This window comes from Chitinophaga oryzae (assembly GCF_012516375.2).
Classification (GTDB): domain Bacteria; phylum Bacteroidota; class Bacteroidia; order Chitinophagales; family Chitinophagaceae; genus Chitinophaga; species Chitinophaga oryzae.
Genome location: NZ_CP051204.2, coordinates 2,018,274 through 2,133,616, shown reverse-complemented (window position 1 = coordinate 2,133,616; position 115,343 = coordinate 2,018,274). Strand labels below are relative to the sequence as shown.

General features: G+C 49.3%; 99 protein-coding genes and 1 tRNA gene (1 of these 100 only partly in view). 68 read left to right on the top strand and 32 right to left on the bottom strand.

The features are described 5' to 3' along the window. The first annotated feature begins 65 nt into the window (after nucleotides 1-65). The 4 genes from HF324_RS08870 to HF324_RS08855 all read left to right on the top strand — a co-directional run bounded on the left by HF324_RS08870 (nucleotide 66) and on the right by HF324_RS08855 (nucleotide 4,237). Nucleotides 66-515: a hypothetical protein gene (locus tag HF324_RS08870; protein WP_168802077.1), complete on the top strand. Its 450-nt coding sequence runs from the start codon at nucleotides 66-68 to the stop codon at nucleotides 513-515. A 90-nt stretch (nucleotides 516-605) separates the two neighbouring features. Further along, nucleotides 606-2,144 carry an acyl-CoA carboxylase subunit beta gene (locus tag HF324_RS08865; protein ID WP_168802076.1) on the top strand — a complete coding sequence of 513 codons (1,539 nt, stop codon included), beginning with the start codon at nucleotides 606-608 and terminating at the stop codon, nucleotides 2,142-2,144. Nucleotides 2,145-2,231: 87 nt separating this feature from the next. Further along, on the top strand, nucleotides 2,232-3,074 hold the full coding sequence (locus HF324_RS08860; RefSeq protein ID WP_168802075.1) for a UbiA family prenyltransferase: 843 nt from the start codon (nucleotides 2,232-2,234) through the stop codon (nucleotides 3,072-3,074). Between the two features lie 62 nt (nucleotides 3,075-3,136). Beyond that, on the top strand, nucleotides 3,137-4,237 hold the full coding sequence (locus HF324_RS08855) for a M42 family metallopeptidase (protein WP_168802074.1): 1,101 nt from the start codon (nucleotides 3,137-3,139) through the stop codon (nucleotides 4,235-4,237). Between the two features lie 101 nt (nucleotides 4,238-4,338). Here the strand turns inward: HF324_RS08855 and HF324_RS08850 are convergent, their stop codons facing one another. Then, nucleotides 4,339-5,106 (bottom strand): hypothetical protein, encoded by a 768-nt coding sequence (locus HF324_RS08850; protein WP_168802073.1) that lies wholly within the window; start codon nucleotides 5,104-5,106, stop codon nucleotides 4,339-4,341. Between the two features lie 180 nt (nucleotides 5,107-5,286). On the opposite strand from HF324_RS08850, the gene HF324_RS08845 reads away from it, so the two are divergent. Beyond that, the gene (locus tag HF324_RS08845; RefSeq protein WP_168859591.1) at nucleotides 5,287-6,216 is read left to right on the top strand and encodes a terpene synthase family protein; all 930 of its coding nucleotides are present in this window, start codon (nucleotides 5,287-5,289) and stop codon (nucleotides 6,214-6,216) included. A gap of 57 nt (nucleotides 6,217-6,273) precedes the next feature. Here HF324_RS08845 and aroQ read toward each other — a convergent pair whose 3' ends face one another. From aroQ to ytxJ, 3 genes are read right to left on the bottom strand one after another with little or no spacing between them, the layout of a single operon-like run. After that, entirely contained in the window at nucleotides 6,274-6,696 is a 423-nt protein-coding gene (gene aroQ, locus HF324_RS08840; protein ID WP_168802071.1) for a type II 3-dehydroquinate dehydratase, read from the bottom strand. Between the two features lie 51 nt (nucleotides 6,697-6,747). Further along, on the bottom strand, nucleotides 6,748-7,317 hold the full coding sequence (locus tag HF324_RS08835; protein WP_078672218.1) for a UbiX family flavin prenyltransferase: 570 nt from the start codon (nucleotides 7,315-7,317) through the stop codon (nucleotides 6,748-6,750). A gap of 34 nt (nucleotides 7,318-7,351) precedes the next feature. After that, entirely contained in the window at nucleotides 7,352-7,684 is a 333-nt protein-coding gene (gene ytxJ / locus HF324_RS08830; RefSeq protein WP_168859590.1) for a bacillithiol system redox-active protein YtxJ, read from the bottom strand. Nucleotides 7,685-8,176: 492 nt separating this feature from the next. Here ytxJ and HF324_RS08825 point away from each other — a divergent pair, with 492 nt between their 5' ends. The 4 genes from HF324_RS08825 (at nucleotide 8,177) to HF324_RS08810 (ending at nucleotide 12,169) form a co-directional block, all read left to right on the top strand. Beyond that, nucleotides 8,177-9,532, top strand: coding sequence for a UDP-N-acetylmuramate--L-alanine ligase (locus HF324_RS08825; RefSeq protein WP_168802069.1), 1,356 nt, complete (start codon nucleotides 8,177-8,179; stop codon nucleotides 9,530-9,532). Nucleotides 9,533-9,587: 55 nt separating this feature from the next. Beyond that, on the top strand, nucleotides 9,588-10,361 hold the full coding sequence (locus tag HF324_RS08820; protein ID WP_168802068.1) for a 3'-5' exonuclease: 774 nt from the start codon (nucleotides 9,588-9,590) through the stop codon (nucleotides 10,359-10,361). Nucleotides 10,362-10,434: 73 nt separating this feature from the next. Further along, nucleotides 10,435-11,175, top strand: coding sequence for a polyprenol monophosphomannose synthase (locus tag HF324_RS08815; RefSeq protein WP_168802067.1), 741 nt, complete (start codon nucleotides 10,435-10,437; stop codon nucleotides 11,173-11,175). Between the two features lie 103 nt (nucleotides 11,176-11,278). Next, entirely contained in the window at nucleotides 11,279-12,169 is an 891-nt protein-coding gene (locus tag HF324_RS08810) for a DMT family transporter (protein ID WP_168802066.1), read from the top strand. On the opposite strand, the gene HF324_RS08805 is transcribed toward HF324_RS08810, so the two are convergent. Further along, on the bottom strand, nucleotides 12,166-12,915 hold the full coding sequence (locus HF324_RS08805) for a DeoR/GlpR family DNA-binding transcription regulator (protein ID WP_168802065.1): 750 nt from the start codon (nucleotides 12,913-12,915) through the stop codon (nucleotides 12,166-12,168). The two genes, HF324_RS08810 and HF324_RS08805, sit on opposite strands and share 4 nt — an antisense overlap. Before the next feature lie 303 nt (nucleotides 12,916-13,218). Here HF324_RS08805 and HF324_RS08800 point away from each other — a divergent pair, with 303 nt between their 5' ends. From HF324_RS08800 to HF324_RS08770, 7 genes are all read left to right on the top strand, one after another. Continuing rightward, nucleotides 13,219-16,392: a SusC/RagA family TonB-linked outer membrane protein gene (locus HF324_RS08800; RefSeq protein WP_168802064.1), complete on the top strand. Its 3,174-nt coding sequence runs from the start codon at nucleotides 13,219-13,221 to the stop codon at nucleotides 16,390-16,392. A gap of 11 nt (nucleotides 16,393-16,403) precedes the next feature. Then, nucleotides 16,404-18,071 carry a RagB/SusD family nutrient uptake outer membrane protein gene (locus HF324_RS08795; protein ID WP_168859589.1) on the top strand — a complete coding sequence of 556 codons (1,668 nt, stop codon included), beginning with the start codon at nucleotides 16,404-16,406 and terminating at the stop codon, nucleotides 18,069-18,071. A gap of 161 nt (nucleotides 18,072-18,232) precedes the next feature. Next, entirely contained in the window at nucleotides 18,233-21,070 is a 2,838-nt protein-coding gene (locus HF324_RS08790; RefSeq protein WP_168859588.1) for a S9 family peptidase, read from the top strand. A gap of 319 nt (nucleotides 21,071-21,389) precedes the next feature. After that, complete coding sequence (locus tag HF324_RS08785) at nucleotides 21,390-22,211, top strand: DUF6597 domain-containing transcriptional factor (RefSeq protein ID WP_168862325.1); 822 nt, start codon at nucleotides 21,390-21,392, stop codon at nucleotides 22,209-22,211. 41 nt (nucleotides 22,212-22,252) lie between these two features. Beyond that, nucleotides 22,253-22,705: a GNAT family N-acetyltransferase gene (locus tag HF324_RS08780; RefSeq protein ID WP_168811511.1), complete on the top strand. Its 453-nt coding sequence runs from the start codon at nucleotides 22,253-22,255 to the stop codon at nucleotides 22,703-22,705. 38 nt (nucleotides 22,706-22,743) lie between these two features. Next, nucleotides 22,744-23,247 (top strand): cupin domain-containing protein, encoded by a 504-nt coding sequence (locus tag HF324_RS08775; RefSeq protein ID WP_168811509.1) that lies wholly within the window; start codon nucleotides 22,744-22,746, stop codon nucleotides 23,245-23,247. 95 nt (nucleotides 23,248-23,342) lie between these two features. Next, nucleotides 23,343-23,963, top strand: a complete 621-nt coding sequence (locus tag HF324_RS08770) for a DUF4230 domain-containing protein (RefSeq protein WP_168811507.1) — start codon at nucleotides 23,343-23,345, stop codon at nucleotides 23,961-23,963. Here the strand turns inward: HF324_RS08770 and HF324_RS08765 are convergent, their stop codons facing one another. Then, nucleotides 23,964-24,683: a hypothetical protein gene (locus HF324_RS08765; RefSeq protein WP_168811505.1), complete on the bottom strand. Its 720-nt coding sequence runs from the start codon at nucleotides 24,681-24,683 to the stop codon at nucleotides 23,964-23,966. 462 nt (nucleotides 24,684-25,145) lie between these two features. Here HF324_RS08765 and rbp point away from each other — a divergent pair, with 462 nt between their 5' ends. Continuing rightward, nucleotides 25,146-25,463, top strand: a complete 318-nt coding sequence (gene rbp / locus HF324_RS08760; RefSeq protein ID WP_078672202.1) for an RNA-binding regulator — start codon at nucleotides 25,146-25,148, stop codon at nucleotides 25,461-25,463. A gap of 293 nt (nucleotides 25,464-25,756) precedes the next feature. On the opposite strand, the gene HF324_RS08755 is transcribed toward rbp, so the two are convergent. The 4 genes from HF324_RS08755 to HF324_RS08740 all read right to left on the bottom strand — a co-directional run bounded on the left by HF324_RS08755 (nucleotide 25,757) and on the right by HF324_RS08740 (nucleotide 29,477). Continuing rightward, the gene (locus HF324_RS08755) at nucleotides 25,757-27,097 is read right to left on the bottom strand and encodes a dihydrolipoamide acetyltransferase family protein (RefSeq protein WP_168811503.1); all 1,341 of its coding nucleotides are present in this window, start codon (nucleotides 27,095-27,097) and stop codon (nucleotides 25,757-25,759) included. A 72-nt stretch (nucleotides 27,098-27,169) separates the two neighbouring features. Next, entirely contained in the window at nucleotides 27,170-28,417 is a 1,248-nt protein-coding gene (locus HF324_RS08750) for a CinA family nicotinamide mononucleotide deamidase-related protein (protein ID WP_168811501.1), read from the bottom strand. A gap of 113 nt (nucleotides 28,418-28,530) precedes the next feature. Beyond that, complete coding sequence (locus tag HF324_RS08745) at nucleotides 28,531-28,941, bottom strand: acyl-CoA thioesterase (protein ID WP_168811499.1); 411 nt, start codon at nucleotides 28,939-28,941, stop codon at nucleotides 28,531-28,533. A gap of 116 nt (nucleotides 28,942-29,057) precedes the next feature. After that, entirely contained in the window at nucleotides 29,058-29,477 is a 420-nt protein-coding gene (locus HF324_RS08740; RefSeq protein ID WP_168811497.1) for a DoxX family protein, read from the bottom strand. Nucleotides 29,478-29,709: 232 nt separating this feature from the next. Here HF324_RS08740 and HF324_RS08735 point away from each other — a divergent pair, with 232 nt between their 5' ends. The 3 genes from HF324_RS08735 to HF324_RS08725 all read left to right on the top strand — a co-directional run bounded on the left by HF324_RS08735 (nucleotide 29,710) and on the right by HF324_RS08725 (nucleotide 35,573). Next, nucleotides 29,710-32,790, top strand: coding sequence for a tetratricopeptide repeat protein (locus HF324_RS08735; protein WP_168862324.1), 3,081 nt, complete (start codon nucleotides 29,710-29,712; stop codon nucleotides 32,788-32,790). Between the two features lie 53 nt (nucleotides 32,791-32,843). Next, a complete protein-coding gene (locus HF324_RS08730) occupies nucleotides 32,844-34,493 on the top strand; it encodes a TonB-dependent receptor (protein WP_168862323.1) in 1,650 nt (549 codons plus the stop codon). A gap of 114 nt (nucleotides 34,494-34,607) precedes the next feature. Then, complete coding sequence (locus HF324_RS08725) at nucleotides 34,608-35,573, top strand: HU domain-containing protein (RefSeq protein WP_168811491.1); 966 nt, start codon at nucleotides 34,608-34,610, stop codon at nucleotides 35,571-35,573. A 3-nt stretch (nucleotides 35,574-35,576) separates the two neighbouring features. Here HF324_RS08725 and HF324_RS08720 read toward each other — a convergent pair whose 3' ends face one another. Both HF324_RS08720 and HF324_RS08715 read right to left on the bottom strand, forming a co-directional pair. Continuing rightward, nucleotides 35,577-36,473 (bottom strand): SDR family oxidoreductase, encoded by an 897-nt coding sequence (locus HF324_RS08720; protein WP_168811489.1) that lies wholly within the window; start codon nucleotides 36,471-36,473, stop codon nucleotides 35,577-35,579. A gap of 151 nt (nucleotides 36,474-36,624) precedes the next feature. Beyond that, a complete protein-coding gene (locus tag HF324_RS08715; RefSeq protein ID WP_168862322.1) occupies nucleotides 36,625-38,679 on the bottom strand; it encodes a prolyl oligopeptidase family serine peptidase in 2,055 nt (684 codons plus the stop codon). 200 nt (nucleotides 38,680-38,879) lie between these two features. On the opposite strand from HF324_RS08715, the gene pfkA reads away from it, so the two are divergent. Both pfkA and pyk read left to right on the top strand, forming a co-directional pair. Continuing rightward, the gene (gene pfkA, locus HF324_RS08710; protein ID WP_078672192.1) at nucleotides 38,880-39,860 is read left to right on the top strand and encodes a 6-phosphofructokinase; all 981 of its coding nucleotides are present in this window, start codon (nucleotides 38,880-38,882) and stop codon (nucleotides 39,858-39,860) included. Nucleotides 39,861-39,872: 12 nt separating this feature from the next. Further along, nucleotides 39,873-41,363 (top strand): pyruvate kinase, encoded by a 1,491-nt coding sequence (gene pyk, locus HF324_RS08705; RefSeq protein WP_168811485.1) that lies wholly within the window; start codon nucleotides 39,873-39,875, stop codon nucleotides 41,361-41,363. 95 nt (nucleotides 41,364-41,458) lie between these two features. On the opposite strand, the gene HF324_RS08700 is transcribed toward pyk, so the two are convergent. Continuing rightward, nucleotides 41,459-42,616, bottom strand: coding sequence for an MFS transporter (locus HF324_RS08700; protein WP_168811483.1), 1,158 nt, complete (start codon nucleotides 42,614-42,616; stop codon nucleotides 41,459-41,461). Nucleotides 42,617-42,739: 123 nt separating this feature from the next. Here HF324_RS08700 and HF324_RS08695 point away from each other — a divergent pair, with 123 nt between their 5' ends. The 11 genes from HF324_RS08695 to HF324_RS08645 all read left to right on the top strand — a co-directional run bounded on the left by HF324_RS08695 (nucleotide 42,740) and on the right by HF324_RS08645 (nucleotide 55,163). After that, nucleotides 42,740-44,095: an NAD-dependent succinate-semialdehyde dehydrogenase gene (locus HF324_RS08695; protein ID WP_168862321.1), complete on the top strand. Its 1,356-nt coding sequence runs from the start codon at nucleotides 42,740-42,742 to the stop codon at nucleotides 44,093-44,095. Nucleotides 44,096-44,227: 132 nt separating this feature from the next. Next, nucleotides 44,228-45,187, top strand: a complete 960-nt coding sequence (gene coaA / locus HF324_RS08690; protein WP_168811480.1) for a type I pantothenate kinase — start codon at nucleotides 44,228-44,230, stop codon at nucleotides 45,185-45,187. Nucleotides 45,188-45,280: 93 nt separating this feature from the next. Beyond that, nucleotides 45,281-46,015 carry an MBL fold metallo-hydrolase gene (locus HF324_RS08685; protein WP_168862320.1) on the top strand — a complete coding sequence of 245 codons (735 nt, stop codon included), beginning with the start codon at nucleotides 45,281-45,283 and terminating at the stop codon, nucleotides 46,013-46,015. A 60-nt stretch (nucleotides 46,016-46,075) separates the two neighbouring features. Continuing rightward, nucleotides 46,076-46,148: transfer RNA gene (locus HF324_RS08680), tRNA-Lys, on the top strand. Nucleotides 46,149-46,400: 252 nt separating this feature from the next. Further along, complete coding sequence (locus HF324_RS08675) at nucleotides 46,401-47,663, top strand: site-specific integrase (RefSeq protein ID WP_168862319.1); 1,263 nt, start codon at nucleotides 46,401-46,403, stop codon at nucleotides 47,661-47,663. A 381-nt stretch (nucleotides 47,664-48,044) separates the two neighbouring features. Next, nucleotides 48,045-48,569: a hypothetical protein gene (locus tag HF324_RS08670; RefSeq protein ID WP_168862318.1), complete on the top strand. Its 525-nt coding sequence runs from the start codon at nucleotides 48,045-48,047 to the stop codon at nucleotides 48,567-48,569. A gap of 447 nt (nucleotides 48,570-49,016) precedes the next feature. Further along, the gene (locus HF324_RS08665; protein WP_168862317.1) at nucleotides 49,017-50,558 is read left to right on the top strand and encodes an SAVED domain-containing protein; all 1,542 of its coding nucleotides are present in this window, start codon (nucleotides 49,017-49,019) and stop codon (nucleotides 50,556-50,558) included. A gap of 2 nt (nucleotides 50,559-50,560) precedes the next feature. Beyond that, complete coding sequence (locus HF324_RS08660; protein ID WP_168862316.1) at nucleotides 50,561-51,724, top strand: SMODS domain-containing nucleotidyltransferase; 1,164 nt, start codon at nucleotides 50,561-50,563, stop codon at nucleotides 51,722-51,724. Beyond that, nucleotides 51,721-53,523 carry a HesA/MoeB/ThiF family protein gene (locus HF324_RS08655; protein WP_168862315.1) on the top strand — a complete coding sequence of 601 codons (1,803 nt, stop codon included), beginning with the start codon at nucleotides 51,721-51,723 and terminating at the stop codon, nucleotides 53,521-53,523. The genes HF324_RS08660 and HF324_RS08655 overlap by 4 nt, the downstream gene beginning before the upstream one ends. Then, entirely contained in the window at nucleotides 53,513-54,010 is a 498-nt protein-coding gene (locus HF324_RS08650) for a M67 family metallopeptidase (RefSeq protein WP_168862314.1), read from the top strand. The genes HF324_RS08655 and HF324_RS08650 overlap by 11 nt, the downstream gene beginning before the upstream one ends. 973 nt (nucleotides 54,011-54,983) lie before the next feature. Next, nucleotides 54,984-55,163, top strand: coding sequence for a hypothetical protein (locus HF324_RS08645; protein ID WP_168862313.1), 180 nt, complete (start codon nucleotides 54,984-54,986; stop codon nucleotides 55,161-55,163). Nucleotides 55,164-55,432: 269 nt separating this feature from the next. Here HF324_RS08645 and HF324_RS08640 read toward each other — a convergent pair whose 3' ends face one another. The 3 genes from HF324_RS08640 to HF324_RS08630 form a co-directional block, all read right to left on the bottom strand. Further along, a complete protein-coding gene (locus tag HF324_RS08640) occupies nucleotides 55,433-55,591 on the bottom strand; it encodes a hypothetical protein (RefSeq protein ID WP_168764094.1) in 159 nt (52 codons plus the stop codon). Next, nucleotides 55,578-56,048, bottom strand: a complete 471-nt coding sequence (locus HF324_RS08635) for a PIN domain-containing protein (protein ID WP_168862312.1) — start codon at nucleotides 56,046-56,048, stop codon at nucleotides 55,578-55,580. The genes HF324_RS08640 and HF324_RS08635 overlap by 14 nt, the downstream gene beginning before the upstream one ends. Nucleotides 56,049-56,269: 221 nt before the next feature. Further along, on the bottom strand, nucleotides 56,270-56,491 hold the full coding sequence (locus tag HF324_RS08630; protein ID WP_168862311.1) for a SymE family type I addiction module toxin: 222 nt from the start codon (nucleotides 56,489-56,491) through the stop codon (nucleotides 56,270-56,272). Nucleotides 56,492-56,690: 199 nt separating this feature from the next. On the opposite strand from HF324_RS08630, the gene HF324_RS08625 reads away from it, so the two are divergent. Beyond that, nucleotides 56,691-57,002: a helix-turn-helix domain-containing protein gene (locus HF324_RS08625; protein ID WP_145670805.1), complete on the top strand. Its 312-nt coding sequence runs from the start codon at nucleotides 56,691-56,693 to the stop codon at nucleotides 57,000-57,002. 86 nt (nucleotides 57,003-57,088) lie between these two features. On the opposite strand, the gene HF324_RS08620 is transcribed toward HF324_RS08625, so the two are convergent. Both HF324_RS08620 and HF324_RS08615 read right to left on the bottom strand, forming a co-directional pair. Next, nucleotides 57,089-57,298, bottom strand: a complete 210-nt coding sequence (locus tag HF324_RS08620; protein ID WP_168862310.1) for a hypothetical protein — start codon at nucleotides 57,296-57,298, stop codon at nucleotides 57,089-57,091. A 47-nt stretch (nucleotides 57,299-57,345) separates the two neighbouring features. Further along, complete coding sequence (locus HF324_RS08615) at nucleotides 57,346-58,119, bottom strand: hypothetical protein (RefSeq protein WP_168862309.1); 774 nt, start codon at nucleotides 58,117-58,119, stop codon at nucleotides 57,346-57,348. 399 nt (nucleotides 58,120-58,518) lie between these two features. Here HF324_RS08615 and HF324_RS08610 point away from each other — a divergent pair, with 399 nt between their 5' ends. Then, nucleotides 58,519-58,947 carry a hypothetical protein gene (locus HF324_RS08610; RefSeq protein WP_168862308.1) on the top strand — a complete coding sequence of 143 codons (429 nt, stop codon included), beginning with the start codon at nucleotides 58,519-58,521 and terminating at the stop codon, nucleotides 58,945-58,947. A 460-nt stretch (nucleotides 58,948-59,407) separates the two neighbouring features. Here HF324_RS08610 and HF324_RS08605 read toward each other — a convergent pair whose 3' ends face one another. Beyond that, nucleotides 59,408-59,845, bottom strand: coding sequence for a DUF2000 domain-containing protein (locus HF324_RS08605; RefSeq protein ID WP_168862307.1), 438 nt, complete (start codon nucleotides 59,843-59,845; stop codon nucleotides 59,408-59,410). Between the two features lie 154 nt (nucleotides 59,846-59,999). Between HF324_RS08605 and HF324_RS08600 the strand changes: the two genes are divergently transcribed. The 7 genes from HF324_RS08600 (at nucleotide 60,000) to HF324_RS08570 (ending at nucleotide 69,578) form a co-directional block, all read left to right on the top strand. Next, nucleotides 60,000-60,470, top strand: coding sequence for an Lrp/AsnC family transcriptional regulator (locus tag HF324_RS08600; protein ID WP_168862306.1), 471 nt, complete (start codon nucleotides 60,000-60,002; stop codon nucleotides 60,468-60,470). A 242-nt stretch (nucleotides 60,471-60,712) separates the two neighbouring features. Further along, nucleotides 60,713-61,879, top strand: coding sequence for a hypothetical protein (locus HF324_RS08595; RefSeq protein ID WP_168862305.1), 1,167 nt, complete (start codon nucleotides 60,713-60,715; stop codon nucleotides 61,877-61,879). A gap of 246 nt (nucleotides 61,880-62,125) precedes the next feature. After that, entirely contained in the window at nucleotides 62,126-64,471 is a 2,346-nt protein-coding gene (locus tag HF324_RS08590; RefSeq protein WP_168862304.1) for a TonB-dependent receptor, read from the top strand. Between the two features lie 215 nt (nucleotides 64,472-64,686). Beyond that, nucleotides 64,687-64,923 carry a hypothetical protein gene (locus HF324_RS08585; RefSeq protein WP_168811417.1) on the top strand — a complete coding sequence of 79 codons (237 nt, stop codon included), beginning with the start codon at nucleotides 64,687-64,689 and terminating at the stop codon, nucleotides 64,921-64,923. A 100-nt stretch (nucleotides 64,924-65,023) separates the two neighbouring features. Continuing rightward, a complete protein-coding gene (locus HF324_RS08580) occupies nucleotides 65,024-66,382 on the top strand; it encodes a radical SAM/SPASM domain-containing protein (RefSeq protein ID WP_168862303.1) in 1,359 nt (452 codons plus the stop codon). A gap of 46 nt (nucleotides 66,383-66,428) precedes the next feature. After that, complete coding sequence (locus tag HF324_RS08575; RefSeq protein WP_168862302.1) at nucleotides 66,429-67,433, top strand: hypothetical protein; 1,005 nt, start codon at nucleotides 66,429-66,431, stop codon at nucleotides 67,431-67,433. Nucleotides 67,434-67,445: 12 nt separating this feature from the next. After that, on the top strand, nucleotides 67,446-69,578 hold the full coding sequence (locus HF324_RS08570) for a peptidase domain-containing ABC transporter (protein ID WP_168862301.1): 2,133 nt from the start codon (nucleotides 67,446-67,448) through the stop codon (nucleotides 69,576-69,578). 78 nt (nucleotides 69,579-69,656) lie between these two features. Here HF324_RS08570 and HF324_RS08565 read toward each other — a convergent pair whose 3' ends face one another. Both HF324_RS08565 and HF324_RS08560 read right to left on the bottom strand, forming a co-directional pair. Continuing rightward, nucleotides 69,657-70,031, bottom strand: coding sequence for a YdeI/OmpD-associated family protein (locus tag HF324_RS08565; RefSeq protein WP_168862300.1), 375 nt, complete (start codon nucleotides 70,029-70,031; stop codon nucleotides 69,657-69,659). A 2-nt stretch (nucleotides 70,032-70,033) separates the two neighbouring features. Further along, nucleotides 70,034-70,459 (bottom strand): VOC family protein, encoded by a 426-nt coding sequence (locus tag HF324_RS08560; RefSeq protein ID WP_168811410.1) that lies wholly within the window; start codon nucleotides 70,457-70,459, stop codon nucleotides 70,034-70,036. Nucleotides 70,460-70,889: 430 nt separating this feature from the next. On the opposite strand from HF324_RS08560, the gene HF324_RS08555 reads away from it, so the two are divergent. After that, nucleotides 70,890-71,801: a hypothetical protein gene (locus HF324_RS08555; protein ID WP_168862299.1), complete on the top strand. Its 912-nt coding sequence runs from the start codon at nucleotides 70,890-70,892 to the stop codon at nucleotides 71,799-71,801. 72 nt (nucleotides 71,802-71,873) lie between these two features. Here HF324_RS08555 and HF324_RS08550 read toward each other — a convergent pair whose 3' ends face one another. Further along, on the bottom strand, nucleotides 71,874-72,998 hold the full coding sequence (locus tag HF324_RS08550) for a hypothetical protein (RefSeq protein ID WP_168862298.1): 1,125 nt from the start codon (nucleotides 72,996-72,998) through the stop codon (nucleotides 71,874-71,876). Between the two features lie 248 nt (nucleotides 72,999-73,246). Here HF324_RS08550 and HF324_RS08545 point away from each other — a divergent pair, with 248 nt between their 5' ends. The 5 genes from HF324_RS08545 (at nucleotide 73,247) to HF324_RS08525 (ending at nucleotide 76,869) form a co-directional block, all read left to right on the top strand. Continuing rightward, on the top strand, nucleotides 73,247-73,693 hold the full coding sequence (locus HF324_RS08545) for an SRPBCC family protein (RefSeq protein WP_168862297.1): 447 nt from the start codon (nucleotides 73,247-73,249) through the stop codon (nucleotides 73,691-73,693). 8 nt (nucleotides 73,694-73,701) lie between these two features. Beyond that, the gene (locus HF324_RS08540) at nucleotides 73,702-74,523 is read left to right on the top strand and encodes a helix-turn-helix domain-containing protein (protein WP_168862296.1); all 822 of its coding nucleotides are present in this window, start codon (nucleotides 73,702-73,704) and stop codon (nucleotides 74,521-74,523) included. 63 nt (nucleotides 74,524-74,586) lie between these two features. Next, nucleotides 74,587-74,955 carry a VOC family protein gene (locus HF324_RS08535; protein WP_168862295.1) on the top strand — a complete coding sequence of 123 codons (369 nt, stop codon included), beginning with the start codon at nucleotides 74,587-74,589 and terminating at the stop codon, nucleotides 74,953-74,955. Between the two features lie 69 nt (nucleotides 74,956-75,024). Next, complete coding sequence (locus tag HF324_RS08530; RefSeq protein ID WP_168862294.1) at nucleotides 75,025-75,963, top strand: proline dehydrogenase family protein; 939 nt, start codon at nucleotides 75,025-75,027, stop codon at nucleotides 75,961-75,963. 27 nt (nucleotides 75,964-75,990) lie between these two features. After that, nucleotides 75,991-76,869: a hypothetical protein gene (locus HF324_RS08525; protein ID WP_168862293.1), complete on the top strand. Its 879-nt coding sequence runs from the start codon at nucleotides 75,991-75,993 to the stop codon at nucleotides 76,867-76,869. Nucleotides 76,870-76,912: 43 nt separating this feature from the next. Here HF324_RS08525 and HF324_RS08520 read toward each other — a convergent pair whose 3' ends face one another. Together HF324_RS08520 and HF324_RS08515 are read right to left on the bottom strand one after the other, a co-directional pair. Beyond that, entirely contained in the window at nucleotides 76,913-77,416 is a 504-nt protein-coding gene (locus HF324_RS08520; RefSeq protein ID WP_168811394.1) for a VOC family protein, read from the bottom strand. 39 nt (nucleotides 77,417-77,455) lie between these two features. Next, on the bottom strand, nucleotides 77,456-77,905 hold the full coding sequence (locus HF324_RS08515) for an SRPBCC family protein (protein ID WP_168811392.1): 450 nt from the start codon (nucleotides 77,903-77,905) through the stop codon (nucleotides 77,456-77,458). A gap of 382 nt (nucleotides 77,906-78,287) precedes the next feature. Between HF324_RS08515 and HF324_RS08510 the strand changes: the two genes are divergently transcribed. The 6 genes from HF324_RS08510 (at nucleotide 78,288) to HF324_RS08485 (ending at nucleotide 88,563) form a co-directional block, all read left to right on the top strand. Then, nucleotides 78,288-81,893, top strand: coding sequence for a hypothetical protein (locus tag HF324_RS08510; RefSeq protein WP_168811390.1), 3,606 nt, complete (start codon nucleotides 78,288-78,290; stop codon nucleotides 81,891-81,893). 52 nt (nucleotides 81,894-81,945) lie between these two features. Then, a complete protein-coding gene (locus HF324_RS08505) occupies nucleotides 81,946-86,373 on the top strand; it encodes a DUF6443 domain-containing protein (RefSeq protein WP_168862292.1) in 4,428 nt (1,475 codons plus the stop codon). 1 nt (nucleotide 86,374) lies between these two features. Beyond that, the gene (locus HF324_RS08500) at nucleotides 86,375-86,767 is read left to right on the top strand and encodes a hypothetical protein (protein ID WP_168862291.1); all 393 of its coding nucleotides are present in this window, start codon (nucleotides 86,375-86,377) and stop codon (nucleotides 86,765-86,767) included. A gap of 154 nt (nucleotides 86,768-86,921) precedes the next feature. Beyond that, nucleotides 86,922-87,482 (top strand): GNAT family N-acetyltransferase, encoded by a 561-nt coding sequence (locus tag HF324_RS08495; protein WP_168862290.1) that lies wholly within the window; start codon nucleotides 86,922-86,924, stop codon nucleotides 87,480-87,482. Further along, on the top strand, nucleotides 87,466-88,050 hold the full coding sequence (locus HF324_RS08490) for an SMI1/KNR4 family protein (RefSeq protein WP_168862289.1): 585 nt from the start codon (nucleotides 87,466-87,468) through the stop codon (nucleotides 88,048-88,050). Before HF324_RS08495 ends, HF324_RS08490 begins: the two co-directional genes overlap by 17 nt. A 63-nt stretch (nucleotides 88,051-88,113) precedes the next feature. Further along, complete coding sequence (locus HF324_RS08485) at nucleotides 88,114-88,563, top strand: YybH family protein (protein WP_168862288.1); 450 nt, start codon at nucleotides 88,114-88,116, stop codon at nucleotides 88,561-88,563. Here the strand turns inward: HF324_RS08485 and HF324_RS08480 are convergent. The 3 genes from HF324_RS08480 to HF324_RS08470 all read right to left on the bottom strand — a co-directional run bounded on the left by HF324_RS08480 (nucleotide 88,560) and on the right by HF324_RS08470 (nucleotide 90,766). Beyond that, a complete protein-coding gene (locus HF324_RS08480; protein ID WP_168862287.1) occupies nucleotides 88,560-89,375 on the bottom strand; it encodes a helix-turn-helix transcriptional regulator in 816 nt (271 codons plus the stop codon). The genes HF324_RS08485 and HF324_RS08480 overlap by 4 nt on opposite strands. A gap of 115 nt (nucleotides 89,376-89,490) precedes the next feature. Further along, entirely contained in the window at nucleotides 89,491-90,282 is a 792-nt protein-coding gene (locus tag HF324_RS08475) for a hypothetical protein (RefSeq protein WP_168862286.1), read from the bottom strand. A 67-nt stretch (nucleotides 90,283-90,349) separates the two neighbouring features. After that, nucleotides 90,350-90,766, bottom strand: a complete 417-nt coding sequence (locus HF324_RS08470; RefSeq protein WP_168811374.1) for an immunity 70 family protein — start codon at nucleotides 90,764-90,766, stop codon at nucleotides 90,350-90,352. A 465-nt stretch (nucleotides 90,767-91,231) separates the two neighbouring features. Between HF324_RS08470 and HF324_RS08465 the strand changes: the two genes are divergently transcribed. Both HF324_RS08465 and ppsA read left to right on the top strand, forming a co-directional pair. Next, nucleotides 91,232-91,687, top strand: coding sequence for a MarR family winged helix-turn-helix transcriptional regulator (locus tag HF324_RS08465; protein ID WP_168811372.1), 456 nt, complete (start codon nucleotides 91,232-91,234; stop codon nucleotides 91,685-91,687). 6 nt (nucleotides 91,688-91,693) lie between these two features. After that, entirely contained in the window at nucleotides 91,694-94,288 is a 2,595-nt protein-coding gene (ppsA, locus tag HF324_RS08460) for a phosphoenolpyruvate synthase (RefSeq protein WP_168862285.1), read from the top strand. A 51-nt stretch (nucleotides 94,289-94,339) separates the two neighbouring features. Here ppsA and HF324_RS08455 read toward each other — a convergent pair whose 3' ends face one another. Continuing rightward, nucleotides 94,340-94,498, bottom strand: coding sequence for a class I lanthipeptide (locus HF324_RS08455; RefSeq protein WP_168811368.1), 159 nt, complete (start codon nucleotides 94,496-94,498; stop codon nucleotides 94,340-94,342). Between the two features lie 383 nt (nucleotides 94,499-94,881). Between HF324_RS08455 and HF324_RS08450 the strand changes: the two genes are divergently transcribed. The 8 genes from HF324_RS08450 (at nucleotide 94,882) to HF324_RS08415 (ending at nucleotide 109,077) form a co-directional block, all read left to right on the top strand. Further along, the gene (locus HF324_RS08450; RefSeq protein WP_168811366.1) at nucleotides 94,882-95,463 is read left to right on the top strand and encodes an RNA polymerase sigma-70 factor; all 582 of its coding nucleotides are present in this window, start codon (nucleotides 94,882-94,884) and stop codon (nucleotides 95,461-95,463) included. Nucleotides 95,464-95,600: 137 nt separating this feature from the next. Continuing rightward, nucleotides 95,601-96,764: a FecR domain-containing protein gene (locus HF324_RS08445; RefSeq protein WP_168862284.1), complete on the top strand. Its 1,164-nt coding sequence runs from the start codon at nucleotides 95,601-95,603 to the stop codon at nucleotides 96,762-96,764. Between the two features lie 207 nt (nucleotides 96,765-96,971). Next, the gene (locus HF324_RS08440; protein WP_168862283.1) at nucleotides 96,972-100,334 is read left to right on the top strand and encodes a TonB-dependent receptor; all 3,363 of its coding nucleotides are present in this window, start codon (nucleotides 96,972-96,974) and stop codon (nucleotides 100,332-100,334) included. A gap of 11 nt (nucleotides 100,335-100,345) precedes the next feature. Continuing rightward, nucleotides 100,346-101,902, top strand: a complete 1,557-nt coding sequence (locus tag HF324_RS08435; protein WP_168862282.1) for a RagB/SusD family nutrient uptake outer membrane protein — start codon at nucleotides 100,346-100,348, stop codon at nucleotides 101,900-101,902. Nucleotides 101,903-101,923: 21 nt separating this feature from the next. Next, entirely contained in the window at nucleotides 101,924-103,030 is a 1,107-nt protein-coding gene (locus HF324_RS08430; protein ID WP_168862281.1) for a DUF6528 family protein, read from the top strand. A 1-nt stretch (nucleotide 103,031) separates the two neighbouring features. Further along, nucleotides 103,032-104,066 (top strand): DUF6528 family protein, encoded by a 1,035-nt coding sequence (locus HF324_RS08425; RefSeq protein WP_168862280.1) that lies wholly within the window; start codon nucleotides 103,032-103,034, stop codon nucleotides 104,064-104,066. Next, on the top strand, nucleotides 104,066-105,949 hold the full coding sequence (locus HF324_RS08420; RefSeq protein WP_168862279.1) for a family 20 glycosylhydrolase: 1,884 nt from the start codon (nucleotides 104,066-104,068) through the stop codon (nucleotides 105,947-105,949). The genes HF324_RS08425 and HF324_RS08420 overlap by 1 nt, the downstream gene beginning before the upstream one ends. Nucleotides 105,950-105,951: 2 nt before the next feature. After that, nucleotides 105,952-109,077: a glycosyl hydrolase gene (locus HF324_RS08415; RefSeq protein WP_168862278.1), complete on the top strand. Its 3,126-nt coding sequence runs from the start codon at nucleotides 105,952-105,954 to the stop codon at nucleotides 109,075-109,077. Nucleotides 109,078-109,127: 50 nt separating this feature from the next. Here HF324_RS08415 and HF324_RS08410 read toward each other — a convergent pair whose 3' ends face one another. Beyond that, on the bottom strand, nucleotides 109,128-109,484 hold the full coding sequence (locus tag HF324_RS08410; RefSeq protein ID WP_168811346.1) for a winged helix-turn-helix transcriptional regulator: 357 nt from the start codon (nucleotides 109,482-109,484) through the stop codon (nucleotides 109,128-109,130). A gap of 312 nt (nucleotides 109,485-109,796) precedes the next feature. Here HF324_RS08410 and HF324_RS08405 point away from each other — a divergent pair, with 312 nt between their 5' ends. Both HF324_RS08405 and HF324_RS08400 read left to right on the top strand, forming a co-directional pair. Next, complete coding sequence (locus HF324_RS08405; RefSeq protein ID WP_168862277.1) at nucleotides 109,797-110,450, top strand: DUF6624 domain-containing protein; 654 nt, start codon at nucleotides 109,797-109,799, stop codon at nucleotides 110,448-110,450. Between the two features lie 52 nt (nucleotides 110,451-110,502). Continuing rightward, a complete protein-coding gene (locus HF324_RS08400) occupies nucleotides 110,503-111,279 on the top strand; it encodes a DUF4846 domain-containing protein (protein WP_168811342.1) in 777 nt (258 codons plus the stop codon). Nucleotides 111,280-111,352: 73 nt separating this feature from the next. Here the strand turns inward: HF324_RS08400 and HF324_RS08395 are convergent, their stop codons facing one another. The 3 genes from HF324_RS08395 to HF324_RS08385 form a co-directional block, all read right to left on the bottom strand. Continuing rightward, on the bottom strand, nucleotides 111,353-111,841 hold the full coding sequence (locus HF324_RS08395; RefSeq protein WP_168811340.1) for a hypothetical protein: 489 nt from the start codon (nucleotides 111,839-111,841) through the stop codon (nucleotides 111,353-111,355). A gap of 122 nt (nucleotides 111,842-111,963) precedes the next feature. Next, the gene (locus HF324_RS08390) at nucleotides 111,964-113,238 is read right to left on the bottom strand and encodes a hypothetical protein (RefSeq protein ID WP_168811339.1); all 1,275 of its coding nucleotides are present in this window, start codon (nucleotides 113,236-113,238) and stop codon (nucleotides 111,964-111,966) included. 451 nt (nucleotides 113,239-113,689) lie between these two features. Then, a complete protein-coding gene (locus HF324_RS08385) occupies nucleotides 113,690-114,205 on the bottom strand; it encodes a hypothetical protein (protein WP_168862276.1) in 516 nt (171 codons plus the stop codon). A gap of 164 nt (nucleotides 114,206-114,369) precedes the next feature. Here HF324_RS08385 and HF324_RS08380 point away from each other — a divergent pair, with 164 nt between their 5' ends. Further along, nucleotides 114,370-114,777, top strand: coding sequence for a hypothetical protein (locus HF324_RS08380; protein WP_168811335.1), 408 nt, complete (start codon nucleotides 114,370-114,372; stop codon nucleotides 114,775-114,777). A 151-nt stretch (nucleotides 114,778-114,928) separates the two neighbouring features. After that, on the top strand, nucleotides 114,929-115,343 hold the start of the coding sequence (locus HF324_RS08375; protein WP_168811333.1) for an efflux RND transporter periplasmic adaptor subunit. It continues 671 nt past the right edge of the window; 415 of the gene's 1,086 nt are visible here — the first part of the coding sequence; it begins with the start codon at nucleotides 114,929-114,931; the stop codon falls past the right edge of the window.

The window sequence follows — 115,343 nt, the reverse complement described above, 5'->3', positions numbered from 1 at the left end:
TTTCGTTGGAGAGACAGGGATAGCCGATTATTTGTATATTTCCTAAATTAATGTAGGTTTGTTTTATGAAGAAAATTCTCTATTTGCTCCTGGCCGTGGGTTTGCTCTATGCTTGTAAAAAAGATAATGTCGGCGCCAAACCGTTGCTATACTTTAAAAGCTATCAACCAGACAGCATCACCCCGGAGACCCAACAGTTCATTCTCACCATGCGGGTGGAAGACGGAGATGGAGATATTGAGGACAGCATCGGGGTAGCGATGCTCAAAGACAGTGAACAAGCCATCAACAAGGATACGCTCTGGACCTTCTTTAAAATGCCTAAAATCGGGCAAAACAGGGGTAACAGCATAAAAGCCGATGTGATCATGCCTTTCGGAGAGATTGATTTTGCAACGGCCTATAACCCTGCTCCCGGCGACAGCGCGCATTATGTCGTTTACCTGCGCGACAATTCAGGTAATATCAGCGATACCGTGTCTACGCCAAAATTTCCGTTCCGCCGGAACAGATAATCTTTCAAAAACATTACATTTACAACCGCAGGGATTCCTTAAAAGGAATCCTTTATTTTTTGGTTCAGATTTATCACTCATTTTCCGCATATGAATAAGATCGAGGAATTACAGTCGAAGATTAAAGAAGCCATGTTAGGCGGTGGAGAAGTAAGGATCGCTTCCCAGCATAAGAAAGGCAAGCTGACCGCCCGCGAGCGGCTTCAACTGCTGATGGACGAAGGTTCTTTTGAAGAGCTGGACATGTTGGTGCATAACCGTAACCGCGGTCTTACCACCGACCAGGAGCAGTTTCCCGGCGATGGCGTGGTGACCGGCTACGGTACTATCAATGGCAGGCTTACTTATGTCTTTTCTCAGGATTTCACGGTATATGGCGGCAGCCTCTCCGAACCGCATGCCCGCAAAATATGCAAGATCATGGACCTCGCCATGCAGAACGGCGCGCCGTTGGTGGGCCTGAACGACAGTGGCGGCGCCCGCATACAGGAAGGGGTGGTCAGCCTGGGCGGTTATGCCGATATCTTCTACCGCAACACCCGCGCTTCCGGCGTTATTCCCCAGATATCGGCCATCATGGGCCCCTGCGCCGGCGGTGCCGTATACTCTCCTGCCATCACCGATTTCATCATGATGGTGGAAAATACTTCCTACATGTTCGTGACCGGCCCTAACGTGGTGAAAACCGTCACCCATGAAGAAGTGACCTCCGAAGAACTGGGCGGCGCCCAGACCCACGCCACCAAAAGCGGCGTGACCCATTTCGCCTGCGCCAACGAGGTGGAATGTATCCAGAACATCAAAACACTGCTGAGCTACATCCCGCAAAACTGCGAGGAGACAGCGCCCGTATATCCTTACGAAGGCGGCAACGAGCTGCGGGAAGCCCTGAACACGCTGATACCCGCCAGCCCCAACCAGCCTTATGATATGAAAGAAGTGATCGCCCACCTGACCGATGCCGACAGCTTCTTTGAAGTACATAAAGACTTTGCCGACAATATCATCGTGGGCTTCGCGCGCATCGGCGGCAGAAGTATCGGTATTGTGGCCAATCAGCCCGCTGTGCTGGCCGGCGTACTCGACATCCACGCTTCCGTGAAAGGCGCCCGTTTTACCCGCTTCTGCGATGCGTTCAACGTGCCCCTGCTGGTACTGGTAGACGTGCCCGGCTTCCTGCCCGGCACTGACCAGGAATGGAACGGTATTATCACCAACGGCGCCAAACTGCTGTATGCCCTCTGCGAAGCCACCGTGCCCAAAATCACCGTCACCACCCGCAAAGCCTACGGCGGCGCCTACTGCGTAATGAACTCCAAACATATCGGAGCCGACCTCAACTACGCTTTCCCGCAGGCAGAGATAGCCGTTATGGGCGCTAAAGGGGCCGTGGAAATCATCTATAAAAAAGAAATAGACACCGCTCCGGACCCGGAAACCCGTACCAACGAGCTGGTGGCCGACTATACGGAGAGATTCGCCAACCCTTACCTGGCGGCCGAAAAAGGATATATCGACGAGGTGATCCTGCCGGAACAGGCCCGCGCCAAACTCATCAAGGGTTTCAAAATGCTGGAAAATAAAGTGGTGAACATGCCAAGAAAAAAACACGGTAACATACCTTTATAATCAATTACGAATTACGAATTACGAATTACGAATTGGAGCGTAATAGTGATCCTCAATTCGTAATTCGTAATTCGTAATTCGTAATTGATGAAGTCTATTTTTAATTTCATCCTCTTTACATCGGTATTCATTGCCTTATGCGCGCTGCTGATGATATGGCAGACCAATCAGTTGCTGGAACTGCAGTATCCGCGACAGACCTTTTATCTTTTCGTTTTCTTCTCCACTATCTGCAGTTATAATTTTCACTGGTACCTGACACCCGGCTCCTATTCATCGTCAGAACGGCTTCAGTGGGTGGACCGGTACCGCGATCTTATGCTGATGCTCTGTGGCGTCGGGCTGGCGGGCGCCTTGTTTTATTTCTGGCCGCTACGCAGCCACTGGCTGGTACTCAGCGGCGGCGCTGTGCTCACCTTCCTCTATTCCGCCCCTAAAGTGCCTTATAAGCCCTTCACCTGGCTGCGCCGGATAGCCGTGGGCAAGACACTGTTCCTTACAGCGGTATGGACCTATGTGACCACGCTGCTGCCCGCCTTTGTGGCCAACCAGGGCCTCTCCTGGCCGCTGGTGCTCTTTACGCTGCATCGTTTCCTGCTGATATATGCCATCTGCATCCTCTTCGATTTCCGCGACCTGGAGTCCGACAAAAAAGAAGGTATCCGCAGCCTGATCACCTATCTCGACTACCCAAGCCTCAACCGGCTTTATTATATCACCCTCCTGCTCTCCGCCCTGAGCGGCGTAATGCTGGGCCCTTACACCTCCGTTCCGATAATAGGCACGTTGCTGGCGCCCGTGCTGGTGACCGCCCTGCTGACAAAGAAAGCCCACCACGACCCGTCCGATTACCTGTTCTATTTCGGGCTGGACGGCCTGATGGCACTGTCGGCCCTGCTCCACCTGGTGCTGGTCAGCCTCTTCCCGTAAAGAAGCCTTTGTCATAATGGGTAATTTGCTACATTTGTCCGGTCTCAAAAAGCGATATTACTATGTCCAAAAAACAGAAATCCATACTCACGAAGGAATCGCTGGCATTCCTCAAAGACTACCTGAATAATCCCTCTCCCACCGGTTTTGAGAAAGAAGGACAAAAGCTGTGGCTCAAATATCTGACACCGTATATCGATGAACACCAGGTAGACGCCTACGGCTCCGTGGTAGGCATTATCAATCCCAAAGCCCCTTTCAAGGTGGTGATTGAAGCCCATGCGGATGAAATTTCCTGGTTCGTCAACTATATCTCTCCGGAAGGGTTGATCTATGTGATCCGTAATGGCGGCTCCGACCAGGCAATCGCACCTTCCATGCGGGTAAATATCCACACCGAAAAAGGTACCGTCAAAGCGGTCTTCGGCTGGCCCGCCATCCACACCCGCCTGCGCAGCGGCGACGGCAAAGAACCACAACCCAAAGTAGAGAACATCTTCCTGGACTGCGGCGCCCGCTCCCGTAAAGAGGTGGAAGACCTGGGCATCCATGTAGGCTGCGTATGTACCTTTGAAGATGGTTTTGAGGAACTGAACTACGACTACTTTATCTGCCGCGCTATCGACAACCGTATCGGCGGTTTCATGATCGCAGAAGTAGCCCGCCTGCTGAAAGAGAAAAAACAAGAACTGCCTTTCGGCCTGTATGTCGTTAATGCCGTACAGGAAGAAGTAGGGCTGCGGGGCGCCGAAATGATGGCCAAACGCATCAAGCCTGATGTGGCCATCATCACCGACGTAACCCATGACACCACCACGCCGATGATCAATAAGAACATCGAAGGAGAAATCAAGTGCGGCGGTGGTCCCAGCATTACCTATGGCCCGGCTGTACACAATATCCTGCGCGACCTGATCATCAAGACCGCGAAGAAAAACGACATCCCCTACCAGCTGCATGCCGTAAGCCGCAGCACCGGTACTGATACCGACGCTTTCGCTTACTCCAACGATGGTACGCCGTCTGCGCTGATCAGCTTACCGCTGCGTTACATGCACACTACCGTGGAAATGGTAAAACGCGACGACATCGAAAACACAATTCAGCTGATCTACCAGACATTACTGCAGATCACGCCAAAAACAAACTTTAAATACCTCTAAATCAATTACGAATTACGAATTACGAATTGAGGGCTCCCTTTTGGAAAGGTTATTAAATAACCGCTCTGTAAGGAAGCCCTCAATTCGTAATTCGTAATTGACTAACGGAAGTAGTCGGCAGCCCTGCGTACTTTCTCCACCCACATGCCGGACGAAGGCAGTTCCACATACTCGCTCAGCCCCACTTCACTTGCGCCCGGCGCCCAGTCATAGGTATATCCCATACGGGTCCATGGATAATGATAGTCCGTGTTGGTGACCAGCGGGCGGTAATATGCAAAAATGATGTAGTTGTTAAACCAGGTGGTGTAATCAGCCGATACGCCGTTGACCAGCGCATACCCGGTAGTGGTGGTGTTAATAGCCGGATTGCCCGCAGGGCGGTACAAACGGGCCGCTTTCACCCATACTTCAGCGATATGCGTATTGGTTTTAGCATTTACCGGCGGCAGGCCAAGCAGCTGACAGATACGCTGTACGGTATCGGAACCGGGCTTAAAATCCTGCCCGATGCGGCTCTTCATCTGTTTGGGGATAAACAGCCAGGCTTCGCCCCAGGTATTGGTGATAGAATCTCCTTCGGGGTAACTGGAAGGGAAACGCATGAAAGTGGCCATCAGCACATAGCTCTGGCCGTTGATGGTTTTCCATTGCAGGTTGGGGTTATCTGCAGTGATCGGCCACAGGGCATTGGAGATTTCGCTGCTGTCGGCCACCATGGCGTCAGCCACTGCACGCGCATACAGGGTGTCCATGTTGTACACCGGGATGGGAGGCGCAGGGTCATCGTTCTTGCTACAGGCCGTAAAAAAGAGGGCGGCGAAGCAAAGGCAAACGAGCAGTTTACCGCTTAACAAGGTGTTTTTCATAGTAATGGTTTTGCTGTAGAGATTATTGATATTTGGTTATTTGGATATTGGGTTATTTTTTTTGAGTGACCGCAAGAAACTAATTTCCAGGGACATATACAACTTTTTCCGGCTGCTGGGTTACGGGGTTGCGCCTTTGCTATGGGCGGCTGTATATTTACCGTAACGAAAACCCTTTTTATGATGCAGTCATTATTTACTGAACTGCAGTATCCTTTTCCCTCAAGGATCCATCCTGACCATGTCCTGATTGAAAAAGAGATACCTGCATTTGCAGACGCCTACACCTTCCTGCCGCAGGATGCGCGCAGCCAGTTTAAAGCCGCTCAATTAGGCCGGCTGACGGCCCTTTGGTATCCGGATTGTCCTTTTCGGCTGCTGATTCCTCTTGCCCGCCTCCTCGTGTGGGTCTTTGTCTTTGACGATGTTTATGCCCGGCTGCCGCTGTCACAGCTGAAAGCGGTGCAGGACCGGTTGACCGGCATTCTCCGGGGCGATCTCCCTGCTCAGGAAGAAGAGAGCATTTTGCACCAGTTTGCCATAGCGCACCATGAGTTGGCCTTTCACAACCAGGCAGCAGCCTGGAAGGCACGCTACCTCGAAAGCTGGCAATATTTCTTTGAAGGCCAGCTGCTCGAAAAACAGTACAGCTACAAGCAGGAGCTGACCTATCCCCGGCTGGCGGAATACATCGGGCTGCGGGAGAAATTAGGCGCCGCCTATCCCTACATTGACCTGGTGGAGGTGGTATCCGGCTGTATCCTTCCTGCGGAGGTGTTTCAGCATCCGGCCATTCAGCAGCGCAGGTTTTTCGTCAGCCGGCTGACTACGTGGGACAATGATCTGCTGTCTTTTGACAAGGAAAAGCGCAGCCTGGAGGCGATGAACCTGGTGGCGGTTTTACAGCATGAACACCGCTGCCCTTTGGAAGAGGCTTATCGCATTGCCCTGCATATGCGCCGGGAGCAGGTAGCGGCCTACCTGCAGCTGTGTGCCGGCTGGCCGGACTTTGGCCCATGGAATACCGCGGTGAAGGATTATGCGCTGCGGCTGGACTGGTTGATCAGCGGGCACCTGGAGTGGTACCGGGACAATCCCCGGTATGCCTGAAAACACCGCGGCCCGGGAGGAATTTCCCGGGCCGCGGTCATTAGGCAACCACTATGCTTATGATGGCTGAACAAAATATTCCACTCCGAGGCGGTATCCTTTCATGCCGAGGCCGCAGATAGAGCCCACGCACTTAGGCGCGATGAGGGAGGTATGCCGGAACTCTTCCCGGGCGTATACGTTGCTGATGTGGATCTCTATCACCGGTGTTTTGATAGCGGCGATGGCGTCGCGGATGGCTACGGAAGTATGCGTATAGCCGCCGGCGTTAAGCAGGATGCCATCGTGGGAAAAGCCTGTCTGATGGAGATAGTTGATGATCTCTCCTTCCACGTTGTGCTGGAAATAGCTGAATTCCACTGCGGGGAAAGCTTTTTGCAGCTGCCGGAAATAATCTTCAAAAGACTCGCTGCCGTAGATACCTGGCTCCCGCTTGCCCAGCAGGTTGAGATTAGGCCCGTTGATGATGGCTATCTTCATGATAATGCTGAAAGTAAATGATGAACGACGAAGATAATTATATCCGTTGTATTATTTATTGTCGCTGCCCCAGCGGAAGGTCTGCTGTTCCACCCCGGCCAGGTCGATGATGCGGTCCACCACGGTGGCGGCCACGTCTTCGATGGTGGCAGGCAGGCTGTAATACGACGGTGTGGCGGGACAGATAATACCGCCGGCCAGTACCACGGTTTCCATATTGCGGATATGCATCAGGTTATACGGTGTTTCCCTCACCACGCAGATCAGCTTGCGTCTTTCCTTCAGCACCACATCGGCGGCCCGGGTGATCAGGTCGTTGGAGATGCCGGTGGCAATGCGTCCCAGGGTGCCCATCGAACAGGGGCAGATGATCATGGTATTAAATCTTCCGGAGCCGGAAGCAAAAGGAGCGTTGAAGTCCTGCTGCGTGTAAAAACGAAAGGGCAGCTGGCGATAATCTTCATTCTTCAGTTCTGTTTGCCAGACGGTCTTGGCGTTCTCGGTCATGACAACGGCTACCTCATCCAGCTGGCCGGCCGCGGCGTGGAGCTTATGGAGCAACTGCCTGGCGTAGATAGACCCGCTGGCGCCGGTAACTGCTACTACTATACGATGTTTCATGGTGCTATACGATATATAGCACAAAGCTAGTCTATTATCCGTTCAGGTGATAGGCAATCTCATCCATGGTGATACCGGTATGGCTTTCATCATAGATACAGGCGCCGTTACGGATCAGTAGCACCTGGGGAGATTCGTGGGGTATTTGGTACTGGTGCGCTATTTTACCGGAAAGGTCACGGTAAGCCAGGAGGTCGAGGTAATAAAACGTTAACCCTTCCGGAGCCACTGCACGTTCCAAACGGGACTTTGCCATGGAGCTGATGGAGCATCGCGTGCTGTGCTTAAAGATAACTACCGGCTGCAGGGCAGACGCCTCGTTGATTTCCTGCAGTTGTTCCTCACTGGTTAACGTTTTCCAATTCATGATGATTAGCTCATTTTATTATGCGTCGCTGCCGGGGCCTTCGCCATCCCCTTCATCGGACATCCCAGTTTCTGGTGGCTCGCGCAGGACGTTAAGAAAGCTGCAAAGATACAAACCATACCGGCGCAGCCCAAAATTCTTACATACGATTTCATGGGAGAAAATTTAATTGGTAAACGAAATTTCATAGGAATTTATGATAATGACAACTTTTTTAATCGTCTTTTGTAACGTTATTTTGCAAATATAATTAATACATTAAAAAAAACAACGATGCATTTAGATATTTGGATATTTGATCATTTAGTTATTGGATTTACGGATTTGGGGATTTTTTGATTTTGGGATTTCGGGAAGATGACCATCCGGCCAACCAAAATTGTGCTGGTGTAGGTAGTTTTAGCTCCTTTAATTCAAATTCCAAAATCAAAAAATCCCCAAATCCGTAAATCCAATAACTAAATAACCTAAATAACTAAATGACCCAATAGTATGAAGGTACATTTTATTGCAATAGGCGGCAGTGTGATGCACCAGCTGGCCATTGCGCTCAAACAGAAAGGTTATGAAGTAACCGGCAGCGATGACGAGATATTTGAACCGGCATTATCCAACCTGCGGCAGGCGGGTATTTTACCGGACAACATCGGCTGGGACCCTGCCCGTATCACCCCTGGCATCGATGCCGTTATCCTGGGCATGCATGCGCGGGAAGACAACCCCGAACTGATCAGGGCCCGTGAACTGCAACTGAATATCTACTCTTTCCCGGAATACATCTACCAGGAAAGCAAAAATAAGACAAGGGTAGCCGTTGGCGGTAGTCATGGTAAAACCACCACCACCGCCATGATCATGCATGTGCTGCAATATACCCGGCGGCAGTTTGATTACCTTGTGGGCGCCAAACTGGAAGGGTTCTCCCAGTCGGTAAACATCACCGACGCCCCCCTGATCGTCTGCGAAGCCGACGAATACCCGGCCTCCGTGATCGAGAAAAGGCCCAAATTCCTTTTCCTGCATCCGCAGATAGCCGTGCTGACCGGTATCGCCTGGGACCACATCAACGTATTTCCCACTTACGATATTTATAAAGAACAGTTCGCCCTCTTCATCAGGCAGATGGAAGCCGGCAGCGCACTGATCTATAACAGCTCCGATACAGCACTCAACAGCCTGGTGGCCGCCGAAGGGCGTCACCTGAAACTGGTGCCGTATACCACTCCCATCCATATGATCCGGGAGGGCGTTACCCGCGTGTTCTTCGACGAAGGGTTCGCCGACCTGGCCGTATTCGGGGAGCATAACCTGCTCAATATGCACGCAGCAAAGCTGGTATGTAACGAGCTGGGCCTTTCTGACGAGGAGTTCCTGGCCGCCATCGCCTCTTTTAAAGGAGCCGCCAAAAGGCTGGAGCTGGTGGCCAAAAGCGATGACAGCGTGATTTACCGCGACTTCGCCCATGCCCCCTCCAAAGTGAAAGCCACCATGGAAGCCACCCGACAGCAGTTCCCCCAACGCCGGCTCATCGCCGTGCTGGAGCTGCATACCTACAGCAGCCTCAATGCCGGCTTCCTTTCGCAGTACGCAGGCGCCATGGACCCCGCCGATGTGGCCGTTGTATACTACAGCAAACATGCACTGGAAATTAAACGGATGCCCGACCTCGAGCCGGCGCTGATCCGGGAGAAATTCGGCCGCAGCGACCTGCAGGTGTTCAGCGACCGTGCACAACTGGAAGCCTTCCTGGAGGCACAGGACTATCACCAGGCCAACCTCCTGCTGATGAGCTCCGGAACATATGACGGACTGGATTTCCCGTCGTTGAAGAAGCTGCTAGCCAAATAATACGCTACCTTTGCGCAAATTTCAAAATTCCTAAATTTCTAAATTTCTAAATAGCATGCCTTCTTTGCTCCTCAAAAGGCCATTGGCCGTAATTGATCTGGAAACGACGGGTACGAACGTGGCCACAGACCGTATCATTGAAATCGCTATCATAAAAGTATTTCCTGATAAAACCACACAGTCGAAAGTTAAACGCATCAACCCCGGAATGCCTATCCCCGCCGGGTCCACCGCCATCCATGGCATTAAGGACGAAGACGTAAAAGATGCGCCTACCTTTAAACAGGCTGCCAACGAACTGAAAATGTTCCTGGAAAACTGTGACCTGGCAGGCTATAACAGCAACCGCTTCGATATTCCGCTGCTGGTGGAAGAGTTCCTGCGTACCGGCATGGAATTCGATGTGTCCAAACGCCGTTTTGTAGACGTACAGCGGATTTTCCACCTGATGGAGAAAAGGACGCTGGCCGCCGCTTATAAATTTTACTGCGACAAACAGCTGGAAAATGCACACAGTGCCGAAGCCGATGCGCTGGCCACCTACGAGATCCTGGAAGCCCAGCTGGGCCGTTACGAGAACCTGCAACAGGACATCGAAGGACTGGCAGACTTTACCAAAGAAGAAGAGTATATCGACTTTGCCCGCCGTATCGTGATGCAGGGCGGCCAGGAAGTATTCAACTTCGGGAAGTACAAAGGCCGGCCGGTGAAAGAAGTGCTGAAGGCTGAGCCTCAATACTATGACTGGATGATGAAGGCTGACTTTCCGCTGAATACCAAGCAGAAACTGTCAGAAATCTATCACAATATGATGTTAAAAAAACTGTAATATTTTTCAGGAACGCGGTATCTTGCGTTGTAATTGAACTATTTTCGCAGTACACAAAACTTCATCGGCTGAATTGGAAAAGCTTGTCATTATTCCTACGTACAATGAGAAGGATAATATCCGTAACATCATTGACGCTGTATTTTCCTTACAGCAGAATTTCCATATCCTGATTGTGGACGATGGTTCTCCTGACGGTACAGGCAATATTGTAAAATCACTGCAAAGCGAACATCCGGGACAATTGTTCCTGGAAGAACGTTCCGGCAAACAAGGGCTGGGAACTGCCTACATCCACGGTTTCAAATGGGCGCTGGCCAGAAACTACGAGTATATCTTTGAGATGGATGCCGACTTTTCCCATAACCCTAAAGACCTGGTACGCCTCTACGACGCCTGCGCCAAAGGCGGTGCAGACGTGGCGGTAGGCTCCCGGTACGTAAAAGGCGGGAAAACCGAAAACTGGCCCTGGGACAGGGCGGTGCTCTCCTACGGCGCCTCCATCTATGTGGGCATGATCACCTGGATGCCGGTAAAAGACCCCACTGCGGGCTTTGTATGTTACCGCAATACCGTGCTGGAAGCCATCAATCTTGACCAGATCCAGTTCGTAGGCTACGCTTTCCAGATAGAAATGAAATTTACCGCCTGGAAACTGGGCTTTACCATCGCCGAAGTGCCCATCACCTTCAAGGACCGCCGCGAAGGGTATTCCAAGATGAGCAAAGGCATTATCAAAGAAGGGGTGCTGGGCGTACTGAAAATTCAGTGGCAGAGCCTCTTCCGCAACTACAAAAAAAGAGTTACCAATTGAAATTACGGATTACGGATGACGAATTAAGAATTGAGGAGGTTAGATGGCGTTATTGCCTCTCCTGAATTCTTAATTCGTCATCCGTAATTCGTAATTCGTAATTATGAAAAAAGCGTTTTTACAGCTGCATCTTTCTGTATTTCTTGCAGGATTTACCGGCATCTTAGGCAAACTGATATCCCTCAATGAAGGACTGCTGGTATGGTACCGGTTACTCATTACCGCTGTGACCATGTATATCCTGTTCCGCCTGCAGGGCACTTTCCGCAAACTTCCCTTTAAAGAGATCGTACCTATCGGCGCTACCGGCGTAGTGGTAGCCCTTCACTGGCTTTTCTTCTACGGCAGTATTAAATACTCCAATGTTTCTATCGGGGTGATTTGTTTTTCGCTCACCAGCCTGTTTACCGCTGTTTTTGATCCGCTGATCAACCGGCGCAGGCCGGATATGGTGGAGATGCTGCTGTCTATGCTGACGCTTTTCGGCATCTTACTGATCTTTCATTTTGATACGCAGTACCGTACCGGTATCCTGCTCGGCGTTATTTCCGCTATGTTTGCCGCCCTGTTCACCGTGTACAACAAGCGGCTGGTGAAGCGGTTCGATACCAATACCATTACTTTCTATGAGTTGTCCACCGGTTTTGTGGTACTCTCGCTGATCTTACCTTTTTATCTTCGCTATTTCCCGGTGAGCACGGTGATACCGGGCTTTTCCGACCTGATGTACCTGTTGGTGCTGGCCTGGCTGTGTACGATCTGTATGTATACGCTGAGCATGAATGCACTGAAAAAGATCTCTCCTTTTACCGTCAACCTGTGTTTTAACCTGGAGCCGGTATACAGCATTGTGCTGGCGTTTATCCTCTTTCATGAGAACAAACATCTCAACAACGCCTTTTATGCGGGCCTGGCCTGTATTATTTTGTCCGTAGGCCTGCAGATGGCGCGCGTTAGCTGGCAGCACCGGACCGGCAGGATGGTGGCGGGTTAAAACAGTTGCAGGTCCAGGTGCTGGTAGGCGCCCAGGAAATGATTATCCGGTTCCAGTTCAGTGATCAGGTAGTTGATCTGGTTCAGGTCACACACTTTCATGCGTTGGGAAGAATTTAGTTTTTCCGCGATGCTGAGGACGGCCATTTTGTTGGTGGCCCGCAGCATGGCCCGTTTCACCTGTACCACTTCCCAGTCCGATTCCGTCATGCCGTCCTGTATGGAGAAGCCGTTGGCGCCCATCAGGCAGAGGTCTACTTTTATCTCCGACAGCTGGTTAATAACGCTGGCGCCTATATGAATATGGGAGCTGCGGGACAGCTGGCCGCCGATGGTGATAACGGTCAGGTTGGGGTGTTCCACCAGTTGCAGCGCCACAAGGGGGCTGATGGTAAAAAAGGTGGCCCGCAGGTTGACCGGGATGGCTTTGGCCAGTTCTATCATGGTAGTGCCGCCGCCGGTGAGGATCACCATATCGTTTTTCAGTAGTTTCAGTGTCTTTTCCGCTATTTGTTTTTTGGCAGCCTGCGCATATACAGAGTTTCCTTCATCAAACGGATAATGGAAGGAGCGGCCGATGGCGCCGCCATGTACTTTTAATACTTTCCCTTCTTCCGCCATCTCTTTGAGGTCGCGCCGTACGGTATCTTCAGAAATACTGAGCATGGCGCTGATATCGGTTGACAACACTTTATTGTGCAGGTTGATCTGCTTCATGATAAACGCCTGGCGCTCTTCTTTCAACATGCTGTGGGGAATTTTTTGCTTGTTCACAAATGTAGAAAAATCTAATCCAAATTGATTGTGCGTGTTTTAGTCGCTTTTCACATTAAATAAACGCATTTTCCTGTAATTTGCCTTTTTTTGATTCATTTTTTTCCTACTTTCATGCACAAAAACGCAAAGTAATGCAAGATTCCCGTGTACCTGAGTGAAAAGCTGCGTTCTGCCTGTAACAGTAACCGATCAACATACAAAGTTTAATTATCTAATTTCTAGCACGTTATAATTAAAAACTTTTAAAACAGCCAACATCTAAATCTAAAAAACATGAAGAAAAGGCTACTTTTCACTTTCATTTTTTTGCTGGTTTATGCGAGTTCATGGGCCCAAAATATCATTACGGGCACCGTACTGGACAAGAATAACCAGCAACCTATTATCGGCGCTACCGTGGTAGCCGGTAAAAAAGGCACTGTAACGGACCCCAACGGCAAATTCTCCCTGGATGCGCCCGCAGGCACGCTGGTGCTGCACATCACCTTTATCGGGTATCAGCCGCAGGATGTTCCGGTAGGTAAAGGAAACCTGCAGGTCCTGCTCTCCCCTGATGAACGCTCACTGGAACAGGTAGTGGTCGTAGGTTACGGTACGCAGAAGAAAGCCAATCTCACCGGTGCAGTGAACACGGTGGATATCGGCAAAACCATGCAGAGCCGTCCGATCACCGATCCTTCCAAGGCGTTACAGGGCATCTCCCCGGGCCTGAACATCCAGTTCTCCAACGGTGGCCTCGCTTCCGGCACTCCTTCCATCAACATCCGCGGCGTGGGCTCCCTGAACGGTACCAGCCGTCCGCTGATCCTGGTAGACAACGTGGAAACACCGGACCTCACCCTGATCAACCCGGAAGACATCGAAAGCGTATCTGTACTGAAAGATGCGGCTTCCACTTCTATCTATGGCGCACGTGCGGCGTTTGGCGTAGTACTCATCAAAACTAAATCCGGTACCCGCAACACGCCTACCCGCATCACCTATTCCAATAACTTCGCCTGGAACTCCCCCCTGAACCAGCCCGACTTCGCAGATCCCGAAAGAGAACTGCCCGGCCTGATCAACTCTGCCGCCCGCGCGGGCCTCGCCCCCGAAGCGTTTGGCATGTCTTACGCCAAAACGCTGGCCGGCATCAAAAACTGGAAAGCTAAATACGCGCATAACCGCACCAGCAACGAGATGATACCGGGTGAAGACTTCGACCTGCCTACTGCCAACGACCCCGCACTGTTCTATCGTGTATGGGACGTGAAAGATATCATGTTCAAAAAATGGACGCCTCAGCAGATACACAACCTGAACGTACAGGGTGGTAGCGAAAGAGTATCCTATTACCTGTCTGCCGGTTACAACCAAAACAGCGGTGTAATGAAACCCAATCCGGACGGCCTGAAGAAATACAACATCACCGGCGCCATCAGCGCACAAGCCACCAAATGGCTGGACGTGGACCTGAAGATGATGTACCGCAACTATGAATATGATTTTCCGTTTGAATACTGGCCTTACTTCCAGTACATGTGGCGCTGGGGAGCCTATTTCCCTTACGGCACCTACAAAGGTGTTGGCTTCCGTACGCCTGCCGGCCTGATGGGAGGCGCTCCCACCAACAGCGTGGTAGACAACTACACCCGCGTGAACCTGGGCGCTACCCTGAAACTGACCAAAGACCTGAATATCCGTGCGGACTACACCATTGGCCGCGACAATATTGTAAGGCATGAAACCGCCAACAAGATCAACCTGTGGAACTACTGGTCAGCTACCATGCCATTGGAAAACGTTGCCACCACCAGCCAGGACTTTGCCAGCTACGGCGGCAGACGCTTTAAGGTAAACACCTTCAATATCTACGCTACCTACGACAAAAAACTGGGTAAAGACCATCAGCTGAAACTGATGGCCGGTATGAACGCTGAAGACACCGACACCCTCGGCTTCGGCGCTACCAAACGCAACGTCCTCGATCCTTCCATGCCGGAACTGACACTGGCCATCGGCGACCAGTCCGTAAATGGCTTCCACTATATCAACGCATATGCCGGCTTCTTCGGCAGGGTGAACTATGCCTACAAAGACAAATGGTTGCTCGAACTGAACGGCAGATACGACGGTGCCTCCGCCTACCCTGTCAACAACCGCTGGGCGTTCTTCCCCTCTGCTTCTGCCGGTTACCGTATCACAGAAGAGAATTTCATGCAGCCCTACAGAAAAGTACTGTCTGACATGAAAATCCGTGCTTCCTACGGAACACTCGGCAACCTCGACGTGGGTGGCAAATATTACATTCCTTCCATGGAAACCGGCAACGTAACCGGCTGGATGAACGGCAACATCCTGGCGCTGGGCGTAGACGCCCCCGCTATTGTAAGCGACGCCCTCAGCTGGGAGAAAGTAAACACACTGGACTTCGGTACAGACATCAGCCTGTTCAACAACAACATCAACATCACTTTTGACTGGTATCAGCGTAATACCAATGGCATGATCACCAGCCGTACTGTACCCGCATTCCTCGGCGCCAGCGCACCCAAAATAAACGACGGGTCCCTGCGTACTACCGGTTACGAGATTTCCATCGGTAGTAACTACCAGATCAATAAAGACTGGACCGTTTACGGTACCCTCGCTTTCTGGGACAATAAAACCGTTGTTACCGAATGGAACAACCCTTCCATGCTGATCAACCAGGCCTATAAAGGCAAAGTGGTAGGCGAAATCTGGGGCTTCGAAACAGACCGTTACTTCACTTCCGCAGATGACGTCAGCAGTTCCCCCGACCAGTCCAAACTAGCCAGCGGCAACTTCAAATACGGTCCCGGTGATATTAAATACAAAGACCTGAACGACGATAAAGTCATCAATGGCGGTAAAGGCACCCTGAACGATCACGGCGACCTGAAAAGAATCGGTAACTCCCGTCCCCGCTATCAGTACAGCCTGAGACTGGGCAGCAACTTTAAACAGTTCGATATCGATGTGCTGTTACAGGGCGTAGGCCAGCAGGACTTCTGGGGCCTCGGCGACATCGCCATCCCGCTGTACCGCGGCAACGACATCATGTACGATCACCAGCTGGATTTCTGGACACCGGACAACCCGAATGCAAAATATCCTAATCCTTTTCCGGGCAACAACGGCGGTAACGTGACCGGCCTGGCCAAACTGGACGGCAGCAACAACTTCTATCCGCAGTCCAAATACCTGCTCAACCTGTCTTACCTGCGCCTGAAAAACATCACCCTGGGATACACCCTGCCTGATGAACTGGCCAAACGTATCCACTTACAACGGTTACGTATATACGGCAGCGCCCAGAACATTGCCACTTTCTCCAATGTTGGCGTGCCCATCGATCCGGAAGTTACTACCGGCGAAGGCTCTATCTACGGCAGAACCTGGCCTTTCCAGAAAACATGGTCCTTTGGTTTACAGGTGAACTTCTAAAAAAAACAGACATGAAAAAACGTATATATCTACCCGTTATACTTGCTGCAGCCATGCTTACCGGCACCGGATGCAAAAAATACGTAGACAAAGGTCAGATTGATAAATTTGACGACAACAACTTCTGGAAGTCAGAAGACAACGTTCGTATCTACTCCTGGAACTTCTACAGCGTCTTTTCAGGTTATGGCAACAACGCCACCTTTGGGGATTTTTACTTTACCTCTTTGAGTGACGACCAGGTAGGCGCCAGCTTAAAAAACTTTACGCTGACCGTTCCTTCCGATATCGGCGGCACCAAATGGAACTTTGAAATGGTCCGCAGGGCCAACCTGCTGCTGGAACGCATCGACAGGGTGCCTACCTCCGATGAGACCAAAAACCACTGGAAAGGCTTCGCCCGTTTCTTCCGCGCCTATTGCTACTATATCCTGGTAAGGGAATATGGCGACGTGCCCTGGATGGACAAAGTGCCGGATGTTACAGACGAAAACTACCTGTACAAGGGAAGAGATTCCCGTACCGTGGTGATGGACAACGTACTGGCGGACCTGGATTTTGCTATTGCCAACCTGCGCACGAAAGACCAGGAGAATACTGTCAACAAATATGTGGCGCTCGCCCTGAAATCCCGTATAGGCCTGTTTGAAGGGACCTGGCGCAAGTATCACAATATACAGGGCGGCGCGAAGTTCCTGCTCGCTGCCAAAGATGCCGGCGACCAGCTGATGAAAGGGCCTTTCACCCTCAACCCGCAGTATAAGACCATCTACAACTCCATGGACCTGGCGGGCAACAAGGAAGCCATCCTCTACAAAAAATATGTAGTAGGCTACCTCGGTCACAGCCTGATCAACTACCTGAGCACCAGTACCCAAATGGATGGAATCTCCAAAGATGCCGTGGAATCATTTGTATGCACAGATGGTTTGCCCATTGCCCAGTCACCCCAGTATGCCGGCGACGAGGACCTGAAACATACGCTCACCAACCGCGACGGCCGTCTGATCCAGTCTGTGGACACCGTGCTGGCATATAAAGGAAAAGCCAATAAAGGGCTTACCACTTCTACCGGCTACCGTCCGGCCAAATTCCTGAACCCGCAGGTGGCCAGCACCGACGGCAGCAAAGGCGATACCGACGCGCCGCTGTTCTGGCTGGCGGAAGTGCTGCTCAACTACGCAGAAGCCGCTGCAGAACTGAATGACCTGGGCCAGTACGCCTTTTCCCAGGGCGACCTGGACAAAACGGTGAACCTGCTCCGTGCCCGCGCAGGCGTGGCCAAGCTGGAATACCTCGGTGGCAAGAGCGCCGGCGTAAGCGGTAAAGAAATCATCGACGCCAAAAACAAAACCGGTGTAAGCTCCCTGATCTGGGAAATCAGGCGCGAAAGAAGGTCTGAACTGATGCTCGACGGCTTCCGCAAATATGACCTGTTCCGCTGGAAACTTGGCACTGCCATGAATACCGCCACCAACCCTGATATTATCAGAGGCGCCAAAATTCCGGAGTTCCCCGCGGGTACTACGGAAAAAGCGGAAAGGGACGCCAATGGTTATATCATCGTTAAACCGGTGATTGAACGGGAGTTCAAAGACAAAAACTACCTCGAACCTATCCCGAGCGGCCAGATCGCCCTTTACCCGGACGGCAGGCTGACACAGAACCCGGGCTGGTAAGCCTCTCTATCGTGTGATCTGCATATGAGATAAATCGAAACAACAAAAAGCGAAGGCCCCCTGCCCACCATTGGTCAGGGGGCCTTTCGCTTTCTATACGCCCTCCCGGCCGCTGGTAAAAGTCTTTACACTTTTGCCCGAAAAATGTATACTTTGCGCGCATGAGAAATATGTTACTGGCCCTCTCCCTGCTGGGGGCCTCTTTTGCTTATGCACAACAACCTGCCAAAAAACCGCTGGACCATACCGTGTACGACAGCTGGCAGAGTATCGGCACTAAACTCATCAGCAACGATGGACAATGGGTGGTATACACCGTCACACCACAGGAAGGCGACGCGTCCCTGGTAATCTATGACCGCAAAACAGGCCAGTCCCGCACCATCGCACGCGGCGCCAGCCCCTTGATCACCAATGATTCCCGGTACGTGATATTCAGCATCAAACCGCTGTACAAAGACACCCGCGAGGCCCGCATCAAAAAGAAAAAACCGGCCGACATGCCGAAAGATTCCATGGGCATCGTGACCCTCGCTTCCGGCGACCTGCAGAAATTCCCCGGTATCAAATCCTTTAAAACACCCGCCAAAGGCAGCGGATGGCTGGCTTACCTGGCCGAAAAGCCAGCCGACAGCGCTAAAACAAAAGGAAAAGCCGTCCCGAAAGCAGCAGATACCGACCGCGCTGACGACGACAAAAGCGGCAGCGATAAAAACGAAAACGGCACCCTCGTGATCCGCCAACTGAAAGACGGCAGCCAGGATTCCGTGAAAAACGTGGCTGAATACGCATTCAGCAAACCCGGTAACAACCTCCTCATAGAAATCACCTCCGATAAAAAAGACTCCCTGTCCCGCTCCGGCGTACTGCTGTGGCATACCGCCACCCGCAAGGCCGATACCCTGAGCCGCGGCTACGGCGACTATAAACAGTTCGCCTTCGACGACAAAGGAGAACAGGCAGCCTATTTCGGCACCCGCGACAGCGCCAGATCACTGCAACAGTTCTACCAGCTGTTTTATTATAAACCAGGACAAGACAGCGCCATCACCGCGGCCGATAAAAACAGCAGCGGCATCCCCTCCCGCTGGACCATCAGCCCCAACAGCCTGATCTGGTTCAGCAAAGACGGACAACGCCTGTTCTTCGGCACCGCCCCCATCCTGCCGGCAAAAGACACCACCATCGTGGATTTTGAAGTGGCCAAGGTGGACATCTGGAACTACAAAGACGATTACCTGCAGCCCATGCAGCTCAAAAACGCCGACAAGGAACTGAAAAGAAGCTATGCCGCCGTCTATTATCCCGGCACCAAACGTATCCTCCAACTGGGCGACCAGGACCTCGAGAACGTGGTGGTCCCGGCAGAAGGCAACGGCCGCTACGCCCTCGGATACACCGACAAAGGCCACAGAATACAGCTGCAGTGGGTAGGACGTACCCTCAAAACAGGCTACCTCGTTAACCTGGAAGACGGTACCCGTAAGAAAATCAAAGAAAAACTGGACGGCTTCTATTCCATCTCCCCCAACGGTCAGTATATCGTGTGGTACGACCTGGTGGACAAACAATACTTCAGCTATCACAATGCCACCGGCACAGTCGTGAACATCAGCAAAGACATTCCGGCCAAACTGTTTGACGAAGAAGATGATCATCCGGACGTGCCGGAACCATACGGTTTTGCAGGATGGCTCAATAACGACCGCTACATATATATCTATGACCGCTACGATATCTGGCAGGTAGACCCTACCGGTAAAACAGCGCCTTCCATGATCACCTATGGCGTGGGCCGTCAGACCAAAACCCGCCTCCGCGCGCTGAAACTGGACGAAGAACAGAAATACTACACCCCCGGCGATGTTGTTGTCATGTCCGCATTCCAGGACAGCACTAAATATAACGGGTATTACAGCCTGCAGCTGCTGGCCAAAAATGATAAACAACGCAGGCCGCAACAGCTGGTGCTGGGGCCCAACAGCTACCTGGACCTGCTGAAGGCAAAAGACGCCAACGCCTATACGTACACGCGCGCCAACTATATCGAGTCGCCCAACGTGTACACCGGCGAATTGAACAAAGCGGTAAAAATCAGCAACACCAATCCGCAGCAACAGGAATACAACTGGGGCACGGCATCGCTGTATAAATGGAACACCTTTACCGGTAAACCGTCAGAAGGTATCCTCTACAAGCCGGAAGACTTCGACCCGAACAAAAAATATCCAGTTATCTTCTACTTCTACGAGAAACTGACCGACGGGCTGTATAACTACCAACCGCCGGCCCCTACGCCTTCGCGGCTGAACATCCCGTTCTTCGTTAGCCGCGGTTACCTCGTGTTTGCACCGGATATCACCTATGAGCACGGTTATCCTGGCAAGAGCGCGTACGACTATATTGTGAGCGCAGCGGAAAACCTCGCCCAACAACCGTGGGTAGACGGCAAGAACATGGGTATCCAGGGCCAGAGCTGGGGCGGTTACCAGGTAGCCTTCCTGATCACACAGACCAATATTTTCAAAGCCGCCTGGGCAGGAGCCCCGGTGGCCAATATGACCAGCGCCTACGGCGGTATCCGCTGGGAAAGCGGTATGAACCGCCAGTTCCAGTATGAACACTCCCAGAGCCGCATCGGCGCCACCCTGTGGGACAAACCGGAGCTGTATATCCAAAACTCCCCGCTGTTCAACCTGCCGAAGGTGAACACGCCCGTTGCCATTATGGCCAACGATGCCGACGGCGCCGTTCCCTGGTACCAGGGCATTGAAATGTTCACCGGCTTACGCCGGCTGGGCAAACCCGTATGGCTGCTGAACTATAACAACGAAGCCCATAACCTGGTACAACGCCAGAACCGCAAGGATATCCAGCGTCGCGAACAACAGTTCTTCGACCACTTCCTGAAAGGCGCTCCCGCGCCGCAATGGCTGGAATCCGGCGTGCCTGCTACGGAGAAAGGCATTAACTGGGGGTTTGGCACGCAAAGAGAATAAGTGAGCAAAGAGCGCAAAGAATTATAATGAGCGAGCTTAGAAACAAAGAGTCACAGAAACGAGCTTAGTCGATAAAGAATTACCGAAGCGAGCTTAGAAAGCAAAGGGCGGAGATCAAATTTGATCTCCGCCCTTTGCTTCTTTAATAATCTTATAAAAACTTGGCGCTCTTTGCTCACTTATTCTCTTTGCGTGACCCGTGAAAAAATTTTAAAATATTTAACAAAAATCATATATTTACAATAAATAATCGCCACTTTAGCGTATGGTGTGACTTGCAGCGATAGCGATATCCACTAACACCACATTTTTAGTACCTATGAACTTCCATATCTGTCATCCTGAAGATGCATTGCGTCCGTTTGTCAAGCAGTTTTATTACTGGGAAGATGATTCCCGCGGTCCTATTCAGTTACCGCAGCATTTATTTGCGCTGGGTGACCAGTACATGGTATTCATGCTGGAAGGAACGGCCATGATAACGCCGGCGGCCCATGCTGCGTTTACGGTTCCACGTCATGCCGTGACCGGGCATTTTACCTGCGCCTGCAGGTTGCATGTAACCGGTCCGGTGAGAATGGTGATCGTACAGTTGAACGCTTATGGATGTTATCGTTTGCTGGGCATCGACGGCCAGTCTTTCACCAACTACTACCGTAACCTGGACCTGCATGAAAATGCAGCCTGGGCGCAACTGGGGAGGCAGCTGCAGCAGGTGCGTGCGCCGCAGGAGATAACGGCGTTGCTGAACGGAACCCTGCAACAGGCATTACAGGCCGATGCGCCGTGCCTGAAACAGGCAGACGAGATGGCGGATTATATGTTGGCGCGGCAGGGCAATGTGAGCGTGGAAGAACTTGCACAGGCCTTCCAGCTGTCCCGTCCAACGCTGGAGCGGTTGTTTAACCGCGTTATCGGTATGCCGCCGCAGTTGTTTGCCCGCATGGTGCGTTTCCGCAACGCGCTGCAGCTGGCAGAAAGGGTACAATGGCAATTGCCGGCTACGGCCCATTACAACCTGGCGATGTTTATCCGGGACCATCTGCAGTTCAACGGCGAAATGCCTTCCTGGTACAATGCTCCGGGTACGATCGCGCATATGCCGGCACGGCCCCTGCAACAGGTAGCGGTGGCGAGTTAGAAAAAAATGTCTACATTTAGTGACGCTCAACGTTACTAACTATGACAACTGCAGTTTACCTTGTAAAAGACGGAGATTATACAGTTTCAACTGATAAAAACAGGCTGGACATCAGTGTTATACACGATTTCCTGGCCAAAGAGTCCTACTGGGCGCAAAATATTCCTGTCAGTGTTGTGGAAAAAGCACTGGCAGGTTCTTTATGTTTCGGGCTGTATCACCGCGACCGGCAGATAGGCTTTGCGCGGCTGATCACCGACCAGGCTTCCTTTGCATACCTGGCGGATGTTTTTGTGGTAAAAGAACATCGCGGCAAGGGCCTTTCCAAAATGCTGATGCACGCTATCCTGGACCACCCGGAGCTGCAAACCCTGCGGAGATGGCTGCTGGTAACACAGGATGCACACGAATTATACCGGCAGTTCGGCTTCACCGAAGTACCCAATCCGGAGAAATTTATGCAGCTTCATAACCCGAACATCTATACGAAGTAACTATTCCATCATTCTGTTCTCCCATCAACTGGTGCTATATGCAATATTCTGCGGCCCACTGGCGCGACCAACTAAAACTGCAACCACACGTGGAAGGCGGCGCCTTCCTGGAAACCTACCGTTCTGACTGGATGCTGGACATGAGCACCCTGCCGGCAGGCATGGGGGGCAACCGCAACGCGTCTACCTGTATCTATTTCCTGCTGGAAGAAGGGCAGTTTTCCGCATTTCACCGTATCGCCGCCGATGAAATCTGGCATTTCTATGACGGCCATACGCTCACCATTTATGAGATTGAACCCGGCGGACAACTTCAGGCGCATAAACTGGGGCGTGACATACCCAACGGGGAAAGCCTGCAGGTCATCATCCGTGCCGGCAACTGGTTTGCCTCCCGCGTGGAAGTGCCCGGCGGTTATGCCCTTACCGGTTGCACCGTGGCGCCCGGCTTCGATTTTGCCGATTTTGAGCTGGCAGACAAAGCCACTTTACAGGCTGCTTACCCGCAACACGCTGCGCTGATTGACAGCCTTACCCGGTAAACTAACGTTAACGCTTAAACGCATATGATACTCCCGGCTTTTTATTAATTTACGGCCGGACAGGCGTTGTATGTCCTGTTTTTCAAATCATCCTCATGAAAAAGATCCTCTATATTGCCGTCTTTCTGTTACTGGCCGTTCTGCTTTTCTGGCTGGGCAAACGTTTTGGTTCCACGAATGTCAGCGAGCAGGTGATCTCCAACAGCACGATCGTAAAAGAGATCGCTGAACTGGCCAGCCTGGACGTACAGGGCATCTCCAGCATTAAGCGGAGCAATATCGAAGATAACGGCGGATGGAGTGATAATCTGAAGAAAGCCTTCCTGGAAAACACCGTCTGGGTCTCTATCCCCTATCAGGCCAAATACGGGGTGGATATCGACAGCACCCGGTTTAAAGTGGAAGTGAGCAGCAAAAAGATCATTATCCGCCTGCCGGAACCCAAACTGCTGAGCTACGAACTGAAAGTGGATAAAATGGAAACCGCCAACCGCAAGGGATGGTTCCTGTTCCAGGACGATGAAACCTATACCGCTGTACAGAAGAAACTATACCAGACCTCCCGTGATCAGCTGCAAAACAACCAGATATACATCCAGCAATCCAAAGACAAGATCCGGAAGGTGATGGAACAGTATTACGCCCCTTTTCTGAAGGACCATACCCTTGAAGTACAGTTCGGCAGCGCAGGCACCGCCACCCCGCCGTTGGACTGATCAGGCGGCATTGAGGGCGATATACCTTACCAGGCTGCGTTTAGCCACCGGCAGCAGCGTCTCGTTGACCGGCAGTACCAGGGAAGTTTCCACACAGTATACGGCCGGATTCGGTAACTGATCGTTTTTCCGGATCAGGATGGTTTTGATATGTTCGCAGGTATGTACCAGGTCTTTCCTGTAAGCCTCCAGGTACTCGGTGCGGATACCGCGGTATTGCTCGTCATGCCGTTCAAAAATAGTCAGGTGATAGCTGTACACCAGCGTATCACTGTACCGTCCGTCGCATAACAGCAGGTATCCGGAAGTGTTTTCCAGCGGCACCAGTCCCACCGGCGAAATCCGCAGTTTATCCTGTACAAACTCATAGATCTCCGTACCATCGCGGATCGTATCGTTCATCGCCGAAAGGGCGTAAGCGATAATCTCCTCCAGTTCCTGCATCATTTCATCGTCTGCGCTTACTTTTTCGTAAAGCAGCAACAGTTTCTCCAGGTCGATGCCGGTCAGGCGTTTGGGAAACTGCTGCTCCATCAGCTGCTTGTTTTCCCGGAAAGCCCGGAGGTTGTTAAAATGAAAGATGATGTCGGCCAGCTGGGGATACAGCTTGTTTTGATTAAAGGCGCGGTGAATCTCCTGCAGGTAGGACAACAAGGTGTATTTTTTCAGTTCAAAATCTATATACCCGTCTGCAAACCAGGTTTCGCTCAGCTTTCCCATACAAAAAATGAATTTAATGGTCTACCTTAATTTACGAAAAAAAGAGGACAAAAGGCGGGCCGGAACCACGCGTTTGAAGTCTCCGGTTAGGCCTTGTTTTGAGGGTAACGGGCTGCGGAAATGCTCCTGTTTGCCGGAATGAGAAGCGTATAAAACGGACGATACCGGAACATATCGTACGCCCGTCAGCCGGATGGACCTGTAAATGACAGCATGGAAGCGCCGTTTACGGCCCTTATCATATGAAAAATAAAAACAATAACTAACATAATAAAGCCGTAAAACAGAAACTATTTCAACGGAATAAAAAACGCGGCAGAACGTTGACTGTAAAGGATCTTCCTATGATTGCCCGTGTACCCGGCGACGCTTGCCGGAAATATTTTTTAACCATCACTACTTTATTAATGTTTATTTCATAACTTCAGTATATTATTTTTCATTTTTTTAATTTCAGTTATCATGAACATTTACGTAGCCAACCTGCATTATAGGTTGACCGATGAGGATCTGCATCAGATCTTCAGCGATTATGGAGAGGTTACCTCCGCTAAGGTTATCAAAGACCATGAAACAGGCCGCTCCCGTGGTTTCGGTTTTGTGGAAATGCCTAATCAGGAAGAAGGAGCCAAGGCTATGGATAGTTTAAACGGCAGCGAGATAGAAGGCAAGCAATTAATGGTAAACGAAGCAAGACCTAAACAGCCGAATAATAATTTCAAAGGAGGTGGTAATCGTGGTGGCGGAGGAGGATATGGCTCCCGTGACCGTCGTTACTAAACCCTTATTCGGGCACAAAGGAATTGAAGAGGCGCTTTAACAGCGCCTCTTTTTTATTTAGGGATTTTTTGATTTACGGATTTTTTGATTTCGGGATTTCCTGATTTCGGGAGATGATTGACCAGGAGATAATTGCCGCAAACGGGAAGGCCGGTGCGATAGTGTCGCACCGGCCTTCCCGTTTATATCCGATCTGTGATCCTCGAAATCAAAAAATCCGTAAATCACAAAATCCCTAAATAACTATGGTCCCCGAAATCAAAAAATCCGTAAATCAAAAAATTTCAAAATGATTATACCGTCCTTTTCGGGTCGAAATTTTCCAGCTCCTGTGCTACGGCAGTCAGGAAAGTAGCGCCGAGGGAGCCGTCCACGATGCGGTGATCGTAGGACATGGAGAGGTACATCATGTGGCGGATGGCGATGGAATCACCCAGTTCGGTTTCTATCACCACGGGGCGTTTTTTGATGGCGCCTACCGCGAGGATGGCTACCTGCGGCTGGTTGATGATGGGCGTTCCCATCAGGCTGCCGAAAGTGCCGACGTTGGTGAGGGTAAAGGTACCTGCCTGTGTGTCTTCCGGTTTCAGTTTATTCTGACGGGCAGCGTTTGCCAGGCCGTTTACCTGTTTGCTGAGGCCGGTCAGGTTGAGCATATCCGCATTTTTGATCACGGGCACGATCAGGTTGCCGGAAGGCAGGGCGGTGGCCATGCCGATATTGATATCTTTTTTGATAATAATTTTATCTCCGTCGAGCGAGCAGTTGATCAGCGGGAAACGTTTGATACATTTCACAATAGCTTCGATGAACAGCGGCGTAAAGGTGAGTTTTTCGCCTTCTCTTTTTTCGAATTCGCCTTTCATGCGGTCGCGCCATTTGACCATGTTGGTCACATCGGCTTCTGCGAAGCTGGTCACGTGCGGGCTGGTCTGTTTGCTCATCACCATGTGGTTGGCGATCAGTTTGCGCATGCGGTCCATTTCCACAATTTCCACGTTGCCGTTATAGGTAGGGGAAGCAACGGTGGTGACTGCCGGCGTGCTGCGTACGGCAGCAGCGGCTGCGGCGGGAGCGGTGGTTTCCGCAACGGGTGTTACGTCGGGCACTACCTTTCCTTCTTTACGATCGGCTACATACTGGAGGATGTCTTTCTTGGTAACGCGGCCGTCGCTGCCGGAACCGGGAATTCTTTCCAGGTCGGCGAAGCTGATGCCTTCCTGTTGAGCGATGGTGAGCACGAGCGGGGAATAGAATCTGGCGCCACCGGCAGCAGGAGCGGCGGGGGCGGCTGCAGCAGGGGCAGCGGAAGGTACGGGGGCAGCGGTAAATCTGGGCTCTGAAGCCACTACCGGCGTTTCTGGTACAGGTGCAGGAGCGGCCGCTGCATCGGCATTGGTATTGATACGGGCAATCACAGTGCCTACCGGTACTACATCGTTTTCCTTGAAGAGTACTTCGGAGATGATCCCTTCTGCGATAGAGGGGACTTCACTGTCCACTTTGTCCGTAGCAATTTCCAACACGGTTTCATCCACTTTTACGTGATCGCCCGCCTTTTTATGCCAGCGCAAAATGGTGGCTTCCATGATGCTTTCTCCCATTTTTGGCATTACCAATTCTACAATGGCCATAAGATTGTTTTTAGCTTTAAGTGTGGACAAAAATAAGGGAATTGTGTCAATTCAGTCAGCCGGCGCTGCGGCTTATTCCAAAATGAGCTTGCGCAGCTCATTCATGGCGTAAACCGCGGTCATCTGGGTATTCCGTTCCCGGTCGTACCGCAGGTGATATTTGATGGTCGTCATTTTCTCCCGGTTGCCTACGGCCACCCATACGGTGCCGACCGGCTTTTCCGGTGTGCCGCCATCGGGGCCCATAATACCGGATACGGCGATGGCATAATCCGTTTCCAGCAGCTGCAACGCGCCGGCCAGCATTTCCTTTACTGTTTCCTCACTCACCGCGCCATGGGCCTGCAGCGTCTCCGCCTTTACGCCCAACAGCTTCATTTTCATCTCATTGGCATAGGTAATGGCGCTGCCTTTATAATAAGCGGAGCTACCCGGCACCGCCGTGATCCAGGTGGCTATCTGTCCGCCGGTACAGCTTTCCGCGGTGCCGACCGTCTTTCCTCTTTCTTTCAGCAGTTGCCCCAGCACCTCCCCGATTGAAATATCCTGGTCGGTGACGGTGATATCCGGCAATAGGGCCGCCAGTTCATGGAAATACACCGTCAGTTCGGCCGCAGTGGTGACCTTGTCTATCCCGAAGGCGGTGAGCCGCAGCTTCAGCAGGCTGTAGCTGGGCAGGTAGGCCAGTTTGATATGCGGGGGCAGTTTGGCTTCAAAAGCGGCGATCCGTTCCGCTACAAAAGACTCGCCCATACCGGAGGTGATCAGCGTGCGGTGCACGACGGCGGGCGTATTAAAATGCGCCGCCAGCTGCGGCAGCACATAACTTTCCATAATGCCTTTCATTTCATGCGGCACGCCCGGCATAGACACGTAGATCTTGCCGTCTTTTTCGAACCACATGCCCGGCGCGGTGCCTCTTTCGTTGGCGATCACCGTACAGGACGCCGGCACCATGGCCTGCGCCACGTTGCGCTCCAGTATCGGCAGGCCGCGGCTTTCGAAGATATGCAGCACCCGCTGCAGGGTGGCTTCATCCTGCACCAGCGTTGTCTGGAAATATTCACAGAGGGTGGGCTTGGTGATATCATCGGCCGTAGGCCCCAGTCCACCGGTAATCAGCACAATATCCGCCATTCCGGCTTCTTCGGCGAGGGTGGCCAGAATATCTTCCTTTACATCGCCAATGGCTACACGCCGATGCACCCAGATACCTAACGCATTGAGTTCCTGCGCCATCCAGGCGGAATTGGTATCAATCGTTTGTCCTATCAGCAGCTCATCACCGATGGTAATGATGCTGGCGGTTATTTTACCCATAAAAAATTACGAATGACGAATTACGAATTACGAATTGGAGGCCGTTTATGGCTATAATTCCGAATTAAAGATCAAGGAAGAACCCTCAATTCGTAATTCGTAATTCGTAATTTCTAATGAAAAAATGGTTCCAGCCGTTCTTTCAGCGCTTCCGGCAGGCCTGCTTTCTGTTTGGTTTTCACGTCGATGAACACCAGTGTGGTCACGCCTACGTTCAGCAACTCTCCTTTTTCGTTATATAATTCACTATGAAACTGTATCCGTGAACTTTTGGGCAGCTCTTTTAATATAGTCTTTACCGTTATCAGGTCGTCGTAATAGGCCGGACGCAGGTATTTTACATTCAGTTCCGCTACCGGCATGATCACCCCCTGTTCTTCGAGCTCGCGGTAGCTGAACCCCAGTTCCCGGATGGCTTCCGCCCTGCCCACTTCATAATACAGGCCGTAATTGCCGTAATACAGGTATCCCATCTGGTCCGTTTCCCCGTATCTTACCCGGATTGTTGTTATGCTGCTAAACATGATATATTAATTTAGGGATTTTTTGATTTTCGATTTAGGGATTTTGGAGACTAAGCACCCCCGCCAGCCTCCCTTCAAATCAAAAAATTGTAAATCAAAAAATCGTAAATGTTTGATTATTTGCCCAGTGCGCCGTCGACAGAGAACTTGCCCGGGCCGGTAAACAGCACTACCAGGAAAGCCGTCAGGTACATCAGCGGCAGCTCGATCTTATCAAAATTAAAAGCCAGCAGGTCCGCCTTGTGCACCATTCCAAGGATCACGGACATGCAGATCACGAGCGGCACGGCGGCCAGCCTGGTCAGCAGGCCGAGCATGAGAAAAACGGAACAGAAAACTTCTGCAAAAACGGTCATCCCCAATGAAAATTTGTGCCCTACCCCCAAAGGATCGGGGAAAGTATTCATTTTGGCAGCAAAATTGATCAGTTTGGGCCATCCGTGCAATAACAACAGGCCGCCGAACATCAGTCGCAATATCAGCATAGAGAAGCTCACGGCACCGCCGGTATAGCCGGTTGAGAATAGTTTTCTCATAACAGGTAAGGTTTTTGCGCTATAAAAATATTTGCCGCAATATAGCGCAATAGCCTTTTCCGGACCGCCGGAGTTATCCACATTGTTGGAAAACCGATCAGAAAAGAAAGGATATTACTTTTATATTTGCCTGGTTTGTGTCCCTGATACTGTTCCGTATAATACCTGGCGGGAAAATATTTCCGGCAGGGATTCGTTTTAAACGCATAATTCAAGATATAACAGCAAAAGCATGCAGTTCATAAGAAAAGTTTATATTCCAGGACATCTGTACTTATCCATGCTGACTTTCGCCGGCGCAGGTATCGCAGGGATGCCCGCTGCCCACGCGCAGCAAACGCGTATCTACACCGAGCCGGAAAAAGTGTTCAAAGATGCACAACAGTACTTCCAGCAGGAAAAGTACAGCGTATCCATGCAGCTTTTCAAGCAAACAATCGACAACATCGATTATTTCCATGAAACCAACCGCGACCTGGTAAAGTCCGACGCCTACTATTATTACACCGTATGCGCGCTTAAACTGGGACAGGAGAACGCAGAGAAAACAGCGCTGGAATACCTTAAAATATTCAATAACAACGCCCGCGAACAACTGGTCAGCTATCAGCTGGGCAAATATTATTTCCACCAGAACAGGTTCAAAGATGCGATCCCGCTGTATGAAAAAGCCAGCATCGACAACCTCTCCAACGAGGAAATAGCGGAAGCGAAATTTGAACTGGCCTACTGTTACTTCAATGTCAAGGACTTCCAGAAAGCACAGCCCCTGTTTGCCAGCATCCGGGAAGTACAGGGCAAATACTACGTGCCGGCCAACTATTACCACGGCTTCATCTCCTACTACAACCACCAGTACGGCGATGCGCTCAGCAGCTTCCAGAAAGTAGTGGAAGATCCCAAGTACAAAAACATCGTACCTTACTACATCGCGGAAATCTATTACTTCCAGGGCAAACACGACCAGCTCATCTCCTACACGGAGCCCCTGCTCCGGCAAGGCGGGCAGTACTATGAAGCAGAAATGAAACAACTGCTCGGTAAAGCCTACTTTGAACGTAAAGACTATAAAAAAGCCCTGCCCCTGTTGCAGGAATTCCAGGATAACGCCGACGAAGTACGCAATGAAGACATCTACCAGCTGTCCTACTCCTACTATCAGACCGGCAATCTCAACAAAGCCATCACCGGCTTCAAACAACTCAGCAGCGCTAAAGACTCCCTGGGACAGAATTCCATGTACCTGCTGGGAGACTGCTATCTGCGCACCGGCCAGAAAGCCAACGCCCGCAACGCCTTTGCCTTCTGCGCCAACAACAGCTCCAACCCACAGCAACAGGAAATTTCCCGTTTCAACTACGGCAAACTCTCCTATGAACTGGGCTACCAGGACGCTGCACTCAACGAGCTGACACAGTTCGTTAAAAATTACCCGCAGTCGCCCTACAACAAAGAAGCCCGCGAAGTGCTCGTGAGCCTCTTTATGAACACCAACAACTACCGCGACGGTCTGGCTACCATCGAACAGATCCCCGATAAAAACCCGACCGTACTCAAAGCCTATCAGAAGATCGCCTATGGCAGGGCCACCGAGCTGATCAACGACCAGCAACTGGCAGAAGCCGACCGCCTGCTCGATATCGCCATCAACAACCCTTACGACGCCCAAACCAAACAGCTGGCCCAGTTCTGGAAAGCGGAAATAGCCCTGCGCCAGAATAAAACAGACAAAGCGATCACTAACCTGAACGCCTATCTGGGCGGCACGCCGCCGGTATCCGGCGAGGCCAACCCGCAGACCGCCAGCTACAACCTCGGCTACAGCCTGCTCAAACAGGACAAATACGCCGAAGCGCTGCCGCACTTCGAAACAGCGCAACGAGCCAGCGGTCCCAATGCCACCAGGATTGCCACCGACGCCGCCCTGCGCGCCGCCGACTGTTACTATATGCTGCGCCAGTTCCCGAAAGCGCTCTCGCTGTACGACCGCATCATCAGCAACAACGAGCCGGGCGCCGATTATGCCATTTACCAGAAAGCCATTATCCTCGGCCTTCAGGGCAAACAGGCAGATAAACTGGCCCTGCTGAAACAACTGGGCAACAAGTTCCCGTCTTCCGATTTCAGCAACCAGACTGACATGGAAATCGCCAACACGTACCTCTCCCAGGAGAAATACAACGAAGCGATCCCCTACCTGGAAAACGTACTGCAGAAACAACCCAATGGCGTCAACGCTCCGCGCGCGCTGCTGAAACTGGGCCTCTGCTACTACAACAAAGACAACGAAAGCAAAGCCCTCGCTTACTATCGCCAGGTGGTGGAAAAGTTCCCCGGTTCGCCTGAAAGCAATGAAGCGCTGCAAAGCATTAAATCTATCTATGTTAGCCAGGGTAAAACAGACGACTACCTTGCTTTCCTGAAAGCCAGCGGCCGTACCGTGACTGCCACCGCCGAAGATTCACTCGCCTATGCCGCCGCAGAAGCCCGTTTCACGAACAACGACTGCTCCGGCGCCATCACCGCTTTCAACAGTTATATCCAGAAATATCCCAACGGCCAGTTTATTCTGCCCGCTCATTTCTATAAAGCAGAGTGCTCGTACAACAACAAAGATTACGCAGGCGCACTGCCGGCTTATGAATTTGTGTTGTCCCGCAACAACAGCCTGTACGCCGAGCGTTCAGCCCTGCAGGCGGCCAACATCAACTTCTTTCAGAACAAGAGTTATGATAAGGCGCGCACCTACTACCTGCAGCTGCAGGACCTGGCCACCAGCAAGGAAAACAGCCTGGCAGCCACCCGCGGCCTGCTGCGCAGCAACTACCAGCTGAAACACTGGGACGAAGTAGGCAACTACGCTGAAATGCTGCTATCTACCGCCAATATCAGCACCGATGACCAGATCATCGCCCACTTCTACCTGGGCAAAGCGCAGAAAGAAGCAAAACAATACGCCAACGCACTGGCTGAATTTAAAACCGTGGCCAGCCTCACCAAATCCGAAACCGGTGCGGAAGCCCGCTACGATATGGCTGATTGTTATCTGCAACAGAACGATCTGGCTGCCGCCGAAAAAGCCGGCTTCGACGTGATCAAAAACACGCCTTCCTACGATGTGTGGGTGGCCAAATCATATATCCTGCTGGGTGACGTGTATTTCCGTCAGCAGGACTACTTCAACGCCAAAGCCACTTTCCAGAGCATCGCTGAGAACTGCCCCATTCCGGAGCTGAAAGCCGAAGCAAAGGAGAAATTCGCCAAAGCGGAAGCAGCAGAAAAAGCAGCCGGAAAAAAACCTAAGAAACCGTAGCCATTTGGAAATTTTCAAATTTTCAAATTTTCAAATTTTAAGATTACGACAGCATGAATATTCTCAACATACATCGCAAACGCGCTTTTACCATAGCAGGCATGTGCCTCGCAGGCATCCTTCATCAGCAGCAGGCATGGGCACAGGAGCCGCTGAAACAGGAAACGATCGATATCATTTCCACCAATCAGCCTAAGCTCCGCGACGCCTATAAACTGAACCTGACCGCCTCCCTGCCGGGAGTGGATACCAGCAGGCCCCAGTTAAAATACCAGGTGCCGGCCCTGAACCTGAACTTCATGTACCAGGCCGCCCCGCTGAAACCGCTGGCATTGGGCAAAGACTCCCTCTCGCTGTTGCAGAACAATTTTATTAAGCTCGGTTACGGTAACTATAAAACACCGTATGTGCAGGCCGGCTTCGGCAGCGGCCGCAAAGACCTCTACAACTACGGCCTGTTTGTCAACTACACCAGCTCGCAGGGCAAAGAGATATCCGACCAGAACTACAGCAACCTCAATGCGCTGGCTTCCGGCTCGTACCTGCTGCCCGGCCTCCAGCTGGACGCAAGCCTGGGTTATGACCGCAACACCATTCACTACTACGGTTACAACCACGACAGCATCAAATACGACAAGAAAGATATTGCACAGACTTTCAACACCGTGACCGCGCAGGTGGGACTTAAAAACCGCCCGCAAAACGACTGGGCGTTTCAATTCCAGCCAACCGTGAAGTTCATTGCCTTCAACGACTCGTATAAACGCACGGAAAATACGTTCATCGCCAGGGTACCCGTGCGCAAGCAGGTGTTTGAAGACATCTACATCAAAGCCGAAGGCGTTTTTGATCTGTCTACCTACAAACAGGACAACGGCCGCAACATCAACAACAACGTGGTGGCCATCCATCCGGCAGTAGACATCATCAAACCGGGCTTTGTGCTGCATGCCGGCGTAAACCCCACCTGGACCAACGATAAGTTTTACCTGCTGCCCGACATCGTGAACGAGTCGCACCTGGTACGCAAAAAACTGATCCTGAGCAGCGGCTGGATTTCCTATTTCGATAAAAACTCCTACCGCAACCTCGCCAACAAAAACCCGTTCCTCAACGGCCTGGTGGAAGGTATCCTCAACACCCGCGTAGAGGAAAAATATACCGGCATCAAAGGCACGCTGGGCGGCCACTTCAACTATAACACCAAGTTTGCGTCTGTTACCTGGTACAACATGCCCCTGTTCGTTAACCAGGCCACGGACATGAAATACTTCACTACCCGCAACGAAGAGCAGTTACGCGCATTCCAGCTGCATGCCGAAGTAGGATATATTGAAGAAGAGAAATTCCAGGCAAGGGTGACTTTCGACTGGTACAATTACAACAAACAGGAAACGGAAGTGAAACCGTGGCACCTGCCTCCTTTCCAGGGCGACCTGTTCGTACAGTATACGCTGGCGAAGAAGCTGCACCTGAACGCCAACCTGTTCGCCCTCAGCGGCAGTTATTATCAGCTGCCCAACAAGGACTTCGGTAAAACAAGCAGTGCATGGGACATGAACGCCGGCGCTTCTTATGATATCGGCAAAAACTTCAATGTGTGGCTGAACACCAATAATATTTTCAACTCCCACTATCAGCGCTGGTACCTGTATCCTACCTATGGTTTCAACATCGTAGGCGGAATTATGGTGAAGTTCTGATTTTGAGTTAATTTAGTTGCTCGCAAAGACACGAAGCAGCAAAGAGCAAAGAATGATATTTGCTGCTTTGCTGCTTTGTGATTTCATAGGAACATTAACCACAAACACCTCTCCATGTTAATACTACAGCAATATATCCAGGAAGTATTGTTCAGGCAGCGGATTTGCGTTGTACCCCAGATCGGTACGTTCTCCATCCAGCATTTCCCGGCGCGGTATAACGCCGGCGCACAAACGTTGCTGCCTCCGCGCGACCAGGTGGTTTTCACCCAATCGTGGCAGGATGACGGCTCCTGCGTGGAATGGATAGCCCTGAAGGAAAACCTGGTGCCTGCTGTGGCCCAGCGGAAGCTGGAGAAATACATTGAAGAGTTTAAGGAGGCCCTGCAACCGGGGCAGGCGCTGGAGCTGCCAGGTATTGGCAAATTACAGGGCGATTTTGCCGGCAACCTGCATTTCCACGCAGAAGAGCTGCCGGTAGACCCTGCCGACCTGCCGATTACCCCCATACAGCGGCAGGAGCCTGCCACCCCCTCTACCCCGCCGCCGGCCACAGCGCCTATGGCCGCTACGAGGGAAGAGCCGCCTGTACCGCCGGTTTCGGTCCCCGTAGAGCCGGTTATGACAGAAGAGGAAGAAAATACGCTGGAAGCAGTAACGGAAGGCAGTATTTTCAAATGGTGGTGGGCCGTGGCTGGTGCATTAATCCTGCTGGGCGGCCTGGCCGTCTGGTGGTATGTTGGTCGCCAGGGGGGTAATAACACGCCCGACAGCGCCCCTGCCGCGCCCGTAGCAGCAGACACAACGCAGCAGGCCATGCCCGACAGCAGCCTGGCCGCAACGCCCGCTGCGCCGGATTCCATTTCTTATTTTATTGTGCTGGAAGAATTCCCGGACAGCCTTACGGCCGCGAAGAAGACGGCAAAACGCCAGGCCTGGGAACAGCCTGTGGTGATGATTCACCGGGGCAATCGCTATAAGGTAGCCGTACCGGTAACCTCGTTACCAATAGATACCACGAGTGAATTACAGGCTAAAAGAAGTAAATACGGTATCAATAAAGCTTACCTGGAGTATTGATGCTTATCTGATTTCAGCGGCCACGATATCCAGTCCTTCCGCGAAAGAATGCGGCTGATACCCCAGTTCGCGGACTGCCTTGTCTATGACCAGGCCGGTTTTGGCCGGACGGGCGGCAGGCTGGGAAAGGCTTCTGGAGCTGATCTTTTCGATCAGGCTGGTATCCAGCTGGAAGTATTCCGCTGTTTTAAGGGCCATATCATAGGGTGTCAGCACTTCACTGCCGGAGATATTGAACATGCCGGTAGCTTTCTTTTCCGCCAGTAACAGGCATCCTGTCGCCAGGTCCTGGCACAGGGTAGGCGTACGCCACTGGTCGTCTACCACTTTTATCTTTTTACCCTGCTGGAGATTATTTTTCACCCATGTGATCATATTGCTGCGATGCGGATCGTTGGAAACGCCGTATACCAGCACGGTACGCACGATGGCCCATGACAGCTTGCTGTTACGCACCAGCCGTTCTGCCGCCACTTTGCTGGTACCATAATAATTGATGGGATTGACCGGCGCTTCTTCGTCATAAGGGCCGTTAAGGCCATCAAATACAAAGTCGGTCGAGAGGAAAATAAAGGAGGCGTTTATTTTTTCAGCCGCGTTCACGAGGTAGCGCGTGGCGCCGACGTTCGTATCCCAGCAGGCGTCTTTGTTTTTCTCGCAATCGTCCACCTGGGACATGGCCCCGCTGTGGATGATCAGGTCGGGTTGATGTTTTTGTACCAGCTGCTGTACGCTGCCGGCATCCCGCAGGTTTACCGCTTCATAAATGTAATGGTCACGTTGAGGAGAACGGTTAGCACCTCTGCCGGTGGCTATTACATCGTATGTCTTGTTTTGAACGAATACCGGAATCAGGTGTTGACCCAGCAGTCCATTGCTACCTGTAATTAATACCTTCATAATGCCATATTAGTACGCTGTCTTTAAAGATAAGAAAACAATTACGAATTACGAATTACGAATTACGAATTGAGGGCTGTTTATTAAGCGGTCACTTATTAACCTTTCCGTGAGCGGGTCTTCAATTCGTAATTCGTAATTCGTAATTGTTTTACATCCCCAGGTTATACATGGTGAAAGACCATATGTCCGTCGCCTCGTCGATCAGTTTGGACGTGGGTTTTCCTGCGCCATGTCCCGCCTGCGTTTCGATGCGGATCAGCACCGGGTTGGGACCGGCGTTGCAGGCCTGCAGGGTGGCGGCAAACTTAAAGGAGTGGGCCGGCACTACACGGTCGTCATGATCAGCTGTAGTTACCATGGTGGCCGGGTAAGAGACGCCCGGTTTCAGGTTGTGCAGCGGAGAGTATTTCAGCAGGTATTTAAAATCCTCCGCGTTGTCGCTGCTGCCATATTCCACCGCCCAGGCCCAGCCGATGGTGAATTTCTGGAAGCGCAGCATGTCCATTACGCCTACCGCCGGCAGCGCTACTTTGAAGAGGTCGGGGCGTTGCGTCATGCAGGCGCCTACCAGCAGGCCGCCGTTGGAACCGCCGCGGATCGCTATTTTGGAAGGATTGGTATACTTTGTTTTCACCAGGTATTCAGCGGCGCCGATGAAGTCGTCGAACACATTTTGTTTCTTTTCCTTCATACCGGCTTTGTGCCATGCTTCGCCGTATTCGCTGCCACCGCGCAGTGCTACCACTGCATAGGTGCCGCCCTGTTCCATGAAGTACAGGTTAGACACGCTGAAACCGGGTGTCTGTGCGATGTTGAAACCACCGTAGCCGTAGATCAGCACGGGGTTGTTGCCGTTGTTCTTCATGCCTTTTTTGGAAGACAGGAACATCGGCACTTTGGTGCCGTCTTTACTGGTGAAGAAAACCTGTCTGGTTTCATATTCGTCGGGATTGAATTTCACCGCCGCTTTGTTGAACAGGGAAGTTTTACCGGATTTGATATCATAGCGGTAGATGGTGGGCGGCGCTACAAAAGAGGTGTAGGTGTAGAACAGCTCCTGGTCTTCCTTTTTACCGTCGAAGCCACCGGCGGTACCGATGCCGGGCAGTTTAACCTCGTGTTCCAGGCGGCCGGTATAATCATATTGGTATACACGGGTAGAAGCGTCTTTCAGGTAAGAGAGGAACAGTTTACCGCCGGCATTGCCTACGTTCTGCAGCACCTCTTTTTTCTCCGGCACGACCACTTTCCAGTTGGCTTCCGCGGGGTTGGCCGGATCTACCAGGACTATCTTATAATTAGGCGCCTGATGATTGGTGAGCACCAGCAGCTTCCCGCCGTCGTTGTCAATAACAGACGGTTCGTGAGAGAAACCTTTCACCAGCAGGGAGAAATCCTTCTGTTCCGGGTTTTGCATATCGCGGAACCACACTTCTCTGCCGGAGGTACCTTCCGTGGTGGAGAGGATGAGGAAACGTTCATCTTCCGTTACGCTCACGGTAGCGTTGCGGAGCGGATGGTCCTTATCCACATAGATCAGTTCATCCTGTTCCTGGGGCTGACCGATTTTATGAAAATATACTTTCTGGAATTCGTTCTTTTTGGACAGTTTGCTTTGTTCGTCCGGTTTGTCGTACCGGCTATAGTAGAAACCGTCGCCTCTCCAGCTGATACCGCTGAATTTGATCCACTCCAGTTTATCGGAGAGCAGCTGGCGGGTAGCTACGTCCATCACATAACCTTCCTGCCAGTCGGACCCTGCTTTAGCGATGAGGTAGGCCGCGTATTTGCCGTCTTTGGAGAAAGAGAGGGTGCCCAGGGCGGTGGTGCCGGCGGCTGACAGTTTGTTAGGATCTATAAATACTTCCGGGGTACCGTCGGGCGTGGCGCTGCGGTACAGTACGGATTGGTTCTGGAGGCCGTCGTTTTTAAAGAAGTAATAATAGTTGCCGTGTTTGACAGGGGCGCCTGTTTTAGGGTAGTTCCAGAGCTCTTCCAGTCTTTTTTTAACGGAAGACCGGAAAGGGATGGTAGCGAGGTAGTCCCGGGTGACCTTGTTTTCGGCGTCTACCCAGGCTTTTGTTTCGGCGCTGTGGTCGTCTTCGAGCCAGCGATAGGGATCAGGGACAGGAGTTCCGTGGTAATTATCTACAGTGTCTGTTTTTTTGGCAACCGGATATTGCCAGCTTTTTTGTTGTGCCATACCTTCCAAAGTCATTAAGCTCATGCCTAATATCAACCAACTCTTATTAGTCTTTTTCAACATGCCTATATTTTTTAAAAAAATTAGCTACTTTGTTTGATTAAAATTAAATATTTAGGTTAATTCATAAGATAACTGTTAGAAAACAATTGCAAAATGTTATTTTTGTGCGCCTTTAAGATATTTTTTTAGCAATTTATATGAAAAAATTGAACAACATTGCAGTCCTTACCTCCGGCGGAGACGCCCCGGGCATGAACGCAGCCGTTCGTGCGGTGGTAAGAACGGGCATTTATCATCAGCTGAATGTGTTCGGCGTTATGTATGGATATAGGGGAATTTTGAAGAATGAGATTTTCCCGATGGAGTCCAAATCAGTTGCCAACATCATTCAACGCGGAGGCACCATCTTAAAGACCGCCCGGTGCAAAGAGTTCTATGAATATGAAGGGCGAAAAAAAGCTTACGAGAATCTGAAGAAGCACAACATTGACGGGCTGGTAGTGATCGGAGGAGACGGATCGTTCAATGGGGCGCAGAAATTCAGCCAGGAATTTGACATTCCGTGTATAGGCTTGCCTGGTACTATTGACAAGGACATTGCGGGAACTGACTTCACCATTGGCTTTGACACAGCGGTTAACACTGCGATCGAGGCCATCGACAAAATCAGGGACACTGCAGACGCGCATGACCGGCTGTTTGTGATCGAGGTAATGGGCCGTGACGCCGGTTACATCGCATTGCACAGCGGTATCGCCACTGGTGCCGAGCATATTATGATGCCGGAACGCAAAACCGAATTACACGACATTATCGAAGAATTGCAGGCCAACGAGCGCCGCAAAAAACTGGTTAATCTGATCGTGGTAGCCGAAGGGGATGAAACCGGAGGCGCCAATGAAGTAGCACGCCGTATTAAAGAAAGTTGTCCGCAACTGGATACCAGAGTATGTATCCTCGGACATATCCAAAGGGGAGGTTCTCCCACCTGTACCGACCGTATCCTGGCCAGCCGTATGGGCTACGCCGCTGTAGACGCCCTCCTCGAAGGTATTCACAATGTGATGATCGGGATCGTAAACGACAAGATCCATTATACCCCCCTGGATAAAGCCGTTAAAGCAAAACAGGAAATTGACCCCGAATGGTTTAAGATTGTTAAAATTCTTGCGAGTTAAAAAATAAGACTTATGAGTACAAAGGATCTATCGAAATACTATCACAAGCAGATGGACAACGCTGCCGGCAGAGCACACTCTTCCCGCAAAACGAAAATCGTGGCCACTGTTGGCCCGGCCTGTGATACCTATGAACAGCTGCTGGCACTGGTGAAAGCGGGCGTGAACGTATTCCGCCTCAATTTCTCCCACGGCTCGCATGAAGATAAACTGCGGATCATCGAATACATCCGCCAGATCAACAAAACCGAACCTTACAACGTAGCCATGCTCGGAGACCTCCAGGGACCGAAACTCCGCGTAGGTGAAATTGAAAATAACGCCCTGCCGCTGAAGAAAGGCGATATCCTCACCTTTGTGAACGAAAAAGTGGTGGGCAACATGGAGAAAATCTATGTTTCTTATCCCGACCTGTATAAAGATCTTCGCATTGGCCAGAAAATCCTGCTGGACGACGGTAAAATTGAAACCATCGTAAAAGAGCTGCTGCCTGCTACCGGAGAAATCAAAGCAGAAGTAAGCCTGCCCGGTGTACTGTCTTCCAAAAAAGGTTTTAACCTGCCTGACACCAAGGTGTCACTGCCTGCGCTGACAGAAAAGGACATCGTGGACCTGGAATTCATTATTGACCAGGAACTGGACTGGGTGGCCCTGTCATTCGTACGCAGCGTAAAAGACCTGGCTGACCTGCGCAAGCGCCTGGAAGCAAGGAACTCCAAGATCAAAGTGATCTCCAAGATCGAAAAACCGGAAGCGATCCAGAACCTGAAAGAAATCATCTGGGAAAGTGACGGCGTGATGATTGCCCGTGGCGACCTCGGCGTGGAACTGCCGGTAGAGCAGATCCCGATGATCCAGAAAGATATTATCCGTAAATGTATCCACCGTGCGAAGCCTGTGATCGTGGCTACGCAGATGATGGAAAGCATGATAGACCGCACCCGCCCGAACCGTTCCGAAATCACCGACGTGGCCAACGCCGTTCTGGAAGGCTCCGACGCCGTGATGCTCAGCGGTGAAACCGCTACCGGTCAGTTCCCGGAACTGGTGATCCAGACCATGAACAAAATCATCATGGAAGTGGAAAAAGAAGCGATCATTTACAACCGTAACCTGATCCCTCACCGCCACTCTCCTACTTTCCTCAGCGACGCCCTCTGCTACAACGCTTGTAAAATAGCGGAAGACCTGGATGCAGACGCCCTCATCGGCATGACCCAAAGCGGTTATACCGGCTTTATGCTGAGCAGCTACCGTCCGCGCTCTCCGCTGTATGTATTCACCAAAGAAAGAACGCTGGTGAACCAGCTAAGCCTCAGCTGGGGAGTACGCGCCTTCTACTATGAAGAAGAGGAAAGCCTCGATGATATCGTATTCGATCAGATCAACATCCTGAAAGAAAGAGGTTTCATCAAAGTGGGCGACGTGGCCGTGAACACCGGCAGCACACCGGTGAAACTGCACCTGCCGACCAACATGCTGAAAATCACGCGCGTTGAATAGTTAACAAGATTATCCACAGCGATATAATACAACTAAAAAGCCCGGAGCGAACTGCTTCGGGCTTTTTAGTTGTATTACTTCCTGTTACAGGGAGTTTATTTCTTTTTATAGGTAGCCAGGTAGATCGCCAGCGCTGCGAGTATTAACAGCGTGCCTGCAATACATACGCCGTTCCATTTACCGATAGACCATACCCACAGCCCTATCCCCGAGCCGAGGGAAGTACCGATGAAGCTGGTCGTCATAAACACCGTGTTCAACCGGTTCCGCGCTTCCGGCACCAGTGCGTATATGCGTGTCTGATTGGATACGTGGATACCCTGTAAGCCCAGGTCTATCGCGATGATACCAATGATGATCCCGATGATGTTTGCCTGGAAGACATAAAACATTGCATAGCCCGCCAGCAGGAAGATGATACCATATCCGATGGCGATGCGGGGGTTCTTTTTATCCGCAATACGTCCGATCAGCGGTGCGCCCAGTGCGCCGGCAGCGGCAGCGAGGCCCATGAGGCCTATCTGTTCGCTCGTATACCCGAAGGGTTGTTCAGACAACAGGAACACGACGGTGGTCCAGAACATGCCGAACATCGCAAAACAGCAGGCGTTGATAGCGGATGCTTCGCGCAGCATCGGCTGCTCTTTTGCCAGTGTGAACAGGGATTTCATCAGATCGCCGTAACTACCGGCGAACTGCGGTTTGCTTTGCGGAAAAGAGAAGATCATGATGACCACCAGCATTGCGCTGATACCTGCTGCGATGAAGAACATAGCGCGCCAGCCCCAGTGGTGCCCTACCACCCCGCTCAGTGTGCGGGACAGAAGGATACCCACCAGCAGTCCGCTCATAATGGTACCGATCACTTTTCCGCGGTTGGACGCATCTGTCAGGTGCGCCGCCAGCGGGAGGATGAGTTGTGGTACCACCGATGTGAAACCGATCAGCAGGCCGGTGATTTTCAACATCAGGATGTTTTGGGAGAAGCCTGCCGCTGCGAGGGCTGCCACCGCAGTGGCAGTCATGGCGATGATCTGTCCTTTACGCTCGAGCTTGTCACCCAGTGGTACGCAGAAGAGGAGCCCCAGCGCATAGCCTACCTGTGTAAGGAAAGTGACCTGCCCTGCATTGGCTTCAGATACGCCGAACTCCTGGCTCATCAGTACCAGCAGGGGCTGACTGTAATAAATATTAGCGACGATCAGGCCTGTACACAGGGCCATAATCATGATATTCCATTTGCTTAATGCCATAAAACCTGTCTTTTGAAGTTGCAAAGATACAGTTCTCCGTTCATCCCTGCCTGAAAGTCTGTTTAATATGAAATGGCTAAATTTGTGATTATTTCACTGCTTACGGGCAAAAAGGTTACAGCTATGTTTACAAGTATCAATCCGTTTACACAGAAGACCATTGCTGAATACACACCGCATACCAAAGCGGAAATTGAACAGAAGCTACAGACAGGAGAAAAGGCCTACCGTACGTTGTTGCAGGTACCGCTGGAACAGCGCCGGGAATGGATGATGCAGGTGGCCCGTTCACTGAAAGAGAACGTGGAAACCCATGCTACGCTGATTACGCAGGAGATGGGTAAAACGCTGAGGGAAGCCCGTGCAGAAGTGCTGAAATGTGCCTCCACCGCAGCGTACTTCGCCGAAAACATTGCTGCTATATTACAGCCGCGGCCTATACAGTCAGACGCCTATAAAAGTTACGTCAGTTATGAGCCGAAGGGCATCATCCTGGCGATCATGCCCTGGAACTTCCCCTACTGGCAGGTTTTCCGTTTTGCCATTCCCAATATACTGGCCGGCAACACCGGGTTACTGAAACATGCCAGCAACGTGAGCGGCTGTGCGCTGGCCATCGAAAAAGTGTTTATGGAATCCGGGTTTCCCGGGGGCACGTTCCAGTCGCTGCTCGTGTCTTCCAAAGACCTGGAGCCTATAGTGGCCGATCCGCGGGTACAGGGCGTTACGCTGACCGGCAGCACGCCTGCCGGCAAAAGCGTGGCCGCGCTGGCAGGTAAATACCTGAAGAAAACGGTGCTGGAGCTGGGGGGCAGCGATCCGTTCATCGTGCTGAAAGATGCCGACCTGGAAGCTGCTGCGCGGACCGCCGTACAGGGACGGATGCAGAATGCCGGCCAGTCCTGCATCGCTGCCAAACGCTGGATCGTGGAAAAAGAGATCGTGCCGGCGTTTACCGCGGAAGTACGCCGTCTGCTGGAGCACCTCCAGCAGGGCGACCCTATGCTGGAGAGCACCACTATGGGGCCGATGGCCCGTCCGGACCTGGCGGAGGAACTGGGCAAGCAGCTGCAGGACACCATCCGCCAGGGCGCCAAACTGGAATTGGGCGGCACCTATGAAGGATGTAACTTTGCCCCCACGCTGCTGACAGGTGTCACCAGCAATATGACCGCTTTCCGGGAAGAGACCTTCGGGCCGCTGGCGGTGATTATTGAAGCTGCCGACGAAGATGAAGCCATCGCGCTGGCCAACAAGACCGATTTCGGCCTTGGCGCCGCGCTCTGGACCAGCGACCTGGACAAAGCCGCCCGCCTGTCTTCACGGATAGAAAGCGGTAACGTGTTTATCAATGCCATGGTACGCTCAGACGCACGCCTGCCTTTCGGCGGCGTAAAACAATCGGGCTATGGCCGGGAGCTGTCACTGGAAGGCACACACGAATTTTTGAATATCAAGACTGTTTATATACAACAATAACATTGGATCATTTAAATATTTGGTTATCGGGTTATTTATGACGTGATCAGGGAGTCTTTCCTTACCTAAACAACCCTTTGTCCTTAATCAAATGGCTAAATACCGAAATATGCAAATAAATAAATCTGTAAAATGACCACGTCCCTTAAACGAGAACGATATACTCCCTATATCACTTTCTCCCGTGAGGAATGGGCAGAGACAAGCGGTGACGCGCTGCTCCAGCTGCAGGACTACTATGACCTGGAACAGCTCCACGGTATGAACGAACCGCTTACGCAGGAAGAAATCACCCAGATATACCTGCCGCTGGCCCATCTGCTCAACTTATACGTAAAATCATCACAGGCGCTGCATAAAGCCACCAGCAGCTTCCTTGGCAGCCAGGTGCTGAAAGTGCCTTATATCATCGGCATCGCCGGCAGCGTGGCCGTGGGCAAAAGCACCACCGCCCGCGTATTGCAACGGCTGTTGCAGGCATGGCCCGATCATCCGCGGGTGGACCTCGTCACTACCGACGGGTTCCTGTACCCCAACAAAACGCTGGAAGCCAATAATATCATGAACCGCAAAGGTTTCCCTGAAAGTTATGATATCAAAAGGCTGATCCATTTCCTGGCCGATGTGAAATCCGGTAAAGAACGTGTGGCAGCACCCCTCTACTCCCACCTGGAATACGATGTGCTCCCCGGTCAGCTACAGTGGATAGAACAACCCGACATCGTAATCGTGGAAGGCGTGAACGTGCTGCAGGTAAGACCACGCCAGCAACAGAAAGACCCGGCCATCTTCGTATCTGATTTCTTCGATTTCTCCATTTATGTAGATGCCGCAGAAAAAGATATCCGTAAGTGGTACATCTCCCGGTTTGAGTCTTTACGGGCCACCGCCTTTCAGAACCCCGAGTCTTTCTTCCACCGCTACGCCCACCTGTCGGATACCGCCACCGTGGAGCTGGCCACGCAGATATGGGACGACATCAACAAACCCAACCTGGAGCAGAACATCGCTCCTACCCGCTACCGCGCCAGCCTGATCCTCGAAAAAGGACATCACCACTTTGTGCAGTCGGTAAAACTGCGGAAGACGTAAACGTTTATTCATTAGCGTTATATGACAACCGGTCCGTGCTTAGCAGGCACGGACTATTTTTTGCGCTATATTTGTTACAAATCTTTCGCTGTCATGCATATTCATTTTCTCCGCCACGCTACCGTAGTGGTAGCATGGGGTACCCATAAAATACTGGTTGACCCGATGCTCAGCCACAAAGACGCGCTCGATACAGTACCCAACGCTGCCAATACCCGCCGCAATCCGCTCATCGACCTGCCGCTCAGTCATACCGAACTGGCAGCACTGCTGGACACCATCGATGCGGTCATCGTAACCCACCTGCACCGCGATCACTGGGATGTAGCCGCGCAACAACTGGTACCCAAACACCTGCCGCTGTTCTGTCAGCCGGAAGACACGGAAAAGCTCACCGCACAAGGCTTCCATAACCTGGTCCCTGTAGACACCTCCACCACCTGGGAAGGTATTCGTATATCCCGCACCGGTGGACAACACGGCACCGGCGACATCGGGAAACTGATGGCGCCCGTATCCGGCTTCGTGCTGGAAGAAGGTGCCGACCGCCTCTACATCGCCGGCGACACCATCTGGTGCGATGAAGTCAAAGCCGCAATGGACCAGTACCAACCCACCGACACCATCGTCAACGCCGGCGCCGCCCAATTCCTCACCGGCGATCCCATCACCATGACAGCAGAAGACGTGCTGCAGGTACTGCAACATCCCGCCAATACCCGCGTGACAGCAGTACACATGGAAGCTATCAACCACTGCTACCTGACCAAAGAAAAGCTGAAAGCCACTATCGGCGATAGCTTCGGGGATAGATTGATCGTTCCGTAAAAATATTTTTTTGGAAGTATGAAATAATTACATACCTTCGCGCTCCAATCAATTGAAAACGATTCCGTAGCTCAGTTGGTAGAGCAATACACTTTTAATGTATGGGCCCTGGGTTCGAGTCCCAGCGGGATCACTACAAGAATATCAAAGGAAATTAAAGCCGCTTGAATCGTAGGATTTAAGCGGCTTTTCTGTTTTTGAGATGAAAAGATAAATCATATCAAACGAATCTGAGAGGATACAAAAAAGGATACAGTAAAAAAACTAAGTTTACTGTATCCTTTTTTCTGGGAGATGCTTACCAGTAAAAGGTTTTAGGACTTGCAAACCGAAACAAAACAAACCAAACAAAACCAAAAATCGGTAACCTAAAACTTATTTGACTATGAAAGTAAGTCAAGATTTATCAATCCTCTTTCATCTCCGGTACAGTAACATGAACCCTGATGGCAAAGCAACCATCTGCGTCCGTATAACAGTTACGGGCTTTCCCCGGGATGGTTTTTCACTGGGCTATAAAGTTGACCCCGCGAAATTCAACAAAGAAGCCGGCATCTTTATGGGAAAGTCAGCAGAGGCCATTGAGATAAACAACCAGCTGCAACACGTCAGAGGTGAGCTACTCCGGCACTACAACCTGCTGAAGAAGCAGGGATCAACTGTTACTCCTACTATGATAAAAAACGCTTACCTGGGTGTTCATCAGGAAAAACAAACACTGCTGCAGGTCGTAGATTTTCATAACGGGAAGTTCAAAGAGAAGGTGGATAAGGGAAAGCGCGAAAACAGCACCTATAAAAAATGGCTCACTACAAAGGATAAGATCACAGCCTTTCTTTCCGGTGTCCTGAAAATGAAAGATATTCCGCTCGATAGCATTGAGTTTTCTTTCGCGGAAGATTTCTTCGATTATCTCACCCTTACAGAAGGTATCCAGGATAACACCGCTATGAAATACCTGAAGAACACCAAGCAGCTGTTAAAACTGGCGGTCCAGCGGAAATGGTTGCAGTGTAACCCCTTGCAGGATTATGTATGTTCCTATATCAACCCGGAGCGGGATATACTTACCGTGGCAGAACTCAGCAAACTATATCATAAAGAATTCTCCATTCCCCGCCTACAGGAAGCCAAAGACGCCTACGTATTTATGACACTTACCGGCTACGCCTATAAAGATGCGCAGCTGCTTACTCCTGACAGTATCACTAAATACTTCGATGGCGAAGATTGGATTGTGAAAAACAGGGAAAAGACCTGGTGCCGTGAAAACGTTCCTCTGTTGCCGTTGGCTAAAGAGATCCTGCGGAAGTACCGCGAACATCCGCATTGTGTTGCTAACAATGTACTGTTACCCATCAAAAGTAATCAGCGTTTTAACGGATACCTCAAAGAAATTGCGGACCTCTGCGGCATAGAAAAGAATCTTACCACCCATACTGCGCGGCATACCTTTGCCACCACGGTAACGCTGGCCAACGGTGTACCTCTGGAAACCGTGAGCGCCATGTTAGGGCATAAATCCATACGCACCACGCAGATATATGCGAAGATTGTAGCCAGCAAAGTGAGTGAAGACATGCTGGTATTGAAGAACCGGTTTAACCTCAAATTGCCGGAATCTATGCTGAGCAAGGCTGTGGCTTGAGTCTAACTTTATCAAGGCAGACAGGCTGAAAGGCACGTCTGCTTTGATATATAGCTAATCAATAATTTCTTAAAAGGCTATTTAAATGCTCAATAGTATATCGCTGTTTTTTAGTGCTATATCAATAATTATTATTTAAAATATGAAATTCAGCGAATCGGTATTATAAAACGGTGTATTTAGAGTATTTCGTTTATATTTTTTTAGAATTCCAAATTTTACCTGTTTAAAAATACTAATTTAACAAAATTTTATGCTTTTTTGACAATTTAGGTGTCGTCTAGACGATCAAGAAAGAATCGATAGAATAAAGAGAAACGAAAGAATAAATTTGGTTGGTGAAGCGAGCGGATGTATATTTGCAGTATTAAAGTAATATCGATGGCAGTTAATATAGAAATAAAGGAAGCATATGTGAAGGATCTGATTGATTTCTATGTTGAAAAGCAAAGGCAGATTCGTATAGAAGTCAATAATCTGGAGGAGCAGCTGAAGGAGATCAGTGCTATTATTATGCAGTTGAGACAATCGAGTCGTAGTACCAATGCTGAAATACCTTTGATAAAAGGAGATGAGGTATATTCGGAGAAATGGCCATGGGTGCGTAAAATTATGTTTGCGCTTAGGCAGGCAGACGCTCCGCTTTCGACTAAGCAAATAGTTGATTCATTATCAGAATATGAACCAGAGTTTATCAGTGATAGGAAAAGGGTCGTAGCCAGTGTATCATCAACTCTAAGCGTTAAGACTGATGAAGAGTTTGGTAGAGTCCAGAATGATAGCGGTGAGAACGCATACTACATCCTGAATGATGGTTTCGAGAATAAAAAGGGATTTGAAGACAAAAAACAAGAAGATTATGGAACAATTATATTTGGAGATGGGGATGATGATCTGCCTTTTTAAATAAAAAAACCACTTACAATCAGTTTTGGTCGACGGATGTAAGCGGTTTTAAGAGTTTTAAATAGCAGAACATTTAATTTTAAAAACACTGGGCTTTTTAGCTTCCTATTAAGGCACTTCTTAAGAGGGGGTTCTGTATTCTTTTGCAAAGGTAATAATAAATTATCTTAAAAACAAGATACAGCCCCAGCTTATTTAAAGACCCCAACGGCTTGCCATCATTGAATGGTTAAGATTGTTATTGTTGTTTTTGTTACGTTCTTTCAAAAACACAATTTTACTTTCTACTTCATAGCAATGATTAGAAACCCCAAAAAAATGATTCCCTGAAAATGCCAGATTTATTTGTTTGAATCTCACACACTCTTATTTAGAGGCATTTATTAACGTAGTGCATCAGACCTGTTTACAGGAGGATGCGATTAACACTTATTTTTTACAAACATTATGGCTGAAAATGTAATTGCAAGATTGCAGGGTGATCACTATCAGGCCCTGTTCTTCTGGAGTGAGGCAACAAAGTTACTTCGCCCCAATCAGTATGTCGAAAAAGTCACCTGGGAATCAAATACTACGGCTGGCTATGATGATGTGGTAACGCAATATGTGGCGCCGGGAAGAAGGTGCGATGATCTTCTTATCACAAAAGATCATTTTCAAATTAAACATCATGTCAGTCAGGCAAAAGCGTTTACATGTGCTGCTCTCATTGACCCTGATTTTATCGGTACCACGAAGGCAACTATTCTAAGTCGTCTTTATGATATTTATAAGCAGGACGATCAAATCGTCACAAACTCGCGATTTATTATCATCAATACCTGGGGAGTGGATACCAAAGATCCGCTGGGGGTGCTGATTGGCAGTGGTGGTGCCTTAAGAATGGAAATCCTCTTTGATGGGAAAAGTGATTCATCGAAGTTTGGTAAGATAAGGCGGGCATGGAGAGAACATTTACAAATTGAAACAGATGACGAGCTGAGGAAAGTACTTACTCCACTACGCATACGCCATTCCTACCCCGACATAGATCTGTTTTTAGATATGCTTTCAGAGAGGCTCGAATTAGCTAAACTGCAGCCCTTAACACCTGATCAAAGGAGTTTAGGTGGACTTGTAGAACTGATTCAACGATTGCATGCTGGAGGTCGGAAAGAGTTTACCAGAGATGAGCTTCAAAGGATTTGTGAGGAAGAGGGTATTGTATTAAGTGAAGTTATTACTGAAGATGTACATGTAATTGGTGTTCGTAGTTTTTACAAAGGAGCGCAGGAGCTACATCTTGAAGTACACGATATGCTATGTCTGTTAGACAAGTTTGTTGGAAGGTTTCCTGGCGAGAAAGTATCCTGGCCAGAAATATATGATGAAATACAGATGTTAGCACAGAAAGCTATCGATGCACGGAAGCCGGTCAAATTGCATCTGGATACCCACCTTTCACTGGCTTTCGGTATGGGGTATGTTTTAAACTCGAAATCCGGAGTTGTAGCATCGGTTGTACAAAAAACAGCTAATAAGAAATTGCTATGGTCTGTGGATTTGGATACCCTCCCTCAGCAGCCTAGTAATAATTGGGACTTTAGTACACATTTTCCTGAAAGCGGTGGAAATGATTTGACGGTATGCGTTAGTGTTACACACGATATTCTCCATGATGTACTGCAATTTGAACAAATGCAACAGTCACGACCTGGTACCATATTATCGGCGTTAATTAACCCTGCTCCGTCAGGAACGGTATTCAAAAGTGGTAACCATATTTATACTGCCGTACAGGAATTAATTGCAAGAATAAGGAGAGAAAAGCAATCATTGGGATCTGGTGCTACTGTTCGATTATACATGAGTGCTCCCGTAGCATTTGCATTCTTCTTTGGTCAACTGGCTGGTCCTTTGGGGAAAATTGTACTATTCGAATATGATTTTGAACAGACACGTGACGGTAGTTATCATCAAACAATCTCTTTACCAATTTTAAAACACTAATCATGAATATAAATTCTTACTTCGATGATTTCCTGGCGGAAATCAGATTAACACAAACCCAGAAAAATGATCTGAAAAAGGGCCATAAGACCTTACGTGACCGATTACAAGGTGACCCCGAATTATCCAAATACATCATTGCTACTTTTTTACAGGGAAGCTATCGCAGAGCTACAGCGATAAGGCCATTAGGAGAAAAGCGGGCGGACGTGGATGTAATTGTTGTTACAAACATAGATAAGGATAATGTTACGCCAGAAGAGGTTATTGACTTGTTTATACCTTTCATGGAAAAGTACTATAAAGGCAAATATCGCATACAGGGTAGATCGATTGGTATAGAGCTTTCGTATGTAGATCTGGACATTGTAATTACATCTGCCCCCTCCGAGGTAGAGGCAAAAGAAGTGTATCAGTCGAGAAGCGTTCAGTCTGAACTGATGCTCGAGGATTATACTACCCGTTATCCTTGGCGCTTAGTCAAAAATTATTTTGATCCTGCAGTAGATCAGTTTGGACGTGCTATTGGAGAGCTGAATAAAACTGCAAAAGATACACCTGAGTGGAAAACTGCTCCGCTTTGGATTCCCGATCGGGATGCAGCTCAATGGGTTGAAACCCATCCTCTGGAGCAAATTCGCTGGACCAATGAAAAAAATGCGGCGACAGGTGGGCATTATGTTAATGTTGTTAAAGCAATAAAATGGTTTCGGCTGGAGAAATTAACTGATATTAAACATCCAAAGGGTTACCCACTGGAACATATGGTCGGAGATTGCTGCCCAAGTAACATTGCTTCAGTTGCCGAAGGTGTGGTTAGGGTATTTGAGAATATCGTCAACAATTACCGCTTCGATAGAGCTCTTTCGAGTGTACCAGTATTGCCGGACAGGGGTGTCCCAAACCACAATGTATGGAAACGTATTAGTAAGGATGATTTTATTAAATTCTACGATCATATTAAAGACTATGCAGCTATTGCTCGTCAGGCATATGATGCAGATACTATTGAGGAGAAAGTAAAACTTTGGAAATCTATTTTTGGAGATAAATTTCCAGATCCTCCTCAAGGCAGTGATAGTAAAAGTGGTGCCAGTGGTTCATCTAGTGGTGGATTTACTCCCCGGACAGCACCTACTGCCATAGGAGGTGGCCGTTTCGGATGAGTAAAGATATACCATCTGTATTACGAGTGGCTCGCAGGAGATTGCTTGATATAGCAGAATATGAAATGCTTACAGACTTTGAGTGGCAGTCTAAAATGCAGCGTTGGTCGCTGCATTTTAGACTGAATATTTCCGATATTGATCATCCGCATATTGCTTCCACACAGGATTGGTATGCACTCGTGAGTGCCAGCTATCCAAGTGGCGATATTATCATTTGTCCTGCCATGAATAATGGCATTAGTGTAACATTCCCGCATCAAACCTTTAATGCCGAAAATAAGGACGTTCCTTGGCGTCAAGGTGTAGTGTGCGTTAATACAAGCATGAATAAATGGGGACGTAAAGAGTTGACAGATGAACCGACCGATGATGAGGATAAACTGGCCTGGCATATTCAACGCACTGTTGATTGGTTAAAAGCAGCCGCCGCGGACAAATTAGTACAGACGGGAGACCCATTCGAGTTACCTTGTTTACCTCCTACGCGGCGGAACGAAGTTATTGTTTTTAATGAAGGGACTGACACTCTGTCAAAGTGGAAGCAAATAACTCAAATATCTGGCATGGCAGAGTTGAAACCTATAGAAAACGAGTATTATGTCATTGAACGTTTTGGAAAAGAACAAGCCGAGTTGAACTATCAATGGGGGAAAGGTATTACCGATAAAAGAAGTTTGCCTGTGACTGCAATATGGGTGCGATTACAAGATCTCCCAATTACCTATCCATATCAGCTGCCACGAACATGGGGAGAACTTATCGAAATTGCCTCACAGCAGAGGATACCATTAATCCAGTTGTTGACAGAACAACTACAGAAATGTAAGTCTAATTATCCTACATTTATTCTATTAGGATTTCCTGTTGCCGCCAATTATGGCGGAGAAGATCACTCCCTGTACTGGATGGCATTGAAAATGCCTGAGTTGCCATCTGCAAAAGGATATCGGAATCGAAATTACATCAATGATCATCAACTGAAAAGTCTTTTCCATGTGGGCAGCCCACTAAAATGGTGCCTTACTCAAAATTGGCATAAGGATCAAATTTCAACTAGAGGGAAGTTGTCAAAATCGCTCGCAGAATCCAATATAGTTATGATTGGTGCTGGTGCAATTGGGTCTACATTATCGGAACTGCTAATAAGGTTGGGCGCTGATAAAATTACAATAGTTGACCGAGATATTTTAGACATTGGTAACTTATGCCGGCATGTTCTGTCGATGGCAGATGTAAGGCACGGTAAGGCATGCCGACTAGCTGAGCGACTTAATAATATTTCTCCTCATGTAACCGCGGAGTATCGCGGAAAGACGTTACAGGATGTTTTGCAGTATGAATCTTCCTTATTGTCTGGTGCAGATGTGATAATTGATACAACCGGAGATGATCAGGTAATACATTTATTATCAAATACTGTTGATTTGATTAATAAGCGCTTCATATCATTGTCTGTAGGACTAGAAGCTAAACGTCTTTACTGCTTTGGTGGAAAAGTGAATACTCTTGACGATTTCGCTACCAGCTTTTTCGCTAAGCATAGATCGTGGCTTACCAAAGATAAAGAGCAGGCTGCCTCCTTAACATTGCCTCGTGAAGGAATAGGTTGTTGGCATCCTGTTTTCCCTGCCAGATATGATGAAATTTTGACACTGCTAACCTCAATCGTAAAAGATATAGAGATATTCACCTCAGAAGATACAGGTATGCGTCTGATTGTAGCCGAACGCTTGTTTGATGAAATGGGGAATATGGTTGGCATTAATATTAATAGAACCGATTCGGATGGAATATAAGAGATTTAAAACTGCTGACGATCGCTTCCAGGTTGAGTTAGGGAGTAAGGTCCTTTCTCAAATACTCACCCAGGTTGCGATTTCCGGTAGATATGAAACCGGTGGTATACTGATTGGTCGCTATAGTGGCCGTTATGAGTATGCCCTAATAGAATCGGCAACAAAAGCACCACGAGATTCAAAACGGGGTTATACTTGGTTTAATCGTGGAGTACAGGGTTTACAGCGTCTGCTAAATATCCATTGGAACAAACAGCATTACTATTTAGGTGAGTGGCATTTGCACCCTTTTGCTAGTGCCATAGCTAGTGGCACGGACATCTCTCAAATGTTTGCTATTTCAAAGAATGTGAAATATCATTGCCCTGAACCAATTTTACTAATCGTTGGAGGGAATGCTGATGAGTATGAACTAAAGGTATATATTGCTGTTAACGGGAAAGAGTTTCTGGAACTCTTTCCCGTTAACAATACGGGTATTTCGTGATTTCCCACGGTTAGAAACAATTAAGATTAAGAGATACCCAATTAAATGATTTTTAAAATTTGTAGCTGAACTTTTATCCCAACAGGCTAACAGGCATCCAAATTACCGCAAGGCGATTACTTTCATTGCTGGAGGAAATTTATGTCACGAGGTATTGTACAAGAATTGTATAGTTGCCAACAAAGGTCGGTAAAACGATGTTTTTTTAGAACCAGTTAACTACACTTTGCCGAAATCCATGCTGAGTAAGGCAGGGACTGCGCTCCGTCCTGTCACCCTTTTCGCGCTCCCTCCGCCTTCGTTCGGGCAGCTCCCGGTCTGGCTAAGGGCTGTTTTTACAATAGGTGGTCTTTATGCCCGCCATCCCTTCGCTGCCCATTTTGTCCGCCCCCCGCCCGCCACCCCCGGCCTTTCATTTTTGATTTTGCCGTCCGCTGGCGCTCCCGGCCAGACATAGGTCGAAGGCGCGGCCTGCTGCGGCTCGCCCTCGCTTGGCCCCTCCGCTGCGCTTCGGGGCCTGCGCTCTGGCTACCACCGCAGCGGCCGGGGGTGGAAGGGCGGCGGGGGCGGGGCGACAGTAATACTATTTAGCCGGAGATTATAGCTACCCAACATTTGTACCCTGATCAGCAGTTGGGAGATATAAACGGATAGAATAAAGCGGAGATCATAATGGGACAGCATTTAAATGAAAAAAGAGAAAAAGAAGAAAGCAAAAATACCCAGCACCAGGTGGATCTAACAAAAGACTACGGCATAAAGCTCTAGAATATATTCTCAACCTCTTATCCTGCACCAGCGACATCAAGCCATCGGACGACATCACCCACGCATTTATTCCGTTTCCTTTTGTTAGATCCACCTGCGCTGGGTGCGAAGACTGCTTTCTTTTTTTTCCTTTTTTCTTTTAAAAGCTGCCCCCGGGGGCGTTTGAACACCAACCTTTTAACCAACCCGTTAAAACCTACGTTTTATGTATTACATCAAAAAGTTTGTTACCTACTGGGCTATTTACAACTGCGCCAATGGCTCCAGCCGCTTGCTTACCACACGAGAGCAGGAAGCAGTTGCCCAGGAATTTCCGGAGTTAACCTGCAGGCAGGTCGTCACGGTGTACTTTGCAACCGTAAACAGCATAAAACTAATGCCGTAAACAGATAGGCCCGGGATCACCCCGGGCCTATCTGTTTACTTCCTTTGAAATAATGGTCCTTTCATTGCCTGGCAACCTCCGAACTGCAGCGGTCCCTCTGGCGAATCGGCCCCGGCCTCCGTGGCACACAACATCTCGGCCACCTGGTTAAACAGGTGAGTCATGATGAAAACAGAAGCCTACCGGCACAACAAGATATTGTTGATATGCCGTACCGGCAAGCCTTTACTATTGCTGTTGTGAATTTGGGAAAAGGAAGGAGGAGAGGGTTAGCGCCTTTTTAGGGCTTTTTGTTCCAGGTGAAATTTTTCCCTGGCTTCTTTCAGGTCTTTCAACAATAAATCAGGATGGCCCCAGTATTTCAGGCTTAACTCCTCCCTGATTTTTCTTACTTCAGCCACTGCGTCATACTTTTTACTTTTTTTCATGGTCATTTGGCTTTAAGATTTCACGCGGGGTCCTGATTTCTATTAAACGGTACCCCATGCGCAAATTTATGGAATTATACAGTTTAATCCGATCAAGGTTTACAATATGTTTAAAGTTCCAGCTGGCTAATATATCAGCCCCGTGCAGTGTAGCCAGTGCGATATGCAGCGCATCATTGTAACATTTATTACTTAAAGCGCCTTCTGCAATATAGGTTTCCGCCAGTTTAATCGCTTTGGGATGGCCTTTAATCTCAACCTTATAACGGTTCGGGATTTCCGCTATTTTGGCCTTTACCTCATCCTTAGCAGGGGCTAACTCTATCATTACTATGTCAGATAAAACCAGCTTTTTTATACCCAGTTTGAACTCATTAAGCAGCGCGTTACTATGTTCTTTGAATTCCTTATCGAAACAGCCTCCTATTACTGAGGTGTCAGTATAAACGTGAATCATAAATATGGTTGGAGAGGTTAAAAACAATGTTGCATTCCCGGTCTGTATTCTATTGAGGATAACTATTGTAAGAATACAGTTTTCAATGCCAGACTATGCCGGCGCTTTGCGGTGTTTCATTAAATATGGTTTTGGGTTAACGGTTAATTGCCGGGTGTTCTGCGGGCGGCGGTTCATGATACGGTCCGCCCTCAGTCACCTGGTGCTCAGGTGGAGTTGGCCTATTTTTGCCAAAAAGGTTTTTCAGGAGGCGCTTTATGGGTTATCGTAATTATCAGTTTTCGGTTTTCAATTGCGATAGAGATACTATCTCCGATGTCAAAGCCGGCTCTTTGCAGCCATAAGCCGGATACGTTTAACCATGGTACTTTTATCCAGTGGCAGAGCCGTTCCGAACTTTTATAATGAAGTTTGGCTTTTCGTTCTTTTAGCTGGTTTTTCATGATGTTGATTATTTTCTACAAATATAATTAAAATGTAGATAATTATAGACTTACAATGTAGTGTTTTATAACTTTTTAGGTCATTTTATTGTCATAAAAAGTAGATAATAATCTACTTTCCCATCTCTTTGTGTTTCTGCTACGGCTCCTACTTCATATTAAATTTTAAATCAGTAGTTTAGCGCGAAAATCATCCATTATGACTTTTGGTGAAAAAGTTACCATAGCAAGAAAGCAAAAGAAGTTAACACAGACCGAGCTGGCGGACGCGACTGGCACATCGAGAGATATTATCGGAAAGTATGAACGTGATGAATCGAAACCATCAATTGAAATAGCCGCGAGAATTGCGGAAGTTCTAGACAGTTCGTTGGATTTTTTGATAAGAGATATTAACCGCGAAGACGCGCTAGCAGAGAAGATCAAACAACTTTCCCCTATCAATCGAGAATACGTTATGGCTGTAATTGAAGCGTTTGAAGCTAAAGAGAAATTACAGGGCAAAAGATAAAGGCTCCCGCTCGCGCGAAAGCCTTTACACCAAACAAATCCCAAAGGTAACCACACCTTATAGCCGGGAAACTATTTATCAGCGGTCTAACCGCCTTCCTTTGCCACTGCTGCTTGGCTGACCCCACTCATGACAGTACCGGCAACAGCGATGTAACCGGCAATTTTCACGATGATAGCAGGGATAGCGGGAATACCCATCAGGGCGCCACTAATCGCTGTCAGGATCAAACCTATATTGCGCACCTTACTGAAAAAAGGCGGTGTTGATGCAGTGAGTCGTTGTGCAAGTTTCATATACACAATTTAGAGTTGATGAAATGCCGGCCCTTACAGGCCGGTTATTATGGATTTGGTGCTGCCGGGATACCGGAGATGTCCACCAGTGCCAGCGCATTAAAAGCGCCATTTTTAAGGCTATACAAGGCCCCGTTAACTTGCTGGTAGAACTCCACACCCAACGCCAGGAACAGCGGCTTAGTGGTGTTGTCCGTCACATTTACGGTCAAAGCCATGACAGCAGTCGCGGTTGCATCGATGGGCAATTCAGCACTGGCAGCACCGCCGTTGATGAACGTTTCCGCCTCGAAGTCGATTTCTGCACCAGCTGCCAAAACTTTGAAATGGGTAGCACCTGTAGGAGCAGCTACCATGTTGATGGGGACGAACGACGGGATATCGACAATCAGGGTACCGGCAGCGCGATCAATGGCCGTGGTGAACGGGGCGTACAACGTACCGCCCAACCGGGCATTACTGTTGAACTCAAAACCTTTGAGCAGCTCCGCCTCCCCGTCGATGACGTTGCGCTGGCCGCGTACATTGGTTTCATCTGCCTGGATCACCTTCACCATTTCGCGGGTCAGGCGGGATGACATATAACTATCCCCGATGTTCAGGAGCAGCGCCCGGAAGGCTGTACGTAACAGCTTACCGGCTTTGCCGGCACGGCCGAACTCCGCACCATTCTCACGGGTACGGACAAACGCAGGATCTGTAGCGATCCGGCTGGCATCCACGCCGCCTTTCTCACGTGCCAAGTGTCCGGCTTTCGTTTTGTAAAAGGTGATATTGCCGATTGTTCCTTTCAGGGGAATAATTCCACTTTGTCTTGCCATATAGAAACAATTGAATGATAGAAAGGGCTGTTTACATAGCCAAGCCCGTTAGGCTCACATCTGCGCAGGATGCAGTACTTTTGCGGTAACCACCCCAAACCTAAGCCGGCATTTTAACCCAGAAAAATTTCCATTCCGATTATGCCATTTTCGCAGAAAATAGTACCTACCCGCATAGTGATTTATGCAAAAGATGTGATGAATATTACCGGTAGAAGTGAACGTACTGCCCGGAAGATCCTGCAACAGATAAGGCTGGCCCGTGGGAAGAAAAGAGGAGACATGATAACTATATTTGAGTTTTGCCGGTTTACTGGTCTGGAGGAGGCTGTTGTTACTAAATTTCTAGTATCTTGACGGGAAGCCGAATAGATGTTATTCAGAGAGAAAAACGAAATAATGACAACCACTGACATTAGGGAAAAAGTTAAAGAAATTGATGCCATTATACGAAATGGGTTATGGTTTGATTTTCATGTCTACAAATATGATGGACGTAATTTGACGATAGCCGGAAGCATCGATTTGTGTTATTATCATAAGTTGGAAATCATATTTGAGAATGTTTTCTTTTTCCACGGATTTTTTTTCGAATGGCATTCAGATACGAGTCAGCCGGTTTTTGTATTGCCGGATAATGATGCGGAACTAAACTTTCAATTTGAGATAGAACAGGGGTATACCCTGTTTATGTTCAAAGCGGAGGATTATAAAAACGACGTAATAGTTGTAGCAGAAAAGATTTCTTTCAATACTGATACGGTATTTTATTATTTACGAGAAGACTTAAAGGAAAATGAACGCATAGCGGATTTTGTTAAGCGGTAATCGTTGGAAGGTATACTTCCGGTTATAGAACACCCGGAGCCGGTTACCAGGTGTCTGCTGTAATTCAAAGTCAAGTCAAAAGCGTGTATACCTTACCGTATAAACAGATAATATATTTTATGCCCGTTTATGCTTATTTAGCAAGGGCTTTCGTATATTTGTACTGTTTACAAGTTCTTTCAAACCTCTACAAAATAAGCTAATCCAGAAGGATACAAAATCGGATACACTAGCTTAAAAATCCTTGGAAGATAGCGACAATTAAGCCTTTGATATAGTCCCAGCGGGACCATCAACCCTCACACACCGCGTGAGGGTTTGATTCTCTAGTTAAACGCTTAGCCAAGTTCCTTTTGAATATTCTTACACTGAATGCCCCTTGTCGTATATCCAGATAACAAAAGGCATCATCATCCCAGTAATAACCCCTGGTGGCTTAAGCTCATGCTTTGTTGTTTGTCTACCTGATCAAACTCAGGTTCCCGGTAGCTTTATTTATCACCTTTTTGTCGCCATACACAGCGATGCCGATGTAGCGGATGTCGTTTTCGGTTGTTGTGCGCATGATGTTTTCATAGTGATCGTACGTCCTGGATTTTTGGGCAATATCGGAAAAGTCTACGATGACGATGTCCTCGATAAGGAGAGAGAGGAAGTGCCTGCGGATCTCTTTTATTTTTTCCGGCGAGGCGCCCAGTATGGGAATGGGCATTTGTGTGATGCCCAGGTGTTTTTCTCCCTGCTTGTCATACACGTCCTGGCCTATAATATTTCCCAGCTGTTGGCCTAATGTGATTGACAAGACGCTGGATGTATTGGCAATGATGCCTGTCGGTTGTGTACTGTCTATTATCAATACACATTTTTTCGATTCGATAGTTGTGTTGGTGCTGTCCATTATATTTAATTTACATTCCGGCAAATTTATAAATAACGACTCTTCAGCACTGCCTGATATTTGAATATTAGGAATTATTCCTAAATTGCCCCTGTTTTCAAACCAAAATTCCTATCGAAACTGCATTAAGACATCAGGAACAGGAAAAAAGACTATGGCGAAACTGGACAAAACAGATGTTGGTATATTAAGTGCATTACAGGATAATGCCAAGCTGAACGTGAAAGAACTCTCAGACTTGCTACATATATCCAAAACGCCGCTTTATGAGCGTATAAAACGTCTCGAAAACGAAGGGATCATTAAAAGATATGTGGCTTTGGTAGACAACAAGAAAGTGGGATTACCATTAGTCGTCTTTTGCAATATATCCCTGGCGGTACATGATGATGAGCATATCAAACGCTTCCAGGAAGAAATCAGGAATATCGAAGAAATCGTGGAGTGCTACTCTACCGGCGGGATGTATGACTTCCTGATAAAAGTTGTTCTTAAAGACCTTGACCACTATAATCAGTTTGCGTTTGAAAAATTGACAAAAGTCCAGGGGATTGTCAAGATGCAGAGCTCATTTGTATTAGGTGAGATAAAAAATGTAACCGCGTTAAACATCCCGTATCAATAGTTAAAAATTGCTGTAACTGTATATAAGGAAATATTATTTTTAGCGTACCTTTATGTTTGTAGCAAATTGTTTGTACCTATAATTATTTTATCATGTCATCGACGTAACTCCTATACCGCGTCCTGTAACACCAGGCTGGAATCAGGCAAATAGAGACAACTGATTGCCCTGAGGCGAACAGGATACCGCTGTACGGAAACAATGCATCGTTCTCCATTGACCTTTTTTTAACAATTTTATCTATGAAATCAATTTTTCGTTTGTGTCATGTACTCGTCTTTTGTTTATTGACCACAATTCCTTATGCCCATGCTATAGCGGCAGCACCTGTTGACACCGGCTGGGTGGGAATAGGCCCCACGCAGGCAGCCGCCAGTCCTAACGACCCATACTACTATAAACTGGTACAGGTAAATGGCAGCGCCTCACGTTATGCAACCGTGATTGAACTGGCTATCAGCGGAGACGCCAACTTTTACGACCAGCAGGGCACCTACCAGATCAGGGTAGATAAGTACGATGGAACACCAGGCAGGTTTGACGGCCTTGAAATCCGATGTGTTTCCGGAAACCCGGCTGCAGCTACCTTCTATGTATATAATGATGCGTTGTGGCTTAAATCCAACTATAAATGGGGACTGATCGCCTACCGTACCATCGCCCAGTTCCATGCTTCCCCCCTCGTGGCAGCGCCTTTCGCACAGACGACGACTATGCCGGCGGGATTTTTAGCTACCACCGGCAGCTATGGGTTGAAGTGCGATTTCGACAATAACAAATTCTATCAGCTTCCTTTCCAGGACACGCAGGGCAATCTCTCCGTTCCCGGAAACATAGGGGCTGGGACAGTTCCTGGTTATACGTTACATGTAATCTCTCCAGGTAATACCAACAAAGCCGCCGCGTATCTGTGGGGAGAAAACTACGGAACGGCCATAGGCACGCTCAACGCTACCGCCGCCCACTATGCCTTCGCGGTACTGAATAATGCCAAAACCGACGGCTCCAGCGCAGAAGGAGGAGGCAAACCACTGCTGTATGTAAGAGGCGATGGCAATGTAGGCATAGGCACTTCGGTACCTCAGGCCAAACTGGCCGTAAAAGGCGACATTTTCGCCCAAAGGGTCAAAGTAACCCAAACCGGGTGGGCCGACTTTGTATTTCACCCGGAATATAAACTGCCTGGATTGCTCGAAGTAGAGCGTTTTGTCAAACAACACCGGCATTTACCCGAAATCCCTTCCCAACAGGAAGTAGAACAAAATGGGCAGGATGTTGGCGAGATGAATAAGAAATTACTGCAGAAGGTAGAGGAGTTAACGCTGTATCTGATTGAGATGAAAAAGGAAAATGAAGACTTAAGAAAACGGATGGAGGCAGTAGAAAAAAAACAGGATAACGGCCGATAAACATGTTCATCCTGTAAACGAAAAGCCTGTGCCCTGGCACAGGCTTTTCGTTTACAGGCCCCCTCTCCATTGCCGGCAATTTTTTTGTTTCCCAATAATACCCTATCTTTTTGCCTGGAAACCCGATCATGAGAAGATGCCCGGCAGAATAACCTTAATTTGTTAATTACCAGAAGATAATTCAATCTTCCTATGTCTTTAAAGGCCCTTAGTTTAACTTCCCTCCTCTTCTTAGCCTGGCTCCCAATGTGGGCACAATACGGTTTACAGGGAATTGTGGCAGACAACAATCATCAACTATTACCCAATATGCACGTGGCATTGTCCGGAACAGGCGGACAGGTTTATAATTCGGTGACGGGAAAAACAGGGCGGTTTTCCTTTGATAACCTACCCCAGGGCGCTTATGCCTTGAAAGTGAACGGCATGGGATATAGTGCCGATAGTTTGCAGATACACCTGCTCAAAGATACCTTCGTTACAATAACGCTAAAGCCTGCCCCCACAGAACTGAAAGGCGCCACCATCACCGCTGCCAAGCCTGTATTTGAGAAGAAAATAGACCGGTTTGTATTTAATGTGCAGAATACCAGTTTAGTGGCCGGCAACAATGTATGGGACGTACTAAAACAAACGCCGCTTGTCAACGCCCGGGAACCAGGCACCTTATCAATACTCGGACTGCAGGGCGTTTCCGTATACATCAACAATCGCCGAAGCATTTTGAGCGGCCGGGACCTGCAGCAATATTTAAGCAGTCTGCCCGCGGACAATATCACCAGCATCGAGGTAATCACCGTCCCCTCCAGCAAATATGAAGCCGGCAACCCCGGAGGCATCATTAATATATTACTCCGGAAAGACGAATCAACCGGCTTGAACGGAAGTATCAACCTGGCTGACAGGCAAGCTACCTATAACACACCCAGCGGCGGTTTACAGCTCAACTACCGGAACCGGAGGTTCGGGCAGCAACTGCTGGTAAACGGCAGCTCAAGAAGCGCCTTCTTTTACAGTGACAATATTATCAACTACCTGGGAAATACCCGACAACAGGAACTGGTCCATAACCAAACCATAAAAAAACCGGAAAACAGCGTCGGCATCTCTACCTCGGCGGATTATACCATCAGCCCCTCCTCCACCCTGGGAGGCACCATCGACTTCCGGACCACTCACTCCAATGACCACAACAGCGGGTTCAATGAAATCAACACTGCTAACCAAAAGCAACAATACACCAACACCAACCCGGAAACACGCAATACCAACTTTCTTTCTTTAAACCTTAACTACCAGTACCTCGATAAGAAACACAAAAGAGAATTAGCCATCAGCGCTGACTATTTCAACTACCAAAATAATCAGCAGGCCGAATTTTTCTCCTATAATAAACAGACACCCGGAGTTGTGCATAATGGAAATCGTACCGATACCCGGCAGTTGATCAATAATTACGCTATTAAGGCAGACTACAGTCAACTGATTCTTAAAAAAGTAAAAATGGAGGCCGGCGTCCGGTATTCCCATACCCGCACCAATAACCTCCTGGCTTTTGATAATTTCACCAACGGCAACTGGATCCCCAACAGCCTCCGGTCAAATGATTTCACATACCAGGAATGGATCAGCGCAGCTTATATTTCATTATCCAAAAAAATCAATACACAGCTGGAAGTAAAAGCAGGTGCCAGACTGGAACAAACCAACTTAAAGAACGGACTTGCCACAGCAAAGGAATCCTACGACCAGCACTATCTGAATGTTTTTCCCACCGCTTACATCAACTATACCATTAATGACAATAATACATTGTCCTTTTCTGTGAAAAGTGATATCCGGCGGCCGGCATATGTACAATTAAACCCTTTCATTTTCGTGATCAGCGATAAATATCTGGTGAAAGGCAACCCCGAATTAAGGCCCTCCAATAGCATTATGATGGAGCTGGCCTACACGATGTACCGCGATTATATTTTCATGGCCCGCTACACGAAAAACACCCGTCTTTTTGAACAAATAGCGATCGTCATCCCTCCGGATACAACGCTGCTCGACAGGTTCAATTATGGCAATGCGGATAACTGGAGCGTAGCAAGCGTGATCAATAAGTCGATCATAAAAGACCGGTGGAAGGTTAGTCTCACCAACACCCTTACGCTGCAACGGCAACAGGTGGACGCACCGCAAACACACATCCGTACCAGCGACTATTTATACATGTGTAACCTTTCCCAGCAGTTCACCAACCTTTTCGGCAGTAAAATAGACGCCTCCATTAACGGAAGTTACTTTAGCAAGATGGTAACTGCCAACAGCGAAATCAGCGGCTTCGGGGAAGCAGGAATAGGTTTTACACGAAACATACCGGCACATAACCTCTCGGTATCCTTCTACGCAGGAGACATATTTAATACCCAGCGGCTAAAACACTTTTACAGCATCAACGAACTTTCCGTGTCTGACATGACCGGATTCAGTGATACCCGTTACATCAGACTTTCCATAGTTAAAAAAATAGGAAGCAATAAAGTTAAGACTGTTAGAAAAAAAGACCCGGGCAATAGCGAAGAGGCCAACAGAACAAGATAACCAGGCAGTATCATATTTCCCTAACCATTTAACACACTTTGAATCCCTTAGGTAACCCCGCATATCAGCGGACATAATACGGTAGTAGCCTTTAACCCTACGCTGAATATATATTCCGGATATATATACGACCGATGATTGCAACATCGGTCACATCTGAATGGCATACAGATGCGATAAGCTATGCCCTTTTCTCATTTAAAACATTCTTCATCATGAAAAATTCAAAGTTAAAAGCGCTGATGTTGCAACAGCAACAATCACTCGCAAAGCAAGTTGAAAACCAGGAAGAATTTGTGGTTATCAACGAGGAAAATCTCTTTCATCTGCAAGGTGGCAGCGGCGGGCCCTGCGACGATGTTTCCGACGACGGCGGCGTTTGCACCACCAATAGCTGCGGCCAATACACTTCCTGCAGCAGTTGCGATCAGAACAGCTGCAAGATATACTAGTCATTCCCAGCCTACACTGCACGACTGTCCCGTAAGGCAGTATGCAGTGGCTGTCATCTTATGGCAGACATGTTATTCTTTGATCTTAATATCAGCCATCATGAAATTCAAGCTATCCAAATACGTATATATAAGTAAAGACCCCGACCTGTTACCCCTTCATGCTATCCTTTATGTGACACGTACCGGCATCGCCATAGAAGTACTGAATACACATCTGGAGCTGCTGCTGGCGGGGAACTATGAGCAGTTGCCCCTCACCCATCTGAAAAATTTTATTCGCCATGAAATACTTGTACCGGAGGAAGAAGACGAGCTGGCAACCATATTATCATTTAATAAAGTGAGGGTGAAAGACAGGCGAACACTCAGTTTCACGATACAACCATCCGCCAACTGCCAGCTAGGCTGTAACTACTGTGGCCAGTCGCATTCCAAACACGTGATGAACGAAAACACTGCGGACCTGATGGTCAACCGCATCCGCGAAGCCGTGGAAGCCAAATCGGGACAGATCAAAACCCTGTCTGTTACATGGTACGGAGGCGAACCCATTACAGGACTAAGCAGTATCGAATACAACTCACGTAAGCTGATGGAGATCGCTGCCGCTCACAACCTGGAATATACGGCAGACATCATTACAAATGCCCTCGCACTCAGGGAGGACCTGTTCCAAAAACTGGTCACCGAGTATAAAATCATGGATTATCAGATAACGATTGACGGCACCGCAGCATATCACGACAAGCGCCGTATGCTCAAAAACGGCACGGCTTCTTTTGATATTATTTTCAACAATGTGGTAAGTATTGCCCACTCCGCGTTCTACCAGCAGTCACAAGCCCGCATAAACATCCGATGCAATGTCGATGCCGAAAATAAGGACAATGTGATGGACCTCCTAAAAATGATGAAAGAGGCCGATATTCTAAACAAAGTAGGTTTCTATATTTCCCCTATACATGACTGGGGAGACAATGGCGCCAGCACCGTACATGGCATCAGCAAGGAAGATTTCGCACAGTTTGAAATTGAAGTATTTCTTGCCCTGCAGGAATACGGCGCCCTGGACCATAAAGTGTTGTTGCCCAAAAGAAGTACTTATACCTGTATGGTGGTAGATGAATCCGCAGAAGTATTTGACGCCTATGGCAATATATCTACCTGTTGGGATGTGCCATACACCACATCGTATTTCAATACGCCGTTTGTTTCAGGCAACCTTCGCCAGCCGGAAAAAGTTGATACCAGCAACGCGCTGATGCGCCAATGGTATGATGAAATCCCCCATAATGACACCTGGTGCAAGAAATGTACTTTTCTGCCGGTGTGCGGCGGAGGCTGCCCTAAAGAATGGCACTTCGGCACACCCGCCTGCCCTTCATTTAAGTTCAATATGGATGAAAGGCTGTTTATGAGGAAAATGCTCGCTGCCGATAAAGCCGGCACAGAATAATACCGGCACACCGCAATTATCAGTCTCACCTCAAAAGTCATTGACCATGAAGAACGCTAACTTAACAGCAGTAATTAACAGCATCCTGGCACAGTATAAAAATCTTTACACCCCGGAAGCCACCCGCTCCGGAAGTGTATCGTATCATGTTTACCACCGGCTTGAAAACAACTATACCGACACGCTCGACGCTAAAGAACTCACGAAGATGTACTATCACTTTTGCCGGTATGAGGAGTGTTTAAGATATTTTAAAGAGAAAGAGCTGCACACCGGTGAATTGTTATATCAAAGAATCCAGCAAACCGACCGTAACTTCGACAGTCGTGTAAAAGCCGGCATGGACCTGTTGTACCGGGCCATGTCCGCATATCGGTGGCATGTGCGTAAAAACATGGACGAAGCGCTGACAGAACTTGGCTACGCTATTAAAAGTTGTGAGCAGCAGGTGTTGCTATCGCCTTTTATTGTATCGTCCATACAAGAGCAATGGCTTAACAGGCTACGGGTATACTTCAGGATGAAAGACCTGGACAATACATTGGAGGAAGCCGTTTCGCTCTTTCACTTTTCCTTTACCGGTGTATATCAACCGGATAAACCCCATATCACGGAAGCTTTCAGGGCAGTACCCGCCGAAGAACAACGCTCGATGACCATTCACATCCTGAACAACCTGATGTTCGAACTGCAACGCCCCGGCGCATTTGATGCACTATCCCAGGCCGGTTTCCTAAAGCAGCTTTTTACCCGGGTACATGCTGCGACTGGCAACCCGGTGTGTAACGCAGACATTTTTCAAATGATCCGCCTGCAACAGGCGTATTACAATGGCGACATCTCCGCCTTTGCACACCTGCTCAATGAGCACTTCAGTACTTTCAAGGCTTCGCCCAGACGTTTCCAGCAGTTGACCACAAGGCACTTCACAACGCTATTGACGGCTAACGGGCTTGACGTCACGACCTACGCCAACTATCCCGACTTCCTGGAAATAGTTTTACAGAAACAGGAACACCAGCCCGTTACTGCAACAAGTTCAATTGCATAGAAACTGTACAATATGAAAAGGAGATTTCCTCATTTTTCGCAGCTGGAATACTCAGATTGTGGTCCTACCTGCTTAAAGATCATCCTGAAATACTACGGGAAAGAATGCCGGCTTTCCTACCTGCGGGAGCTCTGCAGCGTAACCCGTACCGGTATCACCATGGGAGACATCGTCATCGCGGCCCGTGCATTGCATTTCAACCCGGTCGCCTTTCAAACCACCGTCAACGGATTGCAGCATAATGCAGCGTTGCCCTGTATTCTGCATTGGCGGCAGGATCATTTCGTCGTCCTCTATCATATCTCTGAAAAAGGAATGTTCTATCTCTCCGACCCTGGTTTTGGACGGATAAAACTTCCTGCCAATGAGTTCGAAAGTCTTTGGAAAGGCGGCCACGAAAAAGGCGTGGCGCTTTTCCTGGCGCCAAATGAAAATTTCGCGCTATCCACGCTGCCAGCCACCAGCCGATGGACGGAATGGAAGAAAAGTATTATTTTTCTATTAAGCCATTTAAAAACACATCGCTGGAAGTTATTGCTATTGGCGCTCTTCCTGGGAGCCAGTACCGCCCTGGCCTATATTTTCCCTTCTACCATGCAGCGACTTGTAGACAAAGGCGTGATGGCACACCGTCCGGCTGTCGTTTGGGGAGTACTGCTTTTTCAGGGTTGTATCTTATTGGGACAAATTGTATTTGAATGGCTAAGGGGTCTCGTTGGCGTCCATTTCAGCACGCAGGTCAGTATGCAGGTGGTTTCCCAGTTTCTTTTCAAACTGATCAGACTACCCGTTCGCTTCTTTGACAACAGGATGAGCGCAGATATCCTGCAACGCATCGAAGATCAGCAAAGAATTGAACTTTTCCTTACCCAACGTATTGTCCAGACGTTATTTTCCATCATACTGATAGTAGTATTATCCATCCGTCTGCTGCACTATAATGCTGCGATTTTCCCGCTGTTTGTTTTGCTTAGCGCTTTTTCTGTGGGATGGATATTCCTGTTTCAAAACCACCGGAAAAACATTGATTACTACAACTTCAGATTAGCTGCCGAGAATCGTAATGCGCAAATTGAGCTGATCACCGGGATGAGAGAAGTAAAAATCAATAACGCACAGCACAGCAAGATTAACCTCTGGAAAAAGATACAATTAGAAGTATATAAGCTGAAAATCCGCTCTTTGCGGCTGAACCTCTACCAGGTGCTGGGCGTAAACACCATCACCCAGCTAAAGAATATTTCCATCAATGCCTTTTGTGCATTGTGGGTTATCAGGGGAGATCTCACCATGGGTGAAATGTTGAGTATCGGGTATATCACCGGCATGTTATCCTCTCCGCTGGAATCTTTGGTAGAGTTCTTCCAGACGGCGCAGGATGCTAAAATATCCTTTGACCGTATTGACGAGATCAACAGCAAACTGGACGAGAATGATGCATCCAAAAAAACGCCTCCATTACCTGTGCAGGGTATCCACCTTCAATCCGTCAGTTTTAAATACGATGGCAGTCATCATCCTTATGTTTTAAGGGACCTCTCCCTGTTTATCCCAGCGGGCAGGGTAACAGCCATCGTGGGCAGCAGCGGCAGCGGCAAGACCACGCTGCTGAAATTACTGCTGAGCTTTTATCACCCGCAAAAAGGAGGTATTTATATTGATAATGTAAACATGCGTGATATCAACTCAGATATATGGAGAGGACGGTGCGGTATCGTTATGCAGGACGGGTATATATTCAGTGGCACTATTGCAGAGAATATTGCGCTGTCCGACGACAACCCGGACATTGACCAGCTATGGTTTGCCGCGCGTACAGCATGCCTGGCCGAATTTATCAAACAGCTGCCCATGCAGTTCAATACGAAAATAGGCAACGCCGGCGCTGATCTCAGCGGGGGGCAGAAACAGCGGATACTCATTGCCAGAGCGGTATATCACAATCCTGACATACTCTTCTTTGATGAAGCAACCAGTTCACTCGATGCCAGGAACGAAAAGGACATCATGACCAACCTCAATGCCTTTTTAAAAGGTAAAACGGTCATTGTGGTCGCCCACCGGCTAAGCACCGTTAAAAATGCTGATCAGATTATCGTATTGGAGGGGGACGGATACTTGAACAGGGCACCCATACCGAGTTAGTCAGCAGCAGGAAAAAATATTTCGAGCTCATACGAAACCAGCTGGAATTAGGGCACTAAAGATTGATTCCGGCTAGTCTTACTTAGTCCTCCCCCACATCCCGGTACGCTTCGCCAGGTCGATCTTTTCCTGGCCATGTGATGTCATCAGCCCCGCTGCGATCATCCGGTCCACCCGTTCTTTATTGGGCTTGCTCCATTTGCTTTTTGCTTTGCGGGGTGTAAATGTCAGGTAGAAACTTTCCTCATCCCGTTTTTTGGCTTTACTGTCTATCCACCCGAAGCACAGAGCTTCTTCCGTGGCATCATTAAGAGAGAGGCAGGGTACCTTGCTTTTTTTATGATATTGTATGAGCCATACACCTGTTTCCGTCTGGCTGTGCTCCGTCAGCCATTTCCGCCATTCGGCCCTGGTGGGGGCGTATACGGCTTGTCTTCCGTCCAGTGTTTCCATCACTATATATTATTTTTTTTCTGCAAAATTTCCAGGTAATGCGGGTTGGTCATGATACCGATGATATTTCCAAAAGGGTCTGTTACCGCTGCTGTGGCAAAACCGCTCCCCTCCTGCCCGCGTTGGGTAATGGGTTCAAACTCCGTGGCACCTAGCGCCAGCAGCCGGTCGAGAGTGGCTTTAATATCATCCACGTGCCAGTAGGTAACGGCGCCGCCGGTGTCTGCTGATCTGGCCGGAGGGGCGTATTGGCTGTCTATCACTCCCAGCTCGTGCTGATAGTCGCCCAGGCGGAATTCGAAATAGCCGGGCATGTCGAAATAGGGGGCTATGCCGAGGAATTCGGTATACCATTTCTTTGCTGCTGCGTGGTCTGCGGCGTAAAAGGTAAGTGTAGCCATGCCGCGTAATACTGATGATTGTGCCATTTGGATAGTTTTTTGAGTGATTGTTTAACAAAAGTAGATCCGGGTTTTGACAACCTTATGTCAGCAGGGTGAAGAAAAATTTTAAAACTTCCGGAGGTGGGACATCCCGTTTTATTTATTTTCGTTTTCTTTCGGTAATGCCTGAAAACAACTATTTTTACCCCAAAAGTTAATCCATAATGAAAATTACATCCCTTACTGTAGCAGCGCTCTGCAGCTCCCTATGCGCGTTTTCCCAGACCCTCCAGTCTGTTACCGACAACGGAAATTACACCACTAAAAATGTCTGGATAGGCATGGCCCCGGCGGGCGGCGTAGGAGAAAATACTCTAAATATCGGCGGAAAGATAAAATTGCTGGGGCCGCAGATGCCTACACGACGGGCGCCGATGGGAATCAGCCTACTATTTACCGTAGCGGTGTTCCTACGATGGCCTACCCCTTTAATGTTTATGATAATCTTATTTTACAGGCAGGCGTACAAGGCAAGGATATTCTTTTTGTCACAGGCAGTACACCGAAGGAGAGACTGGTAGTCAAGTCTGATGGCAACGTTGGTATTGGCACCGCCTCGCCGATTGCCCCGTTGGACATAGCCACCAGCACCAATACTTTCGGGCTGAAGATCGGGGACGCCGCCAAATCCAATATCCGGATAGCCGGTACTGCCGATGGCGCCGAAGGTTACGGGCTCATACAGACCTTTACCAATGGCACAACGGCCGGCGGGAACCTGGTATTACAACGGGACGGCAGCGGGAAAGTAGGCATCGGGCTTCCACAGCCCCGATATGTATTGCATACAGTGGCTTACAACAACTCCGGGGCTGCCGCAGCCTTATTATGGGGCCAACAATATGGCGTAATGATAGGCGTTGAAAGTACTTCTTCCAACTACTATGCTTTGAATGTTGCCAGTAGTGTCAGCCCTCTTGGTTCGGGCGTCACTAACGAAGGAGCCAAAAGCCTGCTGTGCGTACGGGCAGATGGTAATGTAGGCATTGGCACCCTCAACCCCGGTACATACAAACTTGCTGTGGAAGGTACGGTAGGCGCCAGGAGAATAAAAGTAACGCAACAGACTTCCTGGGCTGATTTTGTGTTTCATGAAAACTACCAGCTGCCTTCTTTGCAGGAACTGGAAGCCTATATCCAGCAGCACAAACATCTTCCCGATGTGCCGACAGCAAAAGAAGTACAGGAAAACGGTATCGACATTGGCAATATGAACGCCACCCTGCTGCAGAAAGTGGAGGAGCTGACCTTATACATCATCCAGCTGAACAAAAAGAATGAAGCGCTGGAAAAAAGGGTGGCAGAGATGGAGAAGCAGAAAAATTAAGCGATCGCAATAAAAGAAGATAAAAAGAATAGCCGTTAATCAACCCGTTAACGGCTATTTTATTATAGCTGATTACTTGGTGTTCATGCTGTTGATCAGCGCAATGAGTGTGGTTGCGCTCACCGGAACAGGGTTAAAAGTGATGGAGGTGTAGTTCTTGCCTGCAGGGGGAGCAGCGATCGTTACTGTTTTCTGTTCGGCATAGAATTGACCGCCGATAGAAGAGATGGCCAGGAAAGTGCCGCTTTGTCCAACCGGGATGGCGTTCTGATAGCTCAGGAAGCCTTCAAAGCCTGGCGGCGGCGTGAAGATAGTATTATAGAATTTAATGATACTATTAATACCAGCAGGTTTAAAGTACAGCATAGTAGGCTCTTCGCCACCGAAGCTGCTGCCTGTGGCCGGATTATAGTTGGAATTAAAGTAGGCCAGTACAGTGGTTTTGGGATTGGGAAGGCTCATTAACCGGTCGCAGTTGGTCCATTTGAGCAGGCTGTCCAGTCTGAAGTTGAGCGTACCGTTGGTACCGTCAAACAGCGCATAGGCAGAAGACGGATTGGTTATCTGCTGCCAGTCCACCCCTTTATTGGCGCTCACGGTGCTGGACAATGTAATAAACTGGTTTAAATAAGTATAACCACTGGTATTAACGGTGATGGAGGTATCTCCGTTCCACATCGGGATGCGCTGCGCATCGGCTTTGGCTGGCACCTGCACGCTGATGGCGCTGTCTTTACGCAATCTAAGTGGTGTGGTCCCTTGTGAGGCGGCCACAAAAAATTCACCAAAGGATTCCAGCGGCGCACCGGTGTTGGTAGCAGTAGGCCTGTCGGCGAAGATCATGCCTGCGGCGTTACTGATTTCCTTCACGGTGAACGTGATGGTGCCGGAAGCAGGGCTGCCGTCGGGCTTTACCAGTGCGTTGCGGTAAATAGTATACTTCCTGCCGTTTTTGGTGGTAAAGGAAGCGCTCTCCTGGAGGCTTACCGTATAGCTTTCATAAGCAGGCCCGTTGGCTCTCAGGAACGTGTGCAGCTTTAACCCGTCCGGATCCGGGGCCGGCGCAGCGCTGGCAGCGAGTTTTTCTTTTGATGCATTGGAAGGATCGGAAAGATCGTTTTTCAATTGCTTGGTACATGCGCCAAGCAGCAGGAGCACGGCAACGCCGCCTGCAACGTAGAAGGATTTAATGCTCATAGTTTTGACTTGAGGGAATTTAGGAATTGGGTTTCAAGTGATCAGTTATTGGCAAAAGTGATTATTGGTTGAGCTATGAAATTACCATGTATAACTGCGGTGATAATTCACATTGATAATTATTTTTATTTTATAGAGAAAGTAGATTGATATCAGGACATCCCGTGTCCAAATCACCCCCCGATTTTGTCTGTATCACCCGCTGCGGGCATTGGCATAAAAGGGTACATTTGAGAAAACAATCCGTTATGGCAAACATCTTACATCGTATAGGGATCAAAACTTCATCCATGGATGAGGTGTACCGTGCGTTGACCACAAGGGACGGCCTCGCAGGCTGGTGGACCACCGACACGCGGGGCGAAGGCGACCAGGCCGGAAACACCGTTATATTCCGGTTTGGCACAGATGGGTTTGATATGAAAGTAACAAACCTCCAATCGCCCGGACTGGTTGAATGGGAAGTGGTCGACGGGCCACAGGAATGGATCGGCACTACCATCCGTTTCGGGCTGAAGCAGGAAGGCGACTATGTCATTTTGCTATTTAAGCACCTTGACTGGAAGGAACCTGTTGAGTTCATGCATCATTGCAGTACCAAATGGGCCGTCTTCCTGATGAGCCTGAAATCACTGGTAGAAACGGGCAAGGGACGTCCTTTTCCCGATGACGTCAAAGTCGATAACTGGAATTAAAAAAATCGATGACCTACGAAACTTTTCCGCCGCACCCGGATTTGAGCGCGTTCGTCAAATGTTACTGGACATTAACGGTCCCGGCCGAAAAAGAAGCACCCCGGCAGCGGGTGCTACCCGACGGGTGCATCGAATTATTTTTTATTCTGGGAGATGACATCCGGCGGTTTGTATCGGAGGATACGTTCATTATCCAACCCCGTGAAATGGTACTGGGGCAAATCACCGAACCTTATTTTATACAGCCCGCCGGGCATGTCCACTCCTTCGCAGTCCGTTTTTACCCATATGGCTTCGCCAATTTCACTACGCTTCCTATTCAGCAGCTGGCCAATAAAGAAACACCGCTCGAACAACTGTTCGGCCCGGAAACATCCGCAAAGCTGACGCGGGACATCATCGACGCCCGCGATACCGCGCAAAGGATACAGATCATGGAAGCCTTCCTGCTGAACAGGCTGAATCGCCAGGCAACGATCGACCAGATCGTGAAATCGACGGTAGACGCCCTGCTACAGAAAAAAGGCAGCACCTCCATCCATTCCATCCTGGAGGTGGACCTATCCAAACGGCGGCAGCTGGAACGGAAATTTATCCGGCAAATCGGCATGAGCCCCAAGCAGCTGGGCAAGGTAATACGGCTCCAGGCCGTATTGAAAATGTTGCTGCATGAACAGCCGGGGCATTTAACCAACATCGCCTATGAGCGCGACTATCATGACCAGGCCCATTTTATCAAAGATTTCCGGGAATTTACGGGCGTAAGTCCCCGGTATTTTCTGAACGACGATTCCATGGCGCTTTCAGCGCTGTTATACTCCCGGGACTAGTGTCGCAATTTTACAATTCCAGGCCAGCCGGCACCTGTAGTTTTGTCAAAAACTTCAGGAAACATGGAAAACTTCATTTCAATCGTGGAAATTCCCACCAACTCGTTTGCCCGGGCAGTAAAATTTTACCAGTCTGTTTTCAACATCGGTATCCGCGAGATAGACATGCAGGGAACACAGATGGGACTGTTCCCCGGTGGCGAAGGCCCGGTAAATGTAGCCCTGGTAAAGGGAGATGATTATAAGCCCTCCGCGACCGGCACGCTGGTTTACTTCAACGGCGGCGACGATCTGCAAAACCTACTCCATAAAATTGAACCCGCCGGTGGCAAAGTACTCCTGCCCAAGACCCTCATAGATGCGGAGAACGGCTTCTTTGCCATCTTTACTGACACCGAGGGCAACAAGTTGGGATTGCATTCCTATAAATAATTTCAGTCCTTTCTGACAATGCTACCCGGGCGGATTATGCTTATCTTTAGCTGCTAAAATGCGACACTAATGGATAAGTTATTAAGTATCGGTTCAACGGCACTCAGGAAAGCGGCGTTAAACGAACAGGCAAAGGAATTTCTGCTGGAGAACGAGGTCCTGTTCAGCGTATTGAAAAAAGCTGCCGACAGGTACATCGGCGGAGAAACGCTGGAAGAAACGGTCGGCAAAGTAGTACAGCAAAACAGAAACGGGTTTAAATGCTCTGTAGAGTTTATGGGCGAAAGTACCCGGAATGAGCAGGAGGCGGCTGAAGCTACCAGTGAATTTGTGAAGATCTGCCAGGATATCCACCGGCAAAACCTCTATTCAACCGTTTCGCTGGACCTCTCCCATATCGGGCTGGCTGTTTCAGAAGACCTCTGTTACAACAACCTGATGACCATCTGCACAGCGGCAGCAAAAGGAAATACAGAAGTCATCATCAGCGCGGAAGGTACCGAACGTACAGATGCCATCCTCGACACCTATAAACGTGCAATAAAAGAATACAGCGGTCTGGGTATTACCCTGCAGGCTTATCTGTACCGCTCCAAAGATGATTTTGCCGAACTGCTGAAAACACCCGGTCGTATCAGGATCGTAAAAGGCGCCTTTGAAACCGCCCCTCACCTGTCCATGCCAAGGGGAGAAGCACTGGATGAAGCGTACCTGGGCTATATAGGGCAACTGTTGTCTAACGGGCACCTGTGCTCCATTGCCACGCATCATGATAAAATACAGCAACAAGCCAAAGCGCTGATCCATCAATATAAACCGGACAAGGAAAAATACGAGTTTGAGAGCCTGTATGGCATCCAGACGGAGCAGCTGGAACAACTAAAGGCAGAGGGCTATCCCACAAAATTGTATTTCGTTTACGGGAAAGAATGGTACCTCTATTTGTGCAACCGGCTGGCGGAATACCCGATGAATGTATTTCGGGCACTGAATGATATTGTGGGTTAGTTCGACAAAGCGTACACAGGAGTAGCTATGAATAACAAGGTCATTTTCCCTGAAGGTCTGGCCGACTTTCTTTATTGGGTAAAAGAAACAACAGAATCATATTGGCATAAAGTGGATCCTCAAAAGTCCATCTATGGTGCAAAGTGGTTGCCACTCTCAGAGGCGCAAATCGACGGACTGGAATCAAAATATTCCATCAAATTTGACGTCGAACACAGAACGTTCCTGAGGATACTGCATACCATAGATAAATACTATGACCAGGATGAAAGCGGGCAGCAGGAAGAGCAGGACCCACCGCCTGCAGATAATGTAGCTACAGAAGAAATGAAGAAAGCAGGGAAATTCCGGACACCGCCTTACCGGCCTTCTTTTTTCTATAACTGGCTGACGGACAAAGAATGGATCGAAAGCAGGCTAACCTGGGTGGGGGACCACTTCATCGATGATATACTGAGTGTCAACAGGTCCTGGCTCAGGTCCTGGGGGCCGCGCCCGGAATCTGATGACGAGAAAATCCGGATATTCCGGGAGTGGTATCACCAGGCACCTCGTTTACTCCCTATAAAAGCACATACATTTCTGATGGCTGACGGAGGGCGTGGACTGAGACCTGTCATGTCTGTTTATGGTTTCGACACTATTATCTCTGCCTGGAGTCTCCGCCACTTTCTAATCAGAGAATTGGGGGAGGAACTCGGCCTTACAGCTATTTATTATGACGAAGACTACCCCGAAGGCTACAAAGATCTGGTGAAGGGTAATCCCGAACTGGATGCACTCCAGGCCATCAGGCTGGATGAAGCGGATATTCCTTACTGGAAAGAACCGCTTACCTATTATCAATATCCGGGCAGGGAGACGTGGCAGGGATTTGGAATCCCATGGAGCATACCCAAATCGTAAGCAATATTTCCTATCTGCGATCTATGTTGTAGCATGGGTAATACTACTTCTTCATTTGTTCCACTGCCGTCCATCCTTCCGGTGTAATACCCATAATCTCCGTCACCATGCCCAGCGTTTTATAAGTATCGAAAAACGCCATCCGGGCAATGGGATGGTCCACTTCACTGATAATGGCATAGCCTTGCTCCCGCAGCTCGTCAGTCACCCGTCCGAAGTCGCTTACCGGTAGCCGGAACGCCAGATGCTGCGTTCCGCCGGCGGGATACTGCGCGAGATAGTCATGGAACATGCTCTGGCCGGAAAGTGGCTGTACCAGCTCGATGAAAGTGCCACCGTTATATGTCTGCGTGGTGAGCCATTCGGCAGCTACCACCTTTCCATAGTAGGTCATAGCCAGGTCCTGCGCACGGACATGTTCCGGTTCAGGGAAACCCGCGATTCCCAACGCCCCGGAGAGGAATTTCACCGCGGCGTGTATATCAGGCACCACCCAGCCTATTTGTGCCAGCTCCAGTCCGGCGATGGTATCGTTAATAGCGTTCATATTCGTTCTCTTTTTTTTAAAAAACGTATAGCCGTGCAATCAGGCATCAGGTATCTGCGGCTCTACCAGTTTAGCCAGTTTCTCCAGCGACTCCTGCCAGCCCAGGTAACACATTTCAACCGGGATCATTGCCGGAATACCTTCCTGTGTAATCTTAATCTCCGTACCGGCCACTGTTTGACGGAGCCAGACGGAAGTGATCATTTCCCCGGGCATATTAGGATCGTCGAATCGATCGGTATATTTCAGGAACTCATTGGGCTTTACTTCCAGGTAGGTACCACCAAAAGAATGACCATTACCTGTGGAGAAATTATGAAAAGACGCTTTATGTGAACCACCAGCTACCGGGTTCAGTTCATGAACAGTGCAGAGGAATCCGTAAGGAGGTAACCACGCAGCCAGCGCCAACGGCTCTGTAAAGGCACGAAAAACTTTGTCCGGTGATGTTTTCAGCATTCTGTGCAGGGAGACAGTATTGTTTGACATAAAATAGACTTTTTTGTTTCCTACTCGTCTGGCTTTTCGGTTCCGCCCGTTTTTTAAGAGTGGTCGCTGCTCCACTTGTTTGTATTTTGTTTCAACACAACAAAGATGGGGATAAGATCGGAATATGAAGGGGGCCGGATAAGACAATTTGAAGGGCTGATTGCGACGTGGCAAGGAAGCTTATTTCCACCATATAACTCCCTGCCCCCTTGCATACTATCAATCGGTAAACATCTGTACTATTTTTGGCCGGGTTTAAAAAAGGAGGTACTTTGCACCACCAAAAAAATAGTATATGCTATTCTTTTGCTGAAACATTTTTTGATAACCATGCTATATGAGCCGCTGCAAACCTATGTGCAGCAGGGCTAGTTCTTGTACCATGAAAAATATATTAGGAGTACTGCTATGCTGCAGTACATTGTTTGGAACCTTATCTGTCCGGGCCCAGGGCCAACGTCCTCCCCTGAAGGAACCTGTAAAAGTGATACCCTCATCGCCGGAAGCCTCTGCCCTGGGGCGATACGGGGAATGGCCGGTAAGTTTACACACAGGTACCACCAATATCAACGTTCCGTTCTACGCTATTTCATTACGCGATCTGTCATTGCCGGTACAATTATCTTACCATGCCTCCGGTATCAAAGTGGAAGATGTGGCTTCCTGGGTGGGGACCGGCTGGGCGCTGGAAGCCGGCGGGATGATCACCCGCACGGTACAGGGCATTCCCGACGATGAGATGAACGGCTATATGAGAACGCGGACCGAGCTGGATAACTTTCCGAAAGTATTTGATGCCAGGCAGCCAGGGGATTACAAGATTTTAAGCGAGGCCAGTCAGACTGGCGTAACACCTTATGACACCGAACCAGACTGGTACTTCTTCAACTTCGCCGGAAAGAGCGGAAAATTCTTCATCGATAAGGACGGCTCCATGAAATCCATGCCCGTCAGTAACCTGAAAGTAATTCACTATCCTGCTTTCTTCTCCGGGAACCTCAGCGAGCGTTACTGGGAGATACTGGACGACAATGGTGTCACTTACTTCCTTGGCCAGGACGGAGCACAGGAGAAAACCACCTACCAGGATGATGATAAAATGGTGCGCAGGAGTAATATCAACGGATGGTACCTGAATAAAATCGTATCTCCTAACAAACAGGATAGCATTGTCTTCACCTACGAAGACAAAAGCGAATTCTACAACGTAAAAGGATCACAGGCACTGGTATTGCCACAGGCAGTACCGAATGATTTTCTGACTACCACCATGCTGGAAAACGCCGGATACGGATATTACGGTACCACTAATCCGGGTGCCGCCACCAATGCAGTCAGCGGCAAGACCCAACTCAGGGCCATCACCTGGAAAGACGGCAGGATCGACTTGCATGCAAAGACACGGCGTGCGGATATCTCAGGCGTATTGCTGGATAGCATCGTGGTACGGAATGCTCAACAAGACATCATCAACAAGTATGAATTTAAATATGACAATAACGCTAACAGGCCCTATCTGCTGAGTATTGTGCAACATCCGGCGCCGGAAATAACACAGGATTACTACTCCTTCGAATATGATAAATATTCAATGCCCAACCGCTTTTCTGATGCGCAGGACCGATGGGGTTACTATAATGGCGCAAATAGTAATACCAATATGATCGAGAGCCACCCGGCGATGACAAAATACAAAAATCCATTTCCTGTGGCGCAAGCCAACAGGGTAGCTTCAAACCAGGCTTCCGCCGGCAGCCTGATCAGGATAAAATACCCCACCGGCGGATCTACCTCTTTTACCTATGAAGTGAACCGGTATGACCGTACAGCTGAACCGCCGAAGGAGATCCCTGGTTACTATGCTCCGGGAGGCTTTGGCACTGCCGCCTCATTTATAGGTTCCCGCCACACCGAAAGCACTATTGACTCCAAAGAGCGGGTAGACGGATCATGCAGACTTTTTATAGATGTACACAACTACATGAGAGGCGTAGAGCCGCAGGATGCCTGGCTTCCCCGGTTTATCATCTACTCAATTGACAAAGACGGAAAAGAAAGTATATTCTATCAATGGAACGCTCACGATGACAAACTAATCAGTAACCCCACATACAACAGTGATGGTACGGAAAACCTCCACTATCAATCAGAAGGATTTTTTCCAAGCTTCCCGGAAGGAAAAATAAGATTTGTATTGGAAATCGTCTGTATTAAGCCGCGGGGGGAATGTCCGGTATTTCAGAGAATGCCTGACATTTCGGTTTTCTTCGAATACATGAAGTGGTATCCTCCCACTACCGAGTCTCAGGCACAATATAACACCGCCGGGGGTATCCGGATAAAAGAAATGACGACTTATAGTCACGATAATAAGCCATTGACCCAAAAACAGTATACTTATACGAAAATGGGTGTAGTGGATAACAAACCCCAGGAAATATCCTCCGGTATATTGATCAGTACACCCGTTAATTACTCCATCAGCAGAAGGGCATTTTCATGTGGGCCAATGTACGACGCAAATGGACAACAGTCCTGCAGTTTCTCACAGATTATGGTGGGGACTTTCAGCTCTACACCGGTGACAGTACTGGGTATGACAGGCGGAGGCTATGTGGGTTACGACAAAGTAACAGAGAAAGTCATTGACTATAGCGGAAACACCGGCAGAACCGACTATTACTACAGTAATGCTTACAATGGTTATAGCCCTGTCAACATGAACGGCATTTATACCGGTTTTGAGGCAGATGGATGGGGGCTTCAGTTCCCTTTAATCGACCGCAGCTACGCCAGAGGCCTGCTCCTGCAGAAAGATGTCATTGCTGTCACACCGTCGGGTGCTGAAAAACTGGTAGAGCAGGAAGTGAACAAATATAACCTCAATGACAAAGAGAATGATCCTAATCTGGTCACTTCACGTTATCTCCGGGTAGTTCGGTTGGCCGATTCCCTGAAAACCTGTTGTGCAAGAACTTATACCGACGCGGAAAGAATAGAAAACAGGGTGTACGAATTTGGGTATAGCTACTACGATGTTAAGTCTCCCTGGGTAACACTGGCCAGCAAAACATTGATGAAAGACAGCGTCACTACCACGACCAACTATTTTTATAACGCCGGCAACCAGATGATTTCGCGGGAAGAGCGGACCAATAGCAGAAACGAGGCAGCTATTATCAGCCTGAAATACCCTTCTGATAAGGTATCGGCCGGGCAGGACCCGAAAGGGATTTTTCAGAAGATGATTGACCGGAATATGATCCTGCCTGTTGTAGAAGAAGAAAATATCGTCAACGGGGTTCAACGCAACAAAACGACAGTCAGCTATAAAGACTGGTACAATAACGGAAGGATTATCAGACCCGATACCGTATTCACTTCTAATCTGGGCAAAACAATGTATCCCGCAGTAATTTATAAATCCTACGACGCATTGGGTAATATTAAGTCCATGAGCGCCGGCAGTAACTTCACGTCCTCCATTATATGGAGTTACAACGATGCTTACCCTGTCATGAAAGCGGATAATGCAGAAGCGAATGAAATATATTACGAAGGATTCGAAAACAGCACGCTGACCGGCGTGACTGCTGATGTAGCCCATCAGGGAAATAAATCCTTCAGAGGCACGTTGTCTGTCAGCTTTGTAAGACCCGACAACAAAGAATACCTGCTCGCCTACTGGAAATACACTGGCGGAAGCTGGCAAAAAGTGATTCAGCCGTTAACCGGCAACAATCCGACAGTAAACGCCGTAGAGCCTGTCGATGATGTTACGATATATCCTAAAGGAGCGGCAGTAAGCACTTACAGCTACCTACCGCTGGTAGGGATGACATCTGAGAATTCACCGGTTAATATTCTCAGAAAATACTCCTATGATAAACTGGGCAGATTACAGATCGTGCGCGATGCAGATAACAGAATACTGAAAATGCTCTGTTACAACTATTATGGACAGGCCACCGATTGTTTGCCAAAATAGCCAGGTGCCATCGTAACGCTTATTCTACTAACATTGTAGCATACTATACAATATGAAATTCAGAAAGTCAGTTAACCTGATCGTAAAACTGGTCATCCCTATACTCAGCTTTTGTGAAGCCGCTTCCGCCCAGAATGTACCGGCGGAAACCGACAAACCACCGATAGCGGCCCCATTGTCGCCGGCAGCCGGATATGACAGCGTTCTCCGGAACTATATCTGTACCTGGGAACCCTCCATGCCTCTGACCAATCCGGCAGATGTGGCCAATGCAGGACGTCCCGCGGCTGAAGTAAAATTGACCACAGCATATTTTGATGCCATCGGCCGACCGCTGCAGACAGTCAGCAAACAGATGAGCGGCAGCGGGAAAGACATTGTGTCGATGTTCCTCTATGACGCGGTTGGGCGGGAAAAACTGAAGTATCTGCCTTACGCATCGCAAACCGGCAATACCAACGATGGTAAATTCAAACTAAACCCCTTCGCCGACCAGAAAGATTTTTATCAAAGTGAGACATTAAACCCGGGAGCTGTCAATGAAACTGTTTATTACAGTGAGGTTGAATTTGAAGCGTCGCCGTTAAACCGGGTACTAAAGACCTATCATCCCGGCAACAGCTGGGCGAAAACAGGTGGTAGTCATCCTGTAAACCAGGGTTACGATGCTAATACCGCGGAGGACGCTGTTCGCATCTGGAAGATAACGGACGACCAGAGTTTACCGGTTAGCCCGGGCATTTATGCCGCCAAACAGCTCTATAAGGTTGTCTCGTCCGACGAACAGGGCCAGACCACCATCGCCTTTACCGACAAAGACGGCCGGCTGATACTGAAAAAAATCCAGTTAAACAATGACTGGCTCTCCACTTATTATGTTTATGATGACTCCGGCAATCTGCGATTTGTGATACCTCCACGGGCTGCACAGATCATCAACGGCAACTGGAACCTCGCTCCTGTGGCGGCAGAGCTATGCTTTCAGTACCAGTACGACGAACGTAACCGGATGATTATAAAAAAAGTACCAGGGGCCGCTCCTGTAGAGATGGTATATGACATCCGCGACCGCCTGGTACTAACCCGTGACGGAAACCTGAAAAGCAAGCGCCAATGGCTCATGTCTTTTTATGATGGCCTTAATCGCGTGGTGGAAACGGCCTTATACACAGCTGACACCAATACTTACACACGGGCAGTATTGCAGCAGCAGTTAAATACCGCTACCGGTACAGGCAGCGTACAATATGATTTCCCGGGTGTCACGCACCTGGTTGTTAAAACAAATGACCGGCAGCTTTATGAAGCCCGGGAGAGTATCACCATAGAACCCGGGTTTGAATCCGCCAATGGCGATAACCTGGATTTCCGTGTGGATCCGTCCTTAACAAACGGCAGCATCTACCTGCCTGTTACCAACCCGCTGCCCAACGTACCCGCAGCGGCGCTAACGCCACTTACTTTCACCTATTACGACCATTACTCCTATGATGGCCTGAAGGCCGCAGTGGCCACGGACTTCAGCAAACCGCAGGCAGGAAGCAACCTATACGCGCAACCGGTTAAAACCAATACAACCCCTGAAGGAATGGTCACAGGAACGCGCATACGGGTTTTAGGAACAGATACCTGGCTGACCACCACCAATTACTATGATGATGACAACCGGCTGGTACAGACGATCAGTGATAACCTGAACGGAGCACAGGACGTGGCCACCACGCTGTACGATTTCAGTGGTAAAGTACTGAGTACTTATGTCCATCATCGCAACAAGCAGAGCGCCGCTACACCGGAAACCAAAGTGCTGACAATGATGCATTACGACCATGCAGGGCGGGTAGATGAAATCAGCAAACGCATTAATGACAATCCTGCTTTGCAACGGACCATTGTTAACAACAGTTACGACGAGCTGGGACAGATGAAAACCAAGCGGTTGGGGGTAACCGGTACCGGTCAGCTGGAGACGCTCGAATATGAATACAATATCCGCGGATGGCTGAAAGGTATCAACAGAAAGTTTGCTACCGGCAAAACCAGCGGCAACTGGTTTGGCCAGGAGCTCAGCTATGATTATGGGTTCTCCGGGAAACAGTTCAACGGCAACATCGCCGGTGCGAAATGGAAAAGCCGCTCCGATGGAACGGCAAGGGCCTTCGGCTATCAGTATGACCAGGCTAATCGTTTGGCTGCCGCAGATTTCAGCCAACTGGAAGGAACCGCCTCCTGGACAAAATCAAAAATGGACTTCTCTGTCAGCAATCTGAACTATGATGCCAACGGCAACATACTGTCCATGAGCCAGAAAGGAATGGAGGGCAGTGTTATTAAACAGATAGACAGCCTGAAATATGGTTATCTCCCTAACAGCAACAAATTATCTTTCGTTACTGATAAACAAAATAATCCCAATACGCTGCTGGGTGATTTCCGGGAAAAACAAAATGACGAATCCCCGGACTATCAGTACGATCTTAACGGCAACCTGGTACTTGATCAAAACAAACAGCTGACGATCCGCTACAATCATCTGAATCTCCCTGAAAATATTGTCGTTACCGGCAAAGGTTATATCACCTATACCTATGACGCTGGCGGGAATAAATTAAGGAAAATAGTAGTGGACCAAACCGGCACAGGTAAAACAACCGTCACCGACTATACCGGCATGTTCCAGTATACCAATGATACGTTACGTATTATCAGCCACGAGGAAGGACGTATCCGCACTATTGCTAAGGCCGGAACGCCCCTGGACTACAAATACGACTACTTCGTCAAGGACCACCTGGGTAACATCCGCATGGTACTCACTGAGCAGACAGATTTCACCATGTATGCCGCTACCATGGAAAATGCCCGCGCCAGTGTTGAAACAGCGCTTTTCAGCAATGTGAACGAAACCCGGGTGCCCAAACCGGCAGGCTATCCTGATGATGACACGGATAGCAAGAATGCAGCTGTTGCGAAGTTGAACGCCAATACCGGCGGAAACAAAATCGGGCCGTCGCTGGTGCTGCGCGTCATGGCTGGCGATACCGTCCAGATAAATGCCCGCGCCTTCTATAAATCCCAGGGGCCCGCAGCCAAAAATACAGCGCCCCTGCCGGAAGACATGGTAGCGGGACTGGTACAGGCGTTCGGCGGACAGGCAGAGGCTGGCAGTCAGCATGGATTTGAGACAGGAAACAACAGTACACCGTTTAACACCAACTTCTACAATAATCAATACCAGCGGCTTAAAGAAAAAAGTCCCGACCAGCCGGAAGGCAAGCCCAAAGCATACCTTAATTTTGTATTGTTCGACGATCAGTTTAAATTAGTCGATCAAAACAGTGGCGTTAAACAGGTGAGCGGAGAAGCCGATCAGCTGCAAACCCTTGGCACAGACAGAATGCCAATCACCCAAAACGGGTTCCTGTATGTATACACCAGTAATGAATCACAGCAGGATGTGTTCTTTGATAATTTAGTGGTGACGCAGGCGTCCGGACCAATGCTGGAAGAAACGCATTATTATCCGTTTGGGTTGACGATTGCGGGGATTAGTTCCAATGCACTCAAAGGAAGTAATTATGCGGAGAACAGGCTGAAGTATAATGGGAATGAACTACAGCATAAAGAGTTTAGCGATGGATCGGGATTAGAGTTGTATGATTTTAATGCGCGGACATATGATCAGCAGATAGGAAGATTTTTACAAATTGATCCACTCATAGAAAGTGGTGAACAAGAAAGAATCAGCCCTTATCACTTTGCTAAAAATGATCCTATTAAATATAATGACCCTGATGGGAAATGTCCCAATTGTATTGTAGGAGCCATTGTTGGAGCAGCTGTTGACTATGGAACACAAGTAACTAAGAACTTAGCAAGCGGAAAACCACTTAGAGCTTCGTTTACAGAGGTTGATTTCTGGTCAATTGGTATTTCAGCGGTATCAGGCGCGCTATCCGGAGGCCTGTCTGCGCTTACCCCTGCTTCTATTGCAGGCAAAGTAGGTGTGGAAGCACTTAATTTAACCAGATTAACAGCAGAGTCAGCCGCCAAACAATATGCTGGAGACGGATCCGTAAGTGTAGCACAAACCCTAAGTGATGTTGGTGCTTCAAGAGTGGGAGACTTATTAACAGCGAAAATAAGTCCAATTTCCACCCGAGCTACTGCTAATGCAATTTCAGCGACAGAAAGACAGCTTGATAGAGCAATTAGAATAACGATAGGCGATCCAACCAGTTCAGGAAGGGCTGCAACCGTGCGATCTCTACGTTCCCAACTAAATACTCAGGTGCAGACATTGAATACAAAACAAGTAACTAATGAAGTTATTAAAAATACAGCGGGAGGGTCAGCAGGAAATGCATTACAGGAAACCTCGAACTATTTAAGAAAGCCTGTAAAGGAGAACTCTCCGTTACAAGCAAACATAAATGATGCAGAAATTAGAAGAATCAATTTTTTAAAACCATTTAGGTAATATGAAAATATATTTTTGGGGTGGGATTATTATAGCTTTGGGGTGCATAGTTTCAATTCTATTGAATTACAGGCAATTTCAGGTTGAAAGAGATGGTATTATTGTGAAGATGCAAATCTCAAAACTCCCCAACAGTTGTATTGGGACTAAAGTAAAACACATCGCTGTTTTTAAGTATAGAGACAACGAATATTTCAAACAAGTAGGAATGACCTTCTGCGATCAACATTATGTGGGTGAATACATCGATATGAAATATCTAGCTGGAGTGTCCTTCATAATGTTTCCGTCAGAGTCTGTTATTCCAGCATTTTATTTACTTTCTGTTGGCTTAATATCTGGAATTGGCTGTATAGTATATTACTTCCTTAAAAAAAATAACTCAATAAAGTAAAGACGCAAAAGTGTAAAACAAACTGGTATTTACTTGCAGTTTGTTTTACACTTTCTATCTATTGTTTTAATCTGATTCACTTTCACTCCTGCACTCATTTAACTCCCAATGCCTAAATTGCAGGTCCATCTTCATCCACCTAAAACCCAACCACATGCCCTCCACAGACATCATCACTCCACGGCTCACCCTCCGCTTACTAGGCGACGAGGTAAGAGACGCCTGCCTTGCCGGCAATCTGGAGAAAGCATCTGTCCTCCTCGGAGCCGGGATACCCGCCGCCATGCTGGACCACCCCAGCAGCCTGCATCACGACAAAAAGCAGCTAGTCACCGATGCCAGCTACCCACCCTGGGCTTCACGCGCCATCATCCTCAGCGGGGAAAATAAAACCATCGGCCTTATCCGCTTTCACACCAGTCCTGATCCCCACGCCTCCAAAGACTACCTGGAAAACGCCGTGGAAATCGGCTACCAGGTCTTTGAACCGTACCGCAGAAAAGGATACGCCAGGGAAGCCGCGACTGCAATGTTCAACTGGGCGCGGGAGCATTTTCAGGTCCACCGGTTTGTGGCTTCCATCGCACCGGATAACCTGCCGTCGCTGAACCTGGTGACCTCCCTCGGCTTCATCAAAGTGGATGAAGTCATGGATGAAACAGACGGGATGGAATATGTTTTTGCTGTAAATTACACAGATGAAAAACATCGTTGAGCAATACCTGGCCGGCCTGCAGGAGCGGCTGCCTGAAAAAGACAAAGCCCTGCTGGCCTATGCTTCGGGAGCCACCCCTGCGCAACTGGCAAGACTGCAGCAAACCTACCCCGACTGTCCTGCGTCGCTGCTGCAACTGCTCTCAAAAATCGACGGCACCTACTGGCGGGAATATGGTGAACATACCGTTTCCGTGTTAATATTAGGGTCCGACGTACACCGGTACCCGTATTACCTGAAGTCCGTTGACCAGATACTGAAAAAAAACAAATACAGCGTGAGCATACGGGACATATACGGAGAAGACGCTGACGAGGCGCCGGACCTGGTAGATACCGGTATCGATTCGGCCGTCAATATGGACCGCTGGTTGTGTTTTTCCGATTGTATGAACAATGGCGGTACTTCCAAACTCTACCTCGACTTTAACCCGGCTCCCGGCGGCATCTCCGGGCAAGTGGTCCGTTTCCTGCACGACCCAGACAACTACCGGGTCATCGCCGGCAGTTTCGATGAATACCTGCAGAAGCTTATGGAACACGACTATACGTTTATCGCTTCTAAATGAAGTTGTTCGCAATTTTACAATTTCAGGCTGCTCAAAAGCACTTGTTTTGCAGAAAAAAGACAGATGAAACCACTCCTTCTTTTAATCCTGCTAACATCCGCCTGCTATGGCGCGCAGGGGCAGTCTGAAAGTCCATCGTTAAAAGCAGCCAGGAAAGCGATTGAAGCCAGTAATGCCGTATACTCCGATTTAGCCAATAAAAACGACGGCAGCATCCTGACACGTTATACCGCCGATGCCTGCCTGTATCCTCCCAATGCGGCGCCGGTATGCGGCATGGACAACATGGCCAAATTTTTCAAAGACGGCCCTAAAGTAAACACCAGGTTCACCATCCGGCACCTGTACGGCGACGGGCAAACCTATGTCACGGAAGAGAGTTTTTATGAAATGACTGACCAGCAAGGCCATAAAATAGACGACGGCAAAGTCATCGTCATCTGGAAAAAGACTGCCGACGGATGGAAAATGTACAGGGACATGTTCAGCAGCAACCATCCGCGAAATAACTAAAAACCGATGTTCACTGCCTGCTGAAGCGCCACATCGTCCTTTGCCAGCCGCTGCCTCGCGGCTGAAGGAGTTATACCGGTAAACTTCCGGAATTCTTTGATAAAATGTGCCTGATCATAGTAGCCGCCCTCGTAGGCGATGGCAGTCAGCGATGCCGGCGTGTCCAGCACCAGCCGCAGGGCCCTGTTAAACCGTACCACCGCTGCCAGTGCAGCGGGACTGATACCGATATGCAGCAGGCAAAGCTTCTGGATATACCTTTCAGACATTCCTGACTTCCGGGCAATAGCAGGCAAGTCCAGCTTATCATCGCCCGACAACAGCAGCCCGGAAAACTGCTGCACCATGGCCACCTTCTGCAAATGCTTTTCCTGCTTTGCCAACTGCGCAAGGAAGAACTGCTCCAACACCCTGATCTTCTGCCTGATAGCGCCCGCTTCCATGATCCTGCCGTACAGCTCCCGGATCTCCGGCAAACGGATATCATACAGATCGGTGGCATAGTTGGTAAATTCCGAAAGCGGGTTGGGAAAAAATAAAGCACCTGCATGGGGGTAAATCCGGGCGATCAAAACCACCGTGCCTTTCGCCACCGTCAGCCGCGTCGGCAGCGTCAGATGCCCCAATAGCTCTATCTCCGGCAGGTCTTTCCTTCTGCCATTGATGATAGTGGCCGCAGCACCCGACAGGTTGATCACAAAATCCATATACCCGCTGGGATAAAACACCTCGTTGTCAAGGTCTTCCCCAATAGTGACCACGGTATAATTCTTTATGTAAGGCGCCAGTATGGCCGATGGTAAAAGCTGCATGTCAAGCGGGACATAAAAAATCGTCCCTGCTAAAGTTAAAAATAAAAAACGAGCCATCCCGACCGGGATGGCTCAATACAAAATCAGATTGCAGAATGGCATTCAGTCAATAACACTATTGGTCATATTTCACTTCCCGCATCTCCCTGAAGCCTTCTTTGATAAAAGGCTCCAGCCATGGGGTAAACACCTGCGGACTGAAAGTGATCTTCTTTTTTTCCTTGTTAACGATCCACTGCGAACGCTTCATCAGGATAAAATCCAGCCGCTGATTTGGAGTGAGGTCGGGCAAGGTGTAATAATCCGTATGTTCTCCCTCTTTTCCCTGTTGCTGACGATAGGTACCCTTGACAGACACCTTATGTTGTTGCTCAAAGCTTCTGATCACCGCAGCATCTTCTTTCGCCAGCTCCCACATGGGGTCTTTGGGACAACAGGCAGACCCGTAGCTTTCACTCCGGTACACCACCATATTGCCTGCCGGTACCTTCGGTTGTTGGAAAGTCACCACCGGCTGTTCTCCCGAAATGTGGATACTGTCCACTTTCACCATAGTATCTACTCTCCGGATATGATAATAGATGTTGGTCGTAGCAGGTTCTATGCACATACCTTTACGGGTAGCCTGCTCCGTTATCTCATCATAAAACTGCCAGTCCGGCACGATCAGCGTAAATTCTTTGATAGCCGGATAAAAAGCACTGGAACGTGTAAACAACGCTGCAGGTATTCTTGCTTCCATGAAGAACACGTAGTGCGAGTCCGGGCTTTCCACCAGCGGAAGATCCACCAGCCAGTTACCACCGGCTTCCGCCACATGTTTTCGTTCAATTTCCACTACATGATCATACGATTTTTGCAGCCAGCTGCTATCTGCTGCTGCTGCCGGCGGAGGCGTCTGTCCCATACAGCTTGTGGTAAATATTGAGATGATTGAATACAGTTTTTTAATCATGATATCTTTTTGAATAATCTTATATAGACCGGATGATCAGCGGTTTTTGTATCCTGATGCTGGTATCTAAAGCCGTTTCAAAGACGGCTATCAGCTTTTTGCCATCACTGGTCACAAAATAATCCGCGAGGTTGTTAATGGTCGATGCGATGTTCGTTCCCCACGGTGGTTGTTTGGAAAGATCATCGATGTCCCATACCACTTGGTCCGGCGGCATGGCAGAGAGTTCCTTTTTAATGACTGCCAGTTCCTGTAACACGGCCTCACATTGCGCGGGCGCAATGCCGTCAATAAACAGTTCGTTCATCAGCACGGGAAACCGGCTTCCCCATTTGCTTCCCTCCAGCCGGTAAGCGATAGTGGAGAAAAAAGAATGCAGAAAATCACCAGTGCCGATGGCATGAAAAATGGGTGCGGTAAATAGTCCTACTGCCATAGTTTTTGTATTGACATTTCCAGGGGTAACGCCTTCTTAAAACAGGAAGTCGTTAAAAATCCGTCCCTTATCTTGTCCTGTTAGCTCCTGTACAGTCAAAAATGAGAAAAAAAAGCCACGTTATCCATCCTGTTTAATATTCGCGGGATATGAACCATCATTCGCGGATATACGACAAAAGTATGCGGGGCTATATTTCCGCTGGGCGTACTGTTCCCCAATGTCCTTCTTTCAGCAGGCCGGGCACTACAGAGAAATTCTTTCAGGAGGCCACCCAGAGATAGCCTGGCCCCGGCCCGCTATAGGTCGCCTTTTCCTCCTTCTTTAAAATAGTTGCATTGGACGCAGGAACAGTCCGATCAGAGACCGTGCTCCACCATTGGCTGTATTTTCTCAGAAATTATTTGGCTACTTTTTTAATTCAATTTATCTTAGCAACTAAGATATTTAGACAATAAGATAAAAATGGAACCTGAACTCATCAAACAGATCAGAAAATTGACCCAGTCATACGCCTACACTTCGCTTCAGATGCACGAAGCCGTGGCCCGGAAGGCAGGGCTTTCCGGCACAGACCATAAATACCTGGGCTTCCTGCTGGAACGGGGCGAAATGACAGCAGGCGAACTGGCCAGCCTCACCGGGCTTACCACCGGCGCCGTCACCGGTTTAATAGACCGGTTTGAAAAGAAAAACCTGGTGAAAAGAAAGTTCGCAGAAGGTGACCGCAGAAAAGTGCTCATCGAACCCAATACTAAACTCATTATGTCGCTGTTTGAGCCGCTGTACAGGGACTTCCGGCGGAAATCGGAACAACTGACAGCGACTTTTTCGGAAAAGGAGGTCAAAGTCATCGAACGATACCTCACACAGGCTATAGCCATCATGCAGGAAACTACCACCACCCTCAACGATAAATAGAAAACTATGCGTGCTTACCTACTTGATTTTCAGGAAACCGACAAGACAACGATCGCGATGACCGGCGGCAAAGGGGCCAACCTCGGAGAACTGTGCCATATAGCAGGTATTCAGGTACCTCCGGGCTTTTGCCTGACCACGGAAGCCTTTAAGGCAGTCACCACCAACAATGCCAGCCTTCAGGCTCTTTTGGACCAGCTAGCCTTACTGAAAGCGGACGACCGGAAAAACATCAGCGATATCAGCGCACAGGTCCGCGCCATCATCGAAAGCACGTCCATCCCCGGCGATATCGCTATGGCCGTTACAGACCGCCTCCGCCCTTTCGGCGAAAACACGGCCTTCGCCGTGCGGTCCAGCGCCACCGCGGAAGACCTGCCCACGGCCTCCTTTGCAGGCCAGCAGGATACTTTTCTGAACATCATGGGGACTGCCTCCATACTGAAACATATCAGCCGCTGCTGGGCGTCGTTGTACACCGACAGGGCCGTGACCTACCGGTTGCAGCACGGCTTCGATCATCATAAGGTGAGCCTCGCGGTAGTAGTACAGCAAATGGTTTTTCCGGAAGTGGCAGGCATTATGTTCACGGCCGACCCGGTAACATCTAACAGGAAAGTATTGTCCATCGACGCCAGTTTTGGACTGGGCGAAGCGTTGGTGTCCGGGCTGGTCAACGCCGACAACTACAAAGTCAGGGGGCAGGAGATCATCGACCGGAAAATTGCGACCAAAAAACTGGCAGTATGGCCAACCGAAAACGGTGGCACGACAGAAGCGCCCATAGCGGCCGCGCAGCAAAACATGCCGGCACTGACAGACCAGCAGGTGCTGGCCTTAAACCGCCTCGGAAGAAATATCGAAGCGCACTTCGGCACCCCGCAGGATATTGAATGGTGCTTGTCCGGTGACACGTTCTATATAGTGCAGAGCAGACCTGTCACTACCTTATATCCTGTCCCTCAGGTCCCTGATCAGGAGAACCACGTTTTTGTGTCGGTAGGACATAACCAGATGATGACCGACGCGATTAAACCACTCGGTTTATCTTTTTTCCTGATGATGACACGGGCGCAGATGTATCAGGCCGGCGGCAGGCTATTTGTCGACATTACCCGCATGATGGCCACCCGCGCCGGGCAACAGGCCATCATGGATTCGCTGGGCAAGTCGGACCCGCTGATCAAAGATGCCCTTACCACCATTATCGGGCGCGAAGGTTTCCTGCAGCTGTTGCCCGAAGATAAAACAGAACGCGCCATTCCGACCTTCGAAGGCGAGCCGCCGCTGGAGAACGACCCGTCCATTCCGGCAGAACTGATCCGAAATAGTCAGGCTTTCATCGCACAGCTGCAACAGGATATTCAAACCAAGTCAGGACTGGCATCACTGGATTTTATCGCGGAACATATACAGCAATCCAAGTCCACTATGACAGATCCGCGGAGCCTGCGGGTGATCATGGCCGGCTTTGATGCAGCAGCATGGCTCAATGAAAACGTGGAAAAATGGTTGGGTGAAAAAGGAGTCGCGGATACGCTTTCCCAGTCCGTTCCTGATAACATCACATCGGAAATGGGCCTCGCCCTGCTGGACGTGGCTGATGCTATCCGCCCCTACCCGGAAGTTATCGCCTGGCTGCAACAGACCACCGATGATCATTTCCTCGAAGAACTGCCACGCCTGGAAGGCGGGCAGGAAGCCAGAGATGCCATAGAAGACTATCTCCGTAAATACGGTATGCGCTGCGTCGGCGAAATCGATATCACCAAAACCCGCTGGCGTGAAAAACCGCTCAGCCTCGTTCCCCTTATCCTCAGTAACATCCGGAACTTTGAGCCGGGCGCCGGTAAACGGAAATTTGAACAGGGCAAACAGGAAGCGCTGCAAAAAGAACAGGAGATATTGCAACGGTTACAAGCCCTTCCCGACGGCGCTCAAAAAGCAGCAGAGACAAAAGAAAAGATCAGCCTGATGCGCAATTTCCTGGGCTACCGGGAATACCCCAAATACGCTATTGTGAACCGTTTCTTTATCTATAAACAAGCACTGTTGCGGGAGGCGGAACAGCTCGTGCAGGAGCAGGTGGTCCGCGAAAAAGAAGATATCTGGTACCTTACTTTCGAAGAACTACGTGAAGTGGTACGTACCCGGCAGCTGGACACATCCCTTATCGATCAGCGGAAAGAAACCTACCGGCAATACGAAAAACTGACGCCTCCGAGAGTCATGACGTCCGACGGGGAAATCATCACGGGCAGCTACAAACGGGAACACCTTCCCGCAGCCGCCATCGCCGGGCTGCCTGTATCTGCCGGCATTATCGAAGGACGGGCACGGGTGATCCTCAGCATCGCCGACGCAACCCTCGAAGAAGGAGATATACTGGTCACCGCTTTCACCGATCCCAGCTGGACGCCGCTGTTTGTCTCCATCAAAGGCCTCGTTACCGAAGTAGGCGGCCTGATGACACATGGCGCCGTGATTGCCCGTGAATACGGACTACCGGCGGTAGTAGGCGTGGAACGCGCGACCCAACTGATTAAAGACGGGCAGCGCATAAGAGTAAACGGCACCGATGGCTATGTAGAAATATTATAACAACAGGGATAGTAACCCAGGGCCGGGGCGCTGGGTTACTATCACCTGCTTTTAACAGAACTGGCCTTTCCTCCGCACTTCATCATCACAATGAATGAAGGTATGATAGGAAATACGGCCGTTTAACAGCTCTTTTTGATCACTCAGCGCACTGATAGTGGATTTGTTGAACATCAGTTTTTTGGTCAATGAGGGCTTTTTCTTTTTCATTTTCATAACATTTAATAGTACGTCCACCCTGTCTTCAGTCAAGCGACACGGCCATGGGCAGATTGTTCAGCGCATAAACACATCAGGAAAACGATGCCTTTAACAGCAGTCATTCCTTGTAATATTTTTTGAATATGCCTGTGGAAAACTGGGTTACAACTCAGGAGAGCAGCATGGCTTTAGCAGGCGATAGCAACGTTCGGGTATAACTTTTCAAAACAAACATCATAAAACGGGTTAATCTGATCAATGTTTCATCTATCTAAAATACAAAAAAATAGTTAAGAAAGCAATAACCCCTTGTATAGCTTTTGTATTATCTTTTCATTTCCTGATATAAAATCTGAATTTATTTTTATAATGTTGCGTACCACTCCTGTCACATGAATCGGTACCAATCACCATCTGATGCTGACCTGATGCTGTCCCTCCGCGAGGGCGACAGCGGCGCTTTTACCGAAATTTATCACCGCTACTGGAAACAGCTGCTGGCCGTCGCCTACCTGCACTGTAAGGATAAAACCATGGCGGAAGAAATTGTACAGGAAGTGTTTATCAGCCTCTGGAACAGGCGTAACGAGCTGTACATCGACAATGTAAACGCTTACCTGGCCACCGCCGTGAAACTGTCCGTCTTCAAACAGTACGCACGGCAGAAACGCAGGGACGAAATAAAAGAACAGATAGCCGGGCCAGACATCACCACCTTCGACGAAGAACAGATCTACACCCGGTTCCTGCAACAGCAGATCAACGGCGTAGTGGAAGTACTGCCGGAGAAATGCCGGCTCGTTTTCAAACTCAGCAGGGATGAAGGCCTTACCATCCCGGAAGTGGCCCGCAGCATGGGCATCGCCGAAAAAACAGCGGAAGCTCACCTCACCAAAGCGCTGAAAGTATTGAAACTCAGGCTGAACCGCCCTTATACCTGGATACTCCTTCTCCTCAAAATCCTGATGCACTAAGTGTAAAAAAAAATTTTGCCTGCACTAAGGGTAAGCCCCCGCCTTACGGTACATATTGTTGTAACCGTAATATCCTCTTCTGCTAAGGGTAAAACAACATTCATGGTACATATCTCAATAACAATAAACCTTACACGTTGAAGGACAACATACATCATCTCATTGAAAAATACCTGGACGGCAGCATTACGCCGGCAGAAGAGGCTACCCTGATGGCCTGGTATCAGGAACAAAACCAGGCGGAGGTGCAATGGCTGTCGGAGCACGAAGCGGAAGAAGAACAGGTACGTCAGCGTATGCTGACGAAGCTGCACCAGCAGATCAATATCCCCGAAGCTGCGCCGGCCCGCAGCAGGCGGCTGTGGTACTACCTGTCCGCCGCCGCATCGGTGCTCATTATCCTCGGCCTTGCGGGGTATTTTTACCTGGCGCCGGCACGCCAGCAGGTGCTACCTGCCCCGCCGGCGCTGGCGAACAATGACATCAGTCCTGGTAGTAATAAAGCCATCCTGACATTGGACAACGGCGAGAAAGTAATACTGGAAGATGCGAAAAACGGCATCATATCACAGCAAGGCAATACCGCCGTCAACAAAACCGACAGCGGTCAGTTGTCCTATCAGTCGACCGGCAACGCCGCCACCGCCACCGTTTACAATACCATCACCACGCCCTACGGCGGCCAGTACCAGGTTACCCTGCAGGACGGCACCAAAGTATGGCTCAATGCCGGCTCCTCCCTGCGTTTCCCGGCAGCGTTCTCCGGTGATGAGCGAAATGTAGCGCTTACCGGCGAAGCCTACTTCGAGGTAGCGAAAGACAAAGCAAGGCCCTTTTTGGTGACCGTGGGCGCTACCGCCGCCACACCGCTGGCAGTAAAGGTGCTCGGCACCCATTTCAATATCAACGCCTATCCCGAGGAACAGCATCATACTGTAACCCTTGTCGAAGGCGCCGTAAAAGTAGACTATGGCGCCGCCAACGCGCTGCTCTCGCCAGGTAAAGAAGCCATCCTGGACAAAACATCGGGCAGGCTGCAGACAGCTGCTGCCGACACAGAGTCCGCCATCGCCTGGAAAAATGGCTATTTCATTTTCGAGAATGAAAAAGTGGAAAGCATCATGCGGCAGATCAGCCGCTGGTACGATGTAGAAATAAGCTACCAGGGAGATGTTTCCGGGAAAGCCATTGGCGGTAGCCTGTCCCGCTCGAAGAATGTTTCTGAAGTATTAAATATGCTGGAATTAACCGGTACTGTTCACTTTAAAATCAATGGAAGGAGGATCACCGTTATGCCATAGAACACAGCTGTAAAACAGGCGCTATAAAAATAACCGGGAGTGTTCCCGCACCCCCGGCCGGTTTGAGCTTACCTGTAAAAACGAATTTCAATCGCTATTGTCGTCACAGTTTTTATTAAACCCAAACATCCAAATGTAATGAAATTTTACATACCTGACGTGTGCCCTGACGAAGCCGGCGCCACGTGTAAAAAAATTCTGTTGATAATGAAACTGACCTTGGTTTTAATGATCGCAGCGTTAATGGAAGTCAGCGCCACCAGCTACGCCCAGAAGGTAACGTTATCAGCCAAAAAGATCGCGCTCAGCGATGTATTCCGTCAGATCCGCAAACAAACCGCCTACAACGTACTCTGGAATGTCGACATCCTGAAAGATGCACAGCCGGTTGCCATACAAGCCACCAATGCCAGTGTGGAAGATGTGCTGAAACAGTGTTTCGCACAACAGCCCTTTACCTATTCCATTCATCAGAATACCATCGTCATCACGCGTAAGTCCGGCGCCACCGTCGTTGCCATTACCATCAAAGGCAGCGTGACAGACGTCACCAACCGTCCCCTTCCCGGTGTGGCCGTCAGGCTCAAAGGCACGCAAACAGGCACCGCCACGCTGGCTGACGGCACTTTTACCCTTACTGTGTCTGATGCAGGCGGGGTGCTATTATTCAACTACATGGGCTATACACCGAAAGAAGTTCCCATCAACGGACAGACGGTCATCCATGTGCAGCTGGAACAGGCCTCGTCGCAACTGAATGAGGTAGTGGTGGCCTACGGCAAACAAAACACCCGCGAAATCGTTGGCTCCGTCGCCAAACTGTCTGCCGTAGACATCAAAGATCAGCCTACAGGCACCTTTGCAGAAAGATTACAGGGCAAACTGCCCGGCGTACAGGTACCACAGACCACCGGCCGGCCGGGACAGGGCATGGACCTGCGCGTACGCGGCGCCGCCTCCCTTACCTCCAACGTACGCCCGCTGGTAGTGGTAGACGGCCAGCCTATGCTGGGCAACCCCGATAATATCAACAACATCAACCCGGACGAAATTGAGTCTTTCACCGTACTGAAAGACGCTTCCTCCACCGCATTATACGGCTCCCGCGCCGCCAATGGTGTGATCATGATCACCACCAAAAGAGGAAAAGCCGGCGCCACCAGGATTGACTTCAACTCCTACTACGGCAGCGCCTCACTCATGCGCGAACTGATCCCCCCGGTGATGAACGCCACCCAGCTGGCCACTTACATGAAAGGATTTTATGAAGATAAAATCAAGTACGAAGGATATACCGGCGGCATCCCTGCGGTGTATCAAAACCCGGAGCAGTACGGCGAAGGCACCGACTGGTTCAGCGTGCTCACCCGAAACGCACCGGTACAGAACTACAGCCTGTCCATCAACGCCGGTAACGAGAAAGCAGCTGTCAGCGTAGTAGGCGGCTATTTCGACCAGCAGGGCATCCTGCTCAATACCGGCTACAAACGTTTTTCCCTGCGGGTAAACGCCGACTTCAACCCGGGCAAACGGGTAAAGATCGGCGTCGGCGTAGCGCCCTCCCTGCAACTGGAACATAACAACCGTCAGGGCCCCGGCTTCAACATCGACGGACAGCGTGCCATCTTCGCCTCCGCCTCCATGATGCCGACCATGGGCTCCCCCTATAACCCCGACGGCACCCTCGCTCTGGGCATCTCCGGCTTCACCAACCAGTTCGTATGGGCCAACCCGCTGCGTCAACTGATGGAAGTGAAAGATGATGCCAACCGTATACGATTACTGGCGAACGTATTCACCGAAGTAAAACTGACCGATCACCTGACCTTCCGTACTTCCGGCAGCACAGATATCGCCAGCATGACACGCAACAAGTTCATTCCTTCTACTTCCGTCGGCGGCTTCAACGCCCTGCCGATGGAAAACCCGCCCCCCGGCAACAACACCGCCATTGGTCAGACCACCGTGAACAACGACTACTCCTGGCTGAATGAAAACACGCTCAACTATCAGCAGCAATTTGGAAAAGACCATTCACTGGGACTCATGGGCGGTTTTACCATCCAGCGTTCCACCGGTTTCTTCAGCGATATGGTGGGCCGTGATTTTCCCGACAACAGCATCTCCTATCTGAGCGCCGCCACCCGCTTCACCACCAATACTTCCAGCGCAGGCGCCTGGACGATGATGTCGTTCCTCGGCAGGGTGAACTACACCTTTAAAGACCGCTACATGCTGCAGGCCACCATCAGAAGAGACGGCTCCTCCCGTTTCGGCGACCGCAACAAATGGGGCACCTTCCCTTCTGTAGGCGCCGGCTGGATCGTCAGCGACGAAGCGTTTCTCAAAAACGTGCCCGCTATCAGCCTGCTGAAAGTAAGGGCCACCTTCGGCCTCACCGGCATGAACGAAATCGATAACTACGCCACCGCCGCCCGTATCGGGAATTCCAATTACAGCTTCTCCGGCGGACTGGCGCCCGGCAAAGTGCAAACCACACTGGGCAACCAAAGCCTCGCCTGGGAACGCAACCGCCAGTTTGATGCCGGTATCGACATCGGCCTGTTCGACGGCAGGATCAACCTGTCTTATGACTATTACAACAAGCTAACGACCGGCCTGTTATTCATACTGCCCGTTCCGCAATCCTCCGGCTTTGCCAATGTGCAGGACAACCTCGGCGATATCAACCAGTGGGGACACGAGATCATCCTCAGCACCCAAAACCTCACCGGTAAACTCAAATGGAACACCAGCTTCAACATCGCCTTCAACAGGAACATCGTGAAAAGGATCGGTTTAAATAATATTCCTTTCGCCGATAATCCCAACATCACCCTGTCAGAGTTTACCGACTACCGCACGCTCGTTGGCAAACCGGTAGGACAGTTCTACGGTTACATCTTTGACGGTATCTTCAAAAACCAGGCGGAAGCCAACGCCGGTCCCAAATACTACGGCACCGGCAGCACTACGCTGTCCCAGGCAGGCACCGTAAGGTTCAAAGACCTGAACGGAGACGGTAAAATCACCTTCCCGGACGACCAGACCGTGATCGGTGATCCGAACCCGAAATTTATTTTCGGCTTTACCAACACTTTCCAGTACCACAACTTCGACCTGAACATCGCCATGTCCGGTACTTACGGCAACAAGCTGAAAAACGGTATGCAGGAAAGTACGTACAACCTCGATGGCGTGTTCAACGGTCCCCCGGAGCTGCTCGACCGCTGGCGTTCTGAAGACAACCCCGGCAATGGCCGCGTGGCACGTACGCTGGCGAATACTACCGCCGCCTACCGTACCGACCATACCCTGTTTATCCACGATGCGTCTCACCTCACCATTAACAATATCGCGCTGGGCTATACGCTGCGGAAATTCAGGACACGCTGCATCAAAAGCCTGAGGCTATACGCATCGGCGCAAAACGTCTACATCTTCACCAGCTATCCCGGCAACCCGGAAGTAAGCGCCGGCGGACTGGCGTTTGTAACGCAACAGGGGCAGGATCTGGGTGCTTACCCGCTGCAACGGACCTTTACGTTTGGTTTGAACCTTGGCCTTTAAAAATGAGTAAAATGAAAAAGATTTCCTGTTATATACTGGTGGTAATCAGCCTGGCGACAACGTCCTGCAAAAAGTTTCTGAACGAAGTCAATCCCAACTTTACCACACCGGACAGCTATTTTAAAAACCAGAACGATTTCGATCTCGCTGTTAACGGCGCCTACAGCCAGCTGCGGGGCCTTTACAACAATAAAAGCGCCTGGATCATGGGCGAAATGCGTTCTGACAATACCCACTACGACTACAAATCCTCCGATCAGGCGGTTGCTACGGTCAACCGGTATGCTGTCGCGGATTTCCTGGATGATAAATACAACAACCAGACGCCTCCCAAATGGAACAGTGGTTACAACACGATCTCGGCGGTTAATGTGATCCTCGATCATATCGACGATATCCAGTTGTCCGCCTCCGCGCGCAATGCCATCGTAGGGCAGGCGAAGTTCATCCGCGCCCTCGCCTATTTTGACCTGGTGCGTTTCTACGGTGGCGTTCCCATTTACAAACGTGCACCGCTCAGCCGCGAGGAAACCTACATTCCGCGCGCCTCCGTGCAGGAAGTATATGACCTCATCCTCTCCGACGCTACTGATGCTGCCGCCAGGCTGGAAGCGCCGGCCTTTCCGCAGACCGGCCGCGCCACCAAAGGCGCCGCACTTACCCTGCTGGGCGACGTGTACCTGACCCTTAAAAAGTACGACCAGGCGGAAAGTGTGCTGAAACAGGTAACCGCTATGGGTTATACGCTGTTTCAAAATTATGGCGACGCGTTCCAGCTGAGCAATAAAAACGGGAAAGAGTCTGTCTTCGAAATCCAGTTCAACACCGGGCTGGCGGTACCACAGGCCAATACCGACGCTTCTGTCTACAACTTCCTGCCACGCATGGCCAACACTTCCGTGGTGACAGGCGTCAACTTCAACAGTATTACCAATACCGGGGGTTTTAACACGCCTACGCAAGACCTGATCAACGCTTATGAAACAGGGGACCAACGCCTCGATGCCTCCATCGCCGTGGCGGAAGGCAGCTTCAATGCCTCCGACGATTTCACCGCCACAGCGGTAAAATCAGTGATCAACTACACCCCGCCCGCCGGCAAAGTGGGCCGTCCGTTTCCTAAAAAGTTCCTGCATACGCATACCATCGGCAATCAAACCAACGACAACTGGCCGGTGTACCGTTATGCGGAAGTGCTGCTGCTGTTGGCCGAAAGCCTCAACCAACAGGGCAAATCAGGCGAAGCGCTGGTGTACCTGAACACGGTCAGACAGCGCGCTTTCGGCGACGCCCTCCACGATATCAGCACTACTGACCAGGCAGCCCTGCAGACGGCCATCCTGCAGGAAAGAAGAGTGGAACTGGCTTTTGAAAACAAACGCTGGCTGGACCTGGTGCGGTCCGGCAAAGCCATCAGCGTTATGACCGATTTCGGTGTACAACAGAAAGCACGGTACAGTTACCTGCAGGCAGGAAGTTACAACGTCACCCAGAACCGGCTGCTGTTTCCCATTCCCAATGCGGAGATACTGCTGAACGATAAACTCACACAAAATCCGGGTTATTAATTAAACTAAAACTTTAAGCTCATGAAAAACATGATGATGAAGGCAGGAAAATCCTGCCTTCGGTCCGCCTGTGTTCATTGGATGATAGTGGTGATGGTTTTATTGACAGTTTCCTGTTCACGGCAACCCGATCAACAACTGCAACCGGAGAGCCCTGCTGCTGCTCCGGAAAACCGGCAGGCGCAAACAGAAGCCACCTGTTGCTGGGTAGCCATCACCAATCAGGCTACCAAAAAAATTGAAGTGTACGACCCGGCAGACGCCACCTGGTCTACCCCCAAATGGTCGTGGATGCCCACCACCGCGCTTTCGTACAACACCGCCAGTGAGATCGCGCTATGGGAGGCGCCTACGGACATCAAAGTCCGCAACAATACCGTGTTCGCCAATACGGCGCAGGTGATCACCGCCACCTCCTACCGGCTGGCCACCATTGCGCGGTATACGGGCACGGGTACACGTGGACAGAAACTGTGGGTAATGGGTTTTAACGACACCACCAGCCTGCATGCGATGGAGATACTTCCCGACGGCAACAGCGTGGTGGCCAGCGCCGGCGTAGACTGGCCTCAGGGCTGGATACGTATTTATTCCTCCTCTCAGCCCGCACCGAACCACGGGGTGAATACACAGTATTACTTTCCGTCAGCCCACGCGGTGCTATGGGACGAAACCCATAAGGTGCTCTGGGCGCTGGGGAACCAACTGAGGAAATACGGTTACAACACAACCCGCTCCGGCGGCACCATCACCAATCCCAAACTGGACCTGCTGATGACCTATAACGTGCTGCCCAGTCCGTGGGGACACGATCTCTCCGCCGATGTCAACAACCCCGATCAGCTGCTGCTCACCACTAACGGTGGCGCATATACTTTTCATATCTCCACCGGTACTTTCAGCGACATACCAGGGGCCGCATACGACACCTTCGTAAAAGCCATCAGCAGCCAGCCCGGACAGAACATGCTGGTAGAAACCAAACCCTCCAGCGGTTGCACGCTTAACAACTGGTGTACCTCCGTCGTCCATTTTTACAATGCTGCCAACGGCAACGCCGCCGGTTCCCGTACTGTCAGCGGCGCGGCCATTTATAAAGGGAAAACATTTGATCCAAATTACTATTGAGATGATGAAGAGAATTATACTGACAGGAGCAGCATTTGCATTGCTTGTTTTCCAGTTAGCCTGTAGCAAAAAACAGGGGGCCACTGCGCCCCCTGATAATCCGCCGCCTGTACAGCAACCCGAGCCCTACCCCGGGCTTCCGCTGGCACTCACCAACGAGGCGGTGAAGAAGATAGAAATCTATGATCCTATGGTCACCGACTGGAATACCGCTGCGGCTAAAAAATGGAGCTGGTCGCCCACTACCGCCCTGGGCTTTAGCGCCGACGAAATCAACCGCTTCGGCGGCGGCACCGATTTTAAAGTAAGAAAGGGCTATGCCGTGATGAGCGATAACAGTATGGCAGCCGTGATGACCTACCCGGCCGGGCAACGGGTATGGGCCAAAATCATCAGCGGCAACGTACACTCCGCGGAACTACTGCCCAATGGTAATATCGCGCTGGCAGCATCCGATGGCAACTGGATCAGGGTATATGCCTCCTCTCAGGGACCCAATAACAGTAACTATGGAGAGTTTGCGCTGGGCGCCGCCCACGCCGTACTGTGGGACCCCGAACTCAACGTATTGTGGGTGACCGGCCAGGACCAGTCCAACAACACGCATATCCTCACCGCCCTTGCGGTAGGCGGTAGTGATGCCATGCCTGAACTCACTGAATTAAAACAATACCGCGTTGCCCTGCCTACGCCCTGGGGGCATGAAGTGAGCGCCTATTACGGCAACAAAAACCTGTTGTGGGTGACGACTAACGGTGGCGAATATGTGTTTAACAAAAGTACAAAGACGTTGTCTATGTCGCCTACCAACAACCTCACCTTCGTAAAGGGCATAGGCAATCAGCCCGGCGGGCAGATTGTGCTGGTACGTCCCGACGCCAACAAAAATCCGCGGCCGCCCGTGAGTTGTTCGCTCAACAACTGGTCCACCAGCACCATCGACTTCTACACCGCCGGCGGACAGCGGCAGGGTTCCAGGACCGTCAACGGCGCCTGTTTTTATAAAATCAAAATCGTTTACGACAACTATCAGTAATGCAGTTCAAAACCTATGCGTATTGTCTCGTTTTTCTCTGTAGCAGCCTGCTGTGCGCCAATGCGCAGACGCTGATCCCCGCGCCGCGTTCAGTGGCGAACCGTGCCGGCAGTTTTACCGTCAACGCTCATACCATCATCCGGACGGACCTGCAGGACAAGCGCGCCGCGGCCTGGTTTACCGACCGGCTGTCCGGCATGATCTCCTCCGGCGCCAAGGCAGCCGCCGGCGCAGCGAAAGCGTCTGCGCTGGTGATCACGGATCGCAATGCAGCGCAACTCCCCGCCGAAGGATACCGGCTGGAAGTAACACCGGACAGCATCCTGCTGACCGGCCGCGACGCAGGTTTGTTCTACGGTATGCAAACTTTATTACAGCTCTTTTCCGATCAGGCCACCATCCCCTGTGTCAGCATCACGGATGCGCCCCGTTACGGCTACCGGGGCCTGATGCTGGACGTATCCCGCCATTTCTTCACCATTGCGCAGATCAAAGACCTGCTCGACCTGATGGCTTACTATAAACTCAACCGCTTCCACTGGCACCTGACCGATGACCAGGGCTGGCGGCTGGAGATAAAAAGTCTTCCTGAACTGACACGCACCGGCGCGTGGCGCGTGCCCCGCATTGAGTTCAGCGGTAACACCCTGCCGCCGCAACCCGGCGAAAAATCCACTGACGGCGGCTTTTACACACAGGAAGAAGTAAAGGACATCATTCGCTACGCTGCCGAAAGGCATATTGAAATACTGCCGGAGATAGACGTCCCGGGCCACTCCATGGCGGCCATCGCATCATATCCCTGGCTGTGCGTAACGCGTGACAGCAGCATTAAAGTGAACCCGGGAAGCAGCTTCGCCAAATGGTTCCCTGCCGGTGGCTTTGAAATGTATACAGACAACTCCCTGAACCCCGTTGATGAAAGGGTGTATGAATTTTTGGACAAAGTCTTCAGCGAAGTAGCGGCATTGTTTCCCTACCCCTATATCCACATCGGCGGAGATGAATGTTACAAAGCTTTCTGGGAGAAAGACAGCAGCGTGCAGCGGTTTATGAAACAGCACCATATCCGCGACAGCCATGCATTGCAGGGCTATTTTATCTCCCGGTTAAACAAGATCATTCTATCCAAAAACAAAAAGATGATCGCGTGGGATGAAATTGCCGAAGGCGACCTGAAAGAAGATATTGTGGTGATGAACCGGTTCGGAGAGAAAGGCGCGGTGCAACAAATAAAAAAAGGGTTGAACATTATACTGGCGCCGGGCGGCAACGGGCTTTATTTCGACTATGCCCAGAGCCCTTCAGAACAGGAGCCTTCCAGTCATGGCGGTAATGCTCCCGCATGGAAAGCGTATCAATACAATCCCGACTATGCAGCGCTTTCCAACGACGAAAAAAAACACATCATGGGCGTGGAAGCCTGCGTGTGGACAGAAAACATCCCCGGTGTTTCCAAGCTGCAATACATGCTGCTGCCCCGTATGCTGGCGCTGGCAGAAACCGGATGGTCTGCCGTGGAAAACAAAGACCATCACCGTTTCGCTACCGCCGCGCTGCCGGCACACCTGGCACGTTTTGACAAGGCAGGTATGAACTACCGCGTGCCAACTGTTTTTCCCTATACCGACAGCACCATTATCACCGATACTTTCCGGTTTGAAGTATCACAGCCGCCCGTACCCGGCGCGCGTATTTACTACACGCTGAACAACCGGCCGCCGGGGGATTATGACCACCTGTACACCGGCCCGGTGGCTATTGTTGTACCAAAAGGCAAAACCATCACCTTAAAAACCATTGTGATAACACCAGCGGGCCGCAGAAGTATTATCACCCGCACCGTACTGGATAATAGCAACAAACCTAAAAACGAACATTAGCCATGCAAAAAAGCATTCGCCAATTCTTATGCCGTACGCTGACCATCGCCGCTGTAATGGCGTCTTCCCATATACAGGCGCAACAAAAGCTGCAGCGGTTTGAAGACGTGGCCGCCGGATTTAAAAACCCCGGCGTGGATTATGGGACAGTACCTTTCTGGGTATGGAACACCAAAGTCACCAAACCTAATATCGACTCCATGCTGAACGACTACCGCAGGAATGATTTCGGCGGTGTTATTATTCATCCGCGGCCGGGATTAATTACGGAATACCTGTCGAAAGAGTGGTTTGATCTATTTACATATGCTGTGCAACAAGGAAAGAAACTGGGGCTAAACATCTGGATATACGACGAAAACTCCTACCCTACCGGCTTTGGCGGTGGCCTGGTGGGAGAACAAATGCCCGAAGCGTATAACCAGGGGCAGATGTTGTATATGGAAGAAGCGACCCTGTTACCCGCAGATCTGTCTCCCTATTTCCTTGTGCTGAAAAAGGAAAATGGTGATCACAAAGATATCACCGGGCAGCTGCAGCAGGAAGCCGGTAAACCCGGGCAGTACCAACTCTTCAAAAAGGTAAACTATCAACGTTCCAACCGCGGCTCTGTGGCCGGTCCTATCGGCGTATCCTACGTAGACCTGATGGCTAAAGGCGTTACCGAAAAGTTCATCGACGTGACCTACAAAGGTTATGAAAAAGTGATTGGTAAAGAATTTGGTAAAGCCATCAAGGGCGTGTTCTCCGATGAGCCGACCATTATCAATGAAGGGCGCAACTGCGTCCGCTGGACGCCCGACCTGTTCGACCGCTTTTATAAAAACTGGGGATATGATCTCCGGCTGCACCTGCCTTCTCTCTTCAAGGAAACCGGTGACTGGAAGCGGGTCCGCCACAACTATTACGAGATGCTGTTGCAGCTGTTCGTTGACCGATGGTCCAAGCCGGTGGCGGACTACATGCAAAAACACCAGCTGGTGTGGACCGGCCACTACTGGGAGCATGGATGGCCCAGTCCCTATCATGGCCCCGACAACATGGCGATGTACGCCTGGCATCAGATGCCGGGCATCGATATGTTGTTCAACCAGTTCAGCGAAGATAAGCCGGTACAATTCGGCAATATCCGCGCGGTAAAGGAGCTGAGCAGCGTGGCCAACCAGCTGGGCAAAACCCGTGCACTGTCTGAAACCTACGGCGGTGGCGGCTGGGAGCTGACCTTTAAGGACATGAAACGGCTGGCCGACTGGCAGTTTGTACTGGGCGTCAACTTCATGAACCAGCATTTGTCGTTTATGACGCTGACGGGTGCACGTAAATACGACTATCCGCCCAGCTTCTCCTACCATGAGCCGTGGTGGCCCTACTACCGTCAAATGAACCATTACTTTACGCGGCTGTCTTACCTGTTGACCCAGGGACAGCAGTATAATGATATCCTCATCATCGAGCCCACCACCTCCGCCTGGATGTACTACGCCCGGGACGGAGAGCATAAACGTTTCTTCGACATCACCAAAAGCTTTAATGATTTCGTGACCACGATGCAAAGAGCACAGCTGGAGTATGACTTGGGGTCCGAGAATATCATTAAAGACAATGGGCGGGTAGAGGGTGACCGATTCATCATCGGAAGACGGGCTTACAGGACGGTGGTGATACCACCTGGCATGGAAAACATTAACGGCGCCACTTTCCGGCTGTTGAAAGACTACATGGCCGCCGGTGGAAAGGTTATTTGTTTTGAGCAGTTACGGTTGGTTGACGGTGCGGAGAACCCATCGCTGGCCGCCCTGTTTCTGCCAGCTAAAGTACAGGCCGTAAACACAACACTTTTCCGGAACACTGGTTTTCGTGTAACCGGCAGGGATAGTACCGGTGGCAATCTATATCACCAGCGGCGGAAGCTGGCCAACGGCGAGCTACTGCTGCTGACCAACGCCAGCATGACGAATGCTTCTTCCGGCAAGGTCTGTATGAAGGGCAGCGACGTACTGGAAATGGAGATGCATTCCGGGAAGATTGTCCGTTACCGGTGCACGCAACAAAACGGGGAAGTGCAGTTTGATGTTAATGTACCGCCCGCCGGCAGCCTGATGTTGTTCATCGCGGATAAGCAACAGGCCGGGTACCAGCCGAAGCCACAGGCCGGCGAATGGGCTGCCGTCGACGCTTCCGCGACGGTGGTATCGCGCCCGTCAGACAACACGCTGACAATAGATTTCTGTGACCTTTATCTGCATCATCCAGACACCAGCTATCAACAGCTGCATGTTGGCCAGGCTTCCAATACCGCGTTCAAACATCATGGATTTACCGACGGTGTGGGTAACCCGTGGAACAACCGTACCCAGTTTAAAGACGCCATCGTGAGAAGGGATACCTTCTCTACCGGCACCGGCTATACGGTGGTGTATCATTTTAACCTGAAAGACGGCGTCGACGGCCGCCACTTTAAAGCGGTGATAGAGCAGCCGGGCCTCTGGCACAGTGTGAAAATCAACGGGGCAACTGTTAAGAACGAACCCGGCAAATGGTGGCTGGACCGGTCTTTCGGCGTGTACCAGATCGGTCAGCACTTAAAAGCCGGCGATAATGAACTGGTGGTGACCGTAGCGCCCATGAGTGTGTACGCTGAAATTGAACCGGTGTATATTCTCGGTGATTTTAACCTTGAAGCAGCCGCACAGGGCTGGAACATTGCAGCACCCAAACCGGTGCAGATAGGCCACTGGCGGCAGCAGGGATTACCGTTATACAGCCAGGGCATCGCCTATACGAAAACTTTTACGGCGAACGGGCCGGCTGCTTCGTACGCCGTAGTCCTGGGCAAATGGCAGGGCACAGTGGCCGCGGTGAAAGTAAATGGTGAATTTGCCGGTATTATCACCGCAGCACCCGACAGGCTGGACATCGGGCAGTTCGTAAAAAAAGGGAAGAATACAGTGGAAGTGACGGTGATCGGCAGCCTGAAGAACCTGCTGGGACCGTTTTACAACAAGCCCGTTCCCGGATTGGTAGATCCCGGCAAGTGGTATAATGTCAAAACACAACCTTCCGGGGATGCATATGATCTTTATGATTATGGCCTGACGGAAGATTATGAGATACAGGTAATACAATAATACGCTGATGTTAAGGGAAAGTCATCAACTTCCCTTAACATCTATCTGAATTACTCCCAGCTTTTGTTTCCCCATACATGCAGCTGCTGTAATATTTCCATCAGCGCTTTCGCTTTGTCGGTATGCCGGTAAAGGGTTTGCGGCGGTACCGTGTCAGCAATATATTCCTTCACTATCAATCCTTCATTCACCATCTCCGACAATCGTTTACCTAATATCTGGTCCGACAGGGAGGGAAACTTCTCCTTTAAGCGGCTGAACTGGTTCACCCCTATGGATATATTGCAGAGTAGTTCCATTTTCCAGCGGGCGCTGATCATCCTCAGAATATCATTTACATCATGGGCTGCGGCCAACAACTGAAGGTTATGGGCATTTGATGAACTCGCTTTGATCTTGCTTGACATACCTGTGATTTAACGACTCACTTTAGGGTAAGAGATTGGCCACCTTTCAGGGCGTAGATAAGTTTGCAAAAATAATTTTAAAATGGATTACAAAAAAATCAGACTGGATTTTGTATGGGCGCTATTATCCCTGCTATCGTTTAACGATATTTACGCACAATCATTTGAAAATTAACCATTGATGTATGCACGGATGCCTGGCGCCCGACATGGCGGATGGTGCTGGCAGCAGGTGAGCATTATCCTGCGCGGAGACGGAACCGGGGAAAACAAGTATAAATTCTTGTATCTTCCTCTTAACATCCGTCTGACATGATAAAAATAATCTTCCTGGCACTACTCATTTCGCTGTTGACCGGCTGCGCCACCAGGCTCACCGACAGCAAAAAAACCGCGCTGAAAAACGAACTGGCGGAAATGGTAAAAACCGACCAGATCGCAGCTTTCGTTCGACAGGGGAAGTACAAGGAATATACGCAGGAGCAATGGGACCGCTTTAAAGACAGCGTGTATACGACACATCAGAAAAGAATCGCCGTTATCTTCCGGCAGTACGGGTTCCCGGGCATCGATATGGTGGGTAAAGAAGGCTCCAACCACTTCTGGCTGCTGGTACAGCACAGCGATAAGTTCCCCGGATTCCAGACCAAAGTGCTGAAGGCGATGGAGAAAGAAGTAAAAAAACAGAATGCCAATCCCAATAACTACGCTTACCTGTACGACCGGGTGCAGGTCAATGCCGGTAAAAAACAACTATTCGGCACACAGGTCACCTACCAGGTCAACACCACCGGCAGGGCTTTCCCAAAGATTGGGTTGATCGACTCTGTTAATGTGGACAAGATCAGGAAGGAATATACGTTATCCCCATTGAAAGATTATCTGAACCAGATGACGGAGATGCACTACGAGATGAATAAGAAAAGTTACCAGGAGAAGGGGGTGATGAAACCGGATTTATACTGAGCATATAGTTTATGGAATTTTGCGGGAACTGCATCTTCCGGAAAACGGTTACATGAAACCATTTCTTTTTATGCTGCTGGCGATAGCAGTGACCACCACCTACGGGCAGCAGAAAGTGAGTGACATACCACTACCTGCAGGGTATACACGAATCACCCAGGAGCGGCACTCTTTCGGAGAATGGCTGCGGAACTGTTCCCTGAAATCAGACAAAACGGTATATCTGTATAACGGCACACCCAAAAGAAACCAGCAGGCACAATACGCAGTACTTGACATGCCTGTAGGTGAAAAAGACCTGCAACAATGCGCCGACGCCGTCATTCGCCTGCGCGCTGAATACCTGTATAAGGGCGGTCGCACCGAAGCCATTACTTTCAAGGCAACAGACGGTACACAAATAGGCTACAGCGGCTGGCTGAAGGGAGACCGCTTTGTACTGCAACAGGGAAAACTGTTACGGAAACGGATAGCAGCACCAGCCCAAGGCAGAGCGCAGTTTGAAAAATACCTGGAAACCGTATTCTCCTACGCCGGCACGCTTTCTCTTAGCCGTGAACTGAAACAGGTACCATCAACGAAAAACATACAAGCCGGGGATGTCTTTATCCAGGGAGGATCTCCCGGTCACGCTGTCATTGTGATGGACGTAGCGGAAAACCGTTCCGGTAAAAAGATATTCCTGCTCGCTCAGAGCTATATGCCGGCACAGAATATACATATTCTGAAAAACCCGGCTGCTGCCACGCCGTGGTATGATGCGGATTTTGGCCGAAAGTTGTATACACCCGAATGGGTGTTTGGAGATGGGGCTTTAAAGCGATGGTAAGTTATTTTCTGAACCTAACATGCAATCTCATCCAGTTGTAGAGGAAGAAGTATATTTGTGAATACATTCTATACTAAGTTAGGGTACTGTCAATAAAAATTATATTATGCATTGAACATACAGATCGAAAAATATCTTTTACGACATTTAATTTTTCGTCAATTACCTGCTCGTTTTTATACCCATAAAACTCCAACCATTTAACAGCTTCTTTAATTCGAAAATCGAAAGCAAACTCATCTGCGACAAATTCCTCGTGAAAGATAGTATTGACAATTGTTTTAGAAAACCTCACAATATCCGCCATTAACTTTTCCTCAACCTCGGCTTCCTGCTGCAACTCTTCCATTATTTCATCTATATAGTTTCTCTTCCCAAGTCCAATGGAATCATCAAATTCTTGCAACTCTTGCTCCACCAGTTTAAGACCAGGTAACGCCGCTCTAAATCCTTCTATTGGTACATTCATGCGGTAATACCGAATTTTCTTTACCAGTTCTCCAAGGCGGTTTAAATACGATCCTTTAGGTGCTGTAATAAATTCATATTGCAATAATTCCACGTTAGTATTTTGCTAAAGTATGAAGAATATATTAAGGATAAGGAACATTAATGGAAATGACATCTCCATTAACGCATTTTACCTTTGTCCACTATCATATTATATAATTTTCATTAATTCACTCAGGCATCACGGGAAATATCCTGCCCTCCGTCAATCTGGCGCCGTTCCGCTCTTATATCAATTTCATGCATATCTCCCGTTGTAAGCCGACCATTCTCCCGCTGTATCGCCAATCGATCGTTTGCGCCTACTCGGAAATCAGTACCTATTTGAACTAACCCTCTTGCCAGTCGCTCAACCAACATATCATCCATCTCCATTTCCTGCTTTTTATTAGCCAGCTTCATGGCTTTAACTTCTTCTCTTTTTGCCTCGAGCAGCAGCTCATTGTATTCCCTCGTCTGCTCTTCCGACATCATACGTTTTGTCTCTTCCTGTGTTTTTTCTCGTTCCGCTTTCATCTTTTCATAAGGCTCAAAATGCCTGTCAAGGGCATATCCTTCCGCCGCTTTCTGCGCCTTGGTAAAAATTTCTTTCGTTTTCTCTTTCGCAAAAAATCCTTTCATTTTTAAAATACAATTTTGAAAAAAGCTTCCAACTCCAGCACTTAGGATATCCATTTTAACATTTGGAATATAACAAAGTGTGGAAGAAATTAAATTCATAAATTTATTGGCGATGCCAGCATCCCTCGTATCAATCCAAATATCAACAGACCAGACGTACTCAACATTCTCTCCGTCTGGCATAAATCCCTCGTTCGTACTTTCATACTTCAGCGCGATGTTGGCTATCTGAGCGGACATTGATGGGTGGGACTGCCGTAAAGTCCTCACAGCCATCGGCGACGGAGAAAATAATGTAGGCTGAAGTTCAGCAACAAGTTTATCAACCACCTGACTGCTCAGATCAACTATGCCATTAGACATCAGGGAGAACCTATCATCTCCCCACTCGTTCACAATAGTTTCAAAATCAATTTTCTGTATCAGAAAAAAAGAAGAAAAATCCCTTTCAATAACCGCGATTGATCGGCTATGGATATTCTCTGCGGCTATATATCCGATTATATCATCGAGTTCATAGTTGAAAAGATAAACTATACTGCTATTTTTACTCCTGTTCAGAAATAAAATAATCCACTTTTTGAGTAATCCCAGGGTCTTTTTTATAACAACACCACCAGCTATCAATTCATTTTCATTCTCAGTGCCTTTCGTTTCGGATAAACGCCGTAATAACATCTTAATAAGATCCACCTTATTCATGATCTCCCGTAACCCGAAAACCGGCTTTCCCAGCTGTCTCGATTGTTCAATTTCACTGGTATAACGATCGAATATGTCATCATGGTTGCCACCATAATCAATTGCTAAAGCAAATTCCTTTTTCATTAAAGTTTTTTGAAAGCTTCAATTAAATTTGTTTATCTCAACAGTACATAAGTCTCTCAATAATAAAACGCAACCGGAGAAAAAAGGTACTATTACAGAAAAACGAAATTTCAAATTGCAGCGGTCCAACTCTTCTCCATTTTTTGCCATTTCCTTGACCGTGGCTCACAACATCAATATATACCGGGGACTTATTCCTTTTATGAAGCGCCGCATCAACTCCATTGATCCATTAACACTGAAGACAACAGCTCCGAGATGATATTATTGCAAAAGTAAGTACCTACGATTGCTCTCTCTCCGTAGGACACTCACAACAAAACCGGAGAAATCATATAAGAAAAAAACAATATAAAAACATCATTCTCCGGAGTACCTGCTATCTTTAATTACACACAGCTTTTCCAGGAGCGGCCTTTTTTCGAATGTTATATAGAAGGACTATAGCCGGTCAGATCCCGTGCTCCGCATTAAACCTTTTCTTAGCCTCGTGGAACACCGAATCCTTTTCATACACGTTTTTATACATCCCCTGCTTTTGCACATTCAGCTCATAAATCTTTTTATAGGCGTTCATGGCGGAATCGCCTTTCATCCGCCGGGCGGCTTCCTGTTGGGCTACCTCGTTCCGGTCAAACAGCTGCAACGTCTTGAGCGCCGTGTAATATTCCACAGCGGCCGCCTTCAGCGGCTCACCCTGCTTAATACCCGCTGCCGGCAGTACCCGGATGCTGTCTATCAGCCGGTCAAAGTCTTTTTCCTCCCTGTCCAGCGCTGCAAGCGCACCCTGGAAGTCGCCTTTGATGAGGCATTGCAGCTTCTGTTCTTCGGCGCCGCCCTTACCTACCACGATGTTGAATGCTGTTTTTTCTTTTTGATCGATGGCTTCTCTCAGTTGGATAGCTTTTTTGGGCTTACAGCCTGCAAGACCTATTAATAAGAAGATGGCTATGAACGGTTTTTTCATATGGTCGTTAACTTTATATATGGGGAAGATGGGCTACAGCCCCAAGTTATACATTTTTTTGCAATTCCTGCTACCGGTCATCTATCCTCGTTCCACGGATTTTAAAGCAAATTTAATTTTAAACTATACCTACTTAATTGTTTTGATATTAATTTTGGCTTCTGATGACGAGACTATTTATAGGATATCTCCTCTCATTATGCCTTCTTTTACTGGGAAGCTATGCATATGCGGACGAACTACGTTTGGACCAGCCAGGCCAACTGACTACCGAAACCCCGGTGCTCACCACATTGGCCGACATGCAAAACTACGACGCCCTCGTTTGCTCCCTTCCGCCCGGAAAAGACAGCATAGGTGACAGGATGAAAGCAACGGAAATCGAAGAGGACTGCGATTCGGAATCCTTCAGGAAACTGCTGGAGACCGGCATCTGCCGTATTACCTCTTTTTATGCCCTCCGGCCCGGATGTATTTTTCCCATTCTCTTCAGCAACCGCCGACCCAATTTCCCTCACTTTTCCCGCACGGCCGCTGATAAGTTTATCGTAAACCGCGTCATCAGGATTTGATTTCCTGCATTTACAGGCGAACGATGATCGCCTGCCCTCCCTGTTATTTATACTGATCCAAACAGCTGACCTGTTGTCTGCATAGCACACCCGCTATGGGATCGGGACTGTCATGTGTTTAAACCGACCTGAATCCAAGCATCATAATTATATGAAAAGAATCCTCATGCTCATGGGCTTGTATGCCTTGTTGTGCCATACAAGCTGTAAATCGTCCAAAGGAGAAGAAAAAGAAGAAGCTACCAAATTCCTGGTGACCAGTCCGCTGAAAATGGACACCACCATCACCCGGGAATATGTCTGCCAGATACGCTCCATCCGCAATATTGAATTAAGGGCCCAGGAAAAAGGCTACCTGCAGGGCATCAACGTAGATGAAGGCCAGGCCGTAAAGTCCGGCCAGCTGCTGTTTAAGATCATGCCCAAACTCTACGAGGCGGAACTGGCAAAATCTGAGGCCGAAGCAAAAGCCGCAGCCATCGAAGTACAAAACACCCAAAGCCTCGCCGACAAAAATGTCGTATCCAAAAATGAACTGGCCCTCGCCAATGCCAAACTGCAAAAAG

Bases quoted from the DNA above. Each gene is read 5' to 3' on its own strand.
- HF324_RS08870 (WP_168802077.1), top strand. From the start codon at position 66: ATGAAGAAAATTCTCTATTTGCTCCTGGCCGTGGGTTTGCTCTATGCT.
- HF324_RS08865 (WP_168802076.1), top strand. From the start codon at position 606: ATGAATAAGATCGAGGAATTACAGTCGAAGATTAAAGAAGCCATGTTA.
- HF324_RS08860 (WP_168802075.1), top strand. From the start codon at position 2,232: ATGAAGTCTATTTTTAATTTCATCCTCTTTACATCGGTATTCATTGCC.
- HF324_RS08855 (WP_168802074.1), top strand. From the start codon at position 3,137: ATGTCCAAAAAACAGAAATCCATACTCACGAAGGAATCGCTGGCATTC.
- HF324_RS08850 (WP_168802073.1), bottom strand. From the start codon at position 5,106: ATGAAAAACACCTTGTTAAGCGGTAAACTGCTCGTTTGCCTTTGCTTC.
- HF324_RS08845 (WP_168859591.1), top strand. From the start codon at position 5,287: ATGATGCAGTCATTATTTACTGAACTGCAGTATCCTTTTCCCTCAAGG.
- aroQ (WP_168802071.1), bottom strand. From the start codon at position 6,696: ATGAAGATAGCCATCATCAACGGGCCTAATCTCAACCTGCTGGGCAAG.
- HF324_RS08835 (WP_078672218.1), bottom strand. From the start codon at position 7,317: ATGAAACATCGTATAGTAGTAGCAGTTACCGGCGCCAGCGGGTCTATC.
- ytxJ (WP_168859590.1), bottom strand. From the start codon at position 7,684: ATGAATTGGAAAACGTTAACCAGTGAGGAACAACTGCAGGAAATCAAC.
- HF324_RS08825 (WP_168802069.1), top strand. From the start codon at position 8,177: ATGAAGGTACATTTTATTGCAATAGGCGGCAGTGTGATGCACCAGCTG.
- HF324_RS08820 (WP_168802068.1), top strand. From the start codon at position 9,588: ATGCCTTCTTTGCTCCTCAAAAGGCCATTGGCCGTAATTGATCTGGAA.
- HF324_RS08810 (WP_168802066.1), top strand. From the start codon at position 11,279: ATGAAAAAAGCGTTTTTACAGCTGCATCTTTCTGTATTTCTTGCAGGA.
- HF324_RS08805 (WP_168802065.1), bottom strand. From the start codon at position 12,915: ATGTTGAAAGAAGAGCGCCAGGCGTTTATCATGAAGCAGATCAACCTG.
- HF324_RS08800 (WP_168802064.1), top strand. From the start codon at position 13,219: ATGAAGAAAAGGCTACTTTTCACTTTCATTTTTTTGCTGGTTTATGCG.
- HF324_RS08795 (WP_168859589.1), top strand. From the start codon at position 16,404: ATGAAAAAACGTATATATCTACCCGTTATACTTGCTGCAGCCATGCTT.
- HF324_RS08790 (WP_168859588.1), top strand. From the start codon at position 18,233: ATGAGAAATATGTTACTGGCCCTCTCCCTGCTGGGGGCCTCTTTTGCT.
- HF324_RS08785 (WP_168862325.1), top strand. From the start codon at position 21,390: ATGAACTTCCATATCTGTCATCCTGAAGATGCATTGCGTCCGTTTGTC.
- HF324_RS08780 (WP_168811511.1), top strand. From the start codon at position 22,253: ATGACAACTGCAGTTTACCTTGTAAAAGACGGAGATTATACAGTTTCA.
- HF324_RS08775 (WP_168811509.1), top strand. From the start codon at position 22,744: ATGCAATATTCTGCGGCCCACTGGCGCGACCAACTAAAACTGCAACCA.
- HF324_RS08770 (WP_168811507.1), top strand. From the start codon at position 23,343: ATGAAAAAGATCCTCTATATTGCCGTCTTTCTGTTACTGGCCGTTCTG.
- HF324_RS08765 (WP_168811505.1), bottom strand. From the start codon at position 24,683: ATGGGAAAGCTGAGCGAAACCTGGTTTGCAGACGGGTATATAGATTTT.
- rbp (WP_078672202.1), top strand. From the start codon at position 25,146: ATGAACATTTACGTAGCCAACCTGCATTATAGGTTGACCGATGAGGAT.
- HF324_RS08755 (WP_168811503.1), bottom strand. From the start codon at position 27,097: ATGGCCATTGTAGAATTGGTAATGCCAAAAATGGGAGAAAGCATCATG.
- HF324_RS08750 (WP_168811501.1), bottom strand. From the start codon at position 28,417: ATGGGTAAAATAACCGCCAGCATCATTACCATCGGTGATGAGCTGCTG.
- HF324_RS08745 (WP_168811499.1), bottom strand. From the start codon at position 28,941: ATGTTTAGCAGCATAACAACAATCCGGGTAAGATACGGGGAAACGGAC.
- HF324_RS08740 (WP_168811497.1), bottom strand. From the start codon at position 29,477: ATGAGAAAACTATTCTCAACCGGCTATACCGGCGGTGCCGTGAGCTTC.
- HF324_RS08735 (WP_168862324.1), top strand. From the start codon at position 29,710: ATGCAGTTCATAAGAAAAGTTTATATTCCAGGACATCTGTACTTATCC.
- HF324_RS08730 (WP_168862323.1), top strand. From the start codon at position 32,844: ATGAATATTCTCAACATACATCGCAAACGCGCTTTTACCATAGCAGGC.
- HF324_RS08725 (WP_168811491.1), top strand. From the start codon at position 34,608: ATGTTAATACTACAGCAATATATCCAGGAAGTATTGTTCAGGCAGCGG.
- HF324_RS08720 (WP_168811489.1), bottom strand. From the start codon at position 36,473: ATGAAGGTATTAATTACAGGTAGCAATGGACTGCTGGGTCAACACCTG.
- HF324_RS08715 (WP_168862322.1), bottom strand. From the start codon at position 38,679: ATGGCACAACAAAAAAGCTGGCAATATCCGGTTGCCAAAAAAACAGAC.
- pfkA (WP_078672192.1), top strand. From the start codon at position 38,880: ATGAAAAAATTGAACAACATTGCAGTCCTTACCTCCGGCGGAGACGCC.
- pyk (WP_168811485.1), top strand. From the start codon at position 39,873: ATGAGTACAAAGGATCTATCGAAATACTATCACAAGCAGATGGACAAC.
- HF324_RS08700 (WP_168811483.1), bottom strand. From the start codon at position 42,616: ATGGCATTAAGCAAATGGAATATCATGATTATGGCCCTGTGTACAGGC.
- HF324_RS08695 (WP_168862321.1), top strand. From the start codon at position 42,740: ATGTTTACAAGTATCAATCCGTTTACACAGAAGACCATTGCTGAATAC.
- coaA (WP_168811480.1), top strand. From the start codon at position 44,228: ATGACCACGTCCCTTAAACGAGAACGATATACTCCCTATATCACTTTC.
- HF324_RS08685 (WP_168862320.1), top strand. From the start codon at position 45,281: ATGCATATTCATTTTCTCCGCCACGCTACCGTAGTGGTAGCATGGGGT.
- HF324_RS08675 (WP_168862319.1), top strand. From the start codon at position 46,401: ATGAAAGTAAGTCAAGATTTATCAATCCTCTTTCATCTCCGGTACAGT.
- HF324_RS08670 (WP_168862318.1), top strand. From the start codon at position 48,045: ATGGCAGTTAATATAGAAATAAAGGAAGCATATGTGAAGGATCTGATT.
- HF324_RS08665 (WP_168862317.1), top strand. From the start codon at position 49,017: ATGGCTGAAAATGTAATTGCAAGATTGCAGGGTGATCACTATCAGGCC.
- HF324_RS08660 (WP_168862316.1), top strand. From the start codon at position 50,561: ATGAATATAAATTCTTACTTCGATGATTTCCTGGCGGAAATCAGATTA.
- HF324_RS08655 (WP_168862315.1), top strand. From the start codon at position 51,721: ATGAGTAAAGATATACCATCTGTATTACGAGTGGCTCGCAGGAGATTG.
- HF324_RS08650 (WP_168862314.1), top strand. From the start codon at position 53,513: ATGGAATATAAGAGATTTAAAACTGCTGACGATCGCTTCCAGGTTGAG.
- HF324_RS08645 (WP_168862313.1), top strand. From the start codon at position 54,984: ATGTATTACATCAAAAAGTTTGTTACCTACTGGGCTATTTACAACTGC.
- HF324_RS08640 (WP_168764094.1), bottom strand. From the start codon at position 55,591: ATGAAAAAAAGTAAAAAGTATGACGCAGTGGCTGAAGTAAGAAAAATC.
- HF324_RS08635 (WP_168862312.1), bottom strand. From the start codon at position 56,048: ATGATTCACGTTTATACTGACACCTCAGTAATAGGAGGCTGTTTCGAT.
- HF324_RS08630 (WP_168862311.1), bottom strand. From the start codon at position 56,491: ATGAAAAACCAGCTAAAAGAACGAAAAGCCAAACTTCATTATAAAAGT.
- HF324_RS08625 (WP_145670805.1), top strand. From the start codon at position 56,691: ATGACTTTTGGTGAAAAAGTTACCATAGCAAGAAAGCAAAAGAAGTTA.
- HF324_RS08620 (WP_168862310.1), bottom strand. From the start codon at position 57,298: ATGAAACTTGCACAACGACTCACTGCATCAACACCGCCTTTTTTCAGT.
- HF324_RS08615 (WP_168862309.1), bottom strand. From the start codon at position 58,119: ATGGCAAGACAAAGTGGAATTATTCCCCTGAAAGGAACAATCGGCAAT.
- HF324_RS08610 (WP_168862308.1), top strand. From the start codon at position 58,519: ATGACAACCACTGACATTAGGGAAAAAGTTAAAGAAATTGATGCCATT.
- HF324_RS08605 (WP_168862307.1), bottom strand. From the start codon at position 59,845: ATGGACAGCACCAACACAACTATCGAATCGAAAAAATGTGTATTGATA.
- HF324_RS08600 (WP_168862306.1), top strand. From the start codon at position 60,000: ATGGCGAAACTGGACAAAACAGATGTTGGTATATTAAGTGCATTACAG.
- HF324_RS08595 (WP_168862305.1), top strand. From the start codon at position 60,713: ATGAAATCAATTTTTCGTTTGTGTCATGTACTCGTCTTTTGTTTATTG.
- HF324_RS08590 (WP_168862304.1), top strand. From the start codon at position 62,126: ATGTGGGCACAATACGGTTTACAGGGAATTGTGGCAGACAACAATCAT.
- HF324_RS08585 (WP_168811417.1), top strand. From the start codon at position 64,687: ATGAAAAATTCAAAGTTAAAAGCGCTGATGTTGCAACAGCAACAATCA.
- HF324_RS08580 (WP_168862303.1), top strand. From the start codon at position 65,024: ATGAAATTCAAGCTATCCAAATACGTATATATAAGTAAAGACCCCGAC.
- HF324_RS08575 (WP_168862302.1), top strand. From the start codon at position 66,429: ATGAAGAACGCTAACTTAACAGCAGTAATTAACAGCATCCTGGCACAG.
- HF324_RS08570 (WP_168862301.1), top strand. From the start codon at position 67,446: ATGAAAAGGAGATTTCCTCATTTTTCGCAGCTGGAATACTCAGATTGT.
- HF324_RS08565 (WP_168862300.1), bottom strand. From the start codon at position 70,031: ATGGAAACACTGGACGGAAGACAAGCCGTATACGCCCCCACCAGGGCC.
- HF324_RS08560 (WP_168811410.1), bottom strand. From the start codon at position 70,459: ATGGCACAATCATCAGTATTACGCGGCATGGCTACACTTACCTTTTAC.
- HF324_RS08555 (WP_168862299.1), top strand. From the start codon at position 70,890: ATGGCCTACCCCTTTAATGTTTATGATAATCTTATTTTACAGGCAGGC.
- HF324_RS08550 (WP_168862298.1), bottom strand. From the start codon at position 72,998: ATGAGCATTAAATCCTTCTACGTTGCAGGCGGCGTTGCCGTGCTCCTG.
- HF324_RS08545 (WP_168862297.1), top strand. From the start codon at position 73,247: ATGGCAAACATCTTACATCGTATAGGGATCAAAACTTCATCCATGGAT.
- HF324_RS08540 (WP_168862296.1), top strand. From the start codon at position 73,702: ATGACCTACGAAACTTTTCCGCCGCACCCGGATTTGAGCGCGTTCGTC.
- HF324_RS08535 (WP_168862295.1), top strand. From the start codon at position 74,587: ATGGAAAACTTCATTTCAATCGTGGAAATTCCCACCAACTCGTTTGCC.
- HF324_RS08530 (WP_168862294.1), top strand. From the start codon at position 75,025: ATGGATAAGTTATTAAGTATCGGTTCAACGGCACTCAGGAAAGCGGCG.
- HF324_RS08525 (WP_168862293.1), top strand. From the start codon at position 75,991: ATGAATAACAAGGTCATTTTCCCTGAAGGTCTGGCCGACTTTCTTTAT.
- HF324_RS08520 (WP_168811394.1), bottom strand. From the start codon at position 77,416: ATGAACGCTATTAACGATACCATCGCCGGACTGGAGCTGGCACAAATA.
- HF324_RS08515 (WP_168811392.1), bottom strand. From the start codon at position 77,905: ATGTCAAACAATACTGTCTCCCTGCACAGAATGCTGAAAACATCACCG.
- HF324_RS08510 (WP_168811390.1), top strand. From the start codon at position 78,288: ATGAAAAATATATTAGGAGTACTGCTATGCTGCAGTACATTGTTTGGA.
- HF324_RS08505 (WP_168862292.1), top strand. From the start codon at position 81,946: ATGAAATTCAGAAAGTCAGTTAACCTGATCGTAAAACTGGTCATCCCT.
- HF324_RS08500 (WP_168862291.1), top strand. From the start codon at position 86,375: ATGAAAATATATTTTTGGGGTGGGATTATTATAGCTTTGGGGTGCATA.
- HF324_RS08495 (WP_168862290.1), top strand. From the start codon at position 86,922: ATGCCCTCCACAGACATCATCACTCCACGGCTCACCCTCCGCTTACTA.
- HF324_RS08490 (WP_168862289.1), top strand. From the start codon at position 87,466: ATGAAAAACATCGTTGAGCAATACCTGGCCGGCCTGCAGGAGCGGCTG.
- HF324_RS08485 (WP_168862288.1), top strand. From the start codon at position 88,114: ATGAAACCACTCCTTCTTTTAATCCTGCTAACATCCGCCTGCTATGGC.
- HF324_RS08480 (WP_168862287.1), bottom strand. From the start codon at position 89,375: ATGCAGCTTTTACCATCGGCCATACTGGCGCCTTACATAAAGAATTAT.
- HF324_RS08475 (WP_168862286.1), bottom strand. From the start codon at position 90,282: ATGGGACAGACGCCTCCGCCGGCAGCAGCAGCAGATAGCAGCTGGCTG.
- HF324_RS08470 (WP_168811374.1), bottom strand. From the start codon at position 90,766: ATGGCAGTAGGACTATTTACCGCACCCATTTTTCATGCCATCGGCACT.
- HF324_RS08465 (WP_168811372.1), top strand. From the start codon at position 91,232: ATGGAACCTGAACTCATCAAACAGATCAGAAAATTGACCCAGTCATAC.
- ppsA (WP_168862285.1), top strand. From the start codon at position 91,694: ATGCGTGCTTACCTACTTGATTTTCAGGAAACCGACAAGACAACGATC.
- HF324_RS08455 (WP_168811368.1), bottom strand. From the start codon at position 94,498: ATGAAAAAGAAAAAGCCCTCATTGACCAAAAAACTGATGTTCAACAAA.
- HF324_RS08450 (WP_168811366.1), top strand. From the start codon at position 94,882: ATGAATCGGTACCAATCACCATCTGATGCTGACCTGATGCTGTCCCTC.
- HF324_RS08440 (WP_168862283.1), top strand. From the start codon at position 96,972: ATGAAACTGACCTTGGTTTTAATGATCGCAGCGTTAATGGAAGTCAGC.
- HF324_RS08435 (WP_168862282.1), top strand. From the start codon at position 100,346: ATGAAAAAGATTTCCTGTTATATACTGGTGGTAATCAGCCTGGCGACA.
- HF324_RS08430 (WP_168862281.1), top strand. From the start codon at position 101,924: ATGAAAAACATGATGATGAAGGCAGGAAAATCCTGCCTTCGGTCCGCC.
- HF324_RS08425 (WP_168862280.1), top strand. From the start codon at position 103,032: ATGATGAAGAGAATTATACTGACAGGAGCAGCATTTGCATTGCTTGTT.
- HF324_RS08420 (WP_168862279.1), top strand. From the start codon at position 104,066: ATGCAGTTCAAAACCTATGCGTATTGTCTCGTTTTTCTCTGTAGCAGC.
- HF324_RS08415 (WP_168862278.1), top strand. From the start codon at position 105,952: ATGCAAAAAAGCATTCGCCAATTCTTATGCCGTACGCTGACCATCGCC.
- HF324_RS08410 (WP_168811346.1), bottom strand. From the start codon at position 109,484: ATGTCAAGCAAGATCAAAGCGAGTTCATCAAATGCCCATAACCTTCAG.
- HF324_RS08405 (WP_168862277.1), top strand. From the start codon at position 109,797: ATGATAAAAATAATCTTCCTGGCACTACTCATTTCGCTGTTGACCGGC.
- HF324_RS08400 (WP_168811342.1), top strand. From the start codon at position 110,503: ATGAAACCATTTCTTTTTATGCTGCTGGCGATAGCAGTGACCACCACC.
- HF324_RS08390 (WP_168811339.1), bottom strand. From the start codon at position 113,238: ATGAAAAAGGAATTTGCTTTAGCAATTGATTATGGTGGCAACCATGAT.
- HF324_RS08385 (WP_168862276.1), bottom strand. From the start codon at position 114,205: ATGAAAAAACCGTTCATAGCCATCTTCTTATTAATAGGTCTTGCAGGC.
- HF324_RS08380 (WP_168811335.1), top strand. From the start codon at position 114,370: ATGACGAGACTATTTATAGGATATCTCCTCTCATTATGCCTTCTTTTA.